Annotated in this window: 110 protein-coding genes, 1 tRNA gene and 1 pseudogene (1 of these 112 only partly in view); 56 read left to right on the top strand and 56 right to left on the bottom strand. The window is 75.9% G+C overall.

Annotation, left to right across the window (positions count from 1 at the left end):
* The 8 genes in view from FS882_RS02120 to FS882_RS02085 are tightly spaced (at most 52 nt apart) and all read right to left on the bottom strand, a layout consistent with a single transcriptional unit that may run on beyond the window.
* On the bottom strand, positions 1–308 hold the start of the coding sequence (locus FS882_RS02120) for an ABC transporter permease (RefSeq protein WP_158370268.1). The gene continues 427 nt to the left of window position 1, outside the view; only the first 308 of its 735 coding nucleotides appear in the window; its start codon is at positions 306–308; the stop codon falls past the left edge of the window.
* Positions 305–1285, bottom strand: a complete 981-nt coding sequence (locus tag FS882_RS02115; protein ID WP_262348005.1) for an ABC transporter ATP-binding protein — start codon at positions 1283–1285, stop codon at positions 305–307. Before FS882_RS02115 ends, FS882_RS02120 begins: the two co-directional genes overlap by 4 nt.
* Positions 1282–1866, bottom strand: a complete 585-nt coding sequence (locus tag FS882_RS02110) for a hypothetical protein (RefSeq protein ID WP_158370266.1) — start codon at positions 1864–1866, stop codon at positions 1282–1284. The genes FS882_RS02115 and FS882_RS02110 overlap by 4 nt, the downstream gene beginning before the upstream one ends.
* Before the next feature lie 24 nt (positions 1867–1890).
* The gene (locus FS882_RS02105; RefSeq protein ID WP_158370264.1) at positions 1891–2280 is read right to left on the bottom strand and encodes a hypothetical protein; all 390 of its coding nucleotides are present in this window, start codon (positions 2278–2280) and stop codon (positions 1891–1893) included.
* Positions 2281–2332: 52 nt separating this feature from the next.
* Complete coding sequence (locus tag FS882_RS02100) at positions 2333–3214, bottom strand: SDR family NAD(P)-dependent oxidoreductase (protein ID WP_158370262.1); 882 nt, start codon at positions 3212–3214, stop codon at positions 2333–2335.
* On the bottom strand, positions 3211–4107 hold the full coding sequence (locus FS882_RS02095; RefSeq protein ID WP_262348004.1) for an SDR family NAD(P)-dependent oxidoreductase: 897 nt from the start codon (positions 4105–4107) through the stop codon (positions 3211–3213). The genes FS882_RS02100 and FS882_RS02095 overlap by 4 nt, the downstream gene beginning before the upstream one ends.
* The gene (locus FS882_RS02090) at positions 4104–4583 is read right to left on the bottom strand and encodes a GlcG/HbpS family heme-binding protein (RefSeq protein ID WP_158370260.1); all 480 of its coding nucleotides are present in this window, start codon (positions 4581–4583) and stop codon (positions 4104–4106) included. The genes FS882_RS02095 and FS882_RS02090 overlap by 4 nt, the downstream gene beginning before the upstream one ends.
* 34 nt (positions 4584–4617) lie before the next feature.
* A complete protein-coding gene (locus FS882_RS02085) occupies positions 4618–5880 on the bottom strand; it encodes an MFS transporter (protein WP_158370258.1) in 1263 nt (420 codons plus the stop codon).
* A 92-nt stretch (positions 5881–5972) separates the two neighbouring features.
* Between FS882_RS02085 and FS882_RS02080 the strand changes: the two genes are divergently transcribed.
* Positions 5973–6410 carry a MarR family winged helix-turn-helix transcriptional regulator gene (locus FS882_RS02080; protein WP_222848093.1) on the top strand — a complete coding sequence of 146 codons (438 nt, stop codon included), beginning with the start codon at positions 5973–5975 and terminating at the stop codon, positions 6408–6410.
* 509 nt (positions 6411–6919) lie between these two features.
* Here FS882_RS02080 and FS882_RS02075 read toward each other — a convergent pair.
* From FS882_RS02075 to FS882_RS02045, 7 genes are all read right to left on the bottom strand, one after another.
* Positions 6920–7549: a maltokinase N-terminal cap-like domain-containing protein gene (locus tag FS882_RS02075; protein ID WP_187365083.1), complete on the bottom strand. Its 630-nt coding sequence runs from the start codon at positions 7547–7549 to the stop codon at positions 6920–6922.
* 300 nt (positions 7550–7849) lie between these two features.
* The gene (locus tag FS882_RS02070) at positions 7850–9061 is read right to left on the bottom strand and encodes a sensor histidine kinase (protein WP_187365082.1); all 1212 of its coding nucleotides are present in this window, start codon (positions 9059–9061) and stop codon (positions 7850–7852) included.
* Positions 9062–9093: 32 nt separating this feature from the next.
* Positions 9094–9816: a type 1 glutamine amidotransferase gene (locus FS882_RS02065; protein ID WP_158370254.1), complete on the bottom strand. Its 723-nt coding sequence runs from the start codon at positions 9814–9816 to the stop codon at positions 9094–9096.
* The gene (locus tag FS882_RS02060) at positions 9813–11228 is read right to left on the bottom strand and encodes a Mur ligase family protein (protein ID WP_158370252.1); all 1416 of its coding nucleotides are present in this window, start codon (positions 11226–11228) and stop codon (positions 9813–9815) included. The genes FS882_RS02065 and FS882_RS02060 overlap by 4 nt, the downstream gene beginning before the upstream one ends.
* Before the next feature lie 108 nt (positions 11229–11336).
* Positions 11337–12059, bottom strand: a complete 723-nt coding sequence (locus FS882_RS02055; RefSeq protein WP_262348003.1) for a response regulator transcription factor — start codon at positions 12057–12059, stop codon at positions 11337–11339.
* Positions 12060–12084: 25 nt separating this feature from the next.
* Complete coding sequence (locus FS882_RS02050; protein ID WP_222848092.1) at positions 12085–12708, bottom strand: nucleotidyltransferase family protein; 624 nt, start codon at positions 12706–12708, stop codon at positions 12085–12087.
* Complete coding sequence (locus tag FS882_RS02045; protein ID WP_316043609.1) at positions 12705–13991, bottom strand: alpha-amylase family protein; 1287 nt, start codon at positions 13989–13991, stop codon at positions 12705–12707. Before FS882_RS02045 ends, FS882_RS02050 begins: the two co-directional genes overlap by 4 nt.
* A 41-nt stretch (positions 13992–14032) precedes the next feature.
* On the opposite strand from FS882_RS02045, the gene FS882_RS02040 reads away from it, so the two are divergent.
* Positions 14033–14644, top strand: coding sequence for a TetR/AcrR family transcriptional regulator (locus FS882_RS02040; protein WP_158370250.1), 612 nt, complete (start codon positions 14033–14035; stop codon positions 14642–14644).
* Positions 14645–14662: 18 nt separating this feature from the next.
* On the opposite strand, the gene FS882_RS02035 is transcribed toward FS882_RS02040, so the two are convergent.
* The 3 genes from FS882_RS02035 to FS882_RS02025 all read right to left on the bottom strand — a co-directional run bounded on the left by FS882_RS02035 (position 14663) and on the right by FS882_RS02025 (position 16691).
* Complete coding sequence (locus FS882_RS02035; protein ID WP_158370248.1) at positions 14663–15169, bottom strand: GNAT family N-acetyltransferase; 507 nt, start codon at positions 15167–15169, stop codon at positions 14663–14665.
* A 32-nt stretch (positions 15170–15201) separates the two neighbouring features.
* Entirely contained in the window at positions 15202–15588 is a 387-nt protein-coding gene (locus tag FS882_RS02030) for a VOC family protein (RefSeq protein ID WP_222848091.1), read from the bottom strand.
* Between the two features lie 494 nt (positions 15589–16082).
* A complete protein-coding gene (locus FS882_RS02025; RefSeq protein WP_158370244.1) occupies positions 16083–16691 on the bottom strand; it encodes a DUF1349 domain-containing protein in 609 nt (202 codons plus the stop codon).
* A 204-nt stretch (positions 16692–16895) separates the two neighbouring features.
* Between FS882_RS02025 and FS882_RS02020 the strand changes: the two genes are divergently transcribed.
* The 6 genes from FS882_RS02020 (at position 16896) to FS882_RS20795 (ending at position 21324) form a co-directional block, all read left to right on the top strand.
* Entirely contained in the window at positions 16896–17603 is a 708-nt protein-coding gene (locus FS882_RS02020; protein ID WP_158370242.1) for a methyltransferase family protein, read from the top strand.
* Positions 17604–17667: 64 nt separating this feature from the next.
* Positions 17668–18006 (top strand): PadR family transcriptional regulator, encoded by a 339-nt coding sequence (locus tag FS882_RS02015; protein WP_158370240.1) that lies wholly within the window; start codon positions 17668–17670, stop codon positions 18004–18006.
* Positions 18003–18938 (top strand): DUF5808 domain-containing protein, encoded by a 936-nt coding sequence (locus FS882_RS20805; protein WP_187365081.1) that lies wholly within the window; start codon positions 18003–18005, stop codon positions 18936–18938. The genes FS882_RS02015 and FS882_RS20805 overlap by 4 nt, the downstream gene beginning before the upstream one ends.
* On the top strand, positions 18935–19903 hold the full coding sequence (locus FS882_RS20800; RefSeq protein ID WP_187365080.1) for an ABC transporter ATP-binding protein: 969 nt from the start codon (positions 18935–18937) through the stop codon (positions 19901–19903). The genes FS882_RS20805 and FS882_RS20800 overlap by 4 nt, the downstream gene beginning before the upstream one ends.
* Positions 19900–20712 carry an ABC transporter permease subunit gene (locus tag FS882_RS02005; RefSeq protein ID WP_158370236.1) on the top strand — a complete coding sequence of 271 codons (813 nt, stop codon included), beginning with the start codon at positions 19900–19902 and terminating at the stop codon, positions 20710–20712. Before FS882_RS20800 ends, FS882_RS02005 begins: the two co-directional genes overlap by 4 nt.
* A gap of 324 nt (positions 20713–21036) precedes the next feature.
* Positions 21037–21324, top strand: coding sequence for a hypothetical protein (locus tag FS882_RS20795; RefSeq protein WP_187365079.1), 288 nt, complete (start codon positions 21037–21039; stop codon positions 21322–21324).
* Between the two features lie 28 nt (positions 21325–21352).
* Here FS882_RS20795 and FS882_RS01995 read toward each other — a convergent pair whose 3' ends face one another.
* Positions 21353–22246 (bottom strand): MurR/RpiR family transcriptional regulator, encoded by an 894-nt coding sequence (locus FS882_RS01995; protein ID WP_158370231.1) that lies wholly within the window; start codon positions 22244–22246, stop codon positions 21353–21355.
* A 98-nt stretch (positions 22247–22344) separates the two neighbouring features.
* Between FS882_RS01995 and murQ the strand changes: the two genes are divergently transcribed.
* The 5 genes and pseudogenes from murQ to FS882_RS21505 all read left to right on the top strand — a co-directional run bounded on the left by murQ (position 22345) and on the right by FS882_RS21505 (position 26699).
* Positions 22345–23271: an N-acetylmuramic acid 6-phosphate etherase gene (gene murQ, locus FS882_RS01990; protein WP_158370229.1), complete on the top strand. Its 927-nt coding sequence runs from the start codon at positions 22345–22347 to the stop codon at positions 23269–23271.
* Between the two features lie 25 nt (positions 23272–23296).
* Entirely contained in the window at positions 23297–24799 is a 1503-nt protein-coding gene (locus FS882_RS01985; protein WP_158370227.1) for a PTS transporter subunit EIIC, read from the top strand.
* A gap of 37 nt (positions 24800–24836) precedes the next feature.
* Positions 24837–25883 (top strand): MupG family TIM beta-alpha barrel fold protein, encoded by a 1047-nt coding sequence (locus tag FS882_RS01980; protein WP_158370225.1) that lies wholly within the window; start codon positions 24837–24839, stop codon positions 25881–25883.
* A 76-nt stretch (positions 25884–25959) separates the two neighbouring features.
* A pseudogene (locus FS882_RS21510) lies at positions 25960–26193 on the top strand (class I SAM-dependent methyltransferase); the annotation flags it as partial.
* A 179-nt stretch (positions 26194–26372) separates the two neighbouring features.
* Positions 26373–26699, top strand: coding sequence for a hypothetical protein (locus tag FS882_RS21505; protein WP_262348015.1), 327 nt, complete (start codon positions 26373–26375; stop codon positions 26697–26699).
* Between the two features lie 69 nt (positions 26700–26768).
* Here FS882_RS21505 and FS882_RS01965 read toward each other — a convergent pair whose 3' ends face one another.
* From FS882_RS01965 to FS882_RS01945, 5 genes are all read right to left on the bottom strand, one after another.
* A complete protein-coding gene (locus FS882_RS01965) occupies positions 26769–27299 on the bottom strand; it encodes an IbrB-like domain-containing protein (protein WP_158370219.1) in 531 nt (176 codons plus the stop codon).
* Positions 27296–28657: a DUF3440 domain-containing protein gene (locus FS882_RS01960; RefSeq protein ID WP_158370217.1), complete on the bottom strand. Its 1362-nt coding sequence runs from the start codon at positions 28655–28657 to the stop codon at positions 27296–27298. Before FS882_RS01960 ends, FS882_RS01965 begins: the two co-directional genes overlap by 4 nt.
* 89 nt (positions 28658–28746) lie before the next feature.
* Positions 28747–29055 (bottom strand): transcriptional regulator, encoded by a 309-nt coding sequence (locus FS882_RS01955; protein WP_158370215.1) that lies wholly within the window; start codon positions 29053–29055, stop codon positions 28747–28749.
* Positions 29052–29549 carry a hypothetical protein gene (locus tag FS882_RS01950; RefSeq protein ID WP_158370213.1) on the bottom strand — a complete coding sequence of 166 codons (498 nt, stop codon included), beginning with the start codon at positions 29547–29549 and terminating at the stop codon, positions 29052–29054. The genes FS882_RS01955 and FS882_RS01950 overlap by 4 nt, the downstream gene beginning before the upstream one ends.
* Before the next feature lie 84 nt (positions 29550–29633).
* Complete coding sequence (locus FS882_RS01945) at positions 29634–29993, bottom strand: VOC family protein (protein ID WP_262348000.1); 360 nt, start codon at positions 29991–29993, stop codon at positions 29634–29636.
* Positions 29994–30087: 94 nt separating this feature from the next.
* Between FS882_RS01945 and FS882_RS20785 the strand changes: the two genes are divergently transcribed.
* Complete coding sequence (locus FS882_RS20785; protein WP_187365077.1) at positions 30088–30240, top strand: hypothetical protein; 153 nt, start codon at positions 30088–30090, stop codon at positions 30238–30240.
* A 60-nt stretch (positions 30241–30300) separates the two neighbouring features.
* Here the strand turns inward: FS882_RS20785 and FS882_RS01940 are convergent, their stop codons facing one another.
* The gene (locus tag FS882_RS01940; RefSeq protein ID WP_158370211.1) at positions 30301–30759 is read right to left on the bottom strand and encodes a Panacea domain-containing protein; all 459 of its coding nucleotides are present in this window, start codon (positions 30757–30759) and stop codon (positions 30301–30303) included.
* A gap of 2 nt (positions 30760–30761) precedes the next feature.
* Entirely contained in the window at positions 30762–31691 is a 930-nt protein-coding gene (locus tag FS882_RS01935; RefSeq protein ID WP_158370209.1) for a GAF domain-containing protein, read from the bottom strand.
* A 141-nt stretch (positions 31692–31832) separates the two neighbouring features.
* On the opposite strand from FS882_RS01935, the gene FS882_RS01930 reads away from it, so the two are divergent.
* Positions 31833–32114 carry a hypothetical protein gene (locus FS882_RS01930; RefSeq protein WP_158370207.1) on the top strand — a complete coding sequence of 94 codons (282 nt, stop codon included), beginning with the start codon at positions 31833–31835 and terminating at the stop codon, positions 32112–32114.
* Between the two features lie 64 nt (positions 32115–32178).
* On the opposite strand, the gene FS882_RS01925 is transcribed toward FS882_RS01930, so the two are convergent.
* Positions 32179–32682 (bottom strand): hypothetical protein, encoded by a 504-nt coding sequence (locus tag FS882_RS01925; protein WP_158370205.1) that lies wholly within the window; start codon positions 32680–32682, stop codon positions 32179–32181.
* Positions 32683–32742: 60 nt separating this feature from the next.
* Between FS882_RS01925 and FS882_RS01920 the strand changes: the two genes are divergently transcribed.
* Complete coding sequence (locus tag FS882_RS01920; protein WP_187365076.1) at positions 32743–33357, top strand: helix-turn-helix domain-containing protein; 615 nt, start codon at positions 32743–32745, stop codon at positions 33355–33357.
* Positions 33358–33384: 27 nt separating this feature from the next.
* On the opposite strand, the gene FS882_RS01915 is transcribed toward FS882_RS01920, so the two are convergent.
* Both FS882_RS01915 and FS882_RS01910 read right to left on the bottom strand, forming a co-directional pair.
* Positions 33385–33855, bottom strand: coding sequence for a helix-turn-helix domain-containing protein (locus FS882_RS01915; RefSeq protein ID WP_158370201.1), 471 nt, complete (start codon positions 33853–33855; stop codon positions 33385–33387).
* Positions 33856–34159: 304 nt separating this feature from the next.
* A tRNA-Arg gene (locus FS882_RS01910) sits at positions 34160–34232 on the bottom strand.
* Between the two features lie 319 nt (positions 34233–34551).
* Between FS882_RS01910 and FS882_RS01905 the strand changes: the two genes are divergently transcribed.
* The 10 genes from FS882_RS01905 (at position 34552) to FS882_RS01860 (ending at position 42024) form a co-directional block, all read left to right on the top strand.
* Entirely contained in the window at positions 34552–34962 is a 411-nt protein-coding gene (locus FS882_RS01905) for a molybdopterin-binding protein (protein ID WP_158370199.1), read from the top strand.
* The gene (gene modA / locus FS882_RS01900) at positions 34959–35774 is read left to right on the top strand and encodes a molybdate ABC transporter substrate-binding protein (RefSeq protein ID WP_158370197.1); all 816 of its coding nucleotides are present in this window, start codon (positions 34959–34961) and stop codon (positions 35772–35774) included. The genes FS882_RS01905 and modA overlap by 4 nt, the downstream gene beginning before the upstream one ends.
* Complete coding sequence (gene modB, locus FS882_RS01895; RefSeq protein WP_158370195.1) at positions 35774–36574, top strand: molybdate ABC transporter permease subunit; 801 nt, start codon at positions 35774–35776, stop codon at positions 36572–36574. The genes modA and modB overlap by 1 nt, the downstream gene beginning before the upstream one ends.
* Positions 36571–37824 (top strand): ATP-binding cassette domain-containing protein, encoded by a 1254-nt coding sequence (locus FS882_RS21295; protein WP_222848090.1) that lies wholly within the window; start codon positions 36571–36573, stop codon positions 37822–37824. Before modB ends, FS882_RS21295 begins: the two co-directional genes overlap by 4 nt.
* A gap of 9 nt (positions 37825–37833) precedes the next feature.
* Positions 37834–39024, top strand: coding sequence for a ThiF family adenylyltransferase (locus FS882_RS01885; RefSeq protein WP_158370191.1), 1191 nt, complete (start codon positions 37834–37836; stop codon positions 39022–39024).
* 148 nt (positions 39025–39172) lie between these two features.
* Positions 39173–40387 carry a gephyrin-like molybdotransferase Glp gene (gene glp / locus FS882_RS01880; RefSeq protein WP_158370189.1) on the top strand — a complete coding sequence of 405 codons (1215 nt, stop codon included), beginning with the start codon at positions 39173–39175 and terminating at the stop codon, positions 40385–40387.
* Positions 40388–40428: 41 nt separating this feature from the next.
* On the top strand, positions 40429–40863 hold the full coding sequence (moaC, locus tag FS882_RS01875) for a cyclic pyranopterin monophosphate synthase MoaC (protein WP_410053257.1): 435 nt from the start codon (positions 40429–40431) through the stop codon (positions 40861–40863).
* Complete coding sequence (locus FS882_RS01870) at positions 40860–41501, top strand: molybdenum cofactor guanylyltransferase (protein ID WP_262347998.1); 642 nt, start codon at positions 40860–40862, stop codon at positions 41499–41501. Before moaC ends, FS882_RS01870 begins: the two co-directional genes overlap by 4 nt.
* Positions 41498–41788 (top strand): DUF6457 domain-containing protein, encoded by a 291-nt coding sequence (locus tag FS882_RS01865; protein WP_158370185.1) that lies wholly within the window; start codon positions 41498–41500, stop codon positions 41786–41788. Before FS882_RS01870 ends, FS882_RS01865 begins: the two co-directional genes overlap by 4 nt.
* Positions 41785–42024 (top strand): MoaD/ThiS family protein, encoded by a 240-nt coding sequence (locus tag FS882_RS01860; protein WP_158370183.1) that lies wholly within the window; start codon positions 41785–41787, stop codon positions 42022–42024. The genes FS882_RS01865 and FS882_RS01860 overlap by 4 nt, the downstream gene beginning before the upstream one ends.
* A gap of 4 nt (positions 42025–42028) precedes the next feature.
* Here the strand turns inward: FS882_RS01860 and moaA are convergent, their stop codons facing one another.
* The 3 genes from moaA to FS882_RS01845 are packed head-to-tail and all read right to left on the bottom strand — an operon-like array spanning position 42029 to position 44009.
* Positions 42029–43057, bottom strand: a complete 1029-nt coding sequence (gene moaA, locus FS882_RS01855) for a GTP 3',8-cyclase MoaA (protein ID WP_187365075.1) — start codon at positions 43055–43057, stop codon at positions 42029–42031.
* A complete protein-coding gene (locus FS882_RS01850; RefSeq protein ID WP_158370181.1) occupies positions 43054–43473 on the bottom strand; it encodes a molybdenum cofactor biosynthesis protein MoaE in 420 nt (139 codons plus the stop codon). The genes moaA and FS882_RS01850 overlap by 4 nt, the downstream gene beginning before the upstream one ends.
* Positions 43470–44009, bottom strand: a complete 540-nt coding sequence (locus FS882_RS01845; protein WP_158370179.1) for a molybdenum cofactor biosynthesis protein B — start codon at positions 44007–44009, stop codon at positions 43470–43472. The genes FS882_RS01850 and FS882_RS01845 overlap by 4 nt, the downstream gene beginning before the upstream one ends.
* A 165-nt stretch (positions 44010–44174) precedes the next feature.
* Here FS882_RS01845 and FS882_RS01840 point away from each other — a divergent pair, with 165 nt between their 5' ends.
* The 6 genes from FS882_RS01840 (at position 44175) to narI (ending at position 53209) form a co-directional block, all read left to right on the top strand.
* Positions 44175–44819, top strand: coding sequence for a helix-turn-helix transcriptional regulator (locus FS882_RS01840; protein ID WP_158370177.1), 645 nt, complete (start codon positions 44175–44177; stop codon positions 44817–44819).
* Between the two features lie 145 nt (positions 44820–44964).
* Positions 44965–46269 (top strand): MFS transporter, encoded by a 1305-nt coding sequence (locus tag FS882_RS01835; RefSeq protein ID WP_158370175.1) that lies wholly within the window; start codon positions 44965–44967, stop codon positions 46267–46269.
* Between the two features lie 25 nt (positions 46270–46294).
* On the top strand, positions 46295–50029 hold the full coding sequence (locus FS882_RS01830; RefSeq protein ID WP_158370173.1) for a nitrate reductase subunit alpha: 3735 nt from the start codon (positions 46295–46297) through the stop codon (positions 50027–50029).
* Complete coding sequence (gene narH, locus FS882_RS01825; RefSeq protein WP_158370171.1) at positions 50029–51774, top strand: nitrate reductase subunit beta; 1746 nt, start codon at positions 50029–50031, stop codon at positions 51772–51774. Before FS882_RS01830 ends, narH begins: the two co-directional genes overlap by 1 nt.
* Positions 51771–52445 carry a nitrate reductase molybdenum cofactor assembly chaperone gene (gene narJ / locus FS882_RS01820; protein ID WP_158370169.1) on the top strand — a complete coding sequence of 225 codons (675 nt, stop codon included), beginning with the start codon at positions 51771–51773 and terminating at the stop codon, positions 52443–52445. Before narH ends, narJ begins: the two co-directional genes overlap by 4 nt.
* Positions 52442–53209: a respiratory nitrate reductase subunit gamma gene (gene narI, locus FS882_RS01815; protein ID WP_158370167.1), complete on the top strand. Its 768-nt coding sequence runs from the start codon at positions 52442–52444 to the stop codon at positions 53207–53209. Before narJ ends, narI begins: the two co-directional genes overlap by 4 nt.
* A 239-nt stretch (positions 53210–53448) precedes the next feature.
* Here narI and FS882_RS01810 read toward each other — a convergent pair whose 3' ends face one another.
* Complete coding sequence (locus FS882_RS01810; protein ID WP_158370165.1) at positions 53449–55779, bottom strand: Ig-like domain repeat protein; 2331 nt, start codon at positions 55777–55779, stop codon at positions 53449–53451.
* A gap of 335 nt (positions 55780–56114) precedes the next feature.
* Between FS882_RS01810 and FS882_RS01800 the strand changes: the two genes are divergently transcribed.
* On the top strand, positions 56115–56471 hold the full coding sequence (locus tag FS882_RS01800) for a VOC family protein (RefSeq protein WP_158370161.1): 357 nt from the start codon (positions 56115–56117) through the stop codon (positions 56469–56471).
* 258 nt (positions 56472–56729) lie between these two features.
* Here the strand turns inward: FS882_RS01800 and FS882_RS01795 are convergent, their stop codons facing one another.
* On the bottom strand, positions 56730–58337 hold the full coding sequence (locus tag FS882_RS01795; protein ID WP_158370159.1) for an ABC-F family ATP-binding cassette domain-containing protein: 1608 nt from the start codon (positions 58335–58337) through the stop codon (positions 56730–56732).
* A gap of 439 nt (positions 58338–58776) precedes the next feature.
* Positions 58777–60000 (bottom strand): putative lipid II flippase FtsW, encoded by a 1224-nt coding sequence (gene ftsW / locus FS882_RS01790; protein WP_158370157.1) that lies wholly within the window; start codon positions 59998–60000, stop codon positions 58777–58779.
* Between the two features lie 334 nt (positions 60001–60334).
* Here ftsW and FS882_RS01785 point away from each other — a divergent pair, with 334 nt between their 5' ends.
* The gene (locus FS882_RS01785; protein WP_158370155.1) at positions 60335–60949 is read left to right on the top strand and encodes a GyrI-like domain-containing protein; all 615 of its coding nucleotides are present in this window, start codon (positions 60335–60337) and stop codon (positions 60947–60949) included.
* A gap of 45 nt (positions 60950–60994) precedes the next feature.
* Here the strand turns inward: FS882_RS01785 and FS882_RS01780 are convergent, their stop codons facing one another.
* Positions 60995–61879 (bottom strand): glycosyltransferase family A protein, encoded by an 885-nt coding sequence (locus FS882_RS01780; protein WP_262347997.1) that lies wholly within the window; start codon positions 61877–61879, stop codon positions 60995–60997.
* 261 nt (positions 61880–62140) lie between these two features.
* Between FS882_RS01780 and FS882_RS01775 the strand changes: the two genes are divergently transcribed.
* The gene (locus FS882_RS01775; RefSeq protein WP_158370153.1) at positions 62141–63427 is read left to right on the top strand and encodes a threonine/serine exporter family protein; all 1287 of its coding nucleotides are present in this window, start codon (positions 62141–62143) and stop codon (positions 63425–63427) included.
* On the top strand, positions 63424–64746 hold the full coding sequence (locus FS882_RS01770) for a metal-dependent hydrolase family protein (protein WP_158370151.1): 1323 nt from the start codon (positions 63424–63426) through the stop codon (positions 64744–64746). The genes FS882_RS01775 and FS882_RS01770 overlap by 4 nt, the downstream gene beginning before the upstream one ends.
* 22 nt (positions 64747–64768) lie before the next feature.
* On the opposite strand, the gene FS882_RS01765 is transcribed toward FS882_RS01770, so the two are convergent.
* Both FS882_RS01765 and FS882_RS01760 read right to left on the bottom strand, forming a co-directional pair.
* Positions 64769–66370 carry a proton-conducting transporter membrane subunit gene (locus FS882_RS01765; protein WP_158370149.1) on the bottom strand — a complete coding sequence of 534 codons (1602 nt, stop codon included), beginning with the start codon at positions 66368–66370 and terminating at the stop codon, positions 64769–64771.
* A 64-nt stretch (positions 66371–66434) separates the two neighbouring features.
* Positions 66435–69020, bottom strand: coding sequence for a helix-turn-helix transcriptional regulator (locus tag FS882_RS01760; RefSeq protein WP_158370147.1), 2586 nt, complete (start codon positions 69018–69020; stop codon positions 66435–66437).
* A gap of 473 nt (positions 69021–69493) precedes the next feature.
* On the opposite strand from FS882_RS01760, the gene FS882_RS01755 reads away from it, so the two are divergent.
* From FS882_RS01755 to FS882_RS01710, 10 genes are all read left to right on the top strand, one after another.
* On the top strand, positions 69494–72481 hold the full coding sequence (locus FS882_RS01755; RefSeq protein ID WP_158370145.1) for a hypothetical protein: 2988 nt from the start codon (positions 69494–69496) through the stop codon (positions 72479–72481).
* 168 nt (positions 72482–72649) lie between these two features.
* Positions 72650–75613: a hypothetical protein gene (locus FS882_RS01750; protein WP_158370143.1), complete on the top strand. Its 2964-nt coding sequence runs from the start codon at positions 72650–72652 to the stop codon at positions 75611–75613.
* A 169-nt stretch (positions 75614–75782) separates the two neighbouring features.
* The gene (locus FS882_RS01745; RefSeq protein ID WP_158370141.1) at positions 75783–76454 is read left to right on the top strand and encodes an alternate-type signal peptide domain-containing protein; all 672 of its coding nucleotides are present in this window, start codon (positions 75783–75785) and stop codon (positions 76452–76454) included.
* The gene (locus tag FS882_RS01740; RefSeq protein ID WP_187365074.1) at positions 76451–77377 is read left to right on the top strand and encodes a hypothetical protein; all 927 of its coding nucleotides are present in this window, start codon (positions 76451–76453) and stop codon (positions 77375–77377) included. The genes FS882_RS01745 and FS882_RS01740 overlap by 4 nt, the downstream gene beginning before the upstream one ends.
* Positions 77378–77458: 81 nt before the next feature.
* Complete coding sequence (locus FS882_RS01735; protein WP_158370137.1) at positions 77459–78196, top strand: SipW-dependent-type signal peptide-containing protein; 738 nt, start codon at positions 77459–77461, stop codon at positions 78194–78196.
* Between the two features lie 137 nt (positions 78197–78333).
* On the top strand, positions 78334–79317 hold the full coding sequence (locus tag FS882_RS01730; protein ID WP_158370135.1) for a signal peptidase I: 984 nt from the start codon (positions 78334–78336) through the stop codon (positions 79315–79317).
* Positions 79317–80435: a hypothetical protein gene (locus FS882_RS01725; protein WP_158370133.1), complete on the top strand. Its 1119-nt coding sequence runs from the start codon at positions 79317–79319 to the stop codon at positions 80433–80435. Before FS882_RS01730 ends, FS882_RS01725 begins: the two co-directional genes overlap by 1 nt.
* A 96-nt stretch (positions 80436–80531) precedes the next feature.
* Entirely contained in the window at positions 80532–82160 is a 1629-nt protein-coding gene (locus FS882_RS01720; protein WP_158370131.1) for an MFS transporter, read from the top strand.
* A gap of 133 nt (positions 82161–82293) precedes the next feature.
* A complete protein-coding gene (locus FS882_RS01715; protein WP_158370129.1) occupies positions 82294–83523 on the top strand; it encodes an acyltransferase family protein in 1230 nt (409 codons plus the stop codon).
* A gap of 188 nt (positions 83524–83711) precedes the next feature.
* Complete coding sequence (locus FS882_RS01710) at positions 83712–83981, top strand: hypothetical protein (protein WP_158370127.1); 270 nt, start codon at positions 83712–83714, stop codon at positions 83979–83981.
* Positions 83982–84038: 57 nt separating this feature from the next.
* Here the strand turns inward: FS882_RS01710 and FS882_RS01705 are convergent, their stop codons facing one another.
* Positions 84039–84485 carry a hypothetical protein gene (locus FS882_RS01705; protein ID WP_158370125.1) on the bottom strand — a complete coding sequence of 149 codons (447 nt, stop codon included), beginning with the start codon at positions 84483–84485 and terminating at the stop codon, positions 84039–84041.
* 59 nt (positions 84486–84544) lie between these two features.
* Positions 84545–85393, bottom strand: a complete 849-nt coding sequence (locus tag FS882_RS01700; protein ID WP_262347996.1) for an HAD hydrolase family protein — start codon at positions 85391–85393, stop codon at positions 84545–84547.
* A 71-nt stretch (positions 85394–85464) separates the two neighbouring features.
* Between FS882_RS01700 and FS882_RS01695 the strand changes: the two genes are divergently transcribed.
* Together FS882_RS01695 and FS882_RS01690 are read left to right on the top strand one after the other, a co-directional pair.
* Positions 85465–86055 carry a TetR/AcrR family transcriptional regulator gene (locus FS882_RS01695; RefSeq protein WP_158370121.1) on the top strand — a complete coding sequence of 197 codons (591 nt, stop codon included), beginning with the start codon at positions 85465–85467 and terminating at the stop codon, positions 86053–86055.
* Positions 86052–87227: a GDSL-type esterase/lipase family protein gene (locus FS882_RS01690; protein WP_158370119.1), complete on the top strand. Its 1176-nt coding sequence runs from the start codon at positions 86052–86054 to the stop codon at positions 87225–87227. The genes FS882_RS01695 and FS882_RS01690 overlap by 4 nt, the downstream gene beginning before the upstream one ends.
* A gap of 3 nt (positions 87228–87230) precedes the next feature.
* Here the strand turns inward: FS882_RS01690 and FS882_RS01685 are convergent, their stop codons facing one another.
* Both FS882_RS01685 and FS882_RS01680 read right to left on the bottom strand, forming a co-directional pair.
* Positions 87231–88343 (bottom strand): glycoside hydrolase family 99-like domain-containing protein, encoded by a 1113-nt coding sequence (locus FS882_RS01685; RefSeq protein WP_158370117.1) that lies wholly within the window; start codon positions 88341–88343, stop codon positions 87231–87233.
* 590 nt (positions 88344–88933) lie between these two features.
* Positions 88934–90514: a methyl-accepting chemotaxis protein gene (locus FS882_RS01680; protein ID WP_158370436.1), complete on the bottom strand. Its 1581-nt coding sequence runs from the start codon at positions 90512–90514 to the stop codon at positions 88934–88936.
* 389 nt (positions 90515–90903) lie between these two features.
* Between FS882_RS01680 and FS882_RS01675 the strand changes: the two genes are divergently transcribed.
* A complete protein-coding gene (locus tag FS882_RS01675) occupies positions 90904–91785 on the top strand; it encodes a DsbA family protein (protein WP_158370115.1) in 882 nt (293 codons plus the stop codon).
* Positions 91782–92948 (top strand): AI-2E family transporter, encoded by a 1167-nt coding sequence (locus tag FS882_RS01670; RefSeq protein WP_158370113.1) that lies wholly within the window; start codon positions 91782–91784, stop codon positions 92946–92948. Before FS882_RS01675 ends, FS882_RS01670 begins: the two co-directional genes overlap by 4 nt.
* Here FS882_RS01670 and FS882_RS01665 read toward each other — a convergent pair.
* The 3 genes from FS882_RS01665 to FS882_RS01655 all read right to left on the bottom strand — a co-directional run bounded on the left by FS882_RS01665 (position 92945) and on the right by FS882_RS01655 (position 95151).
* A complete protein-coding gene (locus FS882_RS01665; RefSeq protein ID WP_262347994.1) occupies positions 92945–94021 on the bottom strand; it encodes a YhcG family protein in 1077 nt (358 codons plus the stop codon). The genes FS882_RS01670 and FS882_RS01665 overlap by 4 nt on opposite strands.
* Before the next feature lie 91 nt (positions 94022–94112).
* Positions 94113–94862, bottom strand: coding sequence for a hypothetical protein (locus tag FS882_RS01660; protein ID WP_158370111.1), 750 nt, complete (start codon positions 94860–94862; stop codon positions 94113–94115).
* A gap of 58 nt (positions 94863–94920) precedes the next feature.
* Positions 94921–95151: a DUF6480 family protein gene (locus tag FS882_RS01655; RefSeq protein WP_158370109.1), complete on the bottom strand. Its 231-nt coding sequence runs from the start codon at positions 95149–95151 to the stop codon at positions 94921–94923.
* Between the two features lie 136 nt (positions 95152–95287).
* Between FS882_RS01655 and FS882_RS01650 the strand changes: the two genes are divergently transcribed.
* Complete coding sequence (locus tag FS882_RS01650) at positions 95288–95518, top strand: hypothetical protein (protein ID WP_158370107.1); 231 nt, start codon at positions 95288–95290, stop codon at positions 95516–95518.
* Between the two features lie 13 nt (positions 95519–95531).
* On the opposite strand, the gene FS882_RS01645 is transcribed toward FS882_RS01650, so the two are convergent.
* The 7 genes from FS882_RS01645 to FS882_RS01615 form a co-directional block, all read right to left on the bottom strand.
* Positions 95532–95993, bottom strand: a complete 462-nt coding sequence (locus tag FS882_RS01645) for a GAF domain-containing protein (RefSeq protein ID WP_158370105.1) — start codon at positions 95991–95993, stop codon at positions 95532–95534.
* 100 nt (positions 95994–96093) lie between these two features.
* Complete coding sequence (locus FS882_RS01640; RefSeq protein WP_222848089.1) at positions 96094–96828, bottom strand: GntR family transcriptional regulator; 735 nt, start codon at positions 96826–96828, stop codon at positions 96094–96096.
* A 113-nt stretch (positions 96829–96941) separates the two neighbouring features.
* Complete coding sequence (locus tag FS882_RS01635; RefSeq protein ID WP_158370101.1) at positions 96942–97658, bottom strand: sugar isomerase domain-containing protein; 717 nt, start codon at positions 97656–97658, stop codon at positions 96942–96944.
* Entirely contained in the window at positions 97655–98098 is a 444-nt protein-coding gene (locus tag FS882_RS01630) for a PTS sugar transporter subunit IIA (protein WP_158370099.1), read from the bottom strand. Before FS882_RS01630 ends, FS882_RS01635 begins: the two co-directional genes overlap by 4 nt.
* Positions 98089–98391 (bottom strand): PTS sugar transporter subunit IIB, encoded by a 303-nt coding sequence (locus FS882_RS01625; RefSeq protein WP_158370097.1) that lies wholly within the window; start codon positions 98389–98391, stop codon positions 98089–98091. The genes FS882_RS01630 and FS882_RS01625 overlap by 10 nt, the downstream gene beginning before the upstream one ends.
* A gap of 44 nt (positions 98392–98435) precedes the next feature.
* Positions 98436–99869: a PTS ascorbate transporter subunit IIC gene (locus FS882_RS01620; protein ID WP_158370095.1), complete on the bottom strand. Its 1434-nt coding sequence runs from the start codon at positions 99867–99869 to the stop codon at positions 98436–98438.
* A gap of 108 nt (positions 99870–99977) precedes the next feature.
* Positions 99978–100988, bottom strand: a complete 1011-nt coding sequence (locus FS882_RS01615) for a LacI family DNA-binding transcriptional regulator (RefSeq protein WP_158370093.1) — start codon at positions 100986–100988, stop codon at positions 99978–99980.
* Between the two features lie 196 nt (positions 100989–101184).
* On the opposite strand from FS882_RS01615, the gene FS882_RS01610 reads away from it, so the two are divergent.
* The 5 genes from FS882_RS01610 (at position 101185) to FS882_RS01590 (ending at position 107480) form a co-directional block, all read left to right on the top strand.
* A complete protein-coding gene (locus tag FS882_RS01610; protein WP_158370091.1) occupies positions 101185–102450 on the top strand; it encodes an extracellular solute-binding protein in 1266 nt (421 codons plus the stop codon).
* A gap of 10 nt (positions 102451–102460) precedes the next feature.
* Positions 102461–103402, top strand: a complete 942-nt coding sequence (locus FS882_RS01605) for a carbohydrate ABC transporter permease (protein WP_158370089.1) — start codon at positions 102461–102463, stop codon at positions 103400–103402.
* On the top strand, positions 103399–104214 hold the full coding sequence (locus FS882_RS01600) for a carbohydrate ABC transporter permease (protein WP_158370087.1): 816 nt from the start codon (positions 103399–103401) through the stop codon (positions 104212–104214). Before FS882_RS01605 ends, FS882_RS01600 begins: the two co-directional genes overlap by 4 nt.
* A 26-nt stretch (positions 104215–104240) precedes the next feature.
* The gene (locus FS882_RS01595; RefSeq protein WP_158370085.1) at positions 104241–106121 is read left to right on the top strand and encodes a glycoside hydrolase family 127 protein; all 1881 of its coding nucleotides are present in this window, start codon (positions 104241–104243) and stop codon (positions 106119–106121) included.
* An 87-nt stretch (positions 106122–106208) separates the two neighbouring features.
* On the top strand, positions 106209–107480 hold the full coding sequence (locus FS882_RS01590) for a chloride channel protein (RefSeq protein WP_187365073.1): 1272 nt from the start codon (positions 106209–106211) through the stop codon (positions 107478–107480).
* Positions 107481–107605: 125 nt separating this feature from the next.
* Here the strand turns inward: FS882_RS01590 and FS882_RS01585 are convergent, their stop codons facing one another.
* The 4 genes from FS882_RS01585 to FS882_RS01570 all read right to left on the bottom strand — a co-directional run bounded on the left by FS882_RS01585 (position 107606) and on the right by FS882_RS01570 (position 112848).
* Entirely contained in the window at positions 107606–110161 is a 2556-nt protein-coding gene (locus tag FS882_RS01585) for an MMPL family transporter (protein WP_158370081.1), read from the bottom strand.
* A gap of 38 nt (positions 110162–110199) precedes the next feature.
* Complete coding sequence (locus tag FS882_RS01580; protein ID WP_158370079.1) at positions 110200–110847, bottom strand: TetR/AcrR family transcriptional regulator; 648 nt, start codon at positions 110845–110847, stop codon at positions 110200–110202.
* A gap of 70 nt (positions 110848–110917) precedes the next feature.
* Positions 110918–111580 carry a response regulator gene (locus FS882_RS01575; RefSeq protein WP_158370077.1) on the bottom strand — a complete coding sequence of 221 codons (663 nt, stop codon included), beginning with the start codon at positions 111578–111580 and terminating at the stop codon, positions 110918–110920.
* The gene (locus FS882_RS01570) at positions 111577–112848 is read right to left on the bottom strand and encodes a sensor histidine kinase (protein WP_158370075.1); all 1272 of its coding nucleotides are present in this window, start codon (positions 112846–112848) and stop codon (positions 111577–111579) included. Before FS882_RS01570 ends, FS882_RS01575 begins: the two co-directional genes overlap by 4 nt.
* Between the last annotated feature and the right edge of the window lie 39 nt (positions 112849–112887).

The raw sequence follows: 112887 nt of genomic DNA, 5'->3' as shown, positions 1-112887 counted from the left end.
AGGTCCGCGACGAGGTAGGACAGTCGCGGGACCGGAAGGGTGCGGATCCAGTCCATGCTGCCCTCGGCCCGCGACACGACCAGCTCGTGCGGGGCCGTCACCATGCCCACGATCACGAGCATGATCGTCGGGGCGCCCGTCGCGAGGTAGGTCGCCGTGGCGGGGTCCGGGTCGCCGATGAGCAGGCCGTACCCGAGGACGGCCGCGATCGCGAAGAACGTCTGCTCGACGACGATGATCGGGAGCATCGCGGTCTGCCGGCGCAGCCGCCACTGCGTGAGCAGCAGGGTCTGGTGGACGGCGGTCATGCGACCACCCCGGTCGCCGGGTCGGCGCGGTCCTGCGGCCGGCCCGCCAGCGCGACGTAGACGTCCTCGAGGGAGGCCGGGGTGAGGGCGTACCGCTCCAGCCCTCCGGACCCGACCTGGGACTGCGCCCAGGCGACGACCTCGGCGGCGTCCTGCGCCGGGACGGTTCCGACGGCCCGGCCGCGGGCGATCGCGCCGGGCCGGACGGCGGGGTGCCACGCGAACCCGGTGCCGTCGCCGGCCAGGTCGACCTCGACGGTCAGCGAGCCGCGGAGGTCGGCGGTCAGCTCGGCGGGGGTGCCCTGGGCCAGGACGACCCCGTGGTCGAGGATGGCGAGCCGGTCGACGACGCGTTCGGCTTCGCGGACGTTGTGGGTGACGAGCAGGACGCCGTGGCCGTGGTCGCCCAGGGTGCGGATCTGCTGCCAGAGCAGCCGGCGGCGGACGGGGTCGACGTCGTTGGTGGGTTCGTCGAGGACGACCAGGGGGCCGGGGTGCACGACGGTCATGGCGAACGCGGTGAGGCGGGCGACGCCCCCGGAGACCCGCTCGGCGGGGGTGTCGGCCCAGGTGGTCAGGTCGAGGGCGTCCAGCAGCTCGCCGGTGCGGGTGCGCACCCGGGTCCTGGGCCCGCCGCGGATGCGGCCGACGAGCTCGATCGCGCGGCGTGGGGTCAGCCCGGTGATGGGGACGGCGGCCTGGGCCTGGACCGAGGTCCGCGCGCGGGCGAGGTGCGGCTGGGCCACCGCGTCCACGCCGTCGACGTGCACGGTGCCGTCGTCGGGCCGGACCAGGCCGACGACCTGGTTGACCAGGGTGGTCTTGCCCGCGCCGTTGTGCCCCAGCAGCCCGACCACCTGCCCGGGGAGCACGTCGAGGTCGATCCCACCGTTCGCCTGCACCCCGTCCCGCCCGCGGTACCGCTTGCGCAGCCCCCGGATCCGCAGGACCTCGGCCGTCGCCGTTCCCGCGCTCACGCCGCCCCGCCCTCCCGCCCACGCTCCGGCTGCCGTTCGCGCTCGACGAGCCTGGCGAGCACCGCCGCGGCGGTGCCGGCGTCGTCCACCGAGACGACCGTCAGCGGGCGGTCGGCCCGCTGCACGTCGACGGCCGGCCCGGCGACGACCGGGCCGAGGCCGCTCGCCACCAGGATCGCCGTGGTCGGGACCGCCGCGCTCGACGGGTCGGCGAGGCCGCGGTGCGCCTCCGCCGGACCGACCGTGAGCGCGGCACCGGACGCGGACATCCCCGCGGCGAACCCGACCGCTGAGCGGCGTGCGAGCGCGGTCCGACCGCCGAGCAGCGCCACCAGCCAGCCGCCGAGCGCGAGCACGACGATGGTGACGGTGAGGGCGAGCAGGAACCCGGTGAGGCTGCGGTACCGGGTGGGGCGGGTCGTGTCGAACCGGACCGCCACCCGGTCCGTGAGGTCGGGCCGCCAGGCGCGCACGAGCAGCAGGGCGGCCGTGACGAGGACGACGCCCGGCAGCAGCGCCAGCAGGGTGCTCGCGAGCAGGTGCGGCGCGGGGGCCGGTCCGGTAGGGGTCGTGCGCGGCATCGCGCCTCCTTCGGGGGACGGGGGTCAGACCAGGACGAGGAAGACGCCGAGGCTCACGAACGGGGCGAGGGCTGCGACGACGAGCGCGACGGCGACCTCCCGGCCGCCGCGCCGGCGGACGGCGGCGGTGGCCCCGAGGACGAGGGCGGCGATGCCCGCGAGCGTCGCGGCGACCTGGACGGCGAGCGTCCCCAGCACGGCGACGACGGACCAGGTCGGCGCGGTCGCGATCGCGTGCTCGTCCACGGGAGCGAGCGTCAGCGCGACTATCGCCGACAGGAGGGTCGAGGAGAGCGCGGCCCCGACCGCGAGCCGCAGCGCCCAGGTCCGCAGACGGCCGGCGTCCCCCGGCGCCGGCTCCGCCGGCGGGTCGGGGTCGAGGTAGTGCCCGAACGCGTTGGGCGTGACGTTCATGCGCGCTCCGTCCCTCCTGGGTGCTCCCGGCGCACCGGTCGGTGCGCCGCGGTCATGCGAGCGCCCCGACGAGCTCCGCCGACCTGTTCCACAGCTCGCGCGCCACGCGCGGGTCCCGCATCAGCGGGTGCACCCTCCGGGCGGGTCGGCGCCGGACGTAGTAGATGCCGGGCGTGAAGGTGACGCCGGCCGTGCCCTCGGCGAGCAGCACGAGCTGGTCGGCGCCACGTTCCGGGGCGGTGGTGAGCAGCCGCCGGAGCCGACCGTGGTAGACGTGCCGAATCGGGTGCGTGGTCTCGGCGGCGAAGCCGGTGCCGACGATCCCGGGGTGGAAGGCGACCGCGTTCACCCCGTGGACGGTCCCGAGCGCGCCGTGCCGGTGCTGGAGCTCCTGGGTGAACAGGATGTTCGCGAGCTTGGCGTTGCCGTAGGCGACCTGCGGCGTGTACTCACGGACGCTGTTCAGGTCCTGCAACCGCAGCCGTGCGAAGACCCGGGCGGCCTCGCTCGCGGTCTGGATCACCGTGGCGCGGCTGGCGGCGAGGGTGGGCAGCAGCCGGGCCGTGAGCAGGAACGGGGCCAGGTGGTTGACCTGGAGGGTCCGCTCGAGCCGGTCCACCGTCGACGCCCAGTGCCCCATGATCGCGCCGGCGTTGTTCGCCAGGACGTCGATCCGCGGGCAGGTCGCCGCGAGCGTGTCAGCCAGGCCGCGCACCTGGGCGAGATCGGCGAAGTCGGCGACGTGGTGCTCCGCGCCGATCTCCTCGGCCACCGCCCGCGTGCGCGCCGGGCAGCGCCCGACGACGACCACGCGGTGGCCGCGCGCCGCGAGCGTCCGGGCGGCCGCGGCCCCGATCCCGGAGCTCGCGCCGGTGATGACGACGGTCTTGGGCGTCGTCGCGGGCGCACCCGTGGCCTCCTGCCGGGCGGTCACGATCCTGCCCTCGCCGTCCGGGAGGCCGGTGGGTCGACGACGCCTGCGGGGCGCCGGACCGCACCGGGTGCGCGGCGCCTGCGGACGAGGTCCGCGGACCGGTCCCACAGGTCGCGCGCGCCCCGGGGGTCTCGCGCCGCCGCGGGCAGCCAGGTCGCGGGCTCTCGCCGGACGTAGCAGGTTCCCGGCAGGAACGTGGAGCCGGCCGTGCCCTCCGCGAGCCAGACGAGCGGGTCGGCGCCGCGGGCGGCGTCGAGCTCCGACGACCGCCGGGGCGGCCCGGCAGCCCCGGGACCCGCCGTGGTGGCCACGATCCCGGGATGGAACGCGACCGGGTGCACGCCGCGGACCGAACCGAGCGCGCCGTGGCGGCGCTGCAGCTCCTGGGTGAACAGGACGCACGCGAGCCGGGCGTTGCCGAACGCCGCGGACGGCCGGTAGCCCTCGCGGCGCTGGAGGTCGTCGAGCGTCAGCCGGGCACGCGCCCGCGCGGCCCCGCCGGCGGTCTGGATCACCGTCGCGCGGCTGGCCGTGAGCACGGGCAGCAGCCGGGTGGTCAGCAGGAACGGCGCCAGGTAGTTGACCTGGAACGTCCGCTCCAGCCGGTCGGTGGTGAGGGCCCATGTCTCGGCGACGGCGCCGGCGTTGTTGGCGAGGACGTCGATCCGGTGGTAGGTGGCCGCGAGCGTGTCGGCGAGGCGGCGCACCTGGGTGAGGTCGGCGAAGTCCGCGAGGTGCGACTCCGCGCCGATCTCCGCGGCGACCGCCCGGGTGCGCTCGGGGGACCGGCCGACCAGGACGAGGCGGTGGCCGCGCTGGGCGAGCTGCCGCGCCGCGGCGGCGCCGATGCCGGAGCTCGCGCCGGTGATCACGATGGTCCTGGCAGGCGTCACGACGGCCCCGCGTCCGGGTCGTGGAGTCGGGGTGCCCCGGAGCGCCGTTCGTCGGGGGCCAGTGCGGCGAGCCCCGCCTCGGCGACCGTGACGTCGTCGCTCCAGTGGCCGCCGCACACCCCGATCCCGCCGACGACGTGCCCCTCGAGCGTGATGGGGACGCCCCCGCCGAAGGTCACGAGCCGGTCGATCTGGCTCGGGGCGCCCAGAGCCAGCGGCGCGTCATCCTTGATGAGCTCGTGCCACGCGGCTGTGGAGAGCGCGAAGCCTGCGGCGGTGTACGCCTTGTCGGTGGCCACCTGGACGGTGATGACCGGCGCGTCGTCCATCCGGGCGAACGCCATCAGGTGGCCCGCCGCGTCGACGACCGCGATCGAGGAGCGGCACGCGATGCCCTCGGCGGCGGCCAGGGCGGCGTCGGTCACCGCGCGCGCGGCCTCGGCGGTCAGGTGGGGCAGGTGTCGGACGTGGGGCATCGCATCTCCTCGTCGGTCGCCCGGACGGGCGCGGTCAGGGGCGGGTCCCCGACCCGGCGGCGGGTGCGCGCGCCGGGTCGGGGATGGTCTCGGCGGTGTCGGCGTGGTCCCGTTCGGCGCGTGCCGGGACGACCGCGGCGGCGAGCAGGGGCAGCGGCAGGACCGCGAGGAACGCGGGTCCGGGTCCGACGGCACCGATGAGGGCGCCGAGCACCGGCGGTGCCGCGGCGGCCACGGCGTTCTGGGCCGTGTTCTGCACCCCGAGCGCACGGCCGGACCAGGCCCGCCCGGCGTGCTCGGCCACCGCGGTGAACGCCAGCCCGTTCGGGGCCGCGGTCACGGCGGCCGCGACCAGGAGCGCCACGACCGCCAGCGGGGTGCCGCCGCTCACCGCCAGCACCCCGACGACCGCCCCGATGACGAGGGCGACCGTGCGCATCGGGCGCAGGCGCGACTGCACCCGGTCGGACCACCACCCCGCGAGGAGGCGGAGCGCGGCGCTGGCGATCTGGGCACCGGCGAGGGCGCGCCCCGCGGTCACCGGGTCGAAGCCGTGCCCGTCGACCAGGAGCACCACCGCGAAGGTGGAGACGGCGAACTGGGGCACGATCAGCAGCGCGCTGGCGGCGTGGATCCGCCACAGCACCGGCGTCCGGTAGGGCGAACCGGACGCCGCACCCGGCGTCGCACCGGGCACCGCGGCGGAGCGGGCCGGGTCGCGGACCAGCAGGGCGACGGCGTTCGCCGCCAGCAGGCTGAGCAGGCCGAGGAAGGTCAGCGCGGACCGGGTGGACGCTCCGGCCAGGCCCGGCAGCGTGAGCGCGGCCAGCGCGACGCCCGCCGGCTGAGCGGTCTGCCGGATCCCCATCGCGAGCCCGCGCTCGCCCGCGGCGAACCAGCCCATGATCAGCCGCCCGCTCGAGGCGTGCGCGGCGGCGCCCGCCGCGCCGGCCACCAGGAAGCACGCGCCCATCGCCGGCGCCGTCCCGACGCGCGAGGCCAGGAGCAGCACGACCCCGGCGACCGTGAGACCTGTGGCCAGCACCACCCGCTCGCCCCACCGGTCCGCGGCGGCGCCCCAGGCGATCAGGGTCAGCAGCAGACCGGCGCTCGGGGCCGCCACCAGGAGCCCTGCCTCGTGGAGCGAGAGGCCGCCGTCGCGGAGGGCGGGGATGAGGTTGGCCAGCCCGAACTGGAACGCGCACGCGGCGGTCATGGCGAGCATGCCGACGGCCAGCACGAGCCAGCGCCGCGGGTCGGGCGTCGCCGGCTGCGCCGGCACCGGGCCGAGAGTCATCGCACCTCCTCGATGGGCTGGTTCGTACGCTATCAGAGAACTGATGCCTAACAGCCCCCTTATTCCGGGTACGGTGTTGATACGCTGCGGGTGTGCACTACTCGGAGCGGCTGCTCGGCTCGATCAGACGTGCCGAGCAGGCGACGCAGGCCGCCAAAGAGCGGGCGCTGCGCCCGTTCGACATGACCCCGGCGCAGCAGAGCGTCCTGGCGGTGCTCTCGGACAACGCCGGGATGACGGGCGCCGAGCTGGCGCGGCGGTGCGGGGTCACGCCGCAGACGATGAACAGCACCCTGGTGCGGCTCGAGCGCCGCGGGCTGATCGAGCGGCGCGCGCACCCGGTGCACGGCACGCTCATCGAGGTCCGCCCGACCCCGGAGGGGAGCGACGTGTTCGAGCGGGCGGACGGGCGGGTGGCCGAGCTGGACGCCGCGCTCGGCGCCGCTCTGGAGCCGGCCGAGCTGGACCAGCTCAAGTCGCTGCTCGAACGCGTCACCCGGGTGGCGCGGGACCTGGGGGCGCCGGGCTAGCCGATCCGTGCCGGCACGCACCGTCGGCCGGCCGTGGGCTCACGATCCCGGACCGCGGGCGCCCCGGCCGGTCGAGGATCGGTGTCCATCGCTGGTTCGCCGTTCCGGGACGGGGGTCCACCGCCTTCGACAGGCCCCTGCGCCCTGAGGTCGATGGTGCGGGTGGCCGAGGTCGGCCTGCGCGCGGACGGTGTCCGTCGGTTGCCCGCCTCACGAGCGGTGCTGGCGACGACGTCCGACGCGGACGACTCCGTCCACCAGACGATCCACAGCCGCGGTGCCACCCTGACGCTGCACGACGCCGGCGGCGGTCTCGGGGCCGGGGCGCCGCGAGCCGAGCTCGTCGTCGCCGTCGACGCCACCGAGCACGGGCGGGTGCTCGCGCCGGGCCTCGAGGCGCTCGAGCCGCCGACCACCTGCCCGCGGGGTGCTCACTCCATGGCGCTGGTCGACCCCGACGGCGACCGGGTGTGGTTCCGGACGCTGCCGGCGCGTCGCGCCGCGGGTGGTCAACCGGCGGGCGACCGGCCGCGCCGGGATCGTCCGGGCGCCACGGAGCCCCCCACGCCCGCCTCACCCAGGAACAGGTAGGCGAGCGCGGCCGGGGTCTGCTGCCCGGGCCAGGTGCCGGTGAGCGTCCCGCCCGCGACCACCTCGACGGCGGGCGCCGGCCGCCGCACGAGGACCAGGGCGCCGTCCGCGGCGCCCGGCGCCCCGCTGCCGCGCACCCGCGCCGTGGGTTCCCGCTCGACCGGACCGTCGGGGGTCGCGACGAGCTCACGGGCCTGCGTGCCGCCGCAGCGGATCACCCGACTCACCTCGTCGCGGTAGACCGGGTCGCCCTCACCGTCGTACACCCACCGCGTCCCCAGCACCGGGTGCCGCATCGTGCCCACGAGCCACCGTCCCGCTCCGGCCAGCTCGGCACCGCGGTACGTCAGCGGCACGTGCACCACCCGCCCGCCGGACCGCACGAGGTGCGACACGATGCCGACCTCGCCGGCGGGGTCGTCGAACCGGAACGCGCCCACCGGCGTCACGGGGCCGCCGCCGGCGTCGCACCACGGCTGCGTCGGCAGCCAGGCGGTGATCAGGTCGAGCGTGCTGGGGGTGGGGGTCGCGTCGTGGACGAGTGCCATGCCGGGGACCGTAGGGCGCTCGCGGCACCCCCTCTGGTGCCAGGGCGACATCCAGGTGGCGGCACCCGCGAGGGGGGTGCCGACACCGGCGTCGCGCCTGCCCGGCGCAGCCGTCGGTCGCGGAGAACGGCTGGCCAGTGGTCGCCGACGGCCACGACCCGCGCCTGGTGGACGTCCCGTGGGTCACCGGCCAGGTGCCGGACGGCGACGTCGCCACCCGCACGTCGAGATCGCGGTGGACGCCGCCGGCCTCGCCGAGGTCGTCGAGCGGACCGCGGGCGGCGGGGCCCGGGCGCGGCGTCAGGCAGGCAGGTCCATCCGCACGACCCAGCCGCCGTCCCCCCGCGGGCCGGCGGTGAGCATGCCGCCGCACGCCGCCGCGCGCTCGCGCATGTGCCCGACCCCGTGGCCCCCGCCGGTCGCCGTCGGGGTCGCCCGCGCCGGCCCGGGATCGTCGATCTCGAGCGTCCAGCGGGCGCCCCCGCGCTCCAGCCGCAGCCGCGCCCGCGTCGCCGTCGAGTGCGCGAGCACGTTCGTCAGCGCCTCCTGGGTCGTGCGGACGACGGCCAGAGCCACGGCGGGCGGGCACGGCGGCAGCGGCTCCGGCAGGTCCGCGGACACGGCGAGCCCGGCGCCGCGCATCCGGGCGAGGACGGCGGGCAGGTCCGCCAGGCCGGGCGCGGGCGCCAGCGGGGCGACGCCGTCCTCCCCGGCCCCCCGCAGCGCGCGGACGGCGGAGCGCATCGCCGACAGCGCCTCCCGGCCGGTCGGCGCGATCCACCGGACGGCGTCGCGGGACGCCTCCGGCTCGCGGTCGCCGACCCGGTCCGCGGCCTGGGCGCGCACCACGATCGCGGTGACGTGGTGCGCGACGACGTCGTGCAGCTCGCGCGCGATCCGGGTCCGCTCCTCGTGCACCGCGGCGCGCGTCCGCTCCTCCTGCAGCGCGCGCAGCTCGGCGTTGCGGTCGGCGAGCACCCGCAGGGTGCCGTTCAGGCGCCGCACGAGAGCGCCGAGCGCGGCCGCCGCGGCGACCAGGAGCACCAGCAGCGCGGTGCGCGACAGGAAGGGCGGCACGGGGGACCCGCGCAGCGTGGACCCGATGCCGGTGGCACCGACCTGGAGCACGACGACGGTCACGCTCGTGCACGGGCCGACCACCCAGGCGGTCAGGCCCGCTGCCGTCGCGAGGAACGCGGCGGCCACCAGCGGCAGTGCGTGCAGGTCGGAGCCCAGCCCTCCGCCGCCGGTCACGGCGGTGTAGCCCAGGGGGTAGCCGATCACCGTCACCCAGTACCCGGTGCGCGGGGCCAGGCGGCGCAGCGCCACCGGGACCGCGAACCCGACCCCCGTCCACAGGTACCCCTCGATGGTCTGGGGCCACCAGTAGTCCCAGCGGAGGGCGAGCACGACGAGCCCGGTCCACCCGACCAGGAGGCCGGCCCCGAGCAGGGCGTCGCTCCGCGCGGCACGCGGGTCCGACGACGGCGCGGTGAAGCCGTCGAGCCACACGTCGGCTCCCTCCGTCGGTCGGTGCCCCCGGGTCATCGCGGGCGGCGCAGGGCCGCGGCGCGCGCCTCGGCGGCGTCCGGCGGCGGCGCGTGCCCGGCGATCGCGTCGGGGCCGAACCGCCGGGAGACCGCGGTGGTCACCATCAGGTCGAGCAGCGCCGGGTTCAGCGGCAGGACCGGCCCGTGCAGGTAGGTCCCGACCACATGCTGCCACCGGGCGCCCTCGGTGCGGTCCCGGCCGTTGTTCCCCCGCCCGCGGGACACCCGGGCCAGCGGGCGGGCGCGGGGCCCCAGGACCGTGCGCCCGCTGTGGTTCTCGTACCCGACGAGCGTGCCCAGTTCGGGCGACCGGGCCCGCACGTTGCCGACGAGCCGCCCGCGACCGGCCGCCGTGACGACGTCGAGCACCCCGAGGCCGTCCAGCTCGGCGCCGGAGGCGGTGCTGACCCGGTGTCCGAAGAGCTGGTACATGCCGCACACCAGCAGCATCGGCACGCCGTCCGCGGCGAGCTCCGCCAACCAGCCACCGTGAGCGAGCAGGTCGGCGTGCACCCGCTCCTGACCGCTGTCCTGGCCCCCGCCGCCGAGCACCAGGTCGACGTCGCGCGGCGCGCGGTCGCCCACTTCCAGGCGATCGACGGTTCCCTCGACCCCCAGGTCCGCCAGCCGGCGGCGGACGGCCTGCACGTTGCCGGCGTCGCCGTAGGTGCTCATGTGCGTCGGGTAGAGCCACAGGACGCGCAGGCCACCGGTCACCGCAGGCCGTCCTCGACCGGGTGGACGGCCCCGAGGGCCCGGCGGACCTGCAGCATCGCGGTGTAGGTGCACAGCACCAGCCGGGGGCGGCCGGAGTCGGCGGGAGCGGGGCCCGCGACGAACGCCGTGACGGCCGCGTGCACGTCGGTGATCGCGTCCGCGACGCCCACCCCGTCGTAGCCGAGGCGCAGCGCGAGGTCGTGCGCGCGGGTGCCGGCCGTGTGCACGGGGGCGACCCGCCGCAGGGCCCGGAGGTCCACGTCCCACAGCCAGCTCGCGTCCCGCCCGTCCGCGTACGCGTCGTTCACGGCGACCAGGACCTCGGAGCACTCGGCCGCGAAGGCGTCGAGCGCCGCGCGGAACCCGCACGGGTTCTTGACCAGGACGATGCGCAGGTCCCGCCCCTCGACGCGCACGAGCTCGCCGCGCCCGAACGCCGGGACCGAGGTCGACAGCCCGGCGGCGGCGGTCGCCGGCGCGAACTCCGCGCCGAGGACGGCGCGGGCGGCCGCCACCGCCGCAGCCGCGTTGACCGCGTTGTGCACGCCGTGCAGGGCGAGTCGGGTCGTGAGGCCCACGCCCGGACCCTCGATGCTGGCGCGGCCGTCGTCGTCGTAGCACGTGAGCTCGATCGTCGCCCGGCCCCCGGGAGTCGGCGGGCCACCGGTTCGCGGCGAGCCCACCAGCGCGTCGACGGGCACCCGGTCGCGCAGGGCGGGGCCCGCACCGAAGGTCAGCACCCGTGGGACCTCCAGGGTCCGGGCCAGGTCGTGCAGGTGCGGGTCGTCGGCGTTGACCACGACCGCGTCGGTGCTCCGCGCCGCAGCCCGCCCCAGGAGCCGGGCGACGCCGTCGGTCTCGGCGAACCGGTCGAGCTGGTCCCGGACGACGTTCAGCAGCACGACGCAGGTCGGGCCGACCTGCTCGGCGACCGCGAGGGCGTGCGCCTCGTCGACCTCCAGCACGGCGACGTCGCCGTCGAGCCGCCCCGTCAGCCGCGCCCGGGAGACCAGGGCGGAGGTGACGCCGCGGGCGAGGTTGCTGCCGGTCGGGTTGCTGACCACGTCCAGGCCGTGCCCCCGCAGCAGGGCGCTGATCAGCCAAGTGGTGGTCGTCTTGCCGTTGCTGCCGGTGACCAGCACCACGCCGCGCGGCAGCTGGGCGAGCAGGTCCGCCGCCGCCGTCGGGAACACCCGCGCGACGACGCGGCCCGGCAGGGCCGACCCCGACCCGCCGAGCAGGCGGACGACCACGCGCGCGGCGCGCCCGAGCAGGACGGCGGCCGCCGTGGTCGCGCGTCGGGGCCACCGGCGAGGGGGGCGCGCCGGCGCGGCCGCGTCGCGGTGCAGGACGGGTGTCGGTCGGGGCAGCGGACCGGGGTCGGTCGCGGGGCGAGGGCGGTGGCGGAGCATGCACCGACCCTCGCGCCGCCCCACGCGGGTCCGCGTCGGGCCGCGGGCCGACGCCCGGGGCGCGGCGCCCCTATCGGAAGGTGAGGGCGCGGGCCCACCCCGGGGCGGTCAGGGCCCTTCTGGGCCGAGAGGGCTGTCGCCCGGGACGACCGCCCCGGACTCGTAGGCCAGCACCACGAGCTGGGCACGCGCCGTGCACCCCGTCTTGGACAGCAGGGCGTGCACGTAGGCCTTCACCGTGGCGAGGGTCAACCCCAGCAGCTCGGCGATCTCCTGGTTCGCCCGGCCGCGCGCCACGGCGAGCAGCACGTCCCGCTCGCGGTCGGTGAGGGCGTCGAGCCGCGATCGTGCTCCCGGGCTGTCGGGTCGGGTCCGGTCCCAGCGGCGCCACTGGTCGAGGACCATCGGGGTGACGGCCGGGTCGAGCAGGCTTCCCCCCGCGTGCACGCGGCGCACCGCGGTGACGAGGGTGCCCGGGTCGGTGCCCTTCAGCAGGAAGGCGTCCGCCCCCGCGCGCAGGGCGCCCGCCACGTACTCCTCGTCGTCGAACGTGGTCAGGACCACGACCCGCACCTCGGCCAGGCGAGGGTCGGCCCGGACGGCCCCGGTCGCCTCGATGCCGTCGACCTCGGGCATCCGGACGTCCATCAGGACCACGTCCGGCCGGGTCGCGCGGATCGAGTCGAGGGCGGCGGCGCCGTCCGCCGCCTCGGCCACGACCGTCAGGTCCGGTTCGTGGTCGACGATCATCCGCAGGCCGAGCCGGACCATGGCCTGGTCGTCGACGACGGCGACCCGCACGCGCGCGGCGGCACCGGAACGGTCCGTCACCGGCACCTCCTGTTCGGCCGCGGCGTCACTCGGGGACCACCTGGACGTGCGGCCACCGGTCGACGAAGTCCCGGCGCGCCAGACGACGACGGTACTCCTCGACGCTCACCCGCCGGGGGTTGCGCCGGTGCACCAGGCCCAGCAGGTCCGGCAGGCCGCCGGCCACCCCGGTCACGTGCAGCCGGTCGGCGTCGTCGAGCCGGACGGCCACGGACGTCGCGGTCTCCGGCCAGGTCCGCACCCCGTCGAGCGTCGAGCGCAGCGGCGGCACCTCGTCGCCGAACGCGGCGGCGTACCAGGTGTGGACGGCGGCCTGGTTGGTGGCCTCCCACGGCACGTCCGGCTCGACGGCCCGCAGCGCCAGGTCGGCGCGCCGGTCCCGGTGGGGGCTGAGGTCGGCGGCGTCGAAGAACGCGACGTCCACGTCCCGGACGCGCGCGGGGTCGAAGCGGCCGACGGCGGAGTCCCACACCAGGTCGCGCAGGACGCCGCCACCCACCCAGCACTGCGGCAGGTCGGCCGACCGGGCGGCGCGCAGGACGCGGAGCATCCACGGCGTCGCCCGCACCAGGTCGTCGAGGCGCTGCGTGGGGCGTGATCGGGCCCGCCGGCGGGCGGGGGCCGGGGCCCCCGCGGCTGCGCCGCTCACGTGGTCGCCCGGCCGGGGGTGTGCCACAGGCGGTCGCCGGCGGCGTCGCGGACCGTCGCGGCGGGCGTCGCGCCGGAGAGGTCGATCTCGATGTCCAGGTGATCCCACCCGTCCCGGGACCGCGAGCGGTAGACGTGCCGGGTGTTGTCCAGGTGCAGCGTCTGCGTGCGGGCGGTGGTGAGCCACGGGTGCCGACGGCGCAGCCCGATGAGGTCCTGGTGGGCGCGGTAGGTCGGCGCGCCCCACGGGGCCAGCTCATCGGGCCGGTCGGGGAAGGCGGGCCGGACGGCGTCGTCGCCGCCCTGCCGCTGCTCCTTGAGCCCGGTGAACGCCTGCTCGTCGCCGGAGTAGACGGACGGGATCCCGCCCACGGTCATCAGGACGACCAGGGCCACGAGCGCACCCTCGGGTCCCACCCGGGTGGCGACGCGCGTGACGTCGTGGTTGCCCACGAAGGTCTGGGGGACGAACGCCTCCAGGAAGGTGGTGTGCCGCTGGAGCGCCCAGTCGAGCTCGAACAGGTTGCGGTCGGCGATGCTGGACCAGATCGCCTTCCACAGCTCGTACTGCGTCACCGAGTCCATGCCGGACGCGCGGACGATCTCGGGGTAGTCGCCGTGGATCACCTCCCCGAGGATCCAGGCGGCGGGGTGCGCGCGCCGCACCGGGGGCAGGACCGTGGCCCAGAATGCCGGGTCGACGGAGTAGGCGGCGTCCAGGCGCCAGCCGTCGATCCCGCGGTCGAGCCAGTGCGCCAGCACGTCGCCGACGAAGGCGGCCGTCCGCGGCGTGCGGTGGTCGAGCCGGGCCAGGCCGTCGTGGCCCTCGAAGACCCGCGGCGACGGGCCGCCCGGGTGGTCCCAGTCGATGTCGAACAGCGCCGCGTCCGCGCTCCCCGGCCCGTCCCGCAGCGCGCGGAGCAGGGCGGGGTGCCGGCGACCGACGTGGCTGAACACGCCGTCGAGCACCAGGCGCAGGCCGCGCGCCCGGCACGCCGCCACCAGGTCGTCGAGATCGCCGTCGGTGCCCAGGCGCGGGTCGATCCGGTGGTGGTCCAGGGTGTCGTAGCCGTGCGTCTGCGAGGCGAACACCGGACCCAGCAGCAGTCCGGAGGCGCCGAGGTCGACGGCGTAGTCGAGCCACGCGATCAGGCGGCGCAGCCGCGGCGCGTCGGTGTGCGCGCCGTGCACCGGCGCCCCGGCGAACCCGAGCGGGTAGACGTGCCACCACACGGCGTGATCGGCCCGGTGCATGCGGACGCCCTCCTGATGAATGCGGTTCACTAACGTTACTGAACGTAGTTCACCACGCCTACGATGACAAGGTGACCCGACCCGACCGGCAGCCCCGCGTTCGCCTGGACCCCGACGTGCGCCGGGCGGCCATCGTCGCCGCGGCGGCGGAGGCGTTCGCGCGGAGCTCCTACGCCTCCGTGACGATCTCGGACATCGCCCGGCGGGCCGGCGCCTCGGACGCGCTGCTGTACCGCTACTTCGCAGGCAAGGAGCCGCTGTACGCCGAGGTGGTGCGGCTCGCCGTCGACGACCTCCTCGCCCGGCAGGCGGTGGCCCTCGGCGCCGTGCCCGACGGGGCCCCCGTGCGCGACCGCGTCCGGGCCGCGACGGTCGTCTACCTGGACCACATCGCGGGGCACCCGCAGTCGTGGGCCCGGCCGGTGCGCGGCCCGGGCAGCGAGCCGGAGGCCGCCGCGGACGTGCGTGCGCGCGCACGCGGCGACTACGTCGACCGGCTCCGGGCGCTGCTCGCGACCGACCGGCAGCAGCGGCACGAGTACGCGCTGTGGGGCTACTTCGGGTTCCTCGACGCGGCGTGCCTGCGCTGGGTGGACCGCGGCTGCCCCGACGACGAGCGGTGGGCGGTCGTCGACGCGGCGCTCGGCGCGCTCGAGGGCGCCCTCGGGGACTGGGGCGGGTGACGGCAGCACGGCCCGACCTCAGGCGGCGCCGTCCCCGTGCGGCGCCGTCCGGTCGAGGGCGTAGCGGCCGTCGCCGACGTGCGCGAACCCGAGCGACAGCAGCGTGCGCACCGACGGCTGGTTGGCGGGGTCGACGTCCGCGTAGATCCGGTGCGCGCCGGGCAGCGCCAGCACGCGGTCGACGAGCGCGCGGACCAACGCACCGCCCAGGCCCCGGCCGGTGCAGTCCGGCTCACCGATCAGGTAGTCGATGCCGTACGCGCCGGCGAGCGGCAGCGCGCCCCAGTCCTCGCCGCTGTCCTCGCAGCGGTAGAACTGGCCCATCCCGATCGGGCGGCCCGCCCAGGACGCGACGAGGTGCGTCAGCCAGCGGAACTCGTCGTCCCGCCGACGGATCTCGGTCAGCCAGTCCTCGATCGTGACGCCCAGCCGCGGCACCTCGAACCAGCGGCGGACGTGCTCCCGGTGGAGCCAGGTCTCCACCAGCGGCACGTCGGCGTCGGCGAGCGGTCGCAGCTCGAGCACAGCCTTCGCCGCGCCTCGTGGCGGCACCACGGTCATTCCGGGGCGGGGCGACCGAGGTCCGGGCGCAGCAGGTAGTCGGTGAACCCGGTCACGTTGCCCCAGGGATCGGCGACCTCGACCGTCCACCCCGTGCCGACCTGGAACGGCGGCGCGCACAGGGTGGCGCCGCGCGCGGTCAGCTCCGCCGCGGCCGCGCGGGCGTCCGGGACCTCGACCCAGACCCGGTGCCCGTCGGTGCGCGGGGCGTCCGCCACGCCGAGGCCGAGACCCGGCACCTCGTCGCCGACCGCGAGCAGGGCGGTGCCCATCGCGTCGAGCCGCCTGTGCAACCGGAAGCCGAGCACGTCGGTGTAGAACGCGACGGCGCGGTCCAGGTCGCCGACCTGGCGGAAGACGTTGTCGATCCCGAGGATCTCCACGGCGGGCCTGCCCTTCGGTGTCGCGCGGTCGGCTCCGTGCCGGCTGCGGCGTCGTCCCCGCCACGCTAGGCCGGGTCCCCGCCGGCCGGCCGGGACCAAGGGGCCGGGTCGTGCCCGGGGCGGCTGACGCGCGATCGCCTCCGGATCTCTGCCGGTCCCCGGCCGTGCGGCGTCGCTGGCGTCGCGGCCGTCTGACGGGCACCGGCGTGGACCTCAGCGTCACGTTCACCGAGCGAGCCCGTGCCCGAGCCGCCGAGCCCGGGGTGGGGGCCGTCGAGGTCTGCGGCGCTCGCGGGCCAGCAGAGCGGGGACCGCAACCAGGCGGCGCAGTGCCTCACGATGCGTCGCTTGCTGGACGTCCACCCGGACGACGCGCTCGCCGCCGGGGTCCGCGCCGAGCTCGCGGCCGGTCCGGAGCGGTACGCCCGCGGCACCCGCGAGCGCGTCGGCCGGGGGGCTCCGGCGGCGCCGCGGGGGGCGCGACCGCGTGGCCGTCAGGAGCCGTCGCGCGGGTCGGTCAGGGTGGTGGTGCCGAACCGGATGTCGGAGAACGTGACGTCGCACCCGTCGCCCGCCGGGGACTGGACCTCGAACCCGAGCCGCGGCCGGACGCCGGGGGCGTCCAGCGCGAACAGCCGCACCAGCCGCCAGGTCGCGCCGTCGAGGGAGGCGTGGAACGCCCACACCGCGCCGGCGCGCGACACCCGCAGCCACGCGGTGCCGCTCGGCACGGTGAAGGCGTTGGCGTCGTCCGACACTCCGCGGTTGACCACGGTGACGATGGTGGGCTCGCCGGCCGGGGAGCGCTCGAAGCAGAGCTTGGCCCAGTGGCGGTCGTCGAACCACAGCAGCAGCACGCCGGCGTCGAAGTCCGAGGCGAAGTCCACGTCGACCCGGCAGAGCAGGCTCAGGTCCCCCTCAGGCAGCTCGCCCAGGACCCGGGCCGCGTCGAGCTGCGGGGCGCCGCCGGCGGGGTCGGCGAAGATGTCCGACCGCGGCGCGGCGGTGGCGCGCAGCGCCCCGTCGCCGACGGCCCAGGCGACGTCGCCGGTCGCGGTGAGCGGGAACGGGAGTGCGGGCACGGTGATCTCGCCGGACGTCATGGTGGTCCTCTCGTCGCGCGGCGCACGGCCGCGCCGCGTCAGGTGCTCGCACGCTAGCGGTGCCCCGGTCCCGCACGCCGCCCGGACCCGCGAGCGGGTGAGCGCCGCCACCTACGCAGTCCCGGCCAGAGCGGGCTGACGTGCCCGACGGTGCTCGGTACCGTCGAGGCGGAACCGGGGGGGGGCACCGGCGAGGAGGTCCGCATGCCCAGACGCCCGCCCGACCCCGAGGCCGCGGTCCGCGACGGCGCGCGGCGGTACGTCGGCATCCTGCTCGTCCAGCGCGCGCTGGGCGCGGCGCTCTTCTTCCTGGCCGCCGGGCGGTGGGAGGCCCGCGGGATCGCGTACTTCGCGGTGTACACGGTGACGACCGCCGGGGCGGCGGCGCTGCTGCACCGGCGCGACCCGGAGCTGCTCGACGCGCGGCGGCGCGTGCAGCCCGGCACCGAGGCGTGGGACAGGGTGCTGCTGCTCGGCTACGTGCTGCTGGCGTTCTACGGCGTCTACGCGGTCGCCGGTGCGGCGGTGCGCCTCGGGCACCCGCCGACGGCGGCGGGGTGGTTCGGGGCCGGCATGGCGATCACCGCGGTGACCTGCGTGCTCGCTGTCTGGCCCCTGCTGCACAACCGGGGCTTCGAGTCCAGCGTGCGCATCCAGCGGGACCGCGGCCAGGTGGTGTGCACGACCGGGCCCTACGCGCTGGTCCGCCACCCCGGCTACGCCGTCATCCTGCTGTGGTGCGCGGCGGTGCCGATGGTGTTCGGCCCGGCCGCGGGCCTCGTGGCCGCGGCGATCGTGGTGGTCGTCGTGCTGCGCACGGCCCTGGAGGACGCGATGCTCCGCCGCGAGCTGCCGGGGTACGCGGACTACGCCCGGCGGGTCCGCCGTCGGCTGCTGCCCGGCGTGTGGTGACCGACCGCACCCCGGGGACGTCCCGGCTTGTGCGCCGGTTCCTTGTGATGCCAGCATGTAGGTCATGCAAGGTAATCCGCGGACGGCACAGCTCCGCAAGGGCGTGCTCGAGCTCGCGATCCTCGCGGTGCTCAGCCGCGAGGAGTGCTACTCCCTCGGGATCATCGACCGGCTCGGCGCCCATCCCGCCCTCACCGCGACCCCGGGCACGGTGTACCCGCTGCTGGCCCGGCTCGAGAAGGCCGGGCTGGTCGGCTCGCGGTGGGGCGAGGCGGTCGGGGGCCCGCCGCGGAAGTACTACTGGCTCACCCCCGACGGACGGTCCTGGCTGTCCGAGGGTTCCGCCGCCTGGTCGGACCTGGGCCGGGCGATGGCCGAGATCCTCCGGGAGGTCCCGACGTGAACCCGTACCTCCGCGCCGTGGGCGCGCACCTGGGCGGCCTGGGCGCCGCGGACCGCCGTCGGGCGCTCCTCGCGCTGTCCGCGCAGCTCGACGAGCTCGCCGACGCGGGCCTCGACCCCGTGTCGGTCCTCGGCGACCCCGCCCAGTACGCGACCGTCCTGCGCGACACGCTCGCCGACGACGCACCCCCCGGTTCCGCCCGCTGGCGCGTGCTCGGGCTGCCCGTCGAGACCCGGGGACCGGTCAGCGCGGCGGTCCGGTCCCGGGCGTGGGACCCCATGGACCCCCGGCTGGTCGTCCCGCGGCTGCTCGGGGTGGGCTGGACCCTCAACCTCGGCGCCGTGGCGGTCCGGGCGGGTCTGCTGCGCCCGGACGAGGGGGGCGACGACGTCCTCGACCTCGTCCCCGAGGCGCAGGTCCGCCACGCGCAGCGCGTGCCGGTGGTGCTCGCAGGCCTGACCGCCGGTGCGCTCGCCCTGGCCTGGCGTCGGCTCCCCGCCACCGTCCCCACGGGATTCGGCCCGACCGGGCGGCCGCGCGGCGCCGCGCCCCGGTGGACCACGCTCGGCACGGTCGCGCTCGGTGCCGCGCCGGCCGCGTGGGCGCAGCGTCGGACGGCGTCCGTGCAGGACCGGCTCGTCCGCTCGGCGCACGCGACCTCCCTCGCCGTGGTCTCCGCGGGAGTCGTCGCGGCCACCCTCGCCCAGGCCCGCGCCCCGCACGGCCGCGGAGGTCTGCTCGTCGGAGCCTCGCTGCCGGTCGCCGCCGCGGCGTCGCTCGCCGTCGTGGTGGTCCCGCTGCGCTCCGGCCTGCGCCGTGCCCGGGCCGCCGGCACCGCGGCCGGGGCGGGATCGCCGCCGGCCCCGCCCCGGCCACCGGAGCCGGCTTCCCGAGCCGGCGACGGCGACCGCCGACCGGGGAGGCGGTCGTGACCGACCTGCCCCCCGCTGTCGAGGTCGCGGGTCTCACGAAGCGGTTCGGCGACCGCGAGGCCCTGGCGGACGTGTCGTTCCGGGTCGGCACCGGGCACGCGTTCGGGCTGCTCGGCCCGAACGGGTCCGGCAAGACGACCACCGTCCGGCTGCTGACCGGGCTGCTGACCCCCGACGCGGGCGACGTCGCCCTGTTCGGGGTGCGCGTGACCCCCGCGAGCGGGGACGCGCTCCGCCGCCGGATCGGCGTGCAGACCGACACCCACCTCTACGGCACGCTCAGCGCGCGCGACAACCTGCGCACCTGGGGCACGCTGCACGGCGTCGGGCGCCGCGCGCTGGACGAGCGGGTCGACGCGGTCCTCGAGATGCTGGGCCTGGGGGAGCGGGCGGAGTCGCTCGTCGGCGTGCTGAGCAAGGGCATGCGGCAGAAGCTCGCCGTCGGGCGCGCCATCCTGCACGAGCCCGACCTGGTCTTCCTCGACGAGCCCACCGCGGGACTCGACCCCGAGGCGTCCGCCGACCTGATCGACCACCTGCGCCAGATGATCCGGTCGTCGAGCACGACGGTCATCATCTGCACCCACCAGCTGCACGGTCTCGAGACGCTGTGCACGGACGTCGGGATCCTCGACCGCGGCCGCCTGCTGACCGCCGGCCCGGTGGACACGCTGCTGCGCCGACGGTGGCCGGAGCACCGGTACGCGCTCACCGTCGGAGGCGACGCGCGGCGCGCCCGCGCGGTGATCGAGGCAGCACTGGGGGGAGCGGCCCGGGTCGGCCTCGGCGCGGCGGGCGCCGACGTGGCCGGCCGGGTGGACCTCGCCACCCCCGACGCGGGCACCGTCCCGGCGGCCGTCGCAGCGCTCGTCCGCGACGGCATCCCGGTGCACGCGGTGGTACCGAACAGGCCGACCATCGAGCAGCTCTACTTCGCCACCCTCGACGAGCGGGGTGCCGCATGATCGACCGACGCCGGGTCCGGGCCGTGATCCGCAAGGACTGGCTCGAGGTGCTCCGGAACAAGCAGGTCATGACCTCGATGGTGATCGTGCCCGCCGTCTTCGCGGTGATCATCCCGACCGCGGTCGGTCTGCTCGGCACCACGGGCGTGCTCGCCTCCACCATCAACGGGCTGCAGAGCTTCCTCGACAACCTGCCCGCCGGCGTCGTGCCCGCCGACTACACCAGCGAGCAGACCGTGCTCTTCACCGTCACCGTCTACTTCATGGCCCCGCTCTTCCTGCTCATCCCCGTCATGGTGGCGAGCATGACCGCGAGCTCGAGCCTCGTCGGGGAGAAGGAGCGCCGCACCATCGAGGGCCTGCTCTACACCCCGCTGACCAACCGCGAGCTCGTGCTCGCCAAGGTGCTCGGGTCCGTGATCCCCGCCGTCGTCCTGACCTGGGCCGCGTTCGGCGTCTACACCGTGATCGTGAACGCGCTGGGCTGGTCGACGATGGGCGGCCTGTTCTTCCCCACCTGGACCTGGGTGGTCCTGATCGTCGGTCTGGTGCCGCTCGTCGGGTTCCTCGCGACCAGCCTGATCGTCGCCGTGTCCGGGCGGTCGACCACCATGCAGGGGGCGCAGGGCACCGCGATGTTCGTCGTGTTCCCGATCCTCGGGCTGGTCGTCGGCCAGGCCACCGGCCTCACCCTGTTCGACGCCCCGGTCGCGCTCGCCGGGTGCCTGGTGCTGCTCATCGCCGACGTCCTCGCGTTCTTCCTCGTGGTCCGGCGGTTCGAGCGCGAGCGGATCGTCACCCGGCTCTAGGTGTCGCGCGCGCCCCGTGCGTGGCCGCCACAGGGTCGATCGCACGCGGGACGCCCGCCGGCGTCGAGCTCAGGGGTCCCGCCGCCGCAGCAGAAGCCGCCGGAGGTGATGCCGACGTCGCCGTGGGCGCGTCCTGCGGGGGTCGGTGCGCGGGCGTCAGACATTCGGCGCGGACGACCCGCGGGGCCGGCCGCCACGTCCTCGGGACGAACCGATCCGCGGCGTTCACCCGGGGGCTCGACGTACCCCTACCACTACCTCGGCGGCGAGATCCACGGCCTCAAGTACGGCGAGCGCGGCCGCGACCTGGGCGCGCTGGCCGAGGTGATCCACGCCGAGCAGGACTTCCTCCTCGGGGTCGGCACGTCGCACCTCGTCTGGATCGACCTCTACGGGACCCGCCTCGGCACCGCCGGCCGGCGCCTCCTGGTCGCGCACCTGGACGCGCTGCGCCCGCTCCTGGTGAAGGTGGCGATCGTCGGTGCGCGGCGGACGGACGCCCGGCGACTGCCCCGGACGGCCCGGCGCGGGGCGACGCCCCTGCCGGTGCCCACGCGGTTCCTCGCCGACCCCGAGGCGGCCAAGGTCTGGCTCGTGCGCGGCCGGTCCTAGGGCGTCCGGGGCGCGACCTCCCGTCAGGTCAGCGGGCCGGCTCGTCGGGTGGCAGGTGGTGCGGGTCGACCGCCTGCCGGGTCGCGCGCAGGGCGTGGTCGAGGTCGTCGAACCGCAGCTGGGCGACCCGCATGAACAGGAAGTCGACGACGGCGAGCTGTGCCATCCGGCTCGCGAGCGCGGCGGCCCGGGCGGTCGCCTCGCGGGCGGGGGTGCGCAGCACGTCCCGCGCGGCCCGCGCCAGCGGGGAGCGGTCGTCGTTGGTGACGGCGACGGTGTGCGCGCCGGCGCGCCCGGCCACCTCCAGCGCCTGCACGACGTCGACGGTGCCGCCGCTGAAGGACAGGGCGATGGCGGTGGTCCGCTCGTCGGCGAGCGCGGCGTGGGTCATCTGGACGTGGGTGTCGGCGGCGGACAGGCACATCAGGCCGATGCGCTGGAGCTTCTGCGCGAGGTCGGCCGCCGCCAGGCCGGAGGCGCCGACGCCGAACACGGCGGTGTGGTGGCCCTCGGCGACGGCGTGCGCGACGCGGTCGAGGGCGTCGAGGTCGAGCGCGCGGGCGGTCTGCTCGATCGTCCGCGCCTCGTGGAACGCGAGCTTCGCGACCATGTCGGCGAGCGGGTCCGAGGCGTTGATCGTGCCCTCGGCGATGTCGGAGCGCTCCAGCTCCACGGCTCGCCGGGAGAGGTCCTGCGCCAGGCGCACCCGCAGGTCCGGCAGACCCGAGTACCCGAGCGTCCTGGCCAGCCGGACCACGGACGCGGGCGAGACCCGGGCGAGCGCGGCGAGGGTGGCCGCCGTGGCGTTCACGCCGGCATCGGGGTCGCGCAGCAGGGCCTCGGCGACGCGGGCCTCCGCGGGTCCGAGCCGGGGGAGCGCCGTCCGGAGGGCGTCGAGCACCTCCACCGCACTGTCCGACACGCGACCTCCCGTCCTCGGCGCCCGGTGCGCGGACGCCAGTGTGGCACAGCGGATGAAACGATGTTTGATTCTGGCGGGTGATGGTGCAACATGGTGTCATGCCCCCGGACGAAGGAGTTCACGTGGCCGACCTGCTCGCTCTCGGAACCGAGAGCCGCAACCCGCGCAGCGCGGACCTCGACGCGCTGCCCGTCGAGGACCTGCTCGCCGTCATGAACGCCGAGGACCGGCGCGTGCCCGACGCCGTCGAAGCCGAGCTCGGTGCGATCGCGGCCGCGGTCGCCCTGGCGGTCGACTCGCTGGCCCACGGCGGGCGGCTCGTCTACCTCGGCGCGGGCACCAGCGGCCGCCTCGGCGTCCTGGACGCCGCCGAGTGCCCCCCGACGTTCAGCACCGACCCAGGCCAGGTCGTCGGCGTGCTGGCCGGGGGGCCCGGCGCGATGTTCGAGGCGGTCGAGGGCGCGGAGGACGACCCGGAGCTCGGTGCGCGGGACCTGGCGGACCTCGGCGTGACCGACCGGGACACCGTGATCGGGCTCGCGGCGTCCGGCCGGACCCCGTACGTCGTCGGGGGGCTGGACGCGGCGCGCGCCGTCGGCGCGAGCACCGTCGCGATCGCCTGCAACCCGGACTCCGAGGTCGGCCGGCACGCGGACGTGCGGATCGAGCTCGACACCGGTCCGGAGGTGCTCACCGGGTCCACGCGGCTCAAGGCGGGCACCGGCCAGAAGCTGGTCCTGAACATGATCTCGACGGCCGCGATGGTCCGGCTCGGCAAGGTCTACGGCAACCTCATGGTGGACGTCCGGCCCAGCAACGCCAAGCTGCGCGAGCGGGCCGTCCGCATCGTCCGGGACGCCACCGGCTGCGACGACGCCACCGCCCGCGGAGCTCTCGCCGACGCCGGCGACCACCCCAAGACCGCCATCGTCGCGCTGCTCTGCGGCGTCGACGCCGGTACCGCCCGCACCCGGCTGATCGCCGCGCACGGCTTCGTGCGCGGCGCGCTGCCGCCGACGCCCTGACCCTGACCCGACCGGAGGAGTCACCGTGGACTACTCGAAGCTCAGCGACGACCTCGTGCCGCTCGTCGGCGGCCTGGACAACGTCGACTCGTTCACCAACTGCATGACCCGGCTGAGGCTGAACGTCGTCGACCCGTCCGCGGTCGACGCGGACGCCATCCGGGCGCTGGACGGCGTCATCGGCGTCGTCGAGGGCGAGCAGCTCCAGGTCGTCGTCGGGCCCGGGCACGCCCAGCGCCTGCGGGACGCGTTCGCCGCCCGGGCGGCGCGGCGTGCGGCCGAGGTGCCCGTCGCCGCCGGCGCCGCCGCGGGCTCGGTCGGCGCGGCCGAGGCGGGCGCCGTCGAGGGGGACGCAGCGGCCGACCTGCGCGCGCTCGAGGCCGAGAACAAGGCGAAGGTGAAGTCCCGGCACACCACCGGCGTGCACGGCCTGTTCCGGCACATCGGGAACATCTTCGTGCCGATCATCCCCGGGTTCATCGCCTGCGGCCTGATCATCGCGATCGCGAACGTCTGGAAGGTCGCCGCCCCCGACGTCGTCGACAAACCCTGGTACCTGGCCTTCGCCGGGATCGGCGGGATCGTCGTCGGCGCGCTGCACCTGCTCGTCGGGTACAACACGGCGCAGGAGTTCGGCGGCACGCCGGTGCTCGGCCTGATCGCCGGGGCGGTGCCGTACCTGCCCGCGCTCGCGGGCATCCCCGCCGGGACGGCCGCCGACGGGACCGCCACCGCCGCGCAACCGCTCGTCATCCCGGTTTTCGGCGAGCTGAGCCCGGCGCTCGGCGGGGTGATCGGCGTGATCATCACCGCGTGGCTGTTCACCGTCATCGAGAAGCGCGTCCGCGCGCTGGTGCCCGCTGCCGTCGACCTGTTCGTGGTCCCCGTCGTCACCGTGCTGGTGGGCGCGGTGGTGTGCGTCTTCGTCGTCATGCCCCTGTCCGCGCTGCTGATGCAGGGCATCAACTGGCTGCTGATCGACTTCGCGCTGGAGCAGGGCGGGATCGTCGGCGGCTACCTGCTGGCCTCGCTGTTCCTGCCGCTCGTGATGCTCGGCATCCACCAGGGCCTGACGCCGCTGCACGCGCAGCTGATCGCCGACCACGGGTTCACCGAGCTGCTGCCCGTGCTGGCGATGGCCGGCGCGGGCGAGGTCGGCATGGCCGTCGCCATCTACGTCAAGACCAAGAGCGCCCGGCTCAAGGGGATCATCCGTGCGGCGCTGCCGATCGGCGTCCTCGGCGTCGGCGAGCCGCTCATCTACGGCGTCTCGCTGCCGCTGTTCTACCCGCTGATCACCGCGTGCCTGGGAGGCGGCTTCGGCGGCGCGTTCGTGGCCTTCGGGATGCAGGCGACCGACGGCTTCGGCGCGGGCGCGCTCGGGCTGTCCGGGGTGCTCATGACCGCCGTGATCACGAACGGGCACTGGCTCTGGTACGTCGGCGGCCTGCTCGTCTCCTACGTCATGGGGTTCGTCCTCACGTACCTGTTCGGGTTCAAGGAGCACATGGTCGAGCGGCTGGCGTGAGCCGACGCAGGACCGGACGACGAGGAAGGAGACCGCCGTGCTCTGGTCGCTCTACCCCACCGACGGCCCGGAGGTGCAGCGAGCCGTCGTCGCGCAGACGGTGCGCCACGGCGCACCCGACGGCCCGGTGTTCACCTCGCTGCACCTCCCGGAGAGCGACACGCTGGCGGAGCACGGTGCGCTGCTGCGGCGGCTGCACGCCGAGCACGGGCTGACGTTCTGCGGCGACGTCTCGCCGCTGACGCTCGAGCGGCTCGGAGGCGGCCTGCCGGCCCTCGACCGGCTGCGCGACTGGGGCGTCACGGTGCTGCGGATCGACTTCGGGTTCGACACCGCCGAGGTGCGCGCGATCGCGGACCGCACCGGCTGCCGGATCGCGCTGAACGCCAGCACGGCGCAGGCCCCCGACCTCGACGCGCTCGGCGGCCTGCCGCTCGCCGGGTGGCACAACTACTACCCGCGACCCGAGACCGGGCTGTCGACGGCCACCTACCGCGCGCAGGACGCGGTGTTCGCCGACCGCGGCCTCCCCCGGTACGCCTTCGTGCCCGGCGAGGTCACGTTCCGTGCGCCGCTCGGCCTCGGGCTGCCGACCGTCGAGGAGCAGCGGCACCGCACGGTGTGGCGGAACTACCTGCAGCTGCGCCGGCTGAGCCCCGGTGCGGCTGTCGTGTGCGCCGAGGGGACCGTCCAGGAGCAGCACCTGGCGTGGATCGACCACCACGAGCGGACCGGCGAGGTGACGGTGCCGCTCGTCGGCGTCGACCCGGCGGCCGCGTTCCTGCTCGACCGGCCCTGGCGGCTGCGCCCCGACAGCGCCGAGGTGGCCTTCCGGCTGGAAGAGACCCGCGGGGATCGCGCGCCGGCCCGGCTGCGGAACGGTGACACCCGCGCCCGCGGCAGCCTGCAGATGGACCTGGCCGGCTCCGGCCGGTACCGGGGCGAGGTCCACCTGATGCGCGCCGACCGCCCGCTGCACCCGCTGCAGGCGCGCGTGGCGGACGTGGCGGCGCCGTACGTCGGGGTGGTGGACGAGCTCGTCCCGGGGGACGTCGTGCGGTTCGTCCGGGACGACGGCCGGTGACGACGGCGCCCGTCGACAGGGCCCGGACGCGTTGCGGGACCTACGTTCCGCGCGTCGTCCCATCAGTGGGCTGATAATGGAGCGGCTGCTGGAGGCGCACCTCGACCAGTCGCACGACGCGGCCAGCCGACCGCTCGCGGAGATCGACCGCACCGTGGCGCACCTGGTCGCGACCGGCCTCGCGCGCCCCGGGGCCCGCGTCCTCGACCTCGGCTGCGGTCCAGGCCTGTACGCCGTGCGGCTGGCGGCCCGCGGCTGCCGGGTCGTCGGGGTCGACCTGAGCGCCGGCTCGCTCGCGCACGCCCGCCGGTCCGCGGGCGCCGCGGCGTCGACGTCGAGCTCCGACGGCAGGACTTCCGCACCCTCGACGACCCGGACCGGTTCGACCTCGTCCTGCAGGCCTACGGCGAGCTGTCGACGTTCGGCGACGAGGTCCGCGACGACCTGCTCGGCCGGCTGCGGGCGGCGCTCGCGCCCGGGGGCGCGCTCGTGCTGGACGTCTCGACGCCGGCTCAGGACCGCGAGGCCGACGCCTGGTCGGTCGAGGACGGCGGGCTGTGGCGCCCGGGACCGCACCTCGTGCTCGCCCGCACCCACGTGTACCCCGACGACCTCCGGTGCCGGCAGTACACGGTCGTCGCGGGTCCCGAAGACCTGACCACGTACCGGATGTGGTTCCACGACTACACGCCCGCGACGCTCACCCCGGTGCTCGCCCGGGCGGGGCTACGGGTCGAGCGCACGTGGTCCAGCCTCGCCGGGGACGCGTGGTGGCCGGGGTCGCCCTGGCTCGCGGTCGTCGCCCGGCGGGTCTGACCCGCCGGGGCCGCGCACCGCGACGCGCCGGCGACCGCCCCCGGGGTGGTCGCGCTACCGGCCCGCGCGTCACCCCAGCCGGTGGTCGGAGGCCCCCCCGTCGTCCAGCCGGGTGAACTCGTGGTCCGCGAACAGCGCGGCGATCCCGGTGATCTGCTTCAGCCGGAGCAGCTCGTCGCGGTCCATGCCGATGTTGCGCTGGATCCAGGTGTCGCTCATCCCGGCCTCGACGAGCTCGGTCACGATCTGGGACATCAGCTCGACCGCGTGCGCGCCGCGCGCGCGGTTGTGCCGGATGGTCGAGGCCATCCGGCTGGGCTCGTCGGTGTCGATCAGGACGACCGGCAGCAGGCCGCGCTCGCGCTCCCGGATCCTGGCCGAGGTCATCATCACCCGGTACCGGTGGTAGCCGTCGACGATCTCGTACGTGCCGTCACCCGCGTCGGTGCACACCACCGGCTGGGTGTACCCGTCCACCCAGATGCTCTGCTCCAGCAGCGCCATCTCCGGCGGGGCGACGACGTTGGGGTTGTAGGCGTTGGCCCGGACGCGTTCGACGGGGACGGCGCGCACGCCGTAGACGGGGGAGGTGTGCCTCACGACGCCGTCACCGCCTCGTACCTCTCCAGCGCGGAGCGCCGGCGGGTCTCGTCCGCCTTGGTCGGGCTGAACCCCATGTACCGGCAGACGTGGTCGTTGCGCAGGACCGTCACGCACATCCTCTTGTAGCTCGGCAGGGAGGCGAAGTCGGGGATGCCCGGCAGGTCGTCCGGGTAGCTCAGGAACCGGACCATCTCGTGCGGCCGGGCGTAGGTCCGGTGCACCGCCGGGCCCAGGTACTCGGCCTCGACGCCTGCGGCGCGCATCGCCTGCACCGTCGGGGTGGGCAGCGCACCGCCCCGCTCCGTCCAGTACCGCACCGAGGTGTGGAACTTCTCCAGGTACCGCCCGCGCACCGCCGCGGGGACGGTGGTGAGCAGGAACCGCAGGTAGGTGGCCCAGGTGTGCCCGCGCGGCAGCGTGACGTCCCGTGCGCCCATCGCCCGGCCCGACGCGTAGAGCGCCGCGAAGTTGGCGCCGTTGACCCGGCCGACCAGGCGCGCCCACAGCTCCGGCTCGATCACCCGGTACAGGTGCAGCTGGCGGATGCCCTGGCTGATGAAGGGGGAGGCCACCCGCATCTGGTGCGGCGGCACGCCCGCCAGGTGCATCAGGTCGTACAGCCGGTTGTACGACCAGCCGAACCGGGCGTGCGCGTGCCACACGTCGCCGAGGCGCCAGTCGTGGATCGGGTACGCCTTGACCACCCCCGGCGCCAGCTGCGACGTCCACCGCAGGCCGTCGTGCATGGACCGACGGTCGTCGCGGTTGATCGTCGCGTACCGGTGCAGCGACTCCTCCTCCCGGATGCCGATCAGGACGGCGGTGCGCCGCGCGCCGGTGACCCGGTGCAGCCAGACCTCGAACGCGTCGTACACCTCGTAGTCCGGCACGCCCTCGAACGCGGGGAAGCCGGGGGGCACGTTCCCGGCGTGCACGACGCCCGGGTGGTCCGGCAGCGGTCGCACCCAGCGGTCGCGCAGCGCGGGGTCCCAGGGCCGCCAGTGGTCGTCGAACATGGTGGCCGCGCAGCCGACCGCGACCGGCAGGCACACCCGCCAGGGCACGACGAGGTCAGGGTCCGACGAGAGCACGGAGTCGACGTACTCGGTGGTGGCGGAGTACTGGCCCTCGTAGTCCATGTGGAACACGTGGACGGGCTTGCGGATGCCGCGGGCACGCATGTGGTCCAGCACCAGGTGCAGCATCGCCCCCGAGTCCTTGCCGCCGGAGAACGCGACGACGACCGTGTCGAAGTCGGCGAACACCCGGTCGAGGCGTGCGCGCGCCGCGTCGAGCACCGTGCGCGCCGCCGCCGCGGAGTCGCCCGGGCGCGCGTCCCCGCGGATCCTGGTCATGACCTCGACGGTGCCATCCGCTGCGCACCACCCAGCCCCGGGACCGGGCGGTGAGGTGGTCGGCCGTCGGGAGGGGTGCCGGCCCGGCGTCAGTCCCCGGCGATCTCCGCGAGCGCGGCGAGGTGCGCCTCGACGGTGCGCCGGCCGGCAGGGGTGAGGGTGACCCAGGTGAGACGGCGTGCGTCGGAGCGGGCCGGCGACCGCTCCTTGCGGACCGCCACGATGTCCGCGTCGGCGAGGACGCGCAGGTTCTTGGACAGGTTCGCGTCCGACAGCGCGAGCATGTCGCGCAGCACGGCGAACTCGATCTCGGCGCCTCGCCGGAGCACGCCGCAGATGCGCAGCCGGGCGGGGGAGTGCACGACGTCGCTGAACTCGGGGGTGACGGCGGCGGTCACGCGGCCCCCGGCCGGGGGGACGCGAGCTCGCGGCGCAGGGCGTCGTCGTACCGGCGGCCGAGCGTGATCGGGACGACCAGGCCGACGACCGCCAGCGGCAGGACCCACGGGTAGGGGATCGGGGTCAGCCCGATGAGGAGCGCGCCGCCGAACACGAGGAGGAGCACGACCATCAGCGCCCGCTGGATCCGCTGCGACCGCGGTCCGGCCGGCCCGCTGAGCCAGACACCGTAGCGCCGGCGGTACGTGACGACGAGGAGGGGCAGGGCGAACAGCGCGATCGGCAGGAAGATCAGGCGCGCGTGCGACCCGATCGCCTGGGTGCAGGTGATGGCGGCGACGATCGCGCCCAGCACCGGGTGGTACCACGCGGGGGTGACGACGCGGTCCGCGAGCGCGGCGCCGTCCGCGCGGAGGTCGGCCAGCGCCGCGCGGGCCTCGGCGGGCGAGGGCGGGGTGCGGGGCCCGGGGCGGTCGGCGTCATCGGTTTCCATGTCGGCAAGTCTATGCGATCGGTTGCCGATGTGGAAAGTCATCGGCGCCCCGCCCGGCTGCTGGGTGGCGGGCGGGGCGACCGGTCAGGCGCCGTCCGCCTGGGCGAGGCAGAACTGGTTGCCGTCCGGGTCGGCCAACGTGGTCCAGGAGAAGCCGTCGTGCCCGCGCTCGCCGACGAGCGTCGCCCCGTCCGCCACCATGGCCGCGGCGGTCGCCCGCCGGTCGGCGACCATGAGGTCCACGTGCGCCCGGTTCTTGCCGGGCGTCGGGTCGTCGACCCGCTGGAACGCCAGCATCGGCCCGCCGAGCGCGGGCGCGATCACCGCGGAGGCGCCGTCGTCGGGACCCTGCACGGTGCCGCCCGTGTGGCGCGACCACCAGGTGGCGAGCGCCCGCGCGTCCGTGGTGTCGAACGTGATCATGCCGATCGTCATCGTGTCCATGCGCGCCACCGTAGGACCGGCCCGGGCACGCACTGCGCCACCTCGAGCGCGTTTGCGTACCGGGGGTCGGGCGCCCGGCGGGAACTTCGCGACCGTGTCCGTCGGCGGGCCGTTCGTACTGCCCATCCCGTCCGCGCCGCAGATGGTCTCCGCGATGCTGTCGGTGTTCGATGGCCGGATCGAGGTCCGGTACCGCGACCACGGCGCCGGTCAGTGGCTCAACCCCTGGTACACCGTCGCGCTCTGACGCGCGAACAGCGCCCCACCCTCCTCCGGGAGGGCGGGGCGCTGTCGTGCGTTGGTGAGACTACTGGGAGGGCTGGAGAAGCGTCTTCTTGAAGTAGGTGCGCATCAGGTCCTTCGAGATGGGTGCCTGCGAAGGCTCGTGATCCTGAAGGAGCTCCGCCGCGCGGGTGGTCGACCAGGGTGTCCCAGGGAGATGCGTCAACTCGCTCAACTCAAGGCCACTGAGGCTTCCGTAGTTCGCTACCACGGCGTCGCAGATGATCGCCTCGCGCTGGCTCAGCTGACTGGCGTCACCTTGCGGCCACTCCTTCTTGCTGAACGAGCCCCGGTGCACGTTGAACAGGGTGCGGGCAACCGGTCCGCGCTTCCACGCCTCGAAGTCGTCGTCGAAGAGGGGCTCATCGACGAGCGCAAGAGACCAGCCCTGAGCCATGTAGCAGAGCTTCTGCAGCTTCATCGTCGAGATGCCACTGTCGAAGTGGTCGATCATGTACGCCGCCACGTCGTGGATCTGTGCCATGTCTACCTCCCCTCGATGTCTTCCGACTGTACCCGAACGGTCTGACCCTGGGCGGGATCCCCGGCCTCGATCAGGTTCAGCCGTGCCTGCGCGTTCTGGACCTCCGGCGCGGTCTCGACAGCCGCCGTGTAGGAGTTCTTCATCCCGATCTCGATGAAGCAGGCGATGGTCTTCGCGATCGACACCTGATCGCTGGTGAAGGTGACGTCCTCGCTCGTGTCGATCGTCATCAGACCGCGCGGCCTGTCGTCCACATGGAGCGGTACTGCGATGAAGGACGCCCAGGGGGACTCTTCGTCACGGTCGACCGGGAAGCCGTCACGGTTTGAGTGGTCGTAGCAGCGGGTCAGATGCCCGGTAGCGTTGGCGATGGCGGCAGCCCCGAACGGGGTGTTCGTAGTGAAGATCTCGCGCGGCTGGTCTGGACGTCCAGCCTTGGCGATCAACCGCAGGAAGTCACCCCCTTGCTCGCCGTCTACCTCGCCGGCCGCGGCGGCGCCTCCGTTGTCATCGGCATCGCCGCTGTCGAGTTCGTAGATGCAGATGCGCTGACCGCCGAGATCCATGATCGCCTTGGCTTCACGTGCGACGGTCTCGACGAACTCCCGCCGTGCCTCCGGGCCGTTCTTCGCGTCCGGCAGGGATCCCAAGACCTTGATCGTGTCCGCCAGTCGGTGGTTGTAGTCACGGACTGTGCTCCGGGACGAGCGCACAGCGGTCATCGCGGCTGTGCCCTGCTTGTACGTGAAGAAGAGCGCCGCGAGCCCTACCAACATGGCGGGCCAAACCAGGGGGCTGTCCCACCTGCCCTGAGGATCGTTCGACGCAGCGTCCCAGAGCATCGGAGCCCCGCCCGCTGCCGCGACAGCGAGCACCGGGTACACCCAGGACCGCAGCCCTTCCCAGCGCAACTTGTCGCGGTTGACAGCCATTCGACCCCCTGTCGTGCGGGGTCATCCCCCTCTGCCACCCGGGAGAGTATCCGACCGGAACTTCAGGTGGGGGCGGTTCACTCGATCGTCAGCACCGTTCGACGCCAAGCCAATGTCAGCCCTGGCCCAGACGATGCCCGCGTGCTCCACGACCACACGCTCACCCAGACCGTGCCGGGCGGCCTCTCCCGCTTGAAGAGCACCGTCCCGCTGCTCAACGCGCGCCCGGTCCCTGCCGGCGTCCACCACGACGTCGAGCGCCCCATCCCCGTCACCGCGCGACTTCGCTGGGAAACCGGCATCGAGCTCGTCGACACCTTCGCCGTCGAGTGGTGCGGCGGCGTCATCCGCGTCCGCATCGCAGACCTGCGCGTAATGACTGGCGCCGTGTGGCTGTCCGTCGAGGACGTCCGGCGGTGCTAGGCGTCTCTCCCGTCGCCTGGCAACAGAGACTCGGCGTGTGCGTGCGCGCGAGCCATGCCGAGGTTCAGACGCGAGCAATGCCACGTCGTCGCATCCACAGCGTACGAACGCGTCGACGCCACCGCCGAAGCCGGGGACCATAGAAGTACCTCACCCAGGCGACCAGGGCGATGACGAACGACGATGTCCCGATCACCACTGCCCAAGGCTCAAGCAGGAAGATGAAGCCCTCTCCGGAGGGCTGGCAGACCTCGGGGCCAGCCGCGTCGCAGGCTCCAAGGCCGCTCGATCCCAGGCGGAACCCGATCACGGAAGACACGAGTCCGAACGCGACAATCGTGCTGAGGAAGATTGCGCCTAGGCTCGCGACCCGGCGGGCCCACTTCGGCGACGAGCGTAGTTCGAGCCGCTTCGACCACACCCCAGCCAAGAGCGCACCAATAAGGGCGGTCGAGCTGACCCACCAGAGCATGTTGACCTGGGCATACCAGTCCGCGACGCCGAAGAGCCGGTCGAGCACCGCGCCGGCGTCCGACCCCTTCGAGGTGAAGTCCCAGTCGATGGACATGCGCGCAAGTTTGGCCTGACGCGTTCCGCTTCGCTGCCACTTTCGAACGGAGATAGGTGCTTGACCGACCACTTGCTCACCGCCACAGCGGTCGCCAGGTTGTTGTCCGTCACCCCGGCATGGGTCAACCGGGCTGCTTCGGCCAGCGAGCTGCCCGCCTACCGCGTGGCAGGCGGCAGGCGATTCGACGTCAACGAGCTAGGTCTGTGGCTCACACTCCGCGGCAACGCCGCGGTCGAGCAGCCCGACAACCCTCGCCGGCGAATCCTCCCACCGCCGCGTCCCCGGCGAGTCAACCCGGCACCTGAGCCGATCGTCGACCTGCAGGGCGCGATTCCGGCGGAGGAGGTGGCGCACCAGCTCGAAGTGCCGCTTGAGGCGGTGCGGCGCTGGATCAGGGAGGCGATCCTTCCCGGGGCGCGAGCGGGGCGCAGCTGGCTGGTCGACGCGGAGGCGTTGAAGGAATGGCAGCTCATCCTGTCTCGCGCCCCTCACCTTGACGCGCTCCCGGCTGGACGACTGCGCACCGGCGCGATACGCGACGCCGTCTTGCAGAACCTCCTCGGACGCATGGGTATCCACCTGACAGTCGGGTCCTGGCAGCGCCATGGCGGTGTCCTACCGACGTGGGCGGAGGCTGTGATCGACCCACGCAGGCACCGCCAGCCCCAGTGACGCCACCGGCCCGGCGATCTGCGCCCGTCACCCGTACCTGCGCGACCACTCCCGTTCTTTCGGGCTCTCAGTAGGCAGGGACTGCACCCACTCGTCTAGGTCGACCGCTCGCAGAACGATGCGTCCGCCCCGATCGCCGGCTCGATGCGCAGTCAGATAGCCATCGGCGATCGCGTTCGAGAGCGTCGTCTCCGACACCCCGGTGCGGTCTGCGGCCTGGCGGAGCGTGCACGAGATGAATGAGTACACGGGTTGCTCCTCAACGGGATCGACGATCGGTTCCAGCGGCCACTCCTCGCGTGGTGCGCCGATGAGGCCCCGTCGTGCGGCCTCTCGCTCCCAGGGCTCGATCTCAGCAGTGCGAACGATCAGGGCGCTGAACCCGCGGCCGGCGTATCTCGGGGTCATCTCCAGGGAGACGCGCCATCGCATGACGAGCGGAGTCAGCCCAATACGTTCTCGGAGCGCCACTCCGGACTCCGAGACACGATCCAGCACCGGTATGTCGTCCGCCGGGCTGCGCCATCGACGATCCGGGCCTCTCGGACCAAGGTCGCGAGCTGGAAGGCGGAGGCGCCGCCCGCTCACCGCACGCCAAGGGTCGGTAGGTGGATCGCGCTAGCGAGCATGCGCCAAGCCCACCGCAGTCCGCTGAGACTCCGCAAGGGGTGTCGTCCACGCCGCGCGCCTGCGTGAAAGGAGGTCGTAGGCACGAGGCCTGGTGTGCACGGCTGTCTGCACTCGCCTGACGTGCGAACGGCCCCTCACCGCTAGTCTGCTGGTGAAGGGCCGTTATGCGCTGTGCGCCCGGAGGGACTCGAACCCCCAACCTTCTGATCCGTAGTCAGATGCTCTATCCATTGAGCTACGGGCGCATCGGCCCCGGAGGGCCGTAGAAGAGAGTACAGGTCGCGGGCGCTCGGCCCAAACCGGCCCGGCGTGCGCCCCGCCACACCGGCTCCGCCGCCCCGTGCGCCGCCGCCCGGCACCGAGGGGGTAGCCGACACGTCGAGCGAGCAGCCGGCGGCTACCCCCTCGACGTGTCGGTTGCTCACTCGGCGAGCCGCCCCCGCCGACGGCCGCAGACCCCGGCACCGCCGAGGCGGCCCGCGCGGCGAGCGCGCCTCCCGCAGATGCGGGCTCGTGGCGCCAATCGGGGCGCATCTGCGCCTCTGTCCGCGCTACCGTCGCCGCATGACCACGTTCACCCTCAGCGAGGCGGCCGACCTGGTCGGGGTCAGCAGCGACACGGTCCGCCGGTGGATCGAGCAGGGCCGCCTGCCGGGGCGCCGCGACCCGGGCAGCGGCCGCTGGACGGTCGCCGGGGCGGACCTCGCCGAGGAGCTGCGCCGCCAGGGCGAGCGCCGCTCGGTCACCGACGCCCGGGCGGCGGACGTGTCGATGCGGAACCGGCTGCGCGGCGTGGTCACCCGCGTCGTGAAGGACACGGTGATGGCGCAGGTCGAGCTGCAGGCCGGCCCGTTCCGGGTGGTCTCGCTGATCAGCCGGGAGGCGGTCGACGAGCTCGGGCTGGAGGTGGGGAGCGCCGCCGTCGCCGCGGTGAAGGCCACCAACGTCTCCCTCGAGCGGGACCGGCAGGCATGACCGCCACCCGGGCCCGGGCCGCGCTCGCCCTGCTCGCCGTCGCGGTCGCCGCGCTCGCCGGCTGCTCGTCGGCCGGTGGCGCCGCGGACGCGACGACGGCACGGGCCGCACCCGACGGCGAGCGGTCCTCGTCGTCCCCGGACCTCTCCGGGGACGTCGTCGTGCTCGCGGCGGCCTCGCTGACGGACGCGTTCACCGCGCTCGGCGAGCGGTTCGAGGAGGACCACCCGGGCGCGCGCGTCACGTTCGGCTTCGGGGCGAGCTCGGCGCTGGCGCAGCAGGTGCTGGCCGGTGCGCCGGCGGACGTGCTCGCCACGGCGAGCAGCAGCACGATGGCGCAGGTCGTGGACCTGACCGGGCCGCCGGAGGTGTTCGCGACGAACACGCTGCAGATCGCCGTGCCCGCGGGCAACCCGGGCGGCGTCACGGGCGTCGAGGACTTCGCGGACGCGGGCCTGACGCTCGCGCTGTGCGCCGTCGAGGTGCCGTGCGGGGCGGCGGCGCAGGAGATGTTCGCGCAGGCGGGCGTCGTGCCGCAGCCGGACACCTACGAGAAGGACGTGTCGGCGACCCTCTCCAAGGTGGTGCTCGGCGAGGTGGACGCAGCCGTCGTCTACCGCACCGACGTGCTCGCCGCGGGCGACGCCGTCGAGGGCGTCGACGTGCCCGACGACGTGGACGTGGTCAACGAGTACCCGGTCGCCGTGCTCGCGGACGCGCCGAACCCCGACGCGGCCGCCGCCTTCCGCGACCTCGTGCTGTCGGTCGTGGGTGCGGAGGCGCTCGAGGCGGCCGGGTTCGTCGTGAGCTGATGCGCGCCCGCACCCGCCCCCGCGCGCCGGCCGGCCTGCTGGTCCCCGCGGTGCTCGCCGTGGCGCTGCTCGTCCTGCCGTTCGTGGCGCTGGTGGTCCGGGCGCCGTGGGGGCGGATGGCGACGACGATCGCGTCCGGGCCGGTGGTCGAGGCGCTGTGGCTGTCGCTGCGCTGCGCGACGGCGGCGACGGCGATCTGCCTGGTGCTCGGGGTGCCGCTCGCGTGGGTGCTGGCGCGGTCGGAGGGCTGGCTCGCCCGGGTGGTCCGCGCGCTGGTGACGGTGCCGCTGGTGCTGCCGCCGGTGGTCGGCGGCGTCGCGCTGCTGATGCTGCTGGGCCGGGTGGGCCTGCTCGGGGAGCCGCTGGACCGGTGGACCGGGGTCACGCTGCCGTTCACGACGCCCGCGGTGGTCGTCGCCGAGACGTTCGTGGCCCTGCCGTTCCTGGTCATCGCCGTGGAGGGCACGCTGCGCGGGCTCGACGGCCGGACGGAGGCGGCCGCGACGACGTTCGGGGCGAGCCCCTGGTACGTGCTGCGCCGGGTCACGCTGCCGCGGGCGCTGCCGGGGATCGTGTCCGGGGCGGTCCTCGCCTTCGCGCGGGCGCTGGGGGAGTTCGGGGCGACGATCACGTTCGCCGGCAACTTCCCGGGCACGACCCGAACGATGCCGCTGGCCATCTACCTGACGATGGAGACCGACCCTGACGCCGCCGTCGCGCTGTCGCTGGTCCTGGTCGCCCTGAGCCTCGTCGTCCTGCTCGCGCTGCGCGGCCGCTGGCTCACCGGGGTGCGGGCGTGACCGCGGCGGGCCTGCACGCCCGGATCGCCGTGCGGCGGGGCGACTTCGCGCTGGACCTCGCGCTCGACGTCGAGCCGGGGGAGGTCGTCGCGCTGGTCGGGCCGAACGGGTCGGGCAAGACCACCGCGCTGCACGCGCTGACCGGGCTGCTGCCCGCCGGCGGCAGCCGGGTGGCGCTCGCGGGGCGGGTCCTGGACGGCGACGGGGTGCACGTCCCACCCGCCGACCGGGAGGTCGGCACCGTGTTCCAGGACCACCTGCTGGTGCCGCACCTGTCGGCGCTGGAGAACGCGGCGTTCGGGCTGCGCGCCCGCGGCGTGCGGCCGGGCCCGGCCCGGGCGGAGGCCGCGCGCTGGCTGGACAGGCTCGGCGTCGGCGACCGCGCGGGGCAGCGGGCCGCCCGGCTGTCGGGCGGTCAGGCGCAGCGGGTGGCGCTGGCCCGGGCCCTGGCCGCGCGGCCGCGGCTGCTGCTGCTGGACGAGCCGTTCTCGGCGCTCGACGCCGGCTCCCGCGCGCGGGTGCGGGACCTGCTCCGGGCGCACCTCGCGGACGCGCGCGTGCCGGTGGTGCTGGTCTCGCACGACGCCGGCGACGTCGAGCGGCTGGCGGACCGCGTGGTGCGGCTCGACCGGGGCCGGGTGGTGGGCGCGCGGGACGACGCCTCGGCCGTCCGGCGCGCCCCACGGCGACCGGCGACGGACGCGCCGGGCACCGGAGGCAGCGCGCTCCACCCGGCGCCCGGAGGGGACCGCGCGGAGCGGGTCGGCGTGCTGGTCCTGGCCGCCGGTGCGGAGGGGGCCGCGGCGCCCCAGGACGGGGCGGCGGCGTCCGGTCCGCAGCCGGGGGTCGAGCCGTGGCCGACGGTGGTGGTGCGCCACGAGGCCCCGGCCGACGGCGGCCTCGTGGCGGCTCTCGACGCCGGCCGCCGCGCCCTGGGCGGCCGCGCCGACGTCGTCCTGGTGCTCGCCGCGGGCGAGCCCGGCGCCGCACGCGCCGTCCCCCGGCTCCTGGCCGCGCTCGACGAGCACCCGGCGGCGCGCGCCGCGATCGCGCTCGACGCGGACGGCCACCCCCGGCACCTGCTCGCTGCCTACCGGGCCGACGCCCTCGCCGACGCCCTCGCGCCCGCCGAGCCCCGCCCCCGCGACCGGCCGGCCGATCCCCTGCGACCGCTGCGGACGGTCGCCCCGGCGGTCCTGGTCGCGACGGAGCTGCACGACGCCCTCCCGCCGGCACCCCCGGCGTCCTAGCCTGGCCCCGTGGAGCCGGACCCGTCCCTGCCGCCGCTCGTCGAGCCGGGGCCGCCGCTGACGCCCGCCGAGCGCGAGCGCTGGTCGCGGCACCTGCTGCTGCCCGCCCTGGGCGAGACCGGCCAGCGCCGGCTGCGCGCCGCCCGCGTGTGCGTGGTCGGCGCGGGCGGGCTGGGCGCGCCGGTGCTGCAGTACCTCGCCGCGGCGGGCGTGGGCACGATCGGCGTGGTCGACGCGGACGACGTCGAGCTGTCCAACCTGCAGCGCCAGGTCGTGCACGGGGTCGCGGACGTGGGGCGGCGCAAGGTGGACAGCGCCGCCGAGGCGGTGCACCGGCTCGACCCGGACGTGCGCGTCGTGCGGCACCAGGTGCGCCTCGACGCCGGCACGGTCGACCTGCTCGCGGACTACGACGTGGTGGTCGACGGCACCGACAACTTCCCGACCCGCTACCTGGTCGCGGACGCGTGCGGCCGGCTCGGGCTGCCGGAGGTGTGGGGCTCGGTGTTCCGGTTCGACGCGCAGGTGAGCGTGTTCTGGTCCGCACCGCCGGCCGGGGTGCCGGGGGTCGGTCTGCGGGACCTGTTCCCCGAGCCGCCGGACCCGGGCACCGTGCCGTCCTGCGCGGAGGGCGGCGTGCTCGGCGCGATGTGCGGGCAGGTCGGGAGCCTGATGGCGACCGAGGTGGTGAAGCTGGTGACCGGGGTCGGCCGGCCCCTGCTCGGGCGCGTGCTCGTCCTCGACGCGCTCGCGGCGCGCTGGTCGGAGATCCCGGTGCGGGCGCGAGCGGTCCCGGCCGGTCGCCCGGCGGCGGCCGCCCCGACCCCCGCCGCCACGCCTCCCGCCGCCCCCGCGCCCGCCCCCGTCCCGCTCGTCGCCCCCCGCGAGCTGGCCGCCATGCTCGACCGCCGCGCCCGGGGCGCCGAGCCGTTCACGCTGCTGGACGTCCGGGAGGCCGCCGAGCTCGACGTGGTGGCCCTCCCGGGCGCGGTCCACGTGCCGCTCGCCCGCGTGCTGGACGGGTCGGGCCTCGACGCGGTGCCGGCGGACCGGCCGGTCGTCGTGCTGTGCCGCAGCGGGGTCCGCTCGGAGCAGGCGGCGCTCGCGCTGCTGGAGGCCGGGCGGGCCGACGTCGCGCACCTGGACGGCGGCGTGCTCGGCTGGGTCGACCAGGTCGACCCGACGCTCGCGCGTTATTGACGGCGACCGGGGGTGCGGCGCGCGGTCCCGGCGCGGTAGACATCGGGGGGCGGCGCGCACGGCGGGCCGGACGACCACGACGACGGGGAGGACCGGTGACCAGCACGCCGCACGCGCCCGGACGGACCGGCCCGGGGCGGGCCGGCTGATGCGCGCCGTCGCCGACCACCTCGCGGCCGTGCTCGAGCTGGTCGCGCCCCTGCCGGTGGTCGACCTCGCCCCGGCCGCCGCCGCCGGCCACGTGCTCGCCGTCGACCTGCACGCCCCGGAGCTCCTGCCGCGCTGGGACAACTCCGCGATGGACGGCTACGCGGTGCGCCGGGCGGACGTCGCGGACGCGGCGCCGGACCGCCCGGTCGCGCTGCCCGTCGTGGCGGACCTGCCCGCCGGGACGCCCCGTCGCCCGCGGGTCGAGGCCGGCACGGCGGCGCGGATCATGACCGGTGCCCCGGTCCCGGCGGGCGCGGACGCGGTCGTGCCCGTCGAGCACACCGACGGCGGCACGGCGACCGTCCGGATCGACCGGGCGCCCGCGCCGGGCGCGCACATCCGGCGTGCGGGCGAGGACGTCGCCGCGGGCGACCTGGTGCTGCGCGCGGGCACGCTGCTCGGGCCGGCGCAGGTCGCGGCGGCCGCCGCGGTGAACGCCGGCGCCGTCCGCGTGCACCGGCGCCCGCGGGTCGCGGTGCTGTCCACCGGCTCGGAGCTCGTCCCGGCGGGGAGCGCGCTGGCGCACGGCCAGCTGCCCGACTCGAACTCCGTGCTGCTCGCCGCGGCGGTCGCCGCCGCCGGCGCGGACGTGGTGCGCGTCGGCTCGGTGCCGGACGACCCGGCGCGGCTCGCGGACGTCCTGCGCGAGGTGGCCGCCGACGCCGACCTGGTCGTCACCTCGGGTGGGGTGTCCGCCGGCGCCTACGACGTGGTGAAGGAGCTGCTGCGCGGGCAGGGCGTCGTGTTCGGGCCCGTCGCGATGCAGCCGGGCAAGCCGCAGGGCGCGGGCCGGCTCGCGGACGGGACGCCGGTGCTCTGCCTGCCCGGCAACCCGGTCAGCGCGCACGTGTCGGCGGAGCTGTTCGTCCGCCCGGTGGTCCGCCGGCTGCGGGGGCTGACGGGCAGCGGCCGCCCCGAGGTCGTGGCCGTGGCCGACGACGCGTGGACGCCGCCGGCGGGCCGCGACCAGTACATGCCGGTGGCCCTGACCGGGGACGGGGGAGCACTGCGCGCCCGCCGGGCCGCCCCCGGGGGGTCGGGTTCCCACCTCGTGGCCGGTCTGGCAGGGTCGGACGGGCTGGCCGTCGTGCCGGCGGGCTCCGGCGCCGTGGAGCGCGGCGCCCCCCTGCGCATCCTGAGGACGGACACGTGACGCAGCCCTTCACCCACCTCGACCACGCCGGGCGCGCGCGGATGGTCGACGTCACCGCCAAGCAGCCGACCGTCCGCACGGCGACGGCCGAGGGGCACGTGCGCTGCCCGGCGCACGTGGTCGCGGCGCTGCGGTCCGGCGACGTGCCCAAGGGCGACGTCCTCGCGGTCGCGCGGGTCGCGGGCATCGCGGCGGCGAAGCGCACCCCCGCGCTGCTGCCGCTCGCGCACGTCATCGGCGTGCACGGCGTGGTGGTCGACCTGGAGGTCACCGACGAGGGGGTCGACCTGACCGCGACCGTCCGGACCGCCGACCGCACCGGCGTGGAGATGGAGGCGCTGACCGCGGTGTCGGTCGCCGCGCTCGCGGTCGTCGACATGGTGAAGGGCCTTGACCGGGGCGTCTCGATCGAGGGTGTCCGGGTGGTCGCGAAGTCCGGCGGCCGGTCCGGCGACTGGCGCCGGGAGGGCCCGTGACGGTGCTCGACGCGCTGGTGCTGGCCGGCGGGCAGGGGCTCCGGCTCGGCGGCGTGGTCAAGGCGGAGGTGCTGCTGGGCGGGCGGACGCTGCTCGACCGGGCGCTGGACGCGACCGCCGGCGCGCGCCGCGTGGTGGTGGTCGGGCCGCCGTCGCTCGCGCGCCCGGGCGTCGCCACCACCCTCGAGGACCCGCCGGCCGGCGGACCCGCCGCGGGGGTGGCGGCCGGGCTGCGGTCGCTCGACGCCGCCGGCCCGCCGCCGGCGGACCGGGTGCTGGTGCTCGCCTGCGACATGCCGCTCGCCGCCGCGGCGGTGCCGGCGCTGCGGGACCTGCTGGACGCGGACCCGGCGGCCGACGGCGCGGTCCTGGTCGACGACGAGGGCCACCCGCAGCCGCTGGCCGCCGTCTACCGGGCCGCTCCGCTGCGGGCGGCGGTCGCGGCGCGGGAGGCGGACGGCGGGGTGCACGGCTGCTCCGTGCGGCGCCTGGTCGCCGGGCTGCGGCTGGTCGGGCTGCCGGGCTCGGCGGAGGCGGCGCGCGACGCCGACACGTGGGAGGCGGTGGCCGCGCTGGAGCGGTCGCTGACGCAGGCCGGGCCGCCGGGCCGGCCGGGAGCGGGGGAGGGGACCGGATGAGCGGGGACCAGCAGGAGCCGGCCGGTGAGGACCTGCAGCGCTGGGTCGCCGCGCAGGCGGCTGACCTCGGCGTCGATCCGTCCGCGGTCGACGTGGACCGGCTGCTCGACCTGGCGCGGGACGTGGCGCACGGCGTGGGCCGGCCCGCGGTGCCGCTGACCGGCTTCCTCGCGGGCTACGCGGTGGGTGCCGGCTCGGGCGACCGCGCGGCGCTGGACCAGGTGCTCGACCGGCTCGGCGCTGCGGCTCGGTCGTGGCGCGAGGAGCAGGGGACGGGGACGCCGTGATCACCGTGCGCTCCTTCGCGGCCGCCGCCGAGGCCGCCGGCACCGTCACAGAGCAGGTGGGGGCCGGCACCGCCGGCGAGCTGCGCGCGGCGCTCGCGGCCCGGCACGGCGCCGGTCTCGAGCGCGTGCTCGACCGGTGCGCGCTGCTGCACGAGGGGCAGCGCCTCGACGTCCCGGCCGGCGCCGTGCCGCCCGGCGGCCGGGTGGATGTGCTGCCGCCGTTCGCGGGCGGCTGAGGCGTCAGCCGCCGATCGCGCTCATCGGCCGGTCGGGCTGCAGGAACCCCGGGTCGTCGATGTCGTGGCCCGCGCGCTTCCCGGCGAGGCAGGCCCGGAACGCCTCCGCCAGCGCGGCGTCGTCCGCCCCCGACCGCAGCAGACCGCGCAGGTCCGTCTCGGTCCGCGCGAACAGGCACGCCCGCAGCTGGCCGTCGGCGGTGAGCCGGACCCGGTCGCAGGACCCGCAGAACGGCGCCGTGACCGAGGCGATGACCCCGACGGTCGCGGGTCCGCCGTCGACCAGCCAGCGCTCGGCGGGCGCCGCACCCCGCCCGGGGACCTCGGTCAGCGTGAACCGGGTCCGCAGTGCGGCGAGGATCTCCGCCTGGGTCACCATCTCCGTGCGGTCCCAGGTGTGCCCGGCGTCGAGCGGCATCTGCTCGATGAAGCGCATCTCGTAGCCGCGCTCGACGGCGAACTCCGTGAGCGCGACCACCTCGTCGTCGTTGACCCCGCGCATGGCGACGGCGTTGAGCTTGACCGGGTGCAGGCCGGCCGCGTCCGCCGCGGCGATCCCCGCGAGCACCTGCGGCAGCCGGTCCCGGCGCGTCAGCCGGGCGAACCGCTCCCGGTCCAGGGTGTCGACGCTGATGTTGACCCGGGCGAGCCCGGCGTCGGCGAGCGGTGCCGCGAGCCCGGGCAGGCGCAGGGCGTTGGTCGTCACCGACACCTCGGGCGGGCCGTCGGCGCCGCGCAGGGCGGCGATGCGGCGCACCACGTCCACCACGTCCGGCCGGAGCAGCGGCTCGCCACCCGTCAGCCGCACCTCCCGGACCCCGAGCCCGACCGCGACCGAGGCGACCCGGACGATCTCGTCCGTGCTCAGCATCGTCGCGCCCGCGAGCCAGGGGACGCCCTCCGCCGGCATGCAGTACGTGCAGCGCAGCGAGCACCGGTCGGTCAGCGAGATCCGCAGGTCGCGGTGCACCCGGCCGAACCGGTCGACCAGCGGTGCGGCGCCGCCGGCGGCAGCCTCCTGCCCCCCGGTCACGCGGACCCCACCCAGACGTGCGACCCGTCGGCGAGCAGCTGCCGCTTCCACACGGGCAGCTCGGCCTTGACCCGCTCGACCAGGGTCCGGCACGCGTCGAACGCCGGCGCGCGGTGCGCGGTGCTGACCGCGGCGACGATCGCGGTGCCCCCGACGTCCAGCCGGCCGACCCGGTGCGACACGGCCACGCCGAGCACGTCGGGGTCGCGGGCGACCTCGGCCGCGATCCGGGCGAGCACCGCCTCGGCGTCCGGGTGCGCCGAGTACTCCAGCGCGACCACCGGGCCCTCGGCGTCGGGGTCGTGGTCGCGGACCCGGCCGACGAACGTCGCGACGGCGCCGGACCGCGGGTCGTCCAGGACCGCCACGTGCGCGGCCAGGTCGAGCGGGTCGGTCGTCAGCCGGGCGTGGATCATCCGTGCGCTCCTCCGTCGAGCTGGTCGAGCAGGTGGGCGAGCAGCGGCACCAGCACCTCCAGGCCCTGCCGGACCCCGGCGGGGCTGCCGGGCAGGTTGACGACGAGCGCGCCCTCGGCGGTCACGCCCGCCAGGCCGCGGGACAGCACCGCGGTGGCGACGTGCCCCTCGCCGTGCCGGCGGAGCGCCTCGGCGAGGCCGGGCAGCTCGCGGGCCAGCAGCGGCCGCGTGCCCTCCGGCGTGGCGTCCCGGGGCCCGACGCCGGTGCCGCCGCTGGTCACCACGACCCGCGCGCCACCGGTCACCGCGGCCCGCAGCGCGGCGCCCACGGAGCCGGCGCCGTCCGGCACCACGACCGGTTCCCCGACGTCGAGCCCGGCGGCGCGCAGCAGGTCCGCGGCGAGCGGGCCCGAGCGGTCCGTCGCCTCGCCGCGCGCGCACCGGTCCGAGGCGACCACGACGGCGGCGCGGCCGACCGGGCCGGCGACCGTCCGGTCCCCGTGCGCCGCGTGCCCCGCCACCTCGCCGTGCAGCATCGTCCCCCCGTGGGTCCTGGTCCGGCGCGGCGCCGTCGCCGCCCTCGCGACGCTACCCGCGGGGGCGGCGGCCGACCAGCCGTCCCTGCCGTGGAAAAGACGGGCCCGGCCGGCACCGGGATCCGGGGGTGGACCGCCGGACCGGTCGGCGTGATACTCGGCGCCATGCCGGCCCGTCCCGCTCCCGCCGCCACCGCGCTCGGCTCCCGGAGCCGGGTGCTGCTGCTGCACCTGCTGCAGCGCGCGGGTGGCGACGTGGCGGTGGAGGAGCTGGCCCGCGAGGCCGGGGTGCACGTCAACACCGCGCGGGAGCACCTGGAGCGGCTGGCGGCGTCGGGCTTCGTCGAGCGGTCCACGGAGCGCCGGACCACCCGGGGCCGGCCGCGCGTGCTGTACCGCTGCTCGGCCCGCCCGGCGGGCGCGGGCCTGGACGAGCGGCTGCGGGCGCGGCTGCTCGCGGACGCGGGCGGCGGGGCCGCGGGCTCCGTCCCGGAGGACTGCCGGCCCCAGTTCGCGGCCCTGGAGGTGCATCTCGAGGAGGTCGGGCTCGACCCGGTCGTGGAGCCGGAGCCGCTCGCCGTCGGGCTGCACCGCTGCCCGTTCGCGGACCTCGCCCGCGCACACCCCGCCGAGGTCTGCGGGGTGCACCTGGAGCTGGTCCGCGGGGTGCTCGCGTCCACGGGCGGCCCGCTCGCGGCCGAGCGCCTGGAGCCGTTCGTGGGTCCGGACCGGTGCCGGCTGCACCTCGTGGTGCGGTCCGCGGCACCGGATCCCGACGATGGCCCTGCCCCGGGGGCCGGCACCCGCTAGCCTCGGCCGTGAGACGTGCGTCACACCCGCGGGTCAGGATTTGTCACGGCGATCCCGGGTTGGTCCCGGCGGGCGCGCTCGGTTGACTGGCCGGCAGGGGTACGGCGGTGCGAGGAGGCACCGCCGGCGAGGCGAGGGAGTCCGCATGAGCCGTTTCGATCCGCGGGTGGACCTCGCGCGGTGGGACCCGGAGCGCGAGGAGACCTGGGACCGGCGGTTCGCGTGGCGGACGCTGTGGGTGACCACGTACAACCTCACGCTCGCGTTCTGCGTCTGGTACCTGGTCAGCGCCATCGCCCCGCGGCTGAACGACATCGGCTTCGACCTGACCAAGGGGCAGCTCTACTGGCTGGTCGCCGTGCCCGGGCTCGCGGGCGGCCTCATGCGCATGGTCTACATGTTCCTGCCGCCGATCGTCGGCACCCGGACGCTCGTCGGCGGCACGGCCACGCTGATGCTGATGCCGATGCTGGGCTGGACCATCGCGGTCCGGGACGCGACCACGCCGTACTGGGTGCTGATCTTCCTGGCGGCCGCGGCCGGCATCGGCGGCGGTGCGTTCTCGGGCTTCATGCCCTCGACCAGCTACTTCTTCCCCAAGCGCCTGTCCGGCACCGCCCTGGGCCTGCAGGCCGGCATCGGCAACTTCGGCGTGAGCCTCATCCAGTTCCTCACGCCCTGGGTGGTGGGCTTCGGCCTGCTCGGGACCGCGGCGCTGACGCCGCAGCAGACCAGCAGCGGCGAGGACCTCTGGCTGCACAACGCCGGGCTCGTGCTGGTGCCGTGGGTGGTGCTCGGCGGCGTGCTGGCCGCGGTGCTGCTGCGCCGGGTCCCGGTCCAGGCGAACATCCGCCAGCAGCTGGACATCTTCCGGGAGAAGCACACCTGGGTGATGACCGCGATCTACCTGATGACGTTCGGCGCCTTCAGCGGGTTCGCGGCGCAGTTCGGGCTGATCATCACCAACGAGTACGGCGGCTTCGACAACCCGCCCGACCCGCTGGCGTTCGCGTTCCTCGGGCCGCTGATCGGCTCCGTGGTACGGGCGGCGCTCGGTCCGCTGTGCGACCGGTACGGCGGCGCCGTCTTCACGCTGGTGTCCGGGATCGGCATGACCGTGAGCACCGTGGTCACCGTGTTCTACCTGTCGCCGACGGACCGGGGCCAGTTCACCGGGCTGCTGCTCGGCATGCTCGCGATCTTCTTCTTCGCGGGGATGGGCAACGCCGGCACGTTCAAGCAGATGCCGATGATCTTCCCCAAGCGGCAGGCCGGCGGCGTCATCGGGTTCACCGCCTCCATCGCGGCCTTCGGGCCGTTCCTGGTCGGCATCGCGCTGTCGATGATGGCGCCGCGGACCTTCTTCATCGGCTGCGTCGTGTACTTCGCCCTGTGCACGGCGCTCACCTGGTGGTACTACGCGCGGCCCGGCGCCGAGAAGCCGAGCTGACCCGTCCGACCGAGGAGCAGCCCCCGTGAACGCACCCGACACCCCGCTCGCCCCGGGGCTCGACTCGCCCGCCTCGGACGCCCTGCTCCGCCTGGGGCGGCACCTCCGCCGCGGCGAGGTGTCGCCCGACCTGCGCACGCTCTACCAGCAGGGCGGCCGCGACGCGGACACCTTCTACCGCGACCGGTGGAGCCACGACAAGGTCGTCCGGTCGACGCACGGCGTGAACTGCACGGGCTCGTGCTCGTGGAAGGTGTACGTCAAGGACGGGATCATCACCTGGGAGTCCCAGGAGACCGACTACCCGTCGGTCGGCCCGGACCGGCCGGAGTACGAGCCCCGGGGCTGCCCGCGCGGCGCCGCCTTCAGCTGGTACACCTACTCGCCGACCCGGGTCCGGTACCCCTACGTCCGCGGCCGGCTGCTGGAGCTGTACCGGGACGCGAAGCGGCGGGCCGGCGGCGACCCGGTCGCGGCGTGGGCGAGCATCGTCGAGGACCCCGCGACCGCCCGCCGCTACAAGGAGGTCCGCGGCAAGGGCGGGCTGGTCCGCGCGAGCTGGGACGAGGCGATCGAGATCGTCGCGGCCGCGCAGGTGCACACCATCCGCGCGTACGGGCCGGACCGGGTGGCCGGGTTCTCGCCGATCCCCGCGATGTCGATGGTGTCGCACGGCGCCGGCGCCCGGTACCACTCGCTGATCGGCGCGCCGATGCTGTCGTTCTACGACTGGTACGCGGACCTGCCGGTGGCGTCGCCGCAGGTGTTCGGCGACCAGACCGACGTGCCGGAGTCCGGGGACTGGTGGGACGCGGGCTACCTCATCATGTGGGGCTCCAACCTGCCGGTGACCCGCACCCCCGACGCGCACTGGATGGCCGAGGCACGCTACCGCGGCCAGAAGGTCGTCGCGGTCGCGCCGGACTACGCCGACAACGTGAAGTTCGCGGACGAGTGGCTGGCCGCCGCCCCGGGGACCGACGGCGCGCTGGCGATGGCGATGGGCCACGTCATGCTGCGCGAGTTCTACGTCGAGCGGCAGGTGCCCTACTTCACCGACTACGTGAAGCGGTACACCGACCTGCCGTTCCTGGTCCGCCTCGACGAGACCGCCGACGGCGTCGTCCCCGGGAAGTTCCTCACCGCGGCCGACCTGCCGGGCGCCGAGGCGCGCAGCGAGCACGCGGCGTTCAAGACGGTGCTGGTGGACCGGGTCACCGGGGCGCCGGTCGTCCCCGGCGGGTCGCTCGGGTTCCACTACGGCGAGGCCGGCGCGGGCCGGTGGAACCTCGACCTGGGGGAGGTCGACCCGCTGCTGACGATGGCGGACGACCCGGCGGGCGAGGGCGCCGTCGAGGTGGTGCTGCCGCGGTTCGACACCCTCGACGGCGCCGCCGCCACCGTCCGGCGCGGGGTGCCGGTCCGGCGGGTCGGCGGGCACCTCGTCACCACCGTGTTCGACCTGGTCCTCGCGCAGTACGGGGTCGGGCGGACCGGGCTGCCGGGCGAGTGGCCGACCGGCTACGACGACGCCGACTCGCCGTGCACCCCGGCCTGGCAGGAGCAGTTCACCGGCGTGCCGGCGGCGAAGGCCGAGCGGATCGGCCGGGAGTTCGCGGCGAACGCCGAGGAGTCCCGCGGCCGGTCGATGATCGTCATGGGCGCCGGGACCAACCACTGGTTCCACTCGGACACGATCTACCGGGCGTTCCTCACCCTGACGACCCTCACCGGCTGCCAGGGGGTGAACGGCGGCGGCTGGGCGCACTACGTCGGGCAGGAGAAGGTGCGGCCGGTCACCGGCCACGGCATGTACGCCAACGCGCTGGACTGGGGTCGGCCCGCCCGGACGATGATCCAGACCGCGTACTGGTACCTCAACACCGACCAGTTCCGGTACGACCCGTTCTCCGCCGACACCCTCGCCGCGGCGGCGCCGGGGACGGGTGGCCGGTTCGCGGGGCGCACCACCGCGGACCTCATCGCGCAGTCGGCGCGGCTCGGCTGGATGCCCTCGTACCCGACCTTCGACCGCAACCCGCTCGACCTCGCGGACGAGGCGGAGCAGGCCGGGCGCCCGGTGACCGAGACGATCCCCGAGCAGCTGCGGTCGGGCGACCTGCGGTTCGCCGCCGAGGACCCGGACGCGCCGGAGAACTTCCCGCGGGTCCTCACCGTCTGGCGGGCGAACCTGCTCGGCAGCTCGGCGAAGGGCAACGAGTACTTCCTGCACCACCTGCTCGGCACCGACTCGAACCTGCGGGCCGACGAGGCCCCGCCCGGCGCCCGTCCCCGGGACGTGGTCTGGCGCGAGGACGCGCCCTCCGGGAAGCTCGACCTGCTCGTCGCGCTCGACTTCCGGATGACCAGCACGACGATCTACTCCGACGTCGTGCTCCCGGCGGCCACCTGGTACGAGAAGCACGACCTGAACACCACGGACATGCACCCGTTCGTGAACTCGTTCAGCCCCGCGATCGCGCCGCCGTGGCAGACGCGCACGGACTTCGACGCGTTCCACACCCTGGCCCGCCGGTTCAGCGAGCTCGCGGCCGAGCACCTCGGGGTCCGCCGCGACGTCGTCGCCGTGCCGCTGACGCACGACACCCCGGACGAGCTCGCCACCCCGCACGGCCGGGTGCTCGACTGGAAGGACGGGGAGTGCGACCCGGTGCCCGGGAAGACCATGCCGAAGCTGGTCGTGGTCGAGCGGGACTACCCGGCGGTCGCGGCGCGCATGGCGGCGCTCGGGCCGGTGATCGACACGCTCGGCACCACCACCAAGGGCGTCACGTTCGACGTCACCCAGGAGGTGGAGCTGCTCGGCCGGGTCAACGGCGTCGTCCGCGGGGGACCGGCGGCCGGCCGGCCGTCGCTGGCCCGCGACGTCGACGCCTGCGAGGCGATCCTGGCGCTGTCCGGCACCACCAACGGCCGGCTGGCGGTGCAGGGCTTCCACACCCTCGAGGCGCGGACCGGCCGCCCGCTCGCCGACCTCGCCGAGGAGCACGCGGGCAAGCGGGTCAGCTTCCGGGACACCCAGCAGGAGCCCGTCCCCGTGATCACCTCCCCTGAGTGGTCCGGGTCGGAGACCGGCGGCCGGCGGTACTCCCCGTTCACCATCAACGTCGAGCGGCTCAAGCCGTGGCACACGCTCACCGGCCGGCAGCACCTCTACCTCGACCACGACTGGATGACCGAGCTGGGTGAGAACCTGCCGGTGTTCCGGCCGCCGCTCGACATGAACCGGCTGTTCGACGAGCCGCTGCTCGGCGGCCCGGGCGGCGCGCGGGACGGCGGGGTGGGCGTCACCGTGCGGTACCTGACCCCGCACAACAAGTGGTCGATCCACTCCGAGTACCAGGACAACCTGTTCATGCTGTCGCTGTCCCGCGGCGGCCCGACCATCTGGATGAGCGACCGCGACGCGGAGACCATCGGCGTCGCGGACAACGACTGGGTCGAGGCGGTCAACCGCAACGGCGTCGTCGTGGCGCGGGCGGTGGTGTCGCACCGGATGCCCGCCGGCACCGTCTACATGCACCACGCGCAGGACCGGCTCATCGACGTGCCGCTCACCGAGACCACCGGGCGACGGGGCGGCATCCACAACTCGCTGACCCGGCTGCTCATCAAGCCGACCCACCTGGTCGGCGGCTACGCGCAGCTGTCCTACGCGTTCAACTACCTCGGTCCCACCGGCAACCAGCGCGACGAGGTCACCGTCGTCCGCCGCCGCAGCCAGGAGGTGCAGTACTGATGCGAGTCATGGCGCAGATGGCGATGGTGATGAACCTCGACAAGTGCATCGGGTGCCACACCTGCTCGGTCACGTGCAAGCAGGCGTGGACGAACCGCGCGGGCACCGAGTACGTCTGGTTCAACAACGTCGAGACCCGGCCCGGCCAGGGCTACCCGCGCGGCTACGAGGACCAGGAGCGCTGGGAGGGCGGCTGGACGCTGAACCGGCGCGGCAGGCTCCAGCTCAAGGCCGGCGGCCGGCTGAAGAACCTGCTGACGATCTTCGCCAGCCCCAAGCAGCCGTCGATCGACGCCTACTACGAGCCGTGGACCTACGACTACGACCGGCTGACCTCCGCGCCGCTGCAGGAGCACAGCCCCGTCGCCCGGCCGAAGTCCCTGCTCACCGGCCAGGACATGCAGGTGAGGTGGTCGGCCAACTGGGACGACGACCTGGGCGGCGGGCCGACGCTCACCGCGGCCGACCCGGTGCTGCAGAAGGTGTCGGACAAGGTGCGGCTCGAGTTCGAGCAGACGTTCATGTTCTACCTGCCGCGGATCTGCGAGCACTGCCTCAACCCGTCGTGCGCCGCGTCCTGCCCCTCGGGCGCGATCTACAAGCGGGCGGAGGACGGCATCGTCCTCGTCGACCAGGACAAGTGCCGCGGCTGGCGCAAGTGCGTCACCGGCTGCCCGTACAAGAAGATCTACTTCAACCACCGCACCGGCAAGGCCGAGAAGTGCACGTTCTGCTTCCCGCGCATCGAGGTCGGGCTGCCGACCGTCTGCTCCGAGACGTGCGTCGGGCGGCTGCGCTACCTCGGGCTGGTGCTCTACGACGCCGACCGGGTGCTCGCCGCGGCGAGCGAGCCGGACGAGAAGCGGCTGCTCGCGGCCCAGCGCGAGGTCCTGCTCGACCCGCGGGACCCCGAGGTGGTCCGGGAGGCCGAGCGCGCGGGCATCCCGCGGGACTGGGTCGAGGCGGCCCAGCGGTCGCCGGTGTGGCGGCTGATCCACGACTACGAGGTGGCGCTGCCCCTGCACCCCGAGTACCGCACGATGCCGATGGTCTGGTACATCCCGCCGCTGTCGCCGGTCGTGGACGTCGTGGCCGAGACCGGCGAGGACGCCGAGGCGGCCGGCAACCTGTTCGCCGCCATCGACACCCTGCGCATCCCGGTCGAGTACCTGGCCGAGCTGTTCACCGCCGGCGACACCGCCCCGGTGACGGCGGTGCTCCGCAAGCTCGCCGCCATGCGGTCGTACATGCGCGACCTGAACATGGGCCGCGCCGGCGACCCGTCGATCCCCGCGGACGTCGGGATGGACGAGGCCGGGATGCGGGAGATGTACCGGCTGCTCGCGATCGCCAAGTACGAGGAGCGGTACGTCATCCCGACCGCGCACGCCGAGCAGGCGCACCAGCTCGAGGAGCTGGCCACCGAGTGCGCGCTGGACTACGACGGCGGTCCGGGGATGGGCGGGTCCGGGCCGTTCGGCGAGGGCTCGGGCGGCGCGTTCCGGAACGACCCCGTCGCGGTGGAGAACTTCCACATGCTGCAGCAGCGGCAGACCGCGGACACGGTGGCCGACCCGTCGAGCCGGCGGGCGCGGGTCAACCTGCTCAACTGGGACGGCAAGGGGGCGCCCGAGGGGATGTTCCCGCCGCGGGCGGGGGGTCCGGGGGACGCAGGAGCCGCGGGCGACCCGGACCCGGGGCCGGACGCCGACGGTGCGAGCGGCCCCGGGACGGGGGCGCCGTGAACCGCGTCGAGCGCGCCGCCACCGCCCGGCGCCTGGCGACCCGCGAGCACGCCGTCGCGCACCGCGCCGCCGCGCTCCTGCTCGACTACCCGACCGAGGACCTGCTCGCGCTGCTGCCCACCGTCCGCGCGGCGCTCGACGAGGTGCGCCCGGAGGTCGGCGACCCGCTGCGCCGCCTCGCCGACCACCTCGGGGCCCGTCCCGTCCCGGAGCTCGCCACCGACTACGTCGCGACCTTCGACCTCAAGCGCCGGTGCAGCCCGTACCTGACGTACTACGCCTACGGCGACACCCGCCGGCGCGGGGTCGCGCTCGTCGAGGTCACCCAGGCGCTGCGGCACGCGGGCTTCGAGGTCGCCGACGGCGAGCTGCCCGACCACCTCGGGGTCGTCCTGGAGCTGTGCGGCGCGGGGGACGCCGCCGGCCGGGCCGCCGGCATCGGGCTGCTGCTCGCGCACCGGGCGGGGCTCGAGCTGCTGCGGCTCGCGCTCCTCGACGCCCGGTCCCCGTGGGCCGACGCCCTGGTGTCGGTGTGCGCCACCCTCCCGCCGCTCGGCGGCGACGACCGGGAGGCCGTCGCCCGGCTCGCCGCCGAGGGCCCGCCCGACGAGGACGTCGGCCTCGACACCTACCCCGGACCGCAGCCCGTCACGATCGGAGCCCGCCCATGACCTCCACCCGGGACGTCCTGCTCTGGGTCGTCGTGCCCTACGTCTGCCTGGCCGTGTTCGTGCTCGGCCACGTCTGGCGGTACCGGTACGACAAGTTCGGCTGGACCACGCGGTCGTCCCAGCTCTACGAGCGGCGGCTGCTGCGCTGGGCCAGCCCGCTGTTCCACTTCGGCATCCTCGCCGTGTTCCTCGGGCACGTCATGGGCCTCGGCATCCCGAAGTCCTGGACTCGGGCGGTCGGGATGAGCGACGAGGTCTACCACGCGCTCGCGATCAGCATCGGCGCCGTCGCCGGGGTGTGCACCCTGGTCGGGCTGGTCCTGCTCATCTACCGGCGGCGGACCGTCGGGCCGGTGTTCCGCGCGACCACCCGCATGGACAAGGTGATGTACCTGGTGCTCGCGGTCGTCATCGCGCTGGGCATGTGGAACACGATCGCGGGCTCGATCCTCAACCTCGGCGGCCACTACGACTACCGCGAGGGCGTCTCCGTGTGGTTCCGCGGCATCTTCCGGTTCGACCTGCACCCGGAGCTCATGGCGGACGCCCCGCTCGGGTTCCAGCTGCACGGCATGGCGGCCATGCTGCTGTTCGCGCTGTGGCCGTTCACGCGGCTGGTGCACGTGTTCAGCGTCCCGCTCGGGTACCTCTGGCGGCCGTACGTCGTCTACCGCTCCCGGCCGGACCGCCTCGGCACGCGCCCGACCCGTCCGGGCTGGGAGGGCGTGACGGCGGGCGACCGCCCCCGCGCGGGGCGCCGCTGACGACGCCGAGATCGCTCGCCCGCCCGCACCTCGTGCCGAGGGAGGACCCGCGCGCCGAGGGAGGACCCGCGCGCCGAGGTAGGACCCGCGCGCCGAGGTAGGACCCGCGCGCCGAGGTAGGACCCGCGCGCCGAGGTAGGACCGTGGACGGCCCTACCTCGGTGCAGGGGTCCTACCTCGGCGGAGGGTGGCGCCCGCTCGCCCCAGCTCGCCGGGCAGCCCGGGGCAGCGCCCGGGAGTCAGCGCGACGCGCGCGCCCGACGGGCGAGCACGACGAGACCCGCGCCGCCGAGCAGCAGCAGCCACGCGGCGGCCAGCGCCCCGCCGGTCTGCGCGCCCGTGACGGCCAGGTCCCCGGCCGCCGCGGCCGGCGGCGCTGCCGCAGGAGCCCCGGTCCCGGCCGACGGAGCCGCCGCTGCGCCGGGGACGGCCAGCTCGACGGCCAGCGTCGCCCAGCGCCCGGTCGTGCCGCCGGTCGCGTACACCGTGTGCGCGCCAGCCGGGACGTCCGCGGGGACGGTCGCGAGCAGGCGGGCGACCCCGTCCGCGCCGGCGACGGCCGTGCCGAGGAACACCGGGTCGGAGTGCAGGTAGAACGCGACGGTCTCGCCGGGCTGGAAGCCCTCGGCCACGAGCTCCATCTGCTGCCCCGGGGCCGTCGCGGCCTTCGGGGTGTCCAGCGCCGCGGTCGGCAGCACGCCCACGCGGGGCGGCTCGCCGAGGACCGTCACCCGCGCCGTCGCCGACGCGGCCAGCGTGGTGGCGGTCTCGGGCAGCTCCACGACGACGTCGTGGGCGCCGACGGCGAGGACGGGCAGGCGGAACGTCAGACCGCCGCCCGCCGCGACCGTGCCGCGCCCGAGGACGGTGCCGCCCTCGCGCACGACGAACGCCTGTCCCGCGGCGGCGCCGGTGACGGCCGCGGTCAGCTCGCCCCGGGTCGCGACCGCCACCGTCAGCGCGCCGTCGAGCCGCACCCCGACCGCGGCCTTGGTCACGGTGACGGTGCCGGAGCCGGTGGCGGTGCGGTACGGGTCGGACGGCAGGTCGGTCGCCGCGGGGACCGAGTACGCGGCGTGGGGGCTCGACCCGGGCAGGTACGTCGCGACGACGTCGTAGGTGCCCACCGCGAGGCCGGCCACGGAGACGGAGGCGGTGCCGCTGCCGGTGAGCGACGCCGGGTCGAGGGCGACCGGGTCGCCGCCGGCACGGGGCGTCAGGGTGACCTGCACCTCGCCCGCGGGGACCGGCGCGCCCGCGGGGCCGGCGACGGTGACGGGCACGACGGCGTCGCGGCCGACGGTCACGGTGGACGAACCGACGGTGACGGTCGGGGTCGCGACCGAGCCCCGGACCCACGCGTCGTCCCAGACCGTCGTCATGCCGGGGGCGGTGACGGTGGCGCGCAGCCGGATCGACCGGCCCAGGTCGGCCGGCACCGGCGTGTAGGTGTCACCGGGGCGCGAGAACTCGTCGTCGCCGATGAACCACTGGTAGGAGACGGTCGCGCCCGTCCAGCCCGAGGCGCGCGCGACGAGCGGCTGCCCCAGGACGGCCTGGCCGTCCACGGTGCCCTCGACGCTCACGTGCCCCTCGGTGATCGTCCCGCGCTCGACGGTGCCGATGACGGTCGTGAGCGACTTCGCGGTGCCGGGTGCCAGGAGCGGGTGCGAGCCGGTCACGGTGACGGACAGCTCCTGGCCGACCTGCTCGGCCGACGGGGTGAAGGTCTCCTCGCGGCTGACGACCTCGCCGCCGACCGACCACGCGTAGCCGAGGGTGAGGCCCTGCTGCGGTGACGGGCTCCAGCCCCAGGTGTCGAACTGGACCCGGGTGCCCACGGTCGGGCGCGGCGCGTACGAGTACGTGCCCGCGACGACGTCGGACAGCACGGTCACCGAGGACAGGGAGCCCGAGGGGGCGAAGCCCTCCGAGCCGAGGAACCGGGCGTACACCGTCCCGGAGGTCGTGAACGCGTAGGAGATCTGCGCGCGGCCCGAGGCGTCGACGGGTGCGGTCCCGATCTCGTCCTCGCCGAGGGCGAAGTGGACGAGCTGGCCGGCGGGGACGCCGACGACGGTCGCGGCCAGGGTCGACTGCTGGCCGAGCACTACGGTGCCGGGCGAGACGACGGTGGTGGACGTCGCGACGTCGCCCAGCGTGACGGGCCGGGTCGTCCATACCGAGGACGACGACGTCGTGTAGCAGGCCGCGGTGATCGTGTACGAGCCCGCCGGCAGCGCGGCGTAGTCGATGGTGAACTGCCCGGAGCGGTGCAGGCCGTCGTCGACCAGGGTGAGCTCGCCGCCGCCGGCGCGACCCGCGCTGCTGCTGAGCGCCCAGAACCCGCCCGTGCGCTCGGTCGGTCCGTCGAAGTCGCAGCTCAGGTCGTAGGTGGCGGTGCGGTCGATCCGCTCCGCCCCCGCGACCGGTGCGGAGAGCGTGACGGTGGCCGTGACCGCTGCGGTGGCCGGCGACGCCGGCGCCAGGATCGCGACGACGGCCGCCGCAGCGGCGAGGGCGGCCGGGCGGCGCAGCCGCTCCGACCATGTCGGACGGGCGTGTGGCATGGGTTCCCTCGTTCTCTCGACGGGGGAGCCGCCCCCGGACCGGACGGGGCACCGATCGGCGGGCGGCGCCGGGATCGGAGGAGAACGGAGGTCCGGCCGTCGCGGCCTGGGTGCCAGCACCCAGGCCGCGACGCCCCGATCAGACAGGGAGCTCCGCGCGCCGGTGCGCCCGTCCGTCCGCGGTCGGGTACCCCTGGCGGCCGTACGTCGTCCACCGCTCCCGGCCGGACCGCCTCGGCACGCGCCCGACCCGCCCGGGCTGGGCGGGGGTGGTGACGGCGGGCGACCGCCCGACCGCGTCCCGCCGCTGACGGGCCGCGCTCTACGGTGTGCTCATGACGACCCTCTCCGTGGGCATGATCACCTTCGACACCACCGACGCGGTCGCCCTGGCGACCTGGTGGGCCCGGCACGTCGGCGGGACGGTGCGCGACGAGGCGGACGGCTGGTTCGTCACCGTCGACCGACCCGACGGTCCCGCGCTCGCGTTCCAGAAGGTCGCGGATCCCACGCCCGGGAAGAACCGCGTGCACGTCGACATGCACGCGCAGGACCGGGAGGCCGCGGTGCGTGCCCTGCTCGCGGACGGCGCGACGCTGGTGGCCCAGCAGGCGATGCCCGGCCTCCGCTGGACGGTGCTCGCCGACCCCGACGGCAACCAGTTCTGCATCGCGCAGGCGGACGGCGCCTGACGGCAGCCGGGCTGCGACCACGGCATCCAGATGGCCGCGGCGTAGCCCGGCTCGACGCTCGCGGCGCCGTTGTTCGGGGTGCTGTCGGCCCGGGCGGGGACGTGGATCTCGGCGGCTCGAGGGGCCTCGAGCACCGCGGCGGCGACCCGACCGTCTGGACGCGCGGCGCGCGCGGCTGAGCGGCGCGACACCCCTCGCCGGCGGGTCGAGCCGCCCCGGCGGCCCGGGTGCCGACGCACCCGGGCCGCCGCACGCGGCTCAGGCAGGGAGCTCCGCGCGCCGGTGCACCCGTCCGTCCGCGGTCAGCTCGAGCACCGTGTCGATCCCGATCCGCTCCAGGAACGGCCGGTCGTGGCTGACCACGAGCAGCGCACCCCGGTAGGCGTCGAGGGCCTCCGCGAGCTGCGCGACGCTCGCGAGGTCGAGGTTGTTCGTCGGCTCGTCGAGGACCAGCAGCTGGGCGGGCGGGTCCGCGAGCAGCAGCCGCGCGAGCGCGACCCGGAACCGCTCGCCGCCGGACAGCGTCCGCACCGGCCGGTCGACCGCGTCGCCGCGGAGCAGCAGCCGGGCGAGCTGGTTGCGCAGCGTCCCGGCAGGTGTCCCGGGCGCGACGGCCTGCACCGCCGCCAGCGCGCCGGCCTCGTCGTCCAGGCCGTCGAGCCGCTGCGGCAGGTACCCGACCGCATCCGTCAGCAGCCGACCGTGCGGGCGGCCGGGCACCGGCGCGGTCCCGCGGACCAGGTGCTCCAGCAGCGTCGTCTTGCCGGTGCCGTTCGCCCCGACGAGGGCGACGCGCTCCGGGCCCTGCACGACGACGGTGCCGCCGGCGTCGACGATCTCGGCGATCCGCCGCCCGCGCGGCACCCCGGGGTCGGGCAGGGCCAGGTGGATGTGCTCGTCGTCCCGCACCCGGGCGTCGGCGGCGTCGACAGCCGTCTGGGCGGCGCGGACCCGGTCGTCGAGCGTCGACCGCAGCGCGCCCGCCGACGCCTGGGCCCGGCTGGCGCGGTTCCCCGCGAGGATCTTCGGGATGCCCCCGTCCCGCTGGGTCGCCCGGGCGGTCCGCGCGCGGCGGGCGAGCGTCGTCTCCGCCTCCGCGCGCTGGCGCTTCTCGGACCGGAGGGCCTGCTGCGCGGACCGCGCGGCCTGCTCGGCGGCGGCCTGCTCCGCGGCCCGGTGCTCCTGCCAGGCGCTGTAGGTGCCGCCGAACGTCTCGAGGACGCCGTCGTGCAGCTCGGCGATCCGGTCGACGTGCTCCAGCAGCTCCAGGTCGTGGCTGACCACCACGAGCGTCCCGGGCCAGCTGTCGACGATCTCGGCGAGCCGCGCCCGGGTCGGCCGGTCGAGGTTGTTGGTGGGCTCGTCGAGCAGCGTGACCGGGGTGCGGCGCAGGCGCAGCCCGGTCACCGCGATCAGCATGGCCTCGCCGCCCGACACCTCGGCGACGCGGCGCGGCAGGTCGGCCGCGGCGAACCCGATCCGGTCCAGCGCCTCGCCCGCGCGGGCCTCGATGTCCCAGTCGTCTCCGACGGCGTCGAAGTGCCGCGGGTCGACGTCGCCGGACTCGATGGCGCGCAGCGCCGCCAGGGTGCCGTCGATGCCCAGCAGGGCCGCGACGGTGGTGTCGCGCGCGAGCGTGAGCGTCTGGGGGAGGTAGCCGACCTCGCCGGCGACGTCGACGACGCCCGCCGTGGGGGCGAGGAGGCCGGCGACGAGCCGGAGGAGCGTGGACTTGCCGGCGCCGTTCCGGCCGACGAGGCCGGTGCGGCCCGTGGTGAACGTGCCGTCGACGCGGTCGAGGGCGGTCGTGCCGTCGGGCCACACCAGGGTGACGGCGCGCAGGGTGACGGACGGGGACGGGGACATGGGCGTGCTCTTCTCCCTCCCCGGCCCGCGGGCGGGGGAGCGCTGGTCGGCGTGGGCGGCCGACCCGGGGCGCGGTTCGCGGGCACGACGCGCGGTGCACGGGAGTGCGGCGCGTGCGCGAGCGGGCGACGGGTCGGCGCGCACCGGGGGCGGTGCGGCGCCGGACGTGCCGGGGGGACTCGTCGCGGCGCGGTCGACGCCCGGACGGGCGGACCGGCGCTGCGCGTCGGACGACGGGGCGAGCCACCGGCGGTCCGGTGGCTAGGCTCTGTCGACCTCGATCGTCTCCACGGCACGACCGTAGCAGCGGCCGGCCGTACGACCCCAGCGCTTTCTCCGCCCGCCTCGCGGGTGTGACGCATCACCCTCGACCCCGGCACCGGTCGACGTCTGGGTCGGCGCGGTCGGCTGACCCGGACCCGGCCCCCCCCTCGGCCGATCAGCGCGCTCGTCGCGTCCGGGCGGCGCGCGGCCGCCCGAGCACCGCGAGCGACCGCCGCAGCACCCCCGGGCGCGCGGCCAGCGCCTCTGCCGCCCCCGGTTCGGTGCGCGCGCACGCCAGGACCACCCCGAGCGCCAGCATCGTGGCGACCAGCGCGGAGCCGCCCGCCGACACCAGCGGCAGCGGCACGCCGATGACCGGGGCCAGGCCGATGACGGTCCCGATGTTGATCAGCGCCTGCGACACCACCCACCCGAGCACGCCGCCCGTGACGATGCGGGCGAACGGGTCCGGGTGCCGGCCGATCACCCGCAGCATGGCCAGCGCCAGCACCGCGAGCAGCGCCAGCACCAGGAGCGTCCCGGCCAGCCCGAGCTCCTCGCCGATGATCGCGAAGATGAAGTCGTTGTGGGCCTCGGGCAGGTAGGACCACTTCTGCCGGGACTGCCCGAGACCGGTCCCGAGCCAGCCGCCGGAGGCCAGGGCCCGCAGGCCCTGGGTGGTCTGGTAGCAGCTGCCCAGGGGGTCGCAGTCGCCACCCAGCCAGTCGCTGATCCGCTGCACCCGGCGGGGCGCGGACGCGGCGATCGCCACGAAGGCGAGCGCGGACGCGGCGCCCGCCACCGCGAACAGCCGCAGCGGGGCGCCCGCGACGAACAGCGCCGCCGCGACGAGGGTCGCCATGACGAGCGAGGTGCCGACGTCATGCCCGGCGAGCGTGGCGACGACCGCCACCACCGCGCCCGGCACCGCCGGGAACGCGGCGGTCCGCCAGTCGTGGATGCCCTCCTGCCGGGCCGCGAGGACGCGCGCGAGCCACAGCACCAGGCCGAGCTTGACCACCTCGGCGGGCTGGCCGACGACCGGGCCGAGCGCGACCCAGCTCCGCCGCTCGCCCTGGCTGAGCCCGAGCGGGGTGAACACGAGCAGCTGCAGCACCAGCGCGGCGAGCAGCAGCGGCGCCGCGGCCCTCCGGTACACCCGCAGCGGCACCCGGGCGGCCACGAGCATCGCCGCGACGCCGAGCACCGCGAACTGCAGCTGCTCCGCCGCGAGCGCGTAGGGGGAGTTGCCGCGGGCGATCGAGTCCACGGCGGACGCGGAGAGCACCATCACCTGCCCGAGCACCACGAGCGTGAGGGACGCGCCGAGCAGCAGCTGGTGGCTGGCGGCGCCGTCGGCACGGGGCTCGGTGGGGGCCGGGGCCGTCGGCGGGCTCACCGGGCCACGCTAGGCACGGCCCGGGACGCGCTCAGCGGCGCCTGAGTGGCGCCGAGCGCGCCGCTGGGTGGTGCTCGCCCCGGCCCCGGCCCCGGCCCCGGCCCCGGCCCCGGGTGCCCCGCCGGCCGCCCGCCCGCCGCTCGGGTCCCGTGGCCCGCCCGGCGCGCCGAGGGGGTACTCGACACGTCGAGCGAGTAGTCGCCGACTACTCGCTCGACGTGTCGGTTGCTCACTCGCGGTACGAGGGGGCGGACGGGCGGGCGCGGGCGGACCTTGCCGCGTGCTCGTCCGGCTGCGCCAGGATGGTGGGACGACGACCTCGGGAGGGACGACGGTGGCGATCGACGTGCGGCGCGAGCGCGCCGAGCAGTACCGGGCGGGCGTCGAGTGGGCCGAGGTGGTGGTGCCTCCGGCGGACTACCTCGCCGTCGACGGGCACGGCGACCCGAACACGTCCGCCGCCTACGCGGACGCCGTCGGCGCGCTGTACACCGCCGCCTACGCGGTGCGCGCGGAGCTGAAGCGGCGCACGGGCGAGGCGTTCGTGGTGGGCCCGCTCGAGGGGCTGTGGTCGAGCGCGGACCCCGCGGCGTTCACGGCGGGCCGCAAGGGCGACTGGTGCTGGACGATGCTGATCCCGCTGCCGGACGCGGTGGCGGCGGAGGACGTCGCCGACGGGCTCGCCGCCGCGGCGGGGCGGAAGCCGGACCTCCCGGTCGACCGGGTCCGGCCGTTGACGCTCGACGAGGGCCGGTGCCTCCAGGTGCTGCACGTGGGGTCGTACGACGACGAGGCGCCCACGCTCGCCCGGCTGCACCACGAGGTCATGCCCGACCGCGGCCTGACCTGGAACGGCCGGCACCACGAGATCTACCTCGGTGACCCGCGCCGGGTCGCGCCCGAGCGGCTGCGCACGGTGCTGCGCCAGCCGGTCCGCCCGTCCGGCTGACCACACCGACTGCACGACCCGACCACACCGGCAGTCCGCCCGGCGTCAGCGCCGCGTCCGCCCCGCCACCGCGGGCGACCCCTGCCACCACGCCGCCCGCCGACCGGGTGCGCGCCACGGCGCCTGCTCCGGCCAGTGCAGCACCACGGACCGCCAGCCGCGGGCGAGCCGCCGGCCCATCCCGCGCGGCGACCGCAGCGGCCGGGCCGAGATCGACACCGCCAGGCCGGCGTCGTAACGCACCGACCCGGGCGGCAGGTGGAAGCTCAGGTCCAGGTCGTCGTGGACGTCGGCCTCGCGGTGCACCTCGTGCCGGGCGGCCCGCCACGCCGTGGCCCGCACGGCGCACGCCGACCCGAACACCGGGGGGCCGCCGAGCGCGAGCCCTCCGAGGACGAAGTACGCGCGCATGTACAGCAGGTGCGCGAGCCCGCCGCCCATCCGCCCCAGCAGCCCCGGCCCGCCCCGCGCCCCCGGCCCGCCCCGCGCCCCCGGCCCGCCCGGCCGGCCCAGCAGGCTGCGACCGTCCGGCCGGGACCGCCCCGGCGCGTCCGCCGGCCCGAGCCGGAACCGCCCCGGCCCGGTGACCGCCGCGCACCCCGGGTCGCCGGCGAGCAGCGCCTCGACCCGGGCCAGCCAGTCCGGCGGCAGCACGGTGTCGGCGTCCACCCGCGCGATCACGTCGCCGGTGGCGGCGTCGTACCCGGCGGCGGCCGCGGGCCAGATGCCGCGCTCGGCCTCGTGCAGGACCCGGGCGCCCGCCGCCGCGGCGAGGCGGGCGGTGGCGTCGGTGCTGGCGTTGTCCACCACGACCACCTCGTCCGGCAGGCGGGTCTGCGCCGCGAGGGAGGCGAGGCAGCGCGGGAGCCGGTCCTCCTCGTCGCGCGCGGGCACGACGACCGAGATGCGCAGCGGCGGGCGGCCGGTCACCGGCGCGTCCCTGTCGGGTCAGCGAGCACGCCCCATCCCCGCACGGACGGGGCGTACCGGCAACCGGGGCGGCGTGCGCCGGTGCGGGCGAGCGGCACCGAGGTGCGCGACCACCGGCACCGACGTGCCCCGGCGGGACACCGACACCGCGCCGCCGCGTCGCTGGAGCCGCGCCGATGACGGTTCCCGCGACGAGGTCGCGGGGATAGCGTCGAGCCGTCAGAGCCAGGGGGCGGGGCGCCGAGCAGCGCAGGGGGGGCGATGAGTCCAGGCGGCAGCGATCCCGCCGGCGCGGGCGAGCGGCGCGTGCTCGGGGAGCTCGGCGTGCTCCTGCTGGAGGCGGGTGCCTCGGTGGGCGAGGTGCGCCGGTCGCTGGAGCGCTCGGGCGCGGTGACGGCGTCGGTGCTCGCGCAGACGGTGGTGGTCACGGGCCGGGAGAGCGGCGCCTCCACCCTGGTCGCCTCCGGCGGCGCCGACCTGTCGTTCGAGCAGGCCGCGCACGCCAGCAGGCTGGGCCGGCAGGTCGAGGCCGGCGAGGTGGGCCTCGGGCAGGTCCCCGAGCGGATCGCGGCCGTGCGCGCCATGCGCCGCCGGCACCCCCGTGCGGAGCAGGTCCTCGGCAGCGCGCTGGTGGCGTGCGGCCTGGCCGTGGTCACCCGCTGCCCGTGGTGGGCGATCCTCGTGGCGCTCGTCGTCGGCGCGGGCGTCGGGGCCCTGACGCAGGTGCTGGGACGGCTCGAGGGCGGGTCGGCGGTGCTGCCGTTCGTGGTGGCGCTGGCCTCGACGCTGGCTGTCGGCGGGGTCGCCGCCGCGGCGTCGTGGGGGCCGATCCCGCTGTTCGGGGTGTGCGCGCCGATCGCCATCCTGGTCCCCGGGGCGCTGATCACGAACGCCCTGCTGGACCTGACCGCCACGGACGTCGTCACCGGCAGCGGGCGCCTGGTGTACGGGCTGCTGGTCCTGGCGCTGATGGCGCTGGGCATCTTCGCGGGCGCGAGCCTCACCGGCCTCACCGTCGACCCCGGCTCGGTGGCGCTGATCGGCCAGGAGGCGGGCCCCGCCCCGGTCGACGCCAGCGCCTGGCAGCAGCTCCCGCCGGGGTGGGTCGCCTGGGTGGGCGTGGCGGTGCTCGCGGCCGGCGTCGGGCTCGCCTTCGGCTCGGGGGCCCGGCTGAGCGCGGTCAACGTCGTGGTGATGACCGCGACCTTCACGCTGCTGCGGGCGCTGTCCCCGGCCGTCGGCGAGGCCGCCGCGGCGGGGATCGCGGCCGCGGTCCTGTTCCTGGTCGCGCGCTGGGGGGAGCGCCGCACGCTGGCCCTGCCCGCCGCGGCGACGTTCCAGCCGGCCTTCCTGCTGCTGGTGCCCGGGACCGTCGGCCTGGTCGCGCTCACCGGCACGGACACCGACGCCCTGACGACGAGCCTGGCGACCTTCGTCGCCATCTGCCTCGGCGTGAAGTTCGCCGCCCTCGTCGCGGACAACGTCCCCGGGCCCCGGCCCGTCGGGCCACCCCCGAGCACACCCCAGGAACGGAGACCACCCCGATGAGCAGCACACCGTTCGCGCTGACCGGCGCCACCGTCGTCACCGGCGACGCCGCCGGCACCGTCCTGACCGACCACACCGTCCTCGTCGACGCGACCGGCACCATCGCCGAGGTCGGCCCCGCCGCCTCGGTCGCGGTGCCCCCCGGGTACCGCCGGCTGCGCGGGACCGGCCGGTTCGTCCTGCCGGGGCTGATCAACGCGCACGCGCACCTGTTCGCCGACGGCAAGCCCCTCCCGCCGATCCTGACGAGCGAGTCGGCGGAGCAGCTCGTCTCGACGTTCTTCCACTCCCGGGTGGGCCGCCGCATGGTGACCGGCCGGGCACGCCGCAACGTCGACACCCAGCTGCGGTCGGGCGTCACCACGATCCGCAGCCTGGGCGACGTCGCCTACGAGGTCGTCCAGGTCCGCGAGGAGATCGACGCGGGCGAGCACGTCGGGCCCCGGCTGCTGCCCTCGGGGCCGCTGCTCGCGGGGACCGGGGGGCACGGCACCCCGACGATCGCCCTGGTCGGCGACAACCCGTGGGACGCGCGCCGGAACGTGCGGACCAACCTGCGCAAGGGGGTCGGCGCGATCAAGATCGCCGCGACGGGCGGCGTGACCGACGCCCGCGCGATCGGCGAGGCCGGGCGGCCCCAGCTCACCGAGGCGGAGATGACCGCGATCTGCGAGGAGGCCCACACGGCCGGCGTGCTCGTCGCCGCGCACGCCCAGAGCAAGGAGGGCATCGCCCGCGCCCTGCGCGCCGGGGTCGACACCATCGAGCACGGCGCGGGAATGAACGCCGAGATCATCGACCTGTTCCGGGACAACCCCCGGTCGCTGCGCGGCTGGTCGGCCCTGGTCCCGACCCTGCAGGCCTGCCTGCCGCTGGTCCGGCTCCCGCGGTCCGACACCGGGGTGGGCGACATCGTGCACGCCAACGCGGAGATGATCCTCGAGGAGATGCTGCAGGGCATCCAGGACGCCCAGGCCAACGGCATCGCGATCGGCATGGGCACGGACTCGGCGCTGACCTACGTCACCCACTACAACACCTGGCGGGAGATCGACTTCCTGGTCCGGCACGGCCGCCTGACCCCCGCCGCGGCCCTGCACGCCGCGACGGGCGGGAACGCGCGCATGCTCGGCCTGGAGGCCGTGACGGGCGCGGTCGAGGCCGGGCGGGCCGCCGACCTGCTGGTCGTCGACGCCGATCCGCTGACCGACCTCCGGGCCCTCGCGAGCCCGGCCTACGTCGTCGCGCGCGGCACGGTGCTGGACCACCCCGCCGTGGAGCGGTTCACCGAGATCGACGACCAGCTCGACACCCTCTGACCGCAGGAGCCCGGCCGGGACGTCACCCGGGCCCGTCCGGGGGCGTCGCCGTGCCCGCCGGCGCGCGGCCGCGCCTCCGGGACGCCGCGTCCAGCGCCCGTCCCAGGAGCGCCACGAGGTCGCCGCGCGGCACGGTGAGCGACCGGACCCGCGCGGGCACCAGGCCGGCCCGCACCGCGCCGGCGGCCAGGCCGGCGATCCCGAGACCGAGCAGCACCGGCCAGGTCGCCTGCCACAGCGTGACGGTGTCCAGGGCCGGCACCGACAGCACGGGCACCCACTGGCCGGCCAGGTACCAGGTCGCGGCGGTCCCGCCGAGGCACAGCACGGCCCAGGACACCAGGCCGACGTCCGCGCCGACCGGGCCGGGCCGCACGTGCCGGCGCAGGATCGTGGCGGTGCGGACCAGGATCAGCGTCGAGACGGTCGCGACGAACGGCAGCGCCACGGTGATGACGGTGAGCTCCGGGCCGTCGGCGATGGCGCGCTTCGCGGCGTACTTCGCCACCGCGCCGCTGCCGAACGGCGCGCCGACGACCGCGAGGGCCAGCACCGCGGCGCCGGCGAGCACCAGCGCCCGGAGCGGACCGCCGCCGTGCCGCTGCCAGATCTGCACCGACAGCACGAGGCCGCCCTTGGCCATGCCGTGGTGCACCGCGTACACGACCGCGGACAGCGCGCAGGCCTGGGCGAGCTCCGGGATCGCGAGCGCCACCCCGACCAGCACCGTGATGAACCCCATCTGGCCGACGGTGCTGTAGCCCAGCGACACCTCGGCGTCGTCGTTGAGCACGCCCGGCACGAGCGCCAGCAGCCCGCCGACGAGCGCCACGACCACGACGGCGGTGCCCCAGCCGGGCAGGGCGACCTCGCCGAGCGGCAGCAGCCGCAGCAGGCCGACCAGCCCGATCTTGACCACGCTGCCGCTGAGGACGGCCCCCACCGGGATCGCGACCGTGGACTCCAGCAGCGGCAGCCAGCCGTGCAGCGGGAACGTGGCGGCGCGGATGCCGAACGCGACGAGGGTCAGCGCCACGACGGGCACCAGGACCGGGGAGTCCGCGACCACGGCCGGCACGTCGGCGAGCCGCCGGGCGCCCGCCCCGACCACCAGCGCCGCGGCCGCGACGAGCGCCGCGTCCGCGGCGACGGCCAGCGCCAGGTGGACCCGGGCGGCGGACCGCGCGGCGGCGGTCCCCGGCAGCCGGGCCATCAGCGCGACGGCGACGGTGGTGAGCAGGCACCCGGCGACCAGGGCGAGCACGTCCGCGGCGAGCAGCGCCAGGGCGTTGCCGGTGCAGCACAGCAGCAGCAGCGCGGTCAGCCGCACGGCGCCGGGGCTGCCGGCCCGGGCGGTCACGACGAGCGCCGCGGCGTACAGCACGGTCGCGACGAGCACCAGGGGGCGCGACACCGCGTCGACCAGCACGAGCCCGCCGTCGGCGGCGGCCGCGACGCCGGACCCCGCGCCGGTGCCGAGCACCGCCAGGACCGCCAGGGGGAGCAGCGTGGCCGGCGCGGCCGCGGCCGTGCTGCGGGCCGGGTCGGGGGTCCGGCGCAGCAGCACGACGGCGAGCGCGGCCGGCAGCGCCAGCGCGCCGAGCCAGAGCAGGTCCGTCGTCACGGCCGCAGCCTGGCACGCGTCGTCGCGCGCGCGGGCGTGGGTAGGTGGCGGCGGCGCACGGCGGTCAGGCGTACGGGTCGACGATCCGGCCGATGTCGGCGCGGTCCTTGGCGCCGGTCTTCCGCCGGATGTTGTAGAGGTGGCTCTCGACGGTCCGTCGGCTGAGGAACAGGCGCCGGGCGATGGCCGACGTGGACTCGCCCCGCGCGATGAGCGCCGCGATCTCCCGCTCCCGCTCGGTCAGCTCGGCGCTGCCGGCCTGCTCGTCCAGCGGGACCGACGGCGTGGACCCGAGCACCTGCGCGTCCGCGCGGGCGCGCGCCGCGCCGTCGTCGTCGCCGGCGACCTGCAGCAGCCCGGCCGCGATCAGGTAGCAGCGGACCGCCTGCTCCCGCATGTCCAGGGCGACGAACCGCCGGGCGACGGCCATGAGCGCCTCCGGGTCGCGGCCGTCCCGGAGCGCGTGCTGGGCGTCGAGGTAGGTCAGGTAGGCCTCGCCGCCGACCCGCTCGGCGGTGCCGCGGAACGCGGTCGCGAGGTCGGGGTCGAAGGCGAGCAGCAGCCGGTAGATCCGGGTGGCGTCCGCGGCGAGGTGGTGGCCCAGCCCGCGCTCCCGGTCGGTCAGCAGGTCGAGCAGCCGCGTGCCCTCGCCGGGCTCCCCGCCCGCGAACAGGCTCATGGCCGACACCCACAGCGCGTCGCCGAACGGCAGGGCGTCGGCGGGGGCGTCGTGCTCCTCGGCGAGCGTCCGCAGGCCCGGGACCAGACCGGTCTGCTGGGTGTGCAGCGACAGGGTCGCGAGCAGCACCCGGGCGGCGAGGTCCGGCGCGACGACGAGCGCGCGGGCGCGCAGCCCCGAGGCGAGCACCGGCAGCAGCTCGCGGCGGGCGGCGTCGAGCCGCATCCGGCTGCCCAGGCACAGGGCTGCCACGTACAGCCCGCCGACCCAGGTGGCCGGCGACCCGTCGTCGACGGCCGCCCCCGCCAGCGCGCGGGCGCGGTCGACGCCCTCGGCCAGCCGGCCGCTGCCGTAGCGCGTGAGCACGGAGAGCACGTCGGCGCTCTCGCGCAGCAGCGCGGGCCAGCCGCCCCGCTCCTGGGTGAGCAGGTCCGCGGCGTCGTCGTGCCGGCCAGCGATCACGTGGCACGCCGCCAGCGCCACCCGTGCGGCGAGCGCCGCGGCGCCGTCGCCGTCGGCCCGCGGCGCGAGCACGGCGGCGTAGTCGTCGGGCACGCGGCCGTACTCCGCGCGCAGGGCCACGGCGAGCGAGTCCAGCGCCTCCCGGTGGGCGGGCGACGCCCCCGGCGGCAGGCCGCCCGCGAGCCCGTCGGCGACGGCGGCGGGGGCGGCGCCCTGGGCGATCGCCCAGCGGCCCTCGAGGTACCGCAGCTGCACCGGCGCGAAGCCGTCGAGGTCGGTGGACCGGTCCGTGCGGGCCAGGACGTCGTCGGCGCGGCCCGGCTCGTCCTCGACCGACAGCAGCAGCCGGAGCAGCTCGGCGGCGTGCTCGGTGCGGGGGTCGTCCTGCCACCGCCTCGTCGCCTCGGCGAGCTGGATCCGCACCCGGGTGGCGAGCAGCCGGGCGACGGCCGCCCCGCCCGCGCCGGGGTCCTCGGCCCACCCGGCGGGGCCGGGTCCGGGCGCGCGGTCGCCGACGGCGGTGAGCAGGCCGCGCAGCCGGGTGCGCAGGCCGCCGTCGTCCCCGTCGGGGACCGTGTCGAGCGTGCCGAGCGCGGCGGCGACCAGGCGGTACCGCGTGGTCTCGCCGGTCGCCCGCGCGAGGTGGTCGGCGAGCCCGGGTGGGGCGACCGTGACGGTCGGCTCCCCGGCCGAGCGGCCGGTCCGCAGCACGCCCCGGCGCTCCAGCGCGGACAGCCGGGTCCCGCCGAGCAGGGCGAGCGCGGCGCGCAGCGGCAGCGGTCCGACCACGCCGAGCAGCTCGAGGGAGTCCCGGTCCTCGGGCGGCAGGCCGGACACCGCCGCCGCGTACATCCCGGAGACCCGCGCGGAGCGCAGCAGCTCGTCGGGCACGGGGCCGGGCTCCCAGCCGCGCCGCCGGGCCTCGTCGAACACGGCCAGCGCGAGCGACGGCTGCCCGCCGGTCTCGGCGTGGATCCGGACCGACAGCTGGGGCGGCACGGGCCCCTGCGCGCGGTCCTCGAGCAGCGCGTGCAGCCCCTCGGCGGACAGGCCGCCGATCGCGACCTCCACCACCGGCCGCACGTTCTCCACGAACCACGGCACGAACGGGACGCCGGGCACGACGGTCGTGACCGCCGGGGTGCCGAGCCGACGGTGCACCGAGCCGAGCAGCCCCCAGGACTCCCGGTCCAGCAGGTGGCCGTCGTCGACCACGATCACCGCGTCGTCGCCCTCGAGGTGCTCGAGCAGCGCCTGGTGCAGCCCGGCGAAGCCGCCCGGCTCGGTGCCGCGCCCGGGGAGCACGCCCGGCAGCGCCAGCCGCACGGCGGCGAGCGGCGGCGTGCCGGCCACCCCGCTCACCGTCAGCACGTCCCGGCCGGACCGGTCCAGCTGCGCGGCGACGCGGCGCAGCGCGTGCGAGCGCCCGGAGCCGACCGGACCGGTGAGCAGCACGCTGGTCCCGCGTCCCACGAGGGCGGCCACGCCGTCGGCGATCTGATCCGTCATCGGTCCCACCTGGTCCTTCGTCGGCGAACGTCGTCGAGCGCGCGAGGCAACCTGTCCCCAGTGCACCGCTGTTCGGGCGGATTGACCAGACCCGGGTGCGTCGTCGCGTGGTCGACCGGCCGGCGGGGCGTCGTCGTCCGCCCGGCGACGTGCCCGAGATCCCCCCGGAACACCGGCCGGTCGACCGGGGACAACCCTGCCGCCGACTCCGGGCGCCTCGGTGGGGGACTGGGTGCCGGGACGGGGGGATCTCGGTGCCCCGGCCGTCGGGCCCTGCGCACCGAGGCCGGTGCCGGCCGGCCCCCAGGACGAGGGCGCCGGGTACCGAGAGCGCGCACGCAGGCACCGTCGGGGCCCTGAGCCGGGTCGCGGGGCCGAGAGGCTCGAGACCGCTCGCGCCCCCGGTGGACCGCGGGCGACCGGCCTGGCGGCGGACCCGCCGGGGCCGGACCGAACCGCCGTGAGGAGAACCGATGCCCGCTCGACCCGCGCCCGACGCGCCCCGCCGGGACCGCGCCGCCCTGCGCGCCGGCGCCGCGCGCCGCCCCGGACTGCGCGCCCTCGCCGCACGGCGCTGGTCGCGCACGGTCGCGGCCCTGACCGCCACCTCCGCGCTCATGGCCGGTGGCGTGACGGCCGCGGTCGCCGACCCCGCGCCCGCGGAGTCGGCGTGGACCCACGAGCTGCTGGTCGACTCCCTCGCGACGACCGTCGACGCGAACCCGGGCGACGGCGTCTGCGAGACCGCGACGGGGGAGTGCACCCTGCGCGCGGCGATCATGGAGTCCAATGCGCTGAACGCCGGCCCCGGCGAGGTGCGCATCGGCGTGCACCCCCAGTTCGCGGGCGGGCGCATCGTGCTGGTCGCCACCCAGTCCACCTGGATGCGCACCACCGCGCTGAGCGCCGGCGGCGGCACGATCACGGGCGACGGCGGCGCGGTGTTCGACGTCCTGGCCCCGGTGACCATCGACCTGGAGAACAAGATCACCGCCGCGCCGAACAACAACGCGGACCTGCCGGCCGCCGCGGTGTTCCACCTCAACGGCCCCGACATCACGATGGAGCGCGTCGACCAGTCGTTCAGCGCCGAGACCACGTTCTACGTCGGGCCGAACGCCTCGAACATCCACATCACCGGCGGCACCATCGCGACCGCGAACTACTACCCCGAGCGGTTCGTCCTGGTGCGCGGCGGCGCCAGCGACGTCCGGATCAGCAACTACACGGTGTCCGGCTACGCGTCGAACGACACCCAGTGGGGCTGGGGCTACGTCGACGGCGCGACCGCCACCAACCCGGTCCGCGGGCTCGTCGTGGACAACGTCACCTACACGGCCGGCGCCACCGGCGCGTGCGGCGCGAGCGCCGCGGGCGGCTGCTCCTCGTCGCCGATGTCGCTGCGCGGCCAGACCGTCACCGACTTCACGTTCACCAACAACACGGTGGTGAACTTCAACCGCGCGGTGAGCGCGAGCACCCGGATCATGGACCTGCGCTCGGCCACCGTCGACCGGTTCGTGTTCGCGAACAACACGATCACCACCCCGCAGCTGCGCGCCGGCCTGCCGCTCATCGAGTTCGGCGGCACCGCCGCGACCCGGGCGACGGTGCACGACTTCGAGATCGTCGACAACGTCTTCGCCGGCGTCACCGCCGCGACCGAGGCCGAGAGCGGCGCGATCCGGCTGCCCTTCGGCGGCACGATCCGCGACCGCGGCCTCATCGCGCGGAACACGTTCCAGGCGGCCACCGGCCCGACGCAGGCCGTCTACTGGCAGGGGCCCGGCGCCAACACGCTGAGCGTCGCGCCGTCGAACGTCGTGATCGAGGACAACGCGTTCGACGGCTGGGGCTCGGCGGCCTCCCGGTCCACGATCCGGCTCCGGCACACCGGCGCGGTCACCGTGCAGCGGAACACCTTCGGCACCGGCAGCGGCTCGCAGGTCAACACCGTCGCCGAGGAGGCCGGGGCCGTGGACGCCATCGTGCAGACGCTGGTGAACAACCGGAACCTCGGCGCGAACGGCAAGCTCAACACCTGGTACCCGACCGCGCGCGCCGCGGACAACACCCAGGCGACCCTCGTGGGCGCCGAGCGCTGCACCATCGACCTGGAGGTCGCGCCGCCGTCCGGCGCGCCCGCGCTGGCCACCGCCCGCAACCCGGAGTCGCCCACCACGCTGGACCTGTACTGGACGTCCGGCTCCGCCGCCGAGGTGTACCTCGAGTCGGTCACCGTCACCGAGCAGGCGCCGCAGACGTTCACCGTGACGCTCCCGCTCGAGGGCGACGAGCGGCTGGCGCACCTGCCGGCCGGGGCGACGATCCCGGTGAACCCGACGACGGGCGAGGTCGCAGGCGGCCTCCGCGTGCAGACCCAGGACCCGAACGCCGGCAGCACCACGGCCTCGTCGCAGTTCTCCCGGGTCGCGTCGCTCGCCGGCACCTGCCGGCCCGAGCTGACGATCGACCAGGCGGAGGGCCAGGCCGACCCGGCCCTGACCCGCGACCTGCACTGGACCGTCGTCTCCTCGCTCCCGCTCACCGGCCTGGACGCCGCGGACGTCGAGCTGGCGGCCGAGCCCACCGACCTGACCGTCGACGCGGAGCGGCTGAACCCGCGGATCGTGTCCGTGACCCCTGTCGCCGACACCGAGAACACCGTGTTCACGGTCGTGGCACGGGTCGACGACTCGGCCCTGCTGCGGGCCGGGATCGAGGCCGGGGCGGTCACCTCGGAGTCCGGCTGGCTGAACGACAGCCCGGCGACGAGCACGGACGCGGAGATCACCTACGTCAACCCGCTGGTCGTCGACCCGGAGCAGGTCACCCTGCTGGCGGGCGACGAGACGGGTGAGGCCTACTCGATCGCCACCCGCCCCGGCGCGCCGGTGCCCACCGACACCCTGTCGTTCAGCACCGTCCCGGACGCGGTCGCCACCGAGTTCGACGTCCGGCTCGCGAACACCGCGCCCACGATCCTCGCCGGCGGCAGCTCCACGGGGTCGCTCACGGTGACGGCGGGCGAGAGCGAGGTCGAGGCGGGCACCTCCGCGCTGGTCGGCCACGAGGTCGCCTCGACGGACGTGAACTACGACGGCCTCGTGGTGCAGTCGCTCGACGTGCGGCTGTACTCCACCAGCCCGGCGCTGCAGCTGACCAAGCAGGCCTACGTGCACGTGGGCGACACGTCGACCCCCGAGAGCATCCAGGCCACCGGCACGGAGGTGCTCGCCGGCTCCCGGCTCGGGGACGGCCAGACGGTGTGCTGGGTCTGGACGGTCGCCAACAACTCCCGGGACACCTGGGCCACCGAGCTCACGGACGTGGTGGTGCGCGACTCGGACACCCGGCTGGGTGACGACGGGCTGATCGCCCGCATCCCGGCGCTCGCGGTCGGGGAGAGCCACCGGTACGCGTCCTGCGCGCCGCTGATCCCGGTCGACTCCCGCGCCTGACCCGTCGCGGCCGGTGGGCACCGAGCCCCGGCCGCAGGACCCCGGTCCTCGCCCCGCCGCCCACCGAGGCGGCGGGGCGGACCCACTGAGCACCCCCCTGCGCGGCCTCCGCCGCGCCCGAACCTGGACAGGCCGGCGGGACCGCCGGCACGACACGAGGAGGACGACGTGACGACTCGACGCGAGGCCCGGTCGGGCCGCCCCGGTGCGCTGGGCGCGCTCCGCGGGCTGCGGCCGTCCCGCTGGGTGAAGCGCGCGACCGCCGGGGCCGTGACCGCGGCGCTGGTCGTCACGACCTTCGGCGTCGCGCAGAGCGCGACGCCGGGCGTCGAGCTGCTCGTGAACTCCCTGGGGACCGAGGAGGACGCGAACCCCGGCGACGGCGTGTGCGCGACCGAGGAGGGCGCGTGCACCCTGCGGGCCGCGATCCAGGAGTCGAACGCGCTGAACCTCGCCGCCGGCATCGTCCGGATCGGCGTGCAGCCGGGCTTCGCGGGCGGTCGCATCGACCTCACCGCGGACACCTCCACCTGGATGAGCACGGTGCGCCCGTCCGCGGGCGGCGGCTCCATCACCGACGACCTCGGCGCGGTCTTCCACGTCACCGCGCCGGTCGAGATCGACCTCGAGAACACGATCTTCCCGAACTCGGTCACCACGCTCGCCGGTCCGAACGCCGCGATCTTCCACGTGAACGGCCCGGACATCACGCTGCGGGGCATCGACCAGGCGTGGGGCGGCGAGACGACGTTCTACGTGGGCGAGCGCGCCCGGGACGTCACGATCACCGGCGGCGAGGTCCGCACTCAGAACAACCGGCCGCGCCGGTTCCTGGTGGTGCGGGGCGGGGCGACCGACGTCACGGTCAGCGACTACACCGTCTCGGGCTTCGCCGCCCGCGCCGCGGACCGCGGCTGGGGCTTCCTCGACGGTGCCCCCAACGCCGCGAACGCCGTGCGGAACCTGACGATCAGCGGCGTCACCTACGAGTCGCAGACGTCCGGCGCGTGCAGCACGAGCACGGCCGCGGGCTGCACCTCCGGCGTGGTGTACGCCCGGAACCAGCACGTGCAGGGCCTGTCGGTGGTCGACAGCGCGATGCCGAACTACGGCCGCGCCGCCAACAACAGCATCCGGATGATCGACCTGCGCGGCGCGACGGTCAGCGACTTCGTGTTCGCCCGGAACACCCTCACGAACCCGCGCATCTACGTCAACCACCCGCTCATCGAGATGGGCGACGCCACCGCGCGCGGCGCCGACATGACGAACTTCGAGATCACGGACAACGTGGTCACCGGCATCACGACCGCGAGCGAGGCCACCGGCGCGATGATCCGGCTGCCGCAGAACAACCGGATCGCCGGCCGGGGCCTGATCGCCCGGAACCAGTTCCACGCCGCGACCGGGTCGATGCAGGCGATCTACTGGCAGGGCGCGCACACCAACACCCTGAACGTCCAGGCGTCCGGCGTCACGATCGAGGACAACGACTTCGACGGCTGGGGCTCCACCTCGGCCCGGTCCACGATCCGGATGCGGATGACCGGCGCGGTCACGATCCAGCGCAACACGTTCGGCGCGCGCACCGGCGCCCAGACGAACACCGTCAGCGAGGAGGCCGGGGCGGTCGACTCGACGGTGCTGACGATGGTCAACAACCGCAACCGCGGCGCCAACGGGAAGATGAACACCTGGTTCCCGACCGCGCGCGGCGCGAACAACCAGCAGGCCGCGCCCGTGGTCGCCGAGAGCTGCACCGTGGATCTCGAGGTCGCCCCGCCGACCGAGACCGGCGGCAACACCGTCAGCGGCGCGCGGAACCCCGCGGTGCCCGCGCGGCTCGACGTGTACTGGACGGCGCGCAACCAGGCCGAGGTCCTGGTCGACTCGGTCACGGTCACCCAGAACGCCCGGCAGACGATCAACGTCACGCTGCCGGTGGCCGGTGACCCGCGCCTCGCGCACCTGCCCGAGGGAGCCGCGCTGCCGGTGGACCCGGAGACGGGCGCCGTGTCCGGCGGGCTGCGCCTGCAGACCCACGACCCGAACGCGGGGGCCACCGCGGTGTCGTCCCAGCTCTCCCGGGTCGCGACGATCGCCGGCACCTGCCGGCCGGAGCTGTCGATCAACCAGGCCGACTACCAGAACGACCCGACGCTCGCCCGGGACAAGCACTGGACCATCAGGTCCTCGCTGCCGCTGGTCGAGGAGACGGTGACGGTCGACGCCATCACGCTGACGGCCCGTCCCACCGAGCACACGATCGACCCCGCGCGGATCAACGCCCGCGTGGTCTCGGTGGAGCCGGTCGAGGGCAGCGGCGGCACCGAGTTCACGGTGATCGCCAAGGCGGACGACTCCGCGCTGCTGGAGGCCGCCATCGAGCCCGGCACGGTCGAGTCCGAGTCCGGCTGGGTCAACGACTCCCCGGCGGACAGCGACAACCCGGACATCACGTTCGTGAACCCGCTGGTCGTCGACCCCGAGCTGCTGGCGGTCGTCGCCGGCAGGGAGGACGGCAAGGACTACCGGATCACCACCCGGCCGGGCGCACCGGTGCCCACGTCCGACGTGCAGTTCACCGCGACGCCGGACGGGACGGCGGCGGACCACGGCCTGACGCTGGGCACGCCGGCGCCGACGATGCCCGCGGGCTCGACCAGCACCGGGCCGCTCAACGTCATGGTGCCGGAGGGCGACGTCCCCGCGGACAGCCGGGTGCGCGTGCACCACACGGCGGTCTCCGAGGACGTCCGCTACCACGACCTCGTGGTGCCCGACCTGGACATCCGGCTGTTCGCCACCGACCCGGCCGTCGAGGTCACCAAGCGGGCGTACCACGGCGTCACCGACAGCTCGACGCCCGAGCAGATCGTGGCCACCGGCACCGAGGCGCCCCTGGGGAGCCGGCTGCTGGACGGCCAGCCCGTGTGCTGGGTCTACACCGTCACCAACGTCTCCGACGACGACTGGGCCACCGCGCTGACGGACGTCGAGGTGGTCGACACGGACACCCGGCTCGGCCAGGGCGGCCTCGTCGGGGTGATCCCGACGCTCGGCATGGGCGAGACGCAGCGGGTCGCCGCGTGCGCGGTGATGACCCCCGGCGACACCCGGGTCGCCGGGTGAGCCGCGCGGGCCACCGAGGCGGCGGGGCGGGGTGCTGAGAGGTGTCCGTGACGACGCGCAGACGGCCCGGTGGGACCACCGAGGGGCCCCCTGAACGGCCTGCGGGCCGCCCAAGGATGGACACATCAGCACAGCCGAGCAGGACCGGCACCACGGGAAGGAGGAGGACATGAACGCACGGACCACGACCGCCGCGCCGCGGATCACGCGGCTCGGCGCGCCGGCGGTCGCCGCGCTCGCGGCCGCGCTGCTCCTCCTGGGCGGCACGCTCGCCCTGTGGGCCGCGAGCGCCCGGTACACCGGCGGCACCATCACGTCGGGCGACCTGGCCCTCGAGGTCGGCGAGCCGACCTGGGAGCAGGTCACCCCGGGCGTCGTGCAGCGCGAGCAGGGCGTCTTCGACGGCACCGTCCCCGCGGAGTTCTTCACGATGCCGGGCGACGTGGTCGAGATCGCCCAGCCGGTCACCACGACGCTGGTGGGCGACAACCTCGCCGGCGGCTTCGGGCTCCGGCCCGCCGCGCAGTCCCGGCTGGCCGACGACATCGCCTCCGGCCGGATCGCGGTCACCTTCTCGGTGCGCAACGACGCCGGGATGACGATCGCCCCCGAGGGGGGCGGCGCCCAGCTCGGCGAGACCGTCGTCGTGCCCGGCCTGGCCGGCAGCAACGACGAGGAGCCGCAGGACTGGGTCGTGGTGATCCGCGTCGAGGTCCTGGGCGACTACGTCTGGACGGACGGCCACCCGGTGGACGCGGCGGGCGTGTGGAGCAGCGGCGGCCTCGTCATCTCGCTGGAGCAGGTCCGTGAGGGCGACGAGTTCACCGGGGGTGCCCGGTGAGGCGGCCCCGCGTGTCCCGCCCCGCGGTCGTCGTGGTCGGGCTCGGGCTCTGGGCCGGCGCGCTGAGCGCGCAGGCGCTGTGGTCCGACAGCCGCGACGGCGTGCAGCCGAGCATGCGGACCGGCGCGGTGACCTTCGCCGGCCAGGTGCCGGGTGAGGACGGCTCGCGCGTCGTGTCCGACGGCGGCGCCCCGGTGACCGTGCGGCTCCCGGGCTCGGAGATCGTCCGGGTCATGGACCCCGAGGGCACCGAGCAGCCCGGTCCCGTGTTCTGGCGGTTCCAGGCGGCCGGCGCCGCGCTCGGCATCACCGGCCTGGTGTTCGACGTCACCGCCGGCTCCACGGTCGCCGGCGACGGCACCGTCACCGACATCGCGGACGGCGTCGCGCCGGACAGCACGGTGCTCGGCGGCTCCGTGATCAAGCTCTACCCGGCCGCCGTCGGCGGCGACTGCTCCGCCGTGCCGGCCACGCCGCCCGGCGAGGAGCACAAGAACGTGCTGGTGATCGGCGGGGAGCAGGACGTGCTCCAGGCCGCCGGCACCAACAAGGCGGGCGACGAGGTCGTCCGCGAGTGGTGCGTCGCCATGGACTGGCTCGACGAGCCGGACGGCTTCTACGCCAACCGGGTCGACGTCGCCGCCCGCGGCGAGGACGGCAACACCCGCACCGCAGTCGACGAGTGGGAGGCGCGCGTGGGGGTCCCGCGCTCGCTCCCGTCGACCGGCACCTACGGCAACCGGGCGTGGGCCGAGGCCCTCGGCCTGGACGGCACCGAGGTGCAGCACGAGGACAGCTGGCACGCCCAGCTGTTCCCGGACCCCTCGGCGGAGCCCGACGTGGTGATCACGCTCGACCCCGCCGTCACCAACCTCAACCCCGACGTGGGGACCGGCGACCAGCCGGGGTTCCCCACCCGCTAGATCCCCGTTCAGCCCCCACCGGGGCGTTGAACGGTCCACCAGAGGGCCCGGCTCGGGCCGAACGAGAGGAACACCACCACCATGAGCACCACCACCAACGCCCCGGTCGTCGTCGTCACCGAGGAGAAGAAGCGCCGCAAGGGCATGCTCTGGGTCGCCGGCGGCACCGCGCTGCTGCTGGGCGGCTCGACCTTCGCCCTGTGGTCGGCGGACGCCGACTTCCAGGGTGGTTCGGTCACCGCGGGTGACCTGAACCTGGTCGCGCTCGAGGACACCACGTTCTGGGACGTCTCCGCCGATCGCGCGGACGCCACCGAGACGGTGACCGGCACGGACGGCTCCCAGCTCGGCCACGTGATCGACGACGCCGACACCTGGCGGATCGTGCCCGGCGACAAGGTCGCCGCGGCGTTCTCCGCCGAGGCCACCCTCGAGGGCGACAACCTGGTCGGCCAGCTGGTCCTGGACGGCTTCGGCGAGAACTCGCTGGTCAACGAGCGCATGGACTGGACGTACGAGGTCTACCTCGGCGGCGAGCTGCTCGCCGCGGAGGCCGAGCTCCCGACGGACGGCGAGACCGCGCTCATGTACCTCGCCGCCCCGCGCGACGGCCAGGACGCGGGTCTGCCCGACGCCGACGGCAACCTGGTCCTCCAGATGGAGGACACCACGCAGGAGATCTCGGTCGTCGTCTACGGCGCGTTCGACGCCGAGACCCCGGACCGCGAGGAGGTCACCGTGACCGACTCGCTGTCCAACCTGACCCTGTCGCTCAACCAGGTCCGCGACACCGGCGCGCAGTTCCTCCCGCAGGACTGACGCCACCGCCGACCGCGCCGCGGCTCCTCCCGGGGTCGCGGCGCGGCCGGTCCCGGCGCTCGCGCGCCACCCGGGCCACGCGCCCGCCGCACGACCCCGACCGACCGACCGCAGCACGAGCCAGGAGGAGCCGCCGGATGGGCACGCGCGTCAGCAGGAAGAGCCGCCCGGTGCGGGTCTCCGGAGCCTGGTACGACTCGCCGTGGCGGATCGCCGGCCACGCGGTCGGCACGGCCCTGGCGCTGGTGCTGATCGGCCTGGTCCTCGCGCTGGCCGTGGTGCCCCGGCTGTCCGGCGGCGCCTCGCTCACCGTGCTCACCGGCTCCATGGAGCCCACCTTCGCGCCCGGCGACGTCATCGTCGTCAAGGGCATCGACGCCGCCGAGGTCTGCGCCGAGGTCGGCGTCGGCGAGATCGTCACGTTCTTCCCCGAGCCGAACGACCCGGCGCTGATCAGCCACCGGGTGATCGGCAAGACCATCGGCACCTTCGACGACGGCACCTCCTGCCGGCTCGTCACCCAGGGCGACGCGAACTCCGCGGTCGACGACCCGGTGTCCCCGGAGCAGGTCCGCGGCGTCTTCCAGTACGGCGTGCCGAAGCTCGGCTGGGCCCGGCAGTGGGTCGGCGACAACGTGCAGACGGTGATCGTCGTCGCCGCGCTGGCCCTGGTCGCCCTCGGCATCGCGTCCAGCATGCGCAAGCCCCGCACCCGGGTCTACGCGGCGCCCGGCGGCGCCGACGGGCCGGCGGGCCTCGGCGGGGTTCCCGTCGACGCTGCGCCGGCGCCCTCCGCGCCCGCCCTCGCCGCGCCCGCCTCCGTCGCGCCGGCCCTCGACGCCGAGGACCTGGCCCACGAGCGCGCGCTGCGGGAGCGCGACCTCGACCTGCGTGAGCGCGAGCTGGAGCTCCGCGAGCGCGAGCTGGAGCTGGCCCGGCTGCACGCCGGCCCCGCCTGGTTCGAGCGCGACCTGCACCGCGACCTCGACCCCGCCCTGCGCGACCTCGGTCGCGACCTGGACCTCGCCGCCGAGCCCGAGCACGACCCGCAGCCGCCTACGGCACCGGTCGCCGTGCTGGCGCCCCTTCCCGCACAGCCGCTCGACCGAATCGAGACGTGATGTCCTCCCGTACCGTGCTCCTCCCGGCCGGCCCCGGGGCGCAGCCCCAGGTGCTCCGCGTCGACGGGGGCGGCCTGTCCCAGCGCGGGCGCACGCTCGCCTGGATCCTGGCGCTCGTGCTGCTGCTGACGGGCGCGGGCGCGCTGACGGCGGCGGGCCTCACGCCGATCACCGGCGAGCGCCTGCCCACGACCACCGGCTCCGGCCCCGTCGGCGGTCCCGGCTCCTCCGGTTCGTCCGGAGGAGCGGGCGGCGCCGCCGGCACCGGGTCGGCCGCTGCCGCCGGAGACGGCACGGCCGGCGGCGCGACGGACCTGGACGGCACGGTCGTCGAGGGCGCCGTCGTCGGCGAGTGGGACGGCCCGACCGTGCACCTCGACTGGTCCGGCCAGCGGTACACCACGGTCGAGGCGGACTTCGTCGGCGACCGGGTCGCCTCGCCCGGCGACCGCGTCGAGCGCACCCTGACGCTGCGCAACGCGGGCCCGGAGGACGCGGTCCTCTCGGTCGACCTGCTGCTCGACGAGACGGTCCCCGCCGGCTCGCCGAACCCCGGGCTGGGCGAGGCGATCGACCTGCACTGGGACGTCGCCGGCGTCGAGGGCTCCGAGCAGTTCGCGGTGCTGCACTCCGAGAAGCAGCCGACGATCGCCGAGGTGCGGGTCCCCGAGGGCGGCACCGTGCCCGTCACGGTCGGATTCACCATGCCGGCGTCCGAGACCGGCCACCGCGGTGGCGACGACTCGACGACGCTGCACTTCCGCGTCCTGGCGCACCTCCAGGGCGAGACCGGCGTGGACCCGGCTCCCGTCCCGCCGGAGCCGGTCGACCCCGAGGAGCCCGGCCCCGACGGCGGCCTCGCCGTCACCGGGTCCCACCTGCTCGGCGCGGTCCTGCTGCTGCTCGGCCTGCTGCTGGCCGGCTGGCTGCTGCTGGCCCTGAACCGGCGGCGCGCCGCGTGCGACGTGTGCGGCGGGCGCGTCGACCGGGGCGACCGGTGGACGGTGCACCACGCCGAGGACGGCAGCCGGACCGTCGAGTGCGGGGACTGCTGGGCCCGCCCGCGGCTCGGCGTCCAGGACCGGGAGCAGGAGCCGGTGGGTCCCGCGGCCCACTGAGGCGCGCCGCCTGGACGCTCCCGCCCTGGTGGGAGCACCCTGGGCCCACCAGCCCCGCGGGGGCGCGGCCCGCGCGGCCGGGAGGGGAGCCGGTGCATGAGCGAGGAGGTCCGGGCGGCCACGCCGCGCGCGGAGGGGCGCGCGTCGTGGCTGCCCCTCGTCTGCCTGTTCCTCGCGCAGGTGCTGATGGCCTTCAACCTGGCGTCCCTGCCGGTGTCCATCGGCGGCATGGTCGCCGACTTCGGGGTGCCCCCGACGGCCGTCAGCGGTGCGATCGTGACCTACGGGCTGTTCGTCGCCGCGCTGGTGATGACCGGGGCGAAGGTCGGCCAGCGGCTCGGCTGGGTCCGCGCGTTCCGGGTCGTGGTCGCCACGTTCGCGGTGTCCAGCCTGCTGATGCTGCTCGCCCCCTCGGTCGGCTGGGTGATCGCGGCGCAGGCGCTCGCGGGGGCCTCCGCGGCCGTGATCGTGCCCTCGCTGGTCGCGCTGATCGCCCAGAGCTACGCCGGCGACCAGCAGGCCACCGCGATCGGCTCCCTCGGGTCCGCCCGCGCGATCGCCGGGGTCGCCGCGTTCCTGCTCGGCGGGGTGCTGGGCACGCTCGTCGGGTGGCGGCCGGTGTTCGGCGTCGCGCTGGCGCTCGCGGTCGCCGTGCTCGCGCTGAGCACGCGGCTGCGCCCGGTGCCCGGCGACCCGACCGTCCGGATCGACGCGGTGGGCGCGGTGCTCGTCGGGGCCGGGGTGGCCCTGGTGTCCGTCGGCTTCCAGAACCTCGACGCCTGGGGCCTGCTGCTCGCCGCGCCGGACGCGCCGTTCGACGTGGCGGGGGTGTCGCCGGCCCCGGTCCTCGTGGTCGTCGGCGTGGTGCTCGGGCAGGCGTTCGTGCGGTGGACCCGGCGCCGGGTCGCGTCCGGGCGGACCCCGCTCGTCGACCTGTCGGTGCTCGGGTCGCCGCAGGAGCGCGCGGCCGTCTACGCGATGTTCACGGTCGTCGCGCTGGAGGCGGCGCTGAACTTCACCGTCCCGCTCTACATCCAGATCGTGCAGGGGCGCACGCCGCTGGACACCGCCCTGGCCATGATGCCGTTCAACCTCACGGTGTTCGTCGTCGCGACGCTCGTCGTCCGGCTGTACGGCCGGTTCCCGCCGCGCACGATCGCGCTCGTGGGCTTCGGGCTCACCACCGCCGCGCTCACCTGGCTGTCGCTGGTCGTGACGAACAACTGGGAGACGCTGCCGACCGTCCTCGGGCTGGTGGTGTTCGGCGTGGGCCAGGGCGCCCTGGTCACGATCGTGTTCAACGTGCTCGTCACGGCCGCGCCCCGGCAGCAGGCGGGGGACGTCGGGGCCATCCGCGGCACCACCCAGAACCTCGCGTCGGCCGTCGGCACCGCCCTGGTCGGCGCGCTGCTCGTCACGATCCTCGGCATCGGGGTGGGGCGCGCCGTGCTCGCGCACCCGGAGCTGCCGCCGTCGCTGGTCGCGCAGGTCGACCTCGACTCGGTCGACTTCGTCAGCAACGACGACCTCCGCGAGGCGCTGCGGTCCCGAACCGACGCCGACCCGGCGCAGGTCGACGCGGCCGTGGCCGTCAACGAGCAGGTCCGGTTGGACACGCTGCGGGTGGGGCTGCTGGTGCTCGCCGGCCTGAGCGCGGTCGCCGCGCTGCCGGCGAGCCGCCTCCCGCGGTACCGGCCCGGGGAGGCGGCCGACCCGACGCGCTGATCTGTGCATCCGATCGGGCGAAATCCGTGCAAAGCGGACAGGCGTGCCCGGGTTCTGGGATATCAACGACGCCTCGGGCCGCGACGCCGGGCGCCGTCGGCCGCCCGGGCCGGCCCCCGACCCGGAGGTGCCGATGCCCGTCCCCACGACCGTCCGCGGCCCGGTCCCCGGCGCCCCGGCCGCCGGCGCGGGCGGCGGCGTCCGGCTGCCGGGCCTCGACGGCCTGCGCGGCGTCGCGGCCCTCGTCGTCCTCGTCCACCACTCGCTGCTGCTGACCCCGGCGCTGATGGCGGTGCACGACGACCCCGCCGCCCCGCGGAGCGCGCTCGTCCAGGTCGTGTCGGCCACGCCGCTGCACCTGCTGTGGGAGGGCGAGGTCGCCGTGCAGGTGTTCTTCGTGCTCAGCGGGTTCGTGCTCACCGTCGCCGCGACCCGCCCGTCGCACCGCTGGGGGCCGTACTACCCGCAGCGGCTGCTGCGCCTGTACCTGCCGGTGTGGGCCGCCGTGGTGCTGGCGCTGGTCCTGCGGTTCGCGGTGCCCGTCGGCGACACCGCCGGCCTCAGCCCGTGGCTCACGTTCCACAAGGACGTCGGCCGGGCGGGCGTCCTCGGCGACCTGCTGCTGGTCGTCGGTCGGGCGGGCTCGACGATGACCGCCCTGTGGTCGCTGCGCTGGGAGGTGCTGTTCTCCCTGCTGCTGCCGCTGTTCGTCGTCGCCGCGACCCGGCTGCGGCACTGGGCGCCGCTGGTGCTGGGCGCGCTCGCGGCGATCGCGTGGCTCGGCGCGGCGACCGGCCCCGTCGACGCGCCCTACGCGCTCGGCGCGGCGTACCAGCTGCCGCTGTTCGCGCTCGGCTGCGTGCTCGCCGCGGGCCGCGACCGGCTCGCCGCCGCCACCGCGCGGTGGGGGCGCGGGGCCTGGGCGGCGGTGCTCGTGGCCGCCGTGCTGCTGACGACGAGCTACTGGCTGCTCGACCTCGGCGGCGCCCGGGCGGACGTGCCCGTGCCGGTCGTCGCGCTGACCCGGGTGCTGCAGGCCGCCGGCGCCGGGCTGCTCGTGGTCGCCGCGCTGGGGCCGCTCGCCCGGCCGCTGAGCCACCGCCCCGTGCGCTGGCTCGGTACCCGGTCGTTCAGCCTCTACCTGGTGCACGAGCCCGTCGTCGTGGCGGTCGGCTACCTCACCGGCTGGACCTCGCCCGCGGTCCTGCTGCTGACCGTCCCGGCGTCGCTGCTGCTGGCGGAGGCGTTCTTCCGGGCCGTCGAGCGGCCCTCGCACCGCCTCTCCCGCGCCGTCGGCGCGCGCCTGGGCCGGAGCGGCGCCCCGTCGCGGCGCCCTGACCCGGCGGAGGCGCCGGGGGCCTGACCCGCCGGGCCCCGCGAGATCGGCGGTTCGCGCCGAGATCGGCGTGTGCAGGCACCGATCTCGGGCGGAAGCGCCGATCTCGGCGCCGCCGGGCTCCGCACAGGAAGTCCCCATCTCCCGGACGCCCGGCGTTCATCTGCGGCCGCCACACTCGGTGGCATCGGTCGCGCGCGGGAGAGGGCTGGCGGATGCAGGCGGTACGGGACGTGGGCACGCGGTACTCGTGGGTCCAGGTGGAGCACCCGGTGTACGTCGTGGACTTCCTGGCCTCGGCGGGCGCACCCGGAGAGCGCTGGCGGCTGGTCGACGGCGGCGACGTGCTCGAGGTGCTCGAGTGGGTCGCCCGGCACCAGCGCGGCCGCGCCGTCGCGGTGAGCCTCGAGGTCGAGGACGCCGGGGGCTTCTCGCTCGTGCAGCTCACCCCGGCCGAGGGTCTGCGCCAGGTCGCCGGCTGGTGACCACGCGGCGCCCCGCCGGGCGCGGGCGTCTCGGCCCGCGGCGGGCGGGGCGGGCGGTCAGCGCGTGGCGAGCAGGGCCGTGAGGGGCGTGCCGACCAGGGCGCCGATCAGGAACGCCCAGCCGCCGGTGAGCCGGCGGCGCGGTGCCGCCACCGGCTCCCGCCGCCAGGCGGCCGTCGGCTCCAGCAGCAGGTAGACGACCGCGGCGGGCCAGATGTAGGCGACCAACCAGAACCACGCCCACCGGGTCGCGAGCCGCGGCTCCGGGCCGCTGATGATCGAGGCCGTCAGCGCGACGAGCACGCCGAGCGCGAGCAGCGCGTCCGGCGCGCCGTACGACCGCGCGTCCGCGCCGCCGGCCCCGGCGGGCCGGAGCAGCGCGTACGCGACGGAGCCGAGCACCGCGACCAGCAGCACCATCCGCACGGCGAGGTGCCCGGGGGTCGAGGGTGGCACGAGCCGCGGCTCGGCGGGCGGGGGCGGCGGGGCGCTGGGCAGGCTCACGATCGGCCACGCTAGGCCACCGCGGGCGGTCGGCGCCCGCCGGCCCGCGGCGGGCGCCGTCAGACCAGGCCCACCCGGGCGAAGCCCTCGACGAGGCCGTCGACCTGGGGGCCGGGCACGACGAGGTCCGCGACCGCCAGCACCCGCGGGTCCGCGCCCTCGATGGCGACGGCCGTGCCGGCGTGCTCCAGCATCTCGAGGTCGTTGAGCCCGTCGCCGAACGCGATCACGTCCTCGCGCGCGACCCCGAGGTGCGCGACGACCGCCTCGATGCCGAGCGCCTTGTGCACCCCGAGCAGGTAGATCTCCCCGGCGGCGTCGCCCATCGCGGCGATCGAGCTGGGGAGGATGCCGAGCCTGTCGCCGAGCTCCGCGCCGAGCTCGGGCCACGGGATCGCCGCGCCGAAGTACGTGATCTTGGCGAACGAGCAGGTGCTGAGGTCGTCCGGGGTGCGCAGGGCCTTGAGGATCTCGAGCGGGCTCGCCGCGCCGTCCGTGCCGCCGTCGTCGCGGCCGAAGTGCCCGCCGAGCAGCTCGTCGAGCCGGCGGTCCACGCCCGGCCGACCGTACAGCGCGTCGGGGGCCTCCAGCAGGTAAGCGGCGTCGTGGCGGTCCAGCACCTCGATGGCGCGCGCGGCCAGGTCAGCGGGGAACCGCTGGTCGCTCAGCACCACCCCGTCGACCTCGACGTACCCGCCGGCTGAGGCGACGATCCCGTCGAACCCGGCGGCGAGGAGCTGCTCGGGGAGCATCGCCTTGGGACGGCCCGTGCACAGCAGGACCCGGTGGCCGCGGGCGCGCGCCTCGCGGACCACCCGCTCGTGGGCGGGCGGGACCTGGCCGTGGTGCGCGTACGTGCCGTCGACGTCGAGGAACACGGTCCGGGGGGTCGCGGGCGCAGCAGTCACGGCAGCCATCCTCTCGCACTCGCCGGACCTATACCCGTCAGCCGATCGCCTAAAGGTTGTAGGTTGGTGGCATGACCCGCGCCGGACTGACTCCCGCCCTCGTCGTGGCCGACGCCGCGGCGCTCGCCGACGAGGCCGGCTTCGACGCGCTCACGCTGTCCGCCGTCGCCCGGCGGCTCGGCGTGCAGACCGCGAGCCTCTACGCCCACGTGCGGGACCGCGCCGCGCTGCTCGACGGCGTGACCGCGCTCGCGATGGGCGAGGTCGCGTCGCGGATCGCCACCGGGCTGGCGGGACGCTCCGGGCGCGACGCCCTGCGGGGGTACGCCGACGCGTTCCGCGACTACGCCCGCGAGCACCCCGGACGGTGGGCCGCGATGCAGCGCCGCGCCGGTCCCGCCGCCGTGGCCGCGCCGTCCGCGGTCGACGTCGTGGCCCTGACCGACGCCCTGCTCCGCGGGTACGCCGTCCCCGCCGACCAGCGCGTGCACGTCATCCGGCTGCTCGGCAGCACCATCAACGGCTTCGTCCAGCTCGAGCGCATCGGCAGCTTCGACCACAGTGCCCCGGCCCCCGCGGACTCGTGGGACCGGGTGGTCGACGCGCTCGACACCCTGCTGCGGGCGTGGCCCGCCCCCGACCCCGAGGACCCCTCCGCATGATCGACGTCCCCCTGACCCCCGACCTCGCCGCGACGATCCGCGGCGCCGCCCAGCTCGAGCGCACCGCCCGCGGGCTCCGGCCGCACCGGCTGCCCGCGTGGGTGGGCCGGCAGCTCGGCGACCCGCAGCTGCTCGCGATGGAGGCGCAGCCCGCGGGCGTGCGGGTGTCGCTCGTGACCACCGCCACCGCGGTCGAGCTCGTCCTGCACCCCACCCGGCTCGCGTACCGCCAGGTCGAGCGCCCGCGCGGCGCGGTCGACCTGGTCGTGGACGGCGCCGTGCTCGCGAGCGAGCCGCTGACCGCCGGCGACGCCGTGGAGACGGACCTGGCGACCGGCGCCTCCGCCCTGCTGCCCGGCGGCCCGCAGACCGTCGCGTTCGCCGGGCTGCCCGCGGGGGAGAAGACCGTCGAGCTCTGGCTGCCGCACAACGAGTCCGTCGAGGTGGTCGCCCTGCGGGCCGACGCCCCCGTGCGACCCGCCCCCGACGACCGGCCCGTCTGGCTGCACCACGGCTCCTCGATCAGCCAGGGCTCCAACGCCGCGACCCCGGCGGGCACCTGGCCCGCCGTGGCCGCGCGGCTGGGCGGCGTCGACCTGCGGAACCTCGGCCTCGGCGGCAGCGCGCTCGTCGACCCTGCCACCGCCCGCGTCGTGCGGGATGCGCCCGCCGACCTGATCAGCGTGGCGCTCGGCATCAACGTCGTGAACCTCGACGGGATGCGGCGCCGGACCTTCGAGGCGGCGGTGCACGGGTTCCTCGACACCGTCCGCGAGGGGCACCCCGACGCCCCGCTCGTGCTCCTGACGCCGATCTACTGCGGCATCCACGAGGACACGCCCGGGCCGGGGGCGTTCGACGTGGCGGCCCTCGCCGCCGGGAGGGTGCAGTTCGTCGCCACCGACGGGTCCGACCTGGCGAACGGGCGGCTCACGCTGCGGGTCGTCCGGGACGCGCTCGCGGCGGTGGCCGGGCGCCGGTCCGACGACCCGCACCTGCACCTGGTCGACGGGCTGTCGCTCTACGGCGCCGCCGACGCCGAGGTCCACCCGCTGCCCGACGCGCTGCACCCCGACGGAGCGACGCACCGGCTGATCGGCGAGCGGTTCGCGGCGTCGGCGTTCGGGGCCGGCGGGCCGTTCGACGGTCCGCGCACGACGCCGGCCGCCTGACCCTCAGGCGCGCGCCGGGTCCGCCTCGCGCCCCGCGGGGACCCGGCCGGTCGTCGCCCGCAGCCCGTCGCGCAGCGCCTCGAGCCACCCGGTGCCGTGCTCCACGTCGGGCTCGAGGTAGTTGCCCTCGGCCCACTCGTTCCAGGACTTCACCCAGAGCAGCCGCTCCTGCTCCGGGCGGTCGGCGAGCAGCACCGTCGCGTCGGCCACGTGCCGGCGGAACACCTCGGGCGACGAGCCGGTCATGACGATGCCCCGGCGGCCGGAGCGCGGCGTGTTGTCCCAGTTCGGCATGACGCACGGCTGCCGGGTCGGGGGCAGCGGCCGGCGCGCCAGGAAGGCCGGGTCGACGGGGTAGTGCTCCGGCCCGCGGCCCAGGCGCCGCCCGACCCGCCGCCGCCAGAACTCCCGGCGCCCGAACCGCACGGGCAGCCGCATCTGGATGCCCGCGTCGAAGCCCACCGCCTCCGCGTCCGGGAAGCCCTCGCCCCAGTCGAACCAGTCCGAGACCTCGGCGACGAGGTAGAGCCCCGGCAGGCCCGCGGCACGGGCGAGCGCCTGCCAGCGGTCCACGAAGGCCCGGGCGTCCGGCAGCTGGCCGGGCTTGTGCACGACCAGCACCGGCCGGTCTGCGACCCGCAGGTAGCGCTCGTCGCGGAACGCCGGCAGCAGCGCCGTCAGGTGGGCCTCGTCGTCGCCCTCGGGGTAGGTCTGCTCGGCGAGCACGCGGTCCGGGGCGCCGTGCCAGGTCCCGGTCCAGGTCTCGTTCGCCCAGGCGAGGCAGAATGGCAGCGTCGGCTCGCCGGAGGCCAGCACCTCGGCGAACGGCCGCTCGAGCAGGCGCCGCCCGCCGCCGAACCAGTAGTGCCAGTAGACGAAGGCCGCGACGCCGTGCTCCCGGGCGAGCTCGGCCTGCGCGGCGCGCGCCTCGGGCACCCGGAGGTCGTAGAAGCCCAGGGCGCCGGGCAGGTGCGGCTGCCGGTGCCCCGGGAACAGCGGGCGCCCCCGCACGGTGTTGGTCCACTCGGTGAACCCGGGACCCCACCAGGCGTCGTTCTCCGGGACCGGGTGGTACTGCGGCAGGTAGAACGCGATCGCGCGTGCTCCGAGGTCCATGCGCCCGCCCCCCTCGGCCGGTCGGCCCGGATCGCGCCGCACCGCTCCCGGCCGGCCTCGGACCTGCCCGCGAGTGTTCTCCCGCGCCCGGCGGCGCGCAAGGGTGCGCTCGCCTGGTGGCCGGGTCCGGCCTGCCGGGTCGAGGCCACTCGTCGCGCAGTGGCCGTGGCGGCGCGCCGGGACGGTCTGCCGGCGTCGACGTCGTGCGGCAGGACGCGGAGGACGAGGTGCGGGACGGGGTTCCGGGTGCGCTGCGGGCGCGGGCACGACGCGAGCTGGACCGGGTGCCGGGGAACACCGGCTTCGCCCGGGCGGTCCTCGACGGTTCCGCGGCGGGGACGCGGTGGTGCGACCGCAGGGTACGCCGCGCGGCCTGACCCCCAGCCCCCGCGCCCGCCGGGAGGATCCGGTCCCCGAACCGGCCGCGCGGCGGGGGGCGGGTCGGTAGCGTCGGGTGCGTGGACGCGATCAAGCCCTGGCACATCACCGTGGTCGTCGCGATCGTGCTGGTGCTGCTCGTGGTGGCCGCCGCGGTCTGGCTCACGCTGAGCCTGGTCCGTGGCGCGCGCCGGCGCTGACCCCGCCGGGGCTCAGACCCGGAACGCCGCGATCTGCGTCGCCATCTCCCGGGACGCGCCCGCCACCTGCGCCATGTCCCCGTCGACGCGCGCCAGGGTGCCCGCGCTGCGGTCCGCGGCGGCGGCGACCGACCCCAGGCCGGCGGCGATCTCGCCCGCCCCGGCTGCGGCCTCGGCCACGCCGCGGGACATCTCCGACGTGGTCGCCGTCTGCTCCTCGACCGCCGAGGCGATGGTCAGCTGGTAGTCGTTGATCCGGGCGATCACCTGCGAGATCCCGTCGATCGCCCCCACGGCGCCGGCGGTGTCGCCCTGGATGGCCTCGACGCGCCGGGCGATGTCCTCGGTGGCCTCGGCGGTCTCCCGGGCGAGCTCCTTGACCTCCCCGGCGACGACGGCGAAGCCCTTGCCCGCCTCGCCGGCGCGGGCGGCCTCGATGGTCGCGTTCAGCGCCAGCAGGTTGGTCTGCTCCGCGATCGTGGTGATCACCTTGACGACCGCGCCGATCTCCTGGCTGCTGGCGCCGAGCCGGGCGACCGTCTCGTTCGTCGCCGCCACCTCGGTCATCGCCTGCGCGGCCACCTTCGCCGCCTGCGACGCGTTCTGCGCGATCTCCCGGATCGACGCGCCCATCTGCTCCGCGCCCGCCGCGACCGCCTGCACGTTGCGGGACACCTGCTCGGCGGACGCCGAGACGGCCCCGACCTGGGTGCTCGTCTCCCGCGCGGCCGCGGCGCCCTCGGCGGCGGCGCCGCGCAGCGCGCCCACCGTCGCCTCGGAGCCCTGCGCGGTCCGGGCGACCTGGCCGACGAGCGCGGACACCGCGTCGACCGCGTCGTCCAGCGCCTTGCCCGCGCGGGAGATCTCGCCCCCCGCGTCCAGGCCGGTGCGGCGGGTCAGGTCGCCCTCCGCCAGCGCGGCCGCCACCTCCGAGATGCGGCCCGCCGGGCCGGCGATGTCCCGGGTGACCTTGCGCCCGGCGTACGCGGCGAAGGCCGCCGAGAGCACCCCGATCCCGATCAGCACCGCCCGGCCCTGCTCCTGCTCGGCCTGCTGCCGCGCCTGCAGGTCCCGCACCCGGGACTCCGCCGAGCCCTGGATCCGGTCCACCAGCGTCAGCACCTCGTCGTACGAGGCGCCGGCCGCACCCTCGTTGATGGACTCGAGCGCCGCGGCGTAGTCGTCGGGCTCCCCCGTCGCGAGCAGCGCCACCACGGCGTCGTCGCCGGCGAAGAACGCGTCCCACGCGCCCGCCAACCCGTCGAACGCCTCCTGCTCCTCGGCCGTCGCCCCGGTGGTGTCGAGGTCGGCGAGCCAGGCGCGCACGTCCGCCTCGGTGGCCAGCAGGCTCGAGCGGTTGTACGCCGAGTCGGCGAGCGCCGCCTCGGGGCCCAGCGCCGCGGTGTCCGCCACGACCAGCCCCTGCCACCCGGTGGCGTCGGCGATCTGGAACCGCGCCTCCTCGGCCAGGCGCAGCACCCGGTCGGCCTGCGCGATCCGCTCCGCGTAGGTGCGCTGCACCTGGGCCGTGACCACCCCGAGGGCGATCGCGACGACGATGAGCGAGGTCAGCAGCCCGAAGACCGCCGCCATGCGCGCGCCGATGGACTGCCGGTTCCAGCTGCTGTTCACGGGACCGCCGTTCGGGTGCGGGGGAGGTCGGACGCCGGGTCCCATCGGCAGGGACGGTCCGCGCGGGAGGGGTCGGCTCGGGTGAACCCGGGTGCCGTACCGCGGGAGACCGCCCGCGAGGGGGCACCCGACACGTCGAGCGAGTATCCGCCGGGTACCCCCTCGACGTGTCGGTTGCTCGCTCGGCGCCGGAGGGGTCCGTCGGAGGTCCCGGGTGGGCGCCGTGGAGGTCCCGGGGAGGTCTGGCGGGAGAGCACCGGCAGGGACCTAGGGGGCGCCGACGGGGCGGGGGGCCGTGCGACCCTGGGTCCGACACTTCGAGGGGGGCACACCCGAAGGAGTCATCGGACATGACGACCTCACCGACGCCCGCGCGCGCCCGCGCGGGCCGCCCGTCCCGCGTGGCCCGGGCGCTGCGCGCGGCGCTCGTCGCCTGCCTGGTGGCCGTGCCGCTAGCGGCGTGCGTGTCCGTCGACACCTCCCGCGAGGACGCGGAGCCGACCACCGCGGCCACCGGCGACCAGGTCACGTACGGCGGCGGCGACCCCGACGTGGTCGCGCCGGCGCTCGCGGACGTGACCGCCCCCGCGGCGGCCGACGACCGCGGCGGCATCCCGATCAGCGCGGCCGGGGTGGGGGTGGCGGGCGCGGGCGACGTGGTCGTGGACGTGTACGCCGACCCCTGGTGCCCGTGGTGCCAGCGGTTCGACGCGCAGTACTCCGACGCCCTCATGGACCTGGTCGACCAGGGCGGAGTCACCGTGGTGCACCGGCCGCTCGCGTTCCTGGACGCCCGGTTCGGCGGGACGTACTCGACCCGCGTCGTCAACGCGCTGGCCGTCGTCGCCGACGAGTCGCCCGAGCACTACGTCGCCGTCCTGCACGCCCTGATGGCCGCCCAGCCGCCGACCGACGAGCCCGACGGCCTGCCCGACGAGGAGATCGCGCGGCTGGCCGTCGACGCGGGCGTCCCCGCGGACGTCGCGGAGCGGTTCACCGCCGTGACCACCACGCCGTACCGCGTGACGGCCGCGGGCGGCGGCACCGAGGAGCGCAGCGCGACGTCCCGGGTGTTCGCGCCGTGGGTCGCCGCGGCGACGCACCAGGCCGCGCTCGACCTGGCGGAGGTCCGGGTGCCGACGATCCTCGTCGACGGGGCGCCCGTCGACGACTGGACCGAGCCCGGCAGCCTGACGGACCTCGTCGCGGCCGCCGTCGCGGCGCGCGGGTGACGGCCGGTCCGCCGCCCGAGGGGCAGCCCGTCCCGCCGTCGGTCCGCGCCGCGGCCGCGTGGTCGTGGCGGCTGCTGGCGATCGCCGGGGCCGCCGCCGTCGGGCTGTGGCTGGTCGACGTCTTCCGCGTGGTCGCCGTGGCCGTCGCGGTCGGTCTGCTGCTCGCGGTGCTGCTCACCCCGCTCGCCCGGCTGCTGGAGCGTCGCGCCCGGTTCCCGCCCTGGCTGGCGAGCCTGACCGGGGTGCTCGGGCTGGTCGCGCTGGTCGCCGCGCTCGGGGTGCTGTCCGGGCGGTCGATCGCGACCGGGCTGGGCGACCTCGCCGACCAGGCGCTGGCCGGGGTGGACCAGGCGCTCGTGTGGCTGTCGGACGGCCCGCCGGGGCTCGAGGTGGACCGCATCGACGCCCTCGTGGCCCAGGGCCAGGACGCGCTCCGCGACAACGCGGGCACGCTGCTGACGGGGGCGTGGTCGGCCACCCTGACGATCGGGCAGGTCCTCGCGGGCGCCGTGATGGCCCTGTTCTGCGCGTTCTTCTTCGTGCGCGACGCCCGGTCGATGTGGGCCTGGACCGTCGGGCTGCTGCCGCGGGGCGTGCGCCCGCGGGTGCACGAGGCGGGCCGCCGCGGCCTCGTCACCCTCGCCGCGTACACCCGCACCCAGATCCTGGTCGGCGCGGTGGACGCGGTCGGCATCGGCCTGGGCGCCGCGATCCTGGGGGTGCCGCTCGCGGTGCCGATCGCGGTGCTGGTGTTCGTCGCCTCGTTCGTCCCGTTCGTGGGCGCCGTGAGCACCGGCGCCGTCGCGGTGCTGGTCGCGCTCGTCGCGCAGGGCCCGGTCACGGCGCTGCTCATGCTGGCGGTGGTGCTGGTCGTGCAGCAGGTCGAGGGCAACGTGCTGCAGCCGTTCCTCATGGGCCACGCGGTGGCGCTGCACCCGGTCGCGGTGCTCCTCGTGGTGACCGCGGGCTCCATCGCCGCGGGCATCGTCGGCGCGCTGTTCGCGGTGCCGGTGGCGGCGACGCTCAACACGATGGTCCGCTACCTGCACGGGCACGACCGGTTCCCCGGTCTGGGGACGGAGGGCGCCGCGCCGGAGCCCGAGGCGGCGACCGCGGAGACGGGGCCCGGGGCGGAGCGGCTGCCCGACGTCGCGTCCGCCTAGCGCCCGGGCGCCGGCGGCTGCGGGCGGGGACTGGTGCGGTGGACCTCGGCGTCGACGACCGCCTGGAGCTCCCCGGCCGGGGGCAGAGCGGCCCGGGCGTCCGCCGGCAGGCCCTGGTAGTCGGCGACGGCGACGGGCGCGCTGGTCGAGGCGAGGGCGTACTTGACGGCCGACTCGTTCCGGCCGGTGCACAGCAGGATCCCGACGGTGGCCCTGTGGATCTCCGGGCGGCGCACGAGCTCGTCGACCGCCGCGACGTACGCGCCGAGCTGCCCGAGGTGCGCCGGGGCGAAGTCCCCGACCTTCAGCTCGACGACCACGAAGCGCAGCTGATCCACGTGGAAGAGCAGCAGGTCGATGACGAATTCGCCACCGCTGCCGATCGGGAGGTGGTACTGCCGGCCGACGAGCGCCATCCCGCGGCCGAGCTCCATCAGGGTGTCCTGCAGCCGGTCCATGAGGGCCTGCTCGACGTCGCGCTCCCTGCGGGTGGGGGCCAGGGCGAGGTGCTCGAAGACGTACGGGTCCTTGACCAGCTCGCGTGCCAGATCGGAGTCGGCGGGATCGAGGGCGTCGGCGAAGTTCGCCGGTGCGGCTCCGGCAGCGGCACGGGCGCCGACCTTGATGTGGTGCAGCAGGACGCTGCGGGACCAACCCTCGTCGACGGCCCGGGCGGCGTACCAGTCGCGGTCGTCGCGGGTCTCGAGGCGGTCGAGCAGCACGGTGACGTGGCCCCACGGCAGTCGTCCAACAGCCTGTTGGACGAACGCGGACTCGGTCGGCCACGCCTCGGCCGCTCTGCGCATGTACAGGAGGTTCGAGCGCGACCAGCCGCGCTGCTCGGGGAACTCTCGCCGGAGGTCGGCCGCCAGCCGCTCGACCACGCGCGAGCCCCACCCGTGCACCTCCTGCCGGCCCAGGATGTCGCGGCCGATCGACCAGTACAGCCGCATCACCTCGCTGTTCGCCGCGCGGGCGGCTCGGAACTGGGTCCGGCGGACCCGGGACTTGAGGTCGGACAGGAGGTCGGCGTATCCGGACGGTTCGAGGTCGGCCCTGGTGCTGTCGCTCACGCGCGCCATCCTGGACGTCACGGTGCGCCACCTAGGTCGGGACGGGCGGGTGCTGAGGGTGCCCCGTGCCGTGGGCGGCCCGGGCACGCGGTCAGCCCACCGGGCGCTCTCCGGGGCGGGCCGGCAGGCCGTCGAGCCGCCGGTACAGCCACGCGGTCGTCGCGCACCCGACCGGGTACGCCACCACGAGCCCGACCCCGCACGCCAGCCACCCGGCGACCCCGACGAGCGCCACGGCGAGCGCGAGCAGCACGGTCGTCCCCGGGTGCCGGCTCGCGAGCCGGGTGCTCTCCCGGAGGGCCGTGACCGGCCCGAACCCCCGGTCGAACGACAGGAGCACCGCGTACTGGCCGAGCAGCGCGACCACCACACCGGGCAGGGACAGCAGCAGCGTCCCGACCGCGGTCAGGACCGCGAGCAGCACCGCGGTCGCCAGCGGCCGTCCCAGGCCGCGCGGCGCCCGGAGGTCCCGCGCCCCGGTCCGCGCGCCGTCCACCAGCGCGAGGCCGAACCGCGCCCCCAGCACCTGCAGCAGCACCGCCACGACCTGGAGCGCGACGACGGCGCCGAGCAGCGCTCCGAGGGCGCCGGGCGTGATCCCCCAGCTCGTCCCGGCGAACGCGCCGCCGGCCCGCGCCGCCGCGGCCCGCGCCTCGGCCTGCACGCGGAGCAGGTCGACGGCAGGCGCGATCACCGACGTGGAGAGGGCGACGGTCCCGGCGACCAGCAGCCCGACCGGCACGGCGAACAGCGCGACGGTCGTCCCGAGGCGCGCGAGGACGGCGTCCCGGCCGAACCGGAGCGCGTCGCCGACGCCGGGCGCGGTCGTGTCGGGGGTCACCGGCTCTCCTCGGGTCGCGGCCACCCGCGCAGGGGGGCTCCGCCCGGACGCTACCGGTTCAGCCCAGCAGCCCCACCACGTAGCCGACGAACAGCAGAAGCGCGCACACCACCACCAGGCCGACCAGCGCGTACACGAGCCAGTTCGTCCGCCGGCTCGGCAGGTCGGGCTCCTGGAACGCCGCGCCGGAGGTGCTGGACTCGCCGGGCGGGGTGTCGCCGGGGGCGACGCCGCCACCGGGCTCGAGGCCGGGCGTGTTCTCCGGGTCCGGGTCGGGGCTGCTCGTCATGCGGCCACGCTAGGCACGGGCGGCCCGCCCGGCGACCCGGGGGAGTCGCGCGCCCGTCACCGGCCCGCGGTCGCCGGCCGCGAGGGCCGGGCCTAGCGTGGGTGGCGCGCGGTCGTCGCGTGACGAGGGGGTCATCATGTCGGGCAGCGAGACCGGGGGCGTCACGGGCACCCCGGACAAGGACTACAACCTCATCTGGTTCGCCGAGGCGTGCCTGAGCAACGTCCTGCGGCTGGAGCAGTACGCCCAGGACGCCGACCGCGCCGGGGACGCGGAGCTCGCGGACTTCTTCCGGCGCGCGCAGCACGAGAGCCACAAGGGCGCCGAGCAGTCGAAGGCGATGCTCGCCCGGAGGCTGCAGGGCTGACGCCCCGCAGCGGTCAGGCGGTCAGGCCCCGGGTCCGGATCGCCTCCGCGACCTCCTGCACGAACCGGTCCATCCGGACGAGCGTGTCGCGGTCCCACGGGTCGACGGTCTCGGCGTACAGGTTCAGGGCCACCGTCGTCTCGGCGTCCACCTGGCCGGGCAGCGCCGCGGTCGACCGGAAGCCGGCCTCGGTCGCGGCCGCGCGCCACTCGGGCCAGCGCTCCTCGGCGAGCACGTCGGGGACCAGCTCGCCGCGGAGCTGCTGGATCGCCACCACGCACGGGCCCTCCCCGGAGCTCACCTCCGCGCGGTCGCAGCGGGCGGCGCGCTCGCTGCTGCTCGCGACCTGGTCGAGCAGGTGGTGGTTGCGCAGGATGATGCTGCACTCGGTCGGCACGCCCACCCGCGCGGCCGCCGCCGCGGCGAACGCGTCGAGGTACGAGGACGTCGGGTCCACATCGGTCGACGCGGTCATCGGGGCTCCTCCGGCTGCTGGGGAGACGCACTGTCTCACACTCGCCGGTCCGGCAGGGAATCCCGCCGGTGGGACCGGTCCGGGCCGCCGGAGGCCGGCGCTACAGCGCGCTGCTGAGCTCGTACCGGTCCCCGCGGTACGCGGACACGGTGTACTCCAGGAGCCGGCCCCGCCACGTCGACGTCCGCACCAGGTGCAGGACGGGCGAGCCCGGCGGCAGGTCGAGGTGCACCGCGTCGCCGGGGTCGACGAGCCGCGCGGTGATGATCTGCCGCCCGCCGTCGAACACGATGCTGTACCGGTCGGCGAGCACCCCGTAGAGCGAGCGGTCGGTGAGGTCGACGTCGGCCAGCCCGGGCACGGCGTCGGCGTTGAGGTGCACCCGCTCGAGCGCGACGGGCTGCCCGTCGGCGGTCCGCAGCCGGACGATCCGCAGCACCGGGTGGCCGCGCGGGACGTCGAGCACGCTGCTGAGCCAGTCGTCCGCGGCGAGGAGCCCGCTGTCGAGCGTGCGCGCCCCGGAGGTGTAGCCGCGCTGCTGCATGTCGTGGGTGAACGAGGTGAGCTGGATGGGCAGCCGGATGGTCGGCTCGTCGACGAACGACCCGCGGCCCGGGACCCGGCGGATGCGCCCCTCGGCGACCAGCTCGGACAGGGCCCGGCGCGCGGTCATCCGGGACACGTCGAGCCCGTCGGCGAGCTCGCGCTCCGACGGCACCGGGTCCCCGGGCGCGAGGTCGCGGTCGATGTGGTCGACCAGCACCCGCTTGAGCCACGCGTACTTCGCCACCGACGGCGGCGGGGCGCCCACGGCCTCGCGGGTCAGAGGGGTCACGGCTGTCCTTCCGGTGCGGCCGGCGGCTGCTCCCGCCGAGCCCATTGTGCAGGTCGCGCGCGTGCGCGGGGGCCGGTCCGGCGCACCGGCGCCCGGCGCGCGGCCGTGCCGGGTCAGATCGCCGGCACGAGGGCGCGGTACCGCTCCTGCAGCCGGGCGTTGTGGTCCGCCGGCGCCCCGGTGTTCGCGCTCCGCCAGGTGGGCAGGTCCGGGTCGGCGTCGAGCGCGGCGACGAGCACGAGGTTCCAGCACAGCGCGTTGGCGAGCGAGGACAGCGGGGCGGTGCGCGGGTCGTCGGGCGGCCAGGCGACGTCCCCGGGCGGGGCGCCGGTGTCGAGGACCACGTCCGCCAGGTCGGCGAGCCGGCGGCCGGCGCGGAGCGGGGCCGCGTCGGACGCGGCCCGGGAGGTCACCGCGACGACCCGCGCCCCGGCGGCGCGGGCGGCCTCGGCGATCTCGACGGGGTAGGGGTTGATGCCGGAGCTGGAGAACACCACCAGGCCGTCGCCCGCGCGGATCTCCGCCGCGGCGGCGACCGCGGAGCCCAGGCCCGGCCGGCGCTCGGCGTCGGTCGAGGCCGCCGCGCCGTTGAGCGGCAGCACCTCGGGGTGCCACAGCGGGTTCACGAACGGCAGGCCGCCGGCACGGAAGAACGTCTCCAGGACGCCGGCGAGCGAGTGCCCGGCGCCGGCGGTGTGCAGGACCCGGCCCGCGCGGGCGACCTCGACCACGACGGCCGCGGCCGCGCGGACCGCGTCCGCGTTGGCGGTGGCGACCCGGCGCAGGTGCGCGTCGACCCGGGCCGCGTAGTCGGCGACGGCGTCGGTCATCGGGTCACCGCCCCGGCGAGCAGGTCCGCGAGGTCGTCCGCCCGCGCGGCGCGCAGGTCCGTCGCGAGCCCGGCGCCGAGCGCCGTGGCGAGCGCGCGCAGCACGTCGAGGTGCGCCTCGGCGTCGGGGGTCGCGAACGCGAGCACCAGGTCGACCGGGTCGTTGGCCGGGTGCCCGAACACCACGGGCTCGCCCAGCCGGACGAGGACCACGCCGGTGCCGGTGGCGCCCTCCTCGGGTCGGGCGTGCGCGAGCGCCAGGCCGGGCGCCAGCACGATGTACGGGCCGCGCTCCCGCACGGAGGCGACGCACGCCTCGCCGTACTCGGGGCCGGCGACGCCGAGGTCCACCAGCAGGTCGCCGGCGAGCCGGACGGCCGCGGCCCAGTCGGCCGCCGCGGGCACGTGCCGGGCGCGGGTCGGGGCGGCGGTCACAGCCATCCCGCCTCCTCCAGCGCCGGGCGGAGCCGCTCCTCCAGGGCCCGGTCGTCGACGAAGTCGTCCACCACGACGTTCACGGTGGCGACGCCGGCCAGGTCGTCCATGTGCATGCCCTGGCCGACCAGGACGTCGGGGGACTGGCTCTTGGCGGTGGACAGGTCGGTGTTGTCGACGCGTGCCTCGACGCCGAGGCGCTGCAGCACGGTCTCGCAGGTCATCCGGAGGATGAGGCTGGTGCCCATGCCGAGGCCGCAGACGGCCAGCACGGTGAGGGGGACGGGTCGGTCGGGCATCGGGGTGCTCCTCGGATCGGGGGTGGCGGGGTCGGGTCGCCCGGTCAGGGACGGACCAGGTCGTCGTCGGCGGCGGGGCTCGCGGCGGCCAGCCGCTCGGCCCGGGCGGCGCGCCGGCCGAGGACGGCCAGCACCACGACGGAGGCGGCGAGCACGACGCCGGCGATCACCCAGACCGCCGCGGCGCCCAGCGGCTCCAGCACGCCGCCGGCCGCGACGAGCACGGCGGACACGACGTACCAGTCGGGGTCGGCGAGGGTCGCGAGCTCGGGCGCGGTGCCGGAGAACACGCCCCAGAACACCCACTGCCCGACGGCGAGGACGACGCCGTTCAGCACGCCGCCGAACACCGCCCCGCGCCAGCCGGCGACCGCGTTGCCGAACACGCCGCCGGCGCCGCCGCCGAAGAACAGCATGATCATCGGCGGCACCAGCACGAACCACCCGGCGGCGGCGAACACGCCGAGCAGGACCAGGAACGTGGCGGTCGAGGCGAGGAAGCCGATCATCACGGCCGTGGTGGCCTTCGGGAAGATCACCGGGATGTCCAGCGCGGGCCGCGAGCCGGGCAGCAGCCGGTCGGAGATGCCCTTGAACGAGGGGACGATCTCGGCCAGGAACATCCGGACGCCGAACAGCAGGATCGCGATGCCGCCGGCGAACCGCAGCGCCTGCATGACGCCCCAGGCGAACGGCGCGAGGTCGTCGCCGGCCACCGCGGCGACCGTCTCGGGGTCGGCGAACGCGAGGGCGATCAGCATGATGACGCCGACGACGAGCGCGGTGGCGACGTTCATGTCCTTGAGGAACGCGACGCCGCGGGGCATCCGCAGCTTCTCGGTGTCGTGCTTGACGGGGTCGCCCAGGCGGAGCGCCTTCGCGCCGTAGCCGGTGGCGAGCGCCAGCGTGGAGGTGGTGTGGGCGAGGCCGAACTGGTCGTGGCCCATCACCCGGCGCATGAGCGGGGCGATCCACAGCGGCTGCAGCGTGAAGTAGCAGGCGAGGACCACGGACCCGGCACCGACGAGCGTCCAGCGGTCCAGGTCGCCGAACGCCTCGACGAAGCAGGCGGCGATCACGATGCTCATCCAGAGCATGAGGTGCCCGGTCAGGTAGACGTACCGCGCGGACCGGAAGACGCGGACCAGCAGCAGGTGCAGGACGAAGCCGCCCGCGATGATCAGCGGGGCGGCGGCACCCGGGCCGGCCAGGAAGTCGTCGAGGGTGGTGGTCGCGGCGGGCGGCTCGACGCCGACGGCGCTGGAGACGACCGCCTGGAAGCTCGCCAGGCCGCCGACGAACACGTCGATGCCGATGGTCATGATGACGACGCCGATGGCCGCGCGGAGCGTGCCGCCGATGACGTCCTCGGCGGGCTTGCGCTGGAGCAGCAGGCCGACCAGCGCGATCAGCCCGATGAGGATGGGCACCTGGCTGAGCAGGTTGTCGGCGAGGCCTTGGAGGATGTCCTGCACCATTGCATCGTCCCTTCGCGGGGTGGACCGGTATAGACCGGACCATACCGGCGGCGGTGCGGCCGCGACAAGGGGGTGGCGGCGACCGGGGCGACACCCGCCGGCCGGCCGTCAGCCGCCCGTGGACTCCCGGACGATCACGCGCGGGGCGATCATCTCGACGCCGCCGGGGTCCCGGCCCTCGAGCGACGCGAACAGCCGCTCCGCCGCGCGGCGGCCCATGAGCTGGAAGTTCATGTCGATGCTCGTCAGCGCAGGCCGGCACCCGGCGATCATCGGCTCCCAGTTGTCGAACCCGATCACGGCGACGTCGTCGGGCACCCGGACGCCCCGGTCGTGCAGCGCGTCCAGGACGCCGCGCGCGATCTGGTCGCTGCCGCAGACCATCGCGTCCACGTCCTGCTCCAGGAGGGCCGCGACCGAGGAGCGACCCCAGGCCTCCGACCACGAGCCGTACCGGACGGGCCCGACGCGCTCCAGGCCGTGGTCGGCGAGCGCGGCGTCGGCGCCCGCGGCGCGATCGGTCGCGGCGGCGTAGGTGACGTCGCCGGAGACGTGCGCGATGCGCCGGCGGCCCGTCGCGAGCAGGTGCTCGACCGCGATCCGGCCCGCGGTCACGTTGTCCGGCACCACCGAGGCGTCCGCCGGGTCGGTGGAGGGGGCGTAGGTGTAGACCACCGGGACGGGCAGGTCCCGGCCGAGCGGCGGGCGGGCGTCGGTCTGCGACCCCACGACGATGAGCCCGTCGACCCGGCGGCCGAGCAGGGTCGACAGGTGGTGCTGCTCGCGGATGGCGTCGCCGCGGGAGTCGCAGAGCAGGACGCTGGACCGGCCGGCCCCGAACGCGTCCTCGGCGCCCATGAGGATCGGCAGCGAGAACCGCCCCTCGAGGTCGTGGGTGAGTAGGCCGACGGTGCCGGTGTGGCCGTCGAGCATCGCCCGCGCCAGCGCGTTCGGGGTGAACGACAGCCGCTCGGCGACGTCGAGCACGCGGCGGCGGGTGTCCGGGCTGACCTCGGCCTTGCCGTTGATCGCCTTGGACGCCGTGGCGACCGAGACGCCGGCGAGCTGCGCGACGTCGCGCAGCGTGGGCTGGCGGCGGCCGGGTGCGTCGGTGGTCATGGGTCCCCCTGTCCTGGTGCTCCGGGGCAGCGTACGACGAAAAGGTGAGTCACGGGCACCCCGTTGACGCGCGTCGAATCCCGGTGCTAGCGTCCCCGAAAACCGTTTCGGCAGGTTTCGTCGGAGCGGCACACCCCGGGTGGACGCGGCGCAGAGGCCCGGCCACCGACCGCACTCGACGAGGAGACCGGTCCGTATGAACGCACGACGCACCTCCCTGATCGCCCTGGCCGCCGTCGGCGCGCTCGGGCTGGCCGCCTGCTCCGGCGGCACCAGCGCCGGTGGCGACGCCGGCTCCACGTCCGGGAGCGGCGGCGACGGCGACGGCGTCGTCACCGTCTGGCACTACTTCTCCGACCCCAACCAGGTCGCGCTCATGGACGCGTACAAGGAGAAGTTCGAGTCCGAGAACGACGCCACCGTGGAGAACGTCTACGTCCCCTACGACCAGATGAACTCGAAGCTCGTGTCCGCCGCGGGAGCCGGCACCGGCCCCGACGTCGTCGTGTTCAACGGCGCCGAGGCCGCGACCCTCGCCCTGGGCGGCGTGCTCGCGCCGCTCGACGAGCAGTGGGCCGACTTCGCCGACGCGGACCAGTTCCCCGACTCGGTGCTGCACAGCGTCGACGACCAGCTGTACGCGGTCCAGGGCTACGTGAACCTGCTCGGCCTCTGGTACAACCAGGACATCCTCGACGAGATCGGGGTCGAGCCGCCCACCACGATGGACGAGCTCGAGGCCGCGATGGCGGCCGCGAAGGACGCCGGCTACGGCGGGATCACCCTGTCCGGCCTGCCGCAGTCGCAGGGCGAGTGGCAGGCGTACCCGTGGATCAGCGACGCCGGGTTCGACTACGAGAACCTCGACGCCGACGCCCTGGCCTCCGGGTTCGAGCGCGTGCGCGGCTGGGTCGACAACGGTTGGCTGACCCAGGAGGCCGTGACCTGGGACCAGACGGTGCCGTTCCAGCAGTTCGCGGCCGGGAAGACCGCGTTCGCGCAGAACGGCAACTGGCAGATCGGCACCGCCGAGTCCGACGCCGACTTCGCCTACGGCGTCGTCCCGCTGCCGCTCGGCGACACGGGCCAGGTGTACCTGGGCGGCGAGGGCGAGGGGATCGGCGCGCACGCCGACGACCCGGAGCTGGCCTGGGAGTACCTGCAGAGCACGTACCTCGACGCGAAGGGCCAGGAGCTCGCCCCCGACCTGGTCGGCTCCATCCCGTCCCGCGCGGACACCGCCCAGGCCGACGTGGTCACGAGCAACGACCTGCTCGACCCGTTCGCCCGCACGATCGCCGACTTCGGCGCGAGCTACCCGGCCGCCTCGATCCCGCCCGCCGCCGTCGCGGACGTGCAGCTCACGGTCGGCCAGGCCTGGTCCGCCGTGATCGGCGGCCAGCAGGCGCCCCAGGCGGCGGCCGACCAGGCCGTCGCGGCGCTGACGAGCCAGATCGGCTGACGAGACCGCCATGTCCGCACCCGTCACCGCCGCGCCCGCGCGGCAGGACAGGGCCGGCGCCGCCCCGACGACCCGCCGTCGTCGGGGCGGCAGCCGGATCGTGTTCCTGCTGCCCGCCGCGCTGTTCCTCGGCCTGTTCAGCCTGTACCCGCTCGTCCAGCTCGCCCGGATGGCGGTCAGCCAGGTCACCGCCGCCACGCTCAACGCCGACTGGGTGTTCACCGGCCTCGACAACGTGCGCCGCGGCTTCGAGACCGGGCAGACCGGCCCCGCGATCAGCCGCACGCTGGTGTTCGTCGTCGTGGTGACCGTGCTCGGCATGCTCGTCGGGTTCGGCGCGGCGGTCGCCCTGCGCACCACCGGCCGGTGGTCGGCCTGGCTGCTCGCGCTCATGGTGTTCGTCTGGGCGCTGCCGCCGGTGGTGAACGGGTCGGTCTGGAAGTTCCTGCTCAACGACGCCGGCCTGATCAACACGGTGCTCACGAGCACCGGCCTGCGCGACACCCCCGTGCCGTTCCTCTACGACCAGCACTGGGCGCTGTTCTCGGTGGCGTTCGTCAACGCGTTCGCGGTCATCCCGTTCAACACGCTCGTGTTCCGGGCGGCGCTCATGACGATCGACCCCGAGGTGTTCGAGGCGGCGCAGCTCGACGGCGCCAGCAAGTGGCAGCAGATCCGGCACATCATGGTGCCGTCGGTCCGCCCGACCACGCTGGTGCTGCTGATCCTCACCCTGGTCTACGGGTTCCGGTCGTTCGACTTCATCTACGTGATGACGTACGGCGGCCCGGGCACCGCGACCAACACCCTGCCGTTCCTGGGCTACCTGCAGGCCTTCGTCCGCTACGACTACGGGCTCGGCGCGGCCACCTCCGCGCTCGCCGTGGTCGGCGTGCTCGTCCTGGCCGTGGTCTACGCCCGGAGCATCAAGCGCGAGGAGGCGGACGGATGAGCGTCAAGGCCGGTCCGCTGGCGGTCGCCGCCAAGACCCTGCTGACCCTGATGTACGGGGTGCCGATCCTGTGGATCCTGCTCACCTCGGTGAAGTCGTCGGACGACGTCTTCGACCCGGGCCGCACCTTCCTGTTCCGGCCGGTGACCACCGCGTACGTCGAGGCGCTGAGCGGCGACCTGGCCCGGGCCCTGCTGCAGTCCGTGATCATCGCGACGAGCACCACCGCGCTGGTCCTGGTGATCGCGATCCCCGCCGCGTACGGCCTGGCCCGCACCCGCGGGTGGCTGCCGACCCTGGCGCTCGGCCTGCTGATCGTGCTGCAGATGATGCCGCAGACGGCCACCGTGATCCCGCTGTTCCAGACCTTCTCCGGCTGGCGGCTGCTCGACACCACGGCGGCGGTGGTGCTCGCGGACGCCGCGCTGCTGACCCCGTTCGCCACCCTGCTGCTGCGCCCGTTCTTCCGGGCGGTGCCGCCGCAGATCGAGGAGGCGTCGTCGATCGACGGCGCGGGGATGCTCCGCACCTTCTGGTCGGTCGTGCTGCCGGTCGCCCGCAACGGCGTCGCCACCGTCGGCACGCTGACGTTCCTGCTGGCGTGGGGCGAGTTCCTCTACGCCGTGAACTTCTACCTGACGCCCGGGCAGTACCCGCTGTCCGCGCTGCTCGCGCAGCAGGTGAGCGCCTTCGGCATCAACTGGCCGGGGCTCATGGCCCTGGCCGTGCTCACCTCGATCCCGATCCTCGTCGTGTTCAGCAGCACCTACCGGCTGCTGCGCGACGGCCTGACCGTCGGAGCGGTGAAGTGACCGCCCGGACCGCCTCGGAGGCCCCGATGACCGACTCCCGCGCCGCCCAGCACGGCCGCCCGCACGCCCCCTCGTCCGCCCGCTGGCAGCCGCTCGGCATCGACGAGGTCCGCCTCGACGGCGGCTTCTGGGGCGAGCTCCAGCACCGGAACGCGACCGCGATGATCGCGCACGCCGAGCGGTGGGTGGAGCAGATGGGCTGGGCCGGGAACTTCGACCTCGCCGCCGCGGGCACGCTGCCCGAGGGCCGCCGGGGCCGGGAGTTCTCCGACTCCGAGATCTACAAGCTGCTCGAGGCGATGTCGTGGGAGGTCGGCCGCACCGGCGACGCCGACCTGGACCGCCGGCTCCGGGCGCTCGCGTCCCGGGTCGCCGCCGCGCAGGAGCCGGACGGGTACATCTCCACGATGTTCGGCCGGCCCGGGCAGGGCGCGCGCTGGTCCGACCCCGAGTGGGGCCACGAGCTGTACTGCATCGGGCACCTGATCCAGGCGGGTGTCGCCCGGGCCCGCACGCACGGCGACGACGAGCTGGTGCAGGTCGCGGTGCGCGCCGCCGACCACGTCTGCGCCGAGTTCGGCCCGGACGGGCGGCAGGGCGTCGACGGGCACCCCGAGATCGAGTCGGCGCTCGTCGAGCTGTACCGGCTGACCGGCGAGCAGCGGTACCTGGACCAGGCGCGGCTGTTCGTCGAGCGGCGCGGGCACGGGGTGCTGGCCGACATCGAGCTCGGCCGGTCCTACTTCCAGGACGACGAGCCGGTCCGGTCGGCGACGACGCTCCGCGGCCACGCGGTCCGGGCGCTCTACCTCGCCGCCGGGGCCGCGGACGTCGCGGTCGAGGACGGCGACGCCGCGCTGCTCGACGCCGTCACCGGCCAGGTCCGGTCGGCGCTGGCCCGCCGGACGTACCTGACCGGCGGCATGGGCGCGCACCACGAGGGCGAGTCGTTCGGCCTCGACTTCGAGCTGCCGCCGGACCGCGCGTACGCCGAGACCTGCGCGGGCATCGCGTCGGTGCTCGCGAACCACCGGCTGGTGCTGCAGTCCGGCGATGCCCGGCACGCCGACGCCGTGGAGCGGACGCTGTACAACGTGCTGGCGGCGTCGCCGTCGGCCGAGGGCACCGCGTTCTTCTACACGAACCCGCTGCAGCAGCGGGTGCCGGGCGAGGTCCCCGACCCGGACGTGGCGAGCCCGCGCGCGGCGTCCAGCCTGCGCGCCCCGTGGTTCCACGTGTCGTGCTGCCCCACGAACGTCACGCGCACCGTCGCGTCGCTCGCCGCATACGTGGCCAGCACCGACGACGCGGGGGTGCAGCTGCACCAGTACGCCCCCGGCACCGTGGCGGCGACGGTCGGCGGCGAGCCCGTGCGGCTCCGGGTCGAGACCGGCTACCCGCACGACGGGCGCGTGGTCGTGGTCGTCGAGGAGGCGCCGGCCGCGTGGACGCTGACGCTGCGCGTCCCGGCGTGGGCGGCCGGCGCCACCGTGGACGGCCGCCCGGCCGAGCCGGGGTACGTGGCCGTCGACGGGCCCGCCGCCGGCGACCGCGTCGAGCTGGACCTCCCGGTCGCGCCGCGGTTCACCGTCGCCGACCCGCGGGTCGACGCCGTCCGCGGCCAGGTCGCCGTCGAGGCCGGGCCGCTGGTCTACGCGCTGGAGTCCGTCGACCTCGGGACGGACGTCGGGCTGGCCCGGGTCGACACCGGGCGCGCGCCCGAGGTGCGCGACGGCGGGGTGACCGTGCACGCGCGCACGGTCGACGTCCCCGAGGGCGACTGGCCGTACGCCGACCGCCCCGCGGAGGCGGGGGCGGGCGAGCCGCGCGCGGTGCCGCTGGTGCCGTACCACGCGTGGGGGAACCGCGGCCCGTCGACGATGCGCGTCTGGATGCCGGTCGGCTGACGTGGCGGGGCCTCGCCGCGGCGTCGCGCGGGGGCTCATCCCGTGCGGGTGGGGCCCGCCACGAGGGGCGTCGGTACCGTCGGCCGCGTGTCCGCCACCGGCTCGTCCGACGTCGCGGCCGTCCCGACGCGGGACCTGGCCCGGCTGACGCTGCTGGGTGCCCTGGTCGGGCTGCCGGCGGGGGTGGTGGCGTTCGCGTTCGTCGGCGCGGTGCACGTGCTCCAGGACCTGCTGTGGACCGAGCTGCCGGCGGCGCTCGGCACCGACGAGCCGCCCTGGTACCTGGTGCTCGGGCTGCCCGTGGTCGCGGCGCTGCTGGTCGCCGCCGCGCGCCGGCTGCCGGGCGACGGCGGCCACGACCCCGTCGAGGGGCTGAGCCTGGCGGCGCTGCCGCCGGTCTCCGCGGCCGGTGTGGCGCTGGCCGCGCTGGCCGGGCTCGGGTTCGGCGTGGTGCTGGGGCCGGAGGCGCCGCTGATGGCGCTCGGCGGGATCGTCGGCGTGTGGATGACGTCGTGGACGGGCGTCACCGGCCGTGCGCGCGGGCTGCTCGGGGTCTCCGGGGCGTCCGGCGCGATCTCCACGCTGTTCGGAGGTCCGCTCGTCGCGGGGATCATGCTGCTCGAGGCGGGGGCCGGGGCCCTCGCGGCGGCGGCGCTGCTGCCGCCGCTGGCCGCCGCCGCCGTGGCGTACGTGCTGGTCACGGGGTTCGGCGACTGGGCGGGCGTGCCCGTGGCCGGGCTGGCCGTGCCCGACCTGCCGGAGTACGACCGCGTCCGCCCCGGGTCGCTGCTGCTGGCGCTGGTGGTCGGGGTGGTCGCGGCGGTGGTGATCAGCGGCGTCCGACGGCTCGCGCGGGCGCTCCGGGCGGCCGGCCCGCGGGTGGGACGCCTCCCGCTGCTGCTCGTGTCCGGACTGGGCGTCGGGGCGCTCGCGCTGGCCGCCGGGGCGCTCGGTGCGGACCCGCGGGACGTGCTGTTCTCCGGCCAGTCGTCGATCCCGGCGCTCGTGGCCGAGGAGTCGGTCGGCGTCGTGCTGGTGCTCGTGGTGGCGAAGGGGCTCGCCTACGCGATCAGCATGGGCGGCGGGTTCCGCGGCGGGCCGATCTTCCCGGCGATCTTCCTCGGGGTCGGGCTGGCCTCGGTCGCCGTGGCGACGCTGGACGTGTCGCCGACGCTCGCGGTGGCCGTCGGGGCGGCCGCGGGGATGGCGGCGACCAGCCGGCTGCTGCTGTCGGCGGTGATGTTCGCGGCGCTGCTCGTCGGGCGCGCGGGGCTGGACACGGCCCCGGCGGCGGTGGTGGCGGCGGCCGCGGCCCTGCTGACGGTCCGCCTCCTGGACCCGCCGCCCCGCCCGGCCTGAGCCCGCGGCCGGAGATGCCGGGACCCCACCCGGCGGGGGCCGAGCGGGGTGCCGGTCGTGCGGAGTGGATCCCTCCGCACCGACACGCCGCGGCGTGCCCGTACGAAAGGATCCACTCCGAGGGGTCAGGCGCGGTGCGCCGGCTCGCCCTCCGTCGCGGTGCCCTGGTCGGGCTCGGCGGACGTCCGGTGCATCGGGTGCGGGTGGCTGCGCTCGAGCGAGGCGCCCTCCACGTCGACGTCGGGCAGGATCCGGTCGAGCCACCTCGGGATCCACCAGGCCCACTTCCCGGCCAGGTGCATGACGGCCGGGATCAGCAGCATGCGGACCACGAAGGCGTCGAGCAGCACGCCGAACGCCAGGCCGAAGCCGAGCGGCCGGATGATCGCCGACTCCGCGAAGATGAACCCGGCGAACACCGAGGCCATGATGATCGCCGCCGCGGTGACCACGACCCGGCCCGCGTGCAGGCCGCGCCGGACCGCCACCCGCGGGTCGACCCCGTGGGCGTACGCCTCGCGCATCCCGGACACCAGGAACAGCTGGTAGTCCATGGCCAGCCCGAAGAGCACGCCGGTGACGATGATCGGCAGGAAGCTCAGCACGGGGCTGGGGTCGTGCACCCCGAAGATCCCGCCGAGCCAGCCCCACTGGTAGATCGCCACGACGCCGCCGAAGCCGGCGAAGAGCGACATGACGAACCCGAGCGTCGCGGTGACCGGCACGAAGATCGACCGGAACACGATGATGAGGATGATCAGCGACAGGCCGACGACGATCGCCAGGTAGCCCGGCAGCACGTCGGACAGCTTCTCGGACACGTCGATGTTGGCGCTCGCGGTGCCGGCCACGCCGAGCTCCACGTCGCCCTCGATCGGCGACGAGTCGCGCAGCGCGTGCACCAGGGCCTCGGTCGACTCGCTGTTCGGGCCCCCGGTCGGGACGACCTGGAACGCCAGCACCGTGCGGGCCTCGTTGGCGCCGATCGGCGCGACGGCCACGACGTCGTCGTGCGCCGCGAGCTCCCGGCCGACACGGACCTGCTCGGCCGTCAGCTCGTCCTCGGCCACGGCGTCGGGCAGGTTCGCGACCACCAGCAGCGGGCCGTTGACGCCGTCCCCGAACTTGTCGGCGGTGATCTGGTACGCCCGGTACTGCGTCGACTCGGGCGACTCGGACGAGCCGTCCGGCAGGCCGAGCCGCATGGACAGGGCCGGGATCGCGACGACCAGCAGCGCCGCCACGCCGGCGACGAGCGTGAGCACCGCGCGGGACGTCTTCATCGGGGTGGTCGGGACCGCCTCGGGCGCCTCGTGCCCGACCGTCGCACGCCGCTTCTTCGGCAGCACCTTCAGGCCGATCCGGGACAGCAGCGCCGGGGTCAGCGTGATCGCGATGAGGATCGCGACCAGGATGCAGATGGCGCCGACGGTGCCCATGAGGCCCAGGAACGGGATGCCGGTGACGTTGAGCGCCAGCAGCGCGACCAGGACGGTGGTGCCGGCGAACACGACCGCGTTGCCCGCGGTGCCGTTGGCCAGGCCGATCGACTCCTCGAGCTCGACCCCGTCGCGCAGCTGTCGGCGGTGCCGGTTGAGGATGAACAGCGAGTAGTCGATGCCGACCGCGAGGCCGAGCATGATGCCGAGCACCGGGGTCACGGACAGCATCTCGACCGCGCCGGAGAGGGCGAGCGAGGCGACCGCGCCGATGCCGACCCCGACCAGGGCCGACAGGATCGGCAGGCCGGCCGCGACCAGCGAGCCCAGCATGACCAGCAGGACGATGCCGGCGACGACCACGCCGATGACCTCGCCCGGACCGAGCACGCTCGGGATCTCCTGGGTCAGGTCGGACGACAGCTCGACGTCCACGCCCTGCAGGTCCGCGGACTCGAGGGCGTCGACGACGGCCTCCTTGGTCTCCGGGGCGATCTCGAACTGGGAGTCCTCGAACGCGATGGTGCCGACCGCGGCGGTGCCGTCCTCGGACACGAGGCGGATGCCGGAGGACAGCTCCAGCAGGTCGGCGCCGGCCTCGAGCTGGGCGCTCTGCGTCTCGAGCTCGGCGAGGCCGTCGGTCAGCTGCTGCGCCTGCGCGTCGAGCTGCGCCTGCTGCGCGTCGATCTCCGCCTGGCCGGCGTCGAGCTGGGGCTGCACCGCGGCGAGGGCGCCCGCGGCCTCCGCCTGCGCGCGCTGGGTGTCGAGCTGCGCCTGCGCGGCGTCGATCTGCTGCCGGCCGGCGTCGAGCTGGGCCTGCCCCGCCTCGAGCTGGGCCTGGCCCTGCTCGATCTGGTCGCGGCCGGCGGTGACCTGCGCCTGCTTCTCCTCGAGCTGGGCGGTCGTCTGGAACGGGTCGGTGGCGCCGGTGACGCCGTCGACGTCCGCCAGGCCGGCCAGCGCGTCGCTGATCGCGCCCTTCTGGGCGTCGGTGAACGGGGCGTCGTCCGCGGTGTGGAACACCACGGTGCCGCTGCCGCCGCTCGCGGCGGGGAACTCGTCGGCCAGCTGCTCGGTCACGCGCTCGGTGGCGGTGCCCGGGATGGTGACGGCGGAGGTGAGCTGGCCGCCGAACGCGAAGTACGCGCCGACGGCGAGGGCGAGCACGACGACCCAGGCCGTCACGACGGCCCAGGCGCGGCGGGCCGAGAAGCGCCCGATGCGGTAGAGGAGTCCTGCCATGGTCCCTGTTCTCTCGGTGGTGGTGGGAGTGCGGGGCGTCAGTGCTCCGGCATGTACCCGGCTCGGACGCTGTGGATGAGCCGGTCGACGAGGGCGTCCCACTGCGCGCGGGCGTCCGGCGCGGCGGGGTCGGTGGTGGTGACCCAGTGCAGGGCGATCACGGCGACGCCGTGCACCAGGGAGGAGACGAGGAGCTGGACGTCGAGGAGGTCGGCGCCGGGGTAGCGCCGCACCAGCTCGGTCGCGAGGTGGTCCGCCACCCGCGAGAACGCCTCACCGCCGAGCGCCTGGGCGCGAGGGTCGTTGCCCTCGGCGAGCGGGCCGAGCGCCCCCGCGAGGTAGGTGATGGCGGGCGGCAGGTCGGCGCCGCGCAGGGTCTGGGCGAGCTCGTCGAACATGGACGACCGGCTGCCGTCGCCGACGGGGGTGGCGGTCGCCGCCGCCTGCACCTGGTCGATGACCCGGCCGAGCCGCTCGGTGCAGACGGTGAGGACGACGTCGTCGAGCGACCCGAAGTGGTTGAAGACGGTGCGCCGGGACACGTCGGCGCGCTCGGCGAGGTCCTCGACGCCGAACTGCGGTCCGCCCCGCTCCGCGATGAGGGCGTCGGCGGCGTCCAGGATCGCGCGGCGGGAGCGCGCCTTGAGCGCGGCCCGCCGGTCCGTCGTCGCCGCCTCGGTGGTCACGCGGACGACCGTAGGCACGTGGGTGCACTCTGTGCAACCGTGCACGGGGTGCAAACCGGGGCAGTGTGCGTCAGATCACGCCGGCGCGGTGCGCGAGGGCCGCGGCCTCCAGCCGGGTCCGGCAGCCGAGCTTGGCCAGCACCCGGCTGACGTGGGTCTTCGCGGTGGTCTCGGACACCGTGAGCGCGTCGGCGACCTGCTGGTTCGACCGGCCCCGCGCCAGCAGCACCAGCACCTCGCGCTCCCGGGCGGTGAGCAGGTCGAGTCCCGGTGGCGGCGCCACGGGCGCGTCGGCGGGCGCGGGTCCCCCGGGCGCGGAGACCGACGCGGCCAGCACCCTGCGCGTCACCTCCGGCGCGAGCACCCCGTCGCCGGCCGCCACCCGCCGCACCGCGTCCACCAGCTCCGCCGCCCCGACCGACTTCAGCAGGAAGCCCACGGCGCCCGCCCGCAGCACGCCGAACAGGTACTCGTCGAGGTCGAACGTCGTCAGCGCGAGCACCGCGCCCAGGCCCTCGGCGACGATCCGCCGGGTCGCCTCGATGCCGTCGGTGCCCGGCATCCGGACGTCCATCAGCACCACGTCCGGGCGCAGCGCGCGGGCGTTCGCGACCGCGGCGGCGCCGTCGGCCGCCTCGCCCACGACCGTGACGTCCGGCGCCTGCTCGAGCATGAGGCGCAGGCCGGCGCGGATCGCGCCGTGGTCGTCGGCGAGCAGGACGCGGACCGTCATCCGGCGGCCGCCGTCCGGGACGCGGCGTCGGCGCCCAGCGGCAGCACGGCGCGCACCCGCCAGCGGCCGCCCTCCGGCCCCGCCGCGACGTCCCCGCCGATCGACCGCGCCCGCTCGCGCATCGAGAGCAGCCCGGTCGCGGACCCGAGGCCGGCCCCCGCCGCGACGTCGGCCGCGCCGGACGCGGCACCCGGGGGCCGCAGCGCGCTCAGCACCTCGACCTCCAGCGCCGCGCCCGTCAGGTCCACCCGCACGTCCACCCGCCCGCCGGCAGCCCCGTGCGCGACCGCGTTGCGCAGCGCCTCGCCCGCGATCCGGTACGCCGCCTGGTCGACCACGGCCGGCAGCGCCGTGCGCGGGGGAGCCGCGACGCGGACGTCCAGCCCCCGCTCCCGGGCGTCGGCGACCAGGTCGGGGAGCCGGTCCAGGCCCGCGGCCGCGTCGGCCGGCAGGTCGTCCCCGGCCCCGCGCAGCACGAGCACCATCGACCGCATCTCGGCGAGCGACGCGACCGCCTCGCCGCGGACGGCGCCGAGCGCCGCCCGGTCGCGGCCGGCGTCCGGCGCCCCCGCGAGCGCGGCCTCCGCGTGGATCGCGATCGCGGACAGCCGGGAGGCGACCACGTCGTGCAGGTCCCGGGCCATCGCGGCGCGCTCCTCCCGGACGGCGGCGTCCCGGTCCAGGTCGGCGATCCGCGCCACGTCGGCGGCGTGCGCGCGGGCCAGGTCGGCCTGCCGCCGCTCCAGCGTGGCGCGGCGGGCCTCCGAGGCGGCGAGCTCCGTCCGGCTGCGTACGTCCGAGGCCCACCACAGCGGCGTGACCAGCAGCGCGGCGGCGAGCAGCAGGGCCTGGACAGCGCCGCGGACCCCGCCGGCGAGCACCCCGCCGGCGATCCCCGCCGCCACCGTGAGGACGGCGGCGGCCGCGACCAGCCACCGCCGCCCCCGTGCGGGCAGCTGCACCCCCGCGGTGTAGAGCGCGTCGACGAGCACCAGCAGCAGGCCGACCGAGCCGCCGACGGCGAGGCTGCCGGCGAACGCGGCCGAGGTCACGAGCAGGACCGCGAGCGGGTGCCGGCGCTTGGCGGCGAGCGCGGCGCAGCCCGCGACCAGCAGGCCGGCGTGCAGCGCGTCGGCGCCCCGTCCGTCGGCGGCGGGCGCGGTGCTGGTGACGCCGAGACCGAGCAGCAGCAGGCCGACGCCGAGGTACACCAGGGCGACGCCGCGGTCGTCGAGCCGCGGCCACCGGGCGGGTCGTGGCGGAGGCATGCGGCCATCCCAGCACGGACCTCCCCCGGGCGGGTCCTC

Origin of the sequence: Cellulosimicrobium cellulans, assembly GCF_007679345.1 — a bacterium.
GTDB lineage: Bacteria > Actinomycetota > Actinomycetes > Actinomycetales > Cellulomonadaceae > Cellulomonas > Cellulomonas cellulans_A.
The sequence above is the reverse complement of the archived record's forward strand: the minus strand, read 5'-3'. Positions and strand labels throughout refer to the sequence as shown.

Bases quoted from the DNA above. Each gene is read 5' to 3' on its own strand.
- FS882_RS02110 (WP_158370266.1), bottom strand. From the start codon at position 1,866: ATGCCGCGCACGACCCCTACCGGACCGGCCCCCGCGCCGCACCTGCTC.
- FS882_RS02105 (WP_158370264.1), bottom strand. From the start codon at position 2,280: ATGAACGTCACGCCCAACGCGTTCGGGCACTACCTCGACCCCGACCCG.
- FS882_RS02090 (WP_158370260.1), bottom strand. From the start codon at position 4,583: ATGCCCCACGTCCGACACCTGCCCCACCTGACCGCCGAGGCCGCGCGC.
- FS882_RS02085 (WP_158370258.1), bottom strand. From the start codon at position 5,880: ATGACTCTCGGCCCGGTGCCGGCGCAGCCGGCGACGCCCGACCCGCGG.
- FS882_RS02075 (WP_187365083.1), bottom strand. From the start codon at position 7,549: ATGGCACTCGTCCACGACGCGACCCCCACCCCCAGCACGCTCGACCTG.
- FS882_RS02060 (WP_158370252.1), bottom strand. From the start codon at position 11,228: ATGCTCCGCCACCGCCCTCGCCCCGCGACCGACCCCGGTCCGCTGCCC.
- FS882_RS02025 (WP_158370244.1), bottom strand. From the start codon at position 16,691: ATGACGTCCGGCGAGATCACCGTGCCCGCACTCCCGTTCCCGCTCACC.
- FS882_RS02020 (WP_158370242.1), top strand. From the start codon at position 16,896: ATGCCCAGACGCCCGCCCGACCCCGAGGCCGCGGTCCGCGACGGCGCG.
- FS882_RS02015 (WP_158370240.1), top strand. From the start codon at position 17,668: ATGCAAGGTAATCCGCGGACGGCACAGCTCCGCAAGGGCGTGCTCGAG.
- FS882_RS02005 (WP_158370236.1), top strand. From the start codon at position 19,900: ATGATCGACCGACGCCGGGTCCGGGCCGTGATCCGCAAGGACTGGCTC.
- murQ (WP_158370229.1), top strand. From the start codon at position 22,345: ATGCCCCCGGACGAAGGAGTTCACGTGGCCGACCTGCTCGCTCTCGGA.
- FS882_RS01960 (WP_158370217.1), bottom strand. From the start codon at position 28,657: ATGACCAGGATCCGCGGGGACGCGCGCCCGGGCGACTCCGCGGCGGCG.
- FS882_RS01950 (WP_158370213.1), bottom strand. From the start codon at position 29,549: ATGGAAACCGATGACGCCGACCGCCCCGGGCCCCGCACCCCGCCCTCG.
- FS882_RS01945 (WP_262348000.1), bottom strand. From the start codon at position 29,993: ATGGACACGATGACGATCGGCATGATCACGTTCGACACCACGGACGCG.
- FS882_RS01940 (WP_158370211.1), bottom strand. From the start codon at position 30,759: ATGGCACAGATCCACGACGTGGCGGCGTACATGATCGACCACTTCGAC.
- FS882_RS01935 (WP_158370209.1), bottom strand. From the start codon at position 31,691: ATGGCTGTCAACCGCGACAAGTTGCGCTGGGAAGGGCTGCGGTCCTGG.
- FS882_RS01925 (WP_158370205.1), bottom strand. From the start codon at position 32,682: ATGTCCATCGACTGGGACTTCACCTCGAAGGGGTCGGACGCCGGCGCG.
- FS882_RS01905 (WP_158370199.1), top strand. From the start codon at position 34,552: ATGACCACGTTCACCCTCAGCGAGGCGGCCGACCTGGTCGGGGTCAGC.
- modA (WP_158370197.1), top strand. From the start codon at position 34,959: ATGACCGCCACCCGGGCCCGGGCCGCGCTCGCCCTGCTCGCCGTCGCG.
- modB (WP_158370195.1), top strand. From the start codon at position 35,774: ATGCGCGCCCGCACCCGCCCCCGCGCGCCGGCCGGCCTGCTGGTCCCC.
- glp (WP_158370189.1), top strand. From the start codon at position 39,173: ATGCGCGCCGTCGCCGACCACCTCGCGGCCGTGCTCGAGCTGGTCGCG.
- moaC (WP_410053257.1), top strand. From the start codon at position 40,429: ATGGTCGACGTCACCGCCAAGCAGCCGACCGTCCGCACGGCGACGGCC.
- FS882_RS01865 (WP_158370185.1), top strand. From the start codon at position 41,498: ATGAGCGGGGACCAGCAGGAGCCGGCCGGTGAGGACCTGCAGCGCTGG.
- FS882_RS01850 (WP_158370181.1), bottom strand. From the start codon at position 43,473: ATGATCCACGCCCGGCTGACGACCGACCCGCTCGACCTGGCCGCGCAC.
- FS882_RS01845 (WP_158370179.1), bottom strand. From the start codon at position 44,009: ATGCTGCACGGCGAGGTGGCGGGGCACGCGGCGCACGGGGACCGGACG.
- FS882_RS01840 (WP_158370177.1), top strand. From the start codon at position 44,175: ATGCCGGCCCGTCCCGCTCCCGCCGCCACCGCGCTCGGCTCCCGGAGC.
- FS882_RS01835 (WP_158370175.1), top strand. From the start codon at position 44,965: ATGAGCCGTTTCGATCCGCGGGTGGACCTCGCGCGGTGGGACCCGGAG.
- narH (WP_158370171.1), top strand. From the start codon at position 50,029: ATGCGAGTCATGGCGCAGATGGCGATGGTGATGAACCTCGACAAGTGC.
- narI (WP_158370167.1), top strand. From the start codon at position 52,442: ATGACCTCCACCCGGGACGTCCTGCTCTGGGTCGTCGTGCCCTACGTC.
- FS882_RS01810 (WP_158370165.1), bottom strand. From the start codon at position 55,779: ATGCCACACGCCCGTCCGACATGGTCGGAGCGGCTGCGCCGCCCGGCC.
- FS882_RS01800 (WP_158370161.1), top strand. From the start codon at position 56,115: ATGACGACCCTCTCCGTGGGCATGATCACCTTCGACACCACCGACGCG.
- FS882_RS01795 (WP_158370159.1), bottom strand. From the start codon at position 58,337: ATGTCCCCGTCCCCGTCCGTCACCCTGCGCGCCGTCACCCTGGTGTGG.
- FS882_RS01775 (WP_158370153.1), top strand. From the start codon at position 62,141: ATGAGTCCAGGCGGCAGCGATCCCGCCGGCGCGGGCGAGCGGCGCGTG.
- FS882_RS01770 (WP_158370151.1), top strand. From the start codon at position 63,424: ATGAGCAGCACACCGTTCGCGCTGACCGGCGCCACCGTCGTCACCGGC.
- FS882_RS01760 (WP_158370147.1), bottom strand. From the start codon at position 69,020: ATGACGGATCAGATCGCCGACGGCGTGGCCGCCCTCGTGGGACGCGGG.
- FS882_RS01755 (WP_158370145.1), top strand. From the start codon at position 69,494: ATGCCCGCTCGACCCGCGCCCGACGCGCCCCGCCGGGACCGCGCCGCC.
- FS882_RS01745 (WP_158370141.1), top strand. From the start codon at position 75,783: ATGAACGCACGGACCACGACCGCCGCGCCGCGGATCACGCGGCTCGGC.
- FS882_RS01735 (WP_158370137.1), top strand. From the start codon at position 77,459: ATGAGCACCACCACCAACGCCCCGGTCGTCGTCGTCACCGAGGAGAAG.
- FS882_RS01730 (WP_158370135.1), top strand. From the start codon at position 78,334: ATGGGCACGCGCGTCAGCAGGAAGAGCCGCCCGGTGCGGGTCTCCGGA.
- FS882_RS01725 (WP_158370133.1), top strand. From the start codon at position 79,317: ATGTCCTCCCGTACCGTGCTCCTCCCGGCCGGCCCCGGGGCGCAGCCC.
- FS882_RS01720 (WP_158370131.1), top strand. From the start codon at position 80,532: ATGAGCGAGGAGGTCCGGGCGGCCACGCCGCGCGCGGAGGGGCGCGCG.
- FS882_RS01715 (WP_158370129.1), top strand. From the start codon at position 82,294: ATGCCCGTCCCCACGACCGTCCGCGGCCCGGTCCCCGGCGCCCCGGCC.
- FS882_RS01710 (WP_158370127.1), top strand. From the start codon at position 83,712: ATGCAGGCGGTACGGGACGTGGGCACGCGGTACTCGTGGGTCCAGGTG.
- FS882_RS01695 (WP_158370121.1), top strand. From the start codon at position 85,465: ATGACCCGCGCCGGACTGACTCCCGCCCTCGTCGTGGCCGACGCCGCG.
- FS882_RS01690 (WP_158370119.1), top strand. From the start codon at position 86,052: ATGATCGACGTCCCCCTGACCCCCGACCTCGCCGCGACGATCCGCGGC.
- FS882_RS01685 (WP_158370117.1), bottom strand. From the start codon at position 88,343: ATGGACCTCGGAGCACGCGCGATCGCGTTCTACCTGCCGCAGTACCAC.
- FS882_RS01680 (WP_158370436.1), bottom strand. From the start codon at position 90,514: ATGGCGGCGGTCTTCGGGCTGCTGACCTCGCTCATCGTCGTCGCGATC.
- FS882_RS01675 (WP_158370115.1), top strand. From the start codon at position 90,904: ATGACGACCTCACCGACGCCCGCGCGCGCCCGCGCGGGCCGCCCGTCC.
- FS882_RS01655 (WP_158370109.1), bottom strand. From the start codon at position 95,151: ATGACGAGCAGCCCCGACCCGGACCCGGAGAACACGCCCGGCCTCGAG.
- FS882_RS01650 (WP_158370107.1), top strand. From the start codon at position 95,288: ATGTCGGGCAGCGAGACCGGGGGCGTCACGGGCACCCCGGACAAGGAC.
- FS882_RS01645 (WP_158370105.1), bottom strand. From the start codon at position 95,993: ATGACCGCGTCGACCGATGTGGACCCGACGTCCTCGTACCTCGACGCG.
- FS882_RS01635 (WP_158370101.1), bottom strand. From the start codon at position 97,658: ATGACCGACGCCGTCGCCGACTACGCGGCCCGGGTCGACGCGCACCTG.
- FS882_RS01630 (WP_158370099.1), bottom strand. From the start codon at position 98,098: ATGGCTGTGACCGCCGCCCCGACCCGCGCCCGGCACGTGCCCGCGGCG.
- FS882_RS01625 (WP_158370097.1), bottom strand. From the start codon at position 98,391: ATGCCCGACCGACCCGTCCCCCTCACCGTGCTGGCCGTCTGCGGCCTC.
- FS882_RS01620 (WP_158370095.1), bottom strand. From the start codon at position 99,869: ATGGTGCAGGACATCCTCCAAGGCCTCGCCGACAACCTGCTCAGCCAG.
- FS882_RS01615 (WP_158370093.1), bottom strand. From the start codon at position 100,988: ATGACCACCGACGCACCCGGCCGCCGCCAGCCCACGCTGCGCGACGTC.
- FS882_RS01610 (WP_158370091.1), top strand. From the start codon at position 101,185: ATGAACGCACGACGCACCTCCCTGATCGCCCTGGCCGCCGTCGGCGCG.
- FS882_RS01605 (WP_158370089.1), top strand. From the start codon at position 102,461: ATGTCCGCACCCGTCACCGCCGCGCCCGCGCGGCAGGACAGGGCCGGC.
- FS882_RS01600 (WP_158370087.1), top strand. From the start codon at position 103,399: ATGAGCGTCAAGGCCGGTCCGCTGGCGGTCGCCGCCAAGACCCTGCTG.
- FS882_RS01595 (WP_158370085.1), top strand. From the start codon at position 104,241: ATGACCGACTCCCGCGCCGCCCAGCACGGCCGCCCGCACGCCCCCTCG.
- FS882_RS01585 (WP_158370081.1), bottom strand. From the start codon at position 110,161: ATGGCAGGACTCCTCTACCGCATCGGGCGCTTCTCGGCCCGCCGCGCC.
- FS882_RS01575 (WP_158370077.1), bottom strand. From the start codon at position 111,580: ATGACGGTCCGCGTCCTGCTCGCCGACGACCACGGCGCGATCCGCGCC.
- FS882_RS01570 (WP_158370075.1), bottom strand. From the start codon at position 112,848: ATGCCTCCGCCACGACCCGCCCGGTGGCCGCGGCTCGACGACCGCGGC.